Annotated in this window: 102 protein-coding genes, 3 rRNA genes and 3 pseudogenes (2 of these 108 cut by a window edge); 66 read left to right on the top strand and 42 right to left on the bottom strand. The window is 70.4% G+C overall.

The features are described from left to right. Positions 1-157, top strand: partial view of a response regulator gene (locus tag OG252_RS23285; protein ID WP_266435755.1) — the 3' end only. 515 nt of this gene lie to the left of the window's left edge; only the last 157 of its 672 coding nucleotides appear in the window; the start codon falls outside the window, past its left edge; the stop codon is at positions 155-157. A 14-nt stretch (positions 158-171) separates the two neighbouring features. Here OG252_RS23285 and OG252_RS23280 read toward each other — a convergent pair whose 3' ends face one another. Both OG252_RS23280 and OG252_RS23275 read right to left on the bottom strand, forming a co-directional pair. Continuing rightward, positions 172-1,278, bottom strand: a complete 1,107-nt coding sequence (locus OG252_RS23280; RefSeq protein WP_266435753.1) for a DUF5937 family protein — start codon at positions 1,276-1,278, stop codon at positions 172-174. Positions 1,279-1,352: 74 nt separating this feature from the next. Next, entirely contained in the window at positions 1,353-2,570 is a 1,218-nt protein-coding gene (locus OG252_RS23275; RefSeq protein ID WP_329338392.1) for a threonine aldolase family protein, read from the bottom strand. A 185-nt stretch (positions 2,571-2,755) separates the two neighbouring features. Between OG252_RS23275 and OG252_RS23270 the strand changes: the two genes are divergently transcribed. The 10 genes from OG252_RS23270 (at position 2,756) to OG252_RS23225 (ending at position 11,890) form a co-directional block, all read left to right on the top strand. Continuing rightward, a complete protein-coding gene (locus tag OG252_RS23270; RefSeq protein WP_329338390.1) occupies positions 2,756-3,694 on the top strand; it encodes a Rossmann-like and DUF2520 domain-containing protein in 939 nt (312 codons plus the stop codon). Next, positions 3,691-4,734, top strand: a complete 1,044-nt coding sequence (gene panC / locus OG252_RS23265) for a pantoate--beta-alanine ligase (RefSeq protein WP_266435747.1) — start codon at positions 3,691-3,693, stop codon at positions 4,732-4,734. The genes OG252_RS23270 and panC overlap by 4 nt, the downstream gene beginning before the upstream one ends. Continuing rightward, entirely contained in the window at positions 4,731-6,458 is a 1,728-nt protein-coding gene (locus OG252_RS23260) for an L-aspartate oxidase (RefSeq protein ID WP_266435745.1), read from the top strand. The genes panC and OG252_RS23260 overlap by 4 nt, the downstream gene beginning before the upstream one ends. A 5-nt stretch (positions 6,459-6,463) precedes the next feature. Beyond that, positions 6,464-7,450 carry a carboxylating nicotinate-nucleotide diphosphorylase gene (gene nadC / locus OG252_RS23255; protein ID WP_329338387.1) on the top strand — a complete coding sequence of 329 codons (987 nt, stop codon included), beginning with the start codon at positions 6,464-6,466 and terminating at the stop codon, positions 7,448-7,450. Positions 7,451-7,455: 5 nt separating this feature from the next. After that, complete coding sequence (locus OG252_RS23250) at positions 7,456-8,253, top strand: type III pantothenate kinase (RefSeq protein WP_266435741.1); 798 nt, start codon at positions 7,456-7,458, stop codon at positions 8,251-8,253. A gap of 857 nt (positions 8,254-9,110) precedes the next feature. Further along, entirely contained in the window at positions 9,111-9,872 is a 762-nt protein-coding gene (locus tag OG252_RS23245) for a hypothetical protein (protein WP_266448225.1), read from the top strand. Between the two features lie 67 nt (positions 9,873-9,939). Continuing rightward, complete coding sequence (locus OG252_RS23240) at positions 9,940-10,125, top strand: hypothetical protein (RefSeq protein WP_266435737.1); 186 nt, start codon at positions 9,940-9,942, stop codon at positions 10,123-10,125. A 183-nt stretch (positions 10,126-10,308) separates the two neighbouring features. Continuing rightward, the gene (locus OG252_RS23235) at positions 10,309-10,716 is read left to right on the top strand and encodes a BlaI/MecI/CopY family transcriptional regulator (RefSeq protein ID WP_373464542.1); all 408 of its coding nucleotides are present in this window, start codon (positions 10,309-10,311) and stop codon (positions 10,714-10,716) included. 9 nt (positions 10,717-10,725) lie between these two features. Beyond that, entirely contained in the window at positions 10,726-11,286 is a 561-nt protein-coding gene (locus OG252_RS23230; protein ID WP_329338383.1) for an amino-acid N-acetyltransferase, read from the top strand. 268 nt (positions 11,287-11,554) lie between these two features. Then, positions 11,555-11,890, top strand: coding sequence for a histone-like nucleoid-structuring protein Lsr2 (locus OG252_RS23225; RefSeq protein WP_266435731.1), 336 nt, complete (start codon positions 11,555-11,557; stop codon positions 11,888-11,890). A gap of 15 nt (positions 11,891-11,905) precedes the next feature. On the opposite strand, the gene OG252_RS23220 is transcribed toward OG252_RS23225, so the two are convergent. Continuing rightward, on the bottom strand, positions 11,906-12,559 hold the full coding sequence (locus tag OG252_RS23220; RefSeq protein ID WP_329338381.1) for an SCO3374 family protein: 654 nt from the start codon (positions 12,557-12,559) through the stop codon (positions 11,906-11,908). 430 nt (positions 12,560-12,989) lie between these two features. On the opposite strand from OG252_RS23220, the gene OG252_RS23215 reads away from it, so the two are divergent. Beyond that, entirely contained in the window at positions 12,990-15,515 is a 2,526-nt protein-coding gene (locus OG252_RS23215; RefSeq protein WP_266435727.1) for an ATP-dependent Clp protease ATP-binding subunit, read from the top strand. Positions 15,516-15,601: 86 nt separating this feature from the next. On the opposite strand, the gene OG252_RS23210 is transcribed toward OG252_RS23215, so the two are convergent. Beyond that, a complete protein-coding gene (locus tag OG252_RS23210; protein ID WP_266435725.1) occupies positions 15,602-16,237 on the bottom strand; it encodes an HAD family acid phosphatase in 636 nt (211 codons plus the stop codon). A 464-nt stretch (positions 16,238-16,701) separates the two neighbouring features. Between OG252_RS23210 and OG252_RS23205 the strand changes: the two genes are divergently transcribed. Further along, the gene (locus OG252_RS23205) at positions 16,702-17,307 is read left to right on the top strand and encodes a M23 family metallopeptidase (protein ID WP_329338377.1); all 606 of its coding nucleotides are present in this window, start codon (positions 16,702-16,704) and stop codon (positions 17,305-17,307) included. 50 nt (positions 17,308-17,357) lie between these two features. On the opposite strand, the gene OG252_RS23200 is transcribed toward OG252_RS23205, so the two are convergent. After that, positions 17,358-17,966, bottom strand: a complete 609-nt coding sequence (locus OG252_RS23200; protein ID WP_329338375.1) for a TetR/AcrR family transcriptional regulator — start codon at positions 17,964-17,966, stop codon at positions 17,358-17,360. A 137-nt stretch (positions 17,967-18,103) separates the two neighbouring features. On the opposite strand from OG252_RS23200, the gene OG252_RS23195 reads away from it, so the two are divergent. The 3 genes from OG252_RS23195 (at position 18,104) to OG252_RS23185 (ending at position 20,730) form a co-directional block, all read left to right on the top strand. Beyond that, entirely contained in the window at positions 18,104-19,684 is a 1,581-nt protein-coding gene (locus OG252_RS23195) for an MDR family MFS transporter (RefSeq protein ID WP_329338373.1), read from the top strand. Between the two features lie 108 nt (positions 19,685-19,792). After that, entirely contained in the window at positions 19,793-20,224 is a 432-nt protein-coding gene (locus tag OG252_RS23190) for a helix-turn-helix transcriptional regulator (RefSeq protein ID WP_266435716.1), read from the top strand. 59 nt (positions 20,225-20,283) lie between these two features. Then, a complete protein-coding gene (locus tag OG252_RS23185) occupies positions 20,284-20,730 on the top strand; it encodes a VOC family protein (protein ID WP_266448222.1) in 447 nt (148 codons plus the stop codon). Position 20,731: 1 nt separating this feature from the next. Here the strand turns inward: OG252_RS23185 and cseC are convergent, their stop codons facing one another. From cseC to OG252_RS23160, 5 genes are all read right to left on the bottom strand, one after another. Continuing rightward, positions 20,732-22,192, bottom strand: coding sequence for a two-component system sensor histidine kinase CseC (gene cseC / locus OG252_RS23180; RefSeq protein WP_425587717.1), 1,461 nt, complete (start codon positions 22,190-22,192; stop codon positions 20,732-20,734). Positions 22,193-22,208: 16 nt separating this feature from the next. After that, positions 22,209-22,916, bottom strand: a complete 708-nt coding sequence (gene cseB / locus OG252_RS23175; protein WP_266435714.1) for a two-component system response regulator CseB — start codon at positions 22,914-22,916, stop codon at positions 22,209-22,211. A 90-nt stretch (positions 22,917-23,006) separates the two neighbouring features. Then, on the bottom strand, positions 23,007-23,726 hold the full coding sequence (locus OG252_RS23170) for a hypothetical protein (RefSeq protein WP_411152727.1): 720 nt from the start codon (positions 23,724-23,726) through the stop codon (positions 23,007-23,009). After that, positions 23,714-24,262: a SigE family RNA polymerase sigma factor gene (locus OG252_RS23165; protein WP_266435710.1), complete on the bottom strand. Its 549-nt coding sequence runs from the start codon at positions 24,260-24,262 to the stop codon at positions 23,714-23,716. The genes OG252_RS23170 and OG252_RS23165 overlap by 13 nt, the downstream gene beginning before the upstream one ends. A gap of 225 nt (positions 24,263-24,487) precedes the next feature. Next, positions 24,488-25,417: an A/G-specific adenine glycosylase gene (locus OG252_RS23160; RefSeq protein WP_406494475.1), complete on the bottom strand. Its 930-nt coding sequence runs from the start codon at positions 25,415-25,417 to the stop codon at positions 24,488-24,490. Positions 25,418-25,519: 102 nt separating this feature from the next. Between OG252_RS23160 and OG252_RS23155 the strand changes: the two genes are divergently transcribed. Together OG252_RS23155 and OG252_RS23150 are read left to right on the top strand one after the other, a co-directional pair. Further along, positions 25,520-26,173, top strand: coding sequence for a histidine kinase (locus tag OG252_RS23155; protein WP_329338368.1), 654 nt, complete (start codon positions 25,520-25,522; stop codon positions 26,171-26,173). 404 nt (positions 26,174-26,577) lie between these two features. Then, complete coding sequence (locus OG252_RS23150; RefSeq protein ID WP_266435707.1) at positions 26,578-27,423, top strand: hypothetical protein; 846 nt, start codon at positions 26,578-26,580, stop codon at positions 27,421-27,423. A gap of 63 nt (positions 27,424-27,486) precedes the next feature. Here OG252_RS23150 and disA read toward each other — a convergent pair whose 3' ends face one another. After that, positions 27,487-28,611 carry a DNA integrity scanning diadenylate cyclase DisA gene (disA, locus tag OG252_RS23145; protein WP_030043389.1) on the bottom strand — a complete coding sequence of 375 codons (1,125 nt, stop codon included), beginning with the start codon at positions 28,609-28,611 and terminating at the stop codon, positions 27,487-27,489. Between the two features lie 80 nt (positions 28,612-28,691). Next, entirely contained in the window at positions 28,692-30,101 is a 1,410-nt protein-coding gene (radA, locus tag OG252_RS23140) for a DNA repair protein RadA (protein WP_266435701.1), read from the bottom strand. 229 nt (positions 30,102-30,330) lie between these two features. On the opposite strand from radA, the gene OG252_RS23135 reads away from it, so the two are divergent. Beyond that, complete coding sequence (locus tag OG252_RS23135) at positions 30,331-32,073, top strand: BACON domain-containing protein (RefSeq protein WP_329338364.1); 1,743 nt, start codon at positions 30,331-30,333, stop codon at positions 32,071-32,073. A gap of 3 nt (positions 32,074-32,076) precedes the next feature. On the opposite strand, the gene OG252_RS23130 is transcribed toward OG252_RS23135, so the two are convergent. Then, positions 32,077-32,943, bottom strand: a complete 867-nt coding sequence (locus OG252_RS23130; RefSeq protein ID WP_329338362.1) for a hypothetical protein — start codon at positions 32,941-32,943, stop codon at positions 32,077-32,079. Between the two features lie 107 nt (positions 32,944-33,050). On the opposite strand from OG252_RS23130, the gene OG252_RS23125 reads away from it, so the two are divergent. The 4 genes from OG252_RS23125 (at position 33,051) to ilvD (ending at position 37,570) form a co-directional block, all read left to right on the top strand. Next, positions 33,051-33,983 (top strand): Ppx/GppA phosphatase family protein, encoded by a 933-nt coding sequence (locus OG252_RS23125; RefSeq protein ID WP_266435693.1) that lies wholly within the window; start codon positions 33,051-33,053, stop codon positions 33,981-33,983. Positions 33,984-34,134: 151 nt separating this feature from the next. Next, entirely contained in the window at positions 34,135-34,959 is an 825-nt protein-coding gene (locus tag OG252_RS23120) for a sugar phosphate isomerase/epimerase family protein (RefSeq protein WP_266435691.1), read from the top strand. Next, entirely contained in the window at positions 34,956-35,561 is a 606-nt protein-coding gene (locus OG252_RS23115; protein ID WP_329338359.1) for a TetR/AcrR family transcriptional regulator, read from the top strand. Before OG252_RS23120 ends, OG252_RS23115 begins: the two co-directional genes overlap by 4 nt. 155 nt (positions 35,562-35,716) lie before the next feature. Continuing rightward, the gene (gene ilvD, locus OG252_RS23110) at positions 35,717-37,570 is read left to right on the top strand and encodes a dihydroxy-acid dehydratase (RefSeq protein WP_329338357.1); all 1,854 of its coding nucleotides are present in this window, start codon (positions 35,717-35,719) and stop codon (positions 37,568-37,570) included. Between the two features lie 99 nt (positions 37,571-37,669). Here ilvD and OG252_RS23105 read toward each other — a convergent pair whose 3' ends face one another. Next, on the bottom strand, positions 37,670-39,760 hold the full coding sequence (locus OG252_RS23105; RefSeq protein ID WP_329338355.1) for a serine/threonine-protein kinase: 2,091 nt from the start codon (positions 39,758-39,760) through the stop codon (positions 37,670-37,672). A gap of 180 nt (positions 39,761-39,940) precedes the next feature. Between OG252_RS23105 and OG252_RS23100 the strand changes: the two genes are divergently transcribed. From OG252_RS23100 to OG252_RS23085, 4 genes are all read left to right on the top strand, one after another. Next, a complete protein-coding gene (locus OG252_RS23100) occupies positions 39,941-40,267 on the top strand; it encodes an SH3 domain-containing protein (protein WP_266435679.1) in 327 nt (108 codons plus the stop codon). A gap of 85 nt (positions 40,268-40,352) precedes the next feature. Next, positions 40,353-40,631: an SH3 domain-containing protein gene (locus OG252_RS23095; RefSeq protein WP_329345182.1), complete on the top strand. Its 279-nt coding sequence runs from the start codon at positions 40,353-40,355 to the stop codon at positions 40,629-40,631. Between the two features lie 43 nt (positions 40,632-40,674). Beyond that, complete coding sequence (locus OG252_RS23090; RefSeq protein ID WP_329338353.1) at positions 40,675-41,181, top strand: EamA/RhaT family transporter; 507 nt, start codon at positions 40,675-40,677, stop codon at positions 41,179-41,181. Between the two features lie 63 nt (positions 41,182-41,244). Then, positions 41,245-42,012: a class I SAM-dependent methyltransferase gene (locus OG252_RS23085; protein ID WP_266435675.1), complete on the top strand. Its 768-nt coding sequence runs from the start codon at positions 41,245-41,247 to the stop codon at positions 42,010-42,012. 302 nt (positions 42,013-42,314) lie between these two features. Here OG252_RS23085 and OG252_RS23080 read toward each other — a convergent pair whose 3' ends face one another. Then, positions 42,315-43,748, bottom strand: coding sequence for a SulP family inorganic anion transporter (locus tag OG252_RS23080; RefSeq protein WP_329338350.1), 1,434 nt, complete (start codon positions 43,746-43,748; stop codon positions 42,315-42,317). 227 nt (positions 43,749-43,975) lie between these two features. On the opposite strand from OG252_RS23080, the gene OG252_RS23075 reads away from it, so the two are divergent. The 3 genes from OG252_RS23075 (at position 43,976) to proC (ending at position 46,656) form a co-directional block, all read left to right on the top strand. Further along, positions 43,976-44,788 (top strand): ABC transporter ATP-binding protein, encoded by an 813-nt coding sequence (locus OG252_RS23075; RefSeq protein WP_329345181.1) that lies wholly within the window; start codon positions 43,976-43,978, stop codon positions 44,786-44,788. Continuing rightward, positions 44,785-45,576: an ABC transporter permease gene (locus OG252_RS23070; protein ID WP_329338348.1), complete on the top strand. Its 792-nt coding sequence runs from the start codon at positions 44,785-44,787 to the stop codon at positions 45,574-45,576. Before OG252_RS23075 ends, OG252_RS23070 begins: the two co-directional genes overlap by 4 nt. A 270-nt stretch (positions 45,577-45,846) precedes the next feature. Next, positions 45,847-46,656 carry a pyrroline-5-carboxylate reductase gene (proC, locus tag OG252_RS23065; RefSeq protein ID WP_266435665.1) on the top strand — a complete coding sequence of 270 codons (810 nt, stop codon included), beginning with the start codon at positions 45,847-45,849 and terminating at the stop codon, positions 46,654-46,656. A 55-nt stretch (positions 46,657-46,711) separates the two neighbouring features. On the opposite strand, the gene trpS is transcribed toward proC, so the two are convergent. Next, complete coding sequence (gene trpS / locus OG252_RS23060; RefSeq protein ID WP_329338345.1) at positions 46,712-47,752, bottom strand: tryptophan--tRNA ligase; 1,041 nt, start codon at positions 47,750-47,752, stop codon at positions 46,712-46,714. An 833-nt stretch (positions 47,753-48,585) separates the two neighbouring features. On the opposite strand from trpS, the gene OG252_RS23055 reads away from it, so the two are divergent. The 7 genes and pseudogenes from OG252_RS23055 to OG252_RS23025 form a co-directional block, all read left to right on the top strand. Continuing rightward, positions 48,586-50,113 (top strand): 16S ribosomal RNA (locus OG252_RS23055). Positions 50,114-50,419: 306 nt separating this feature from the next. Next, positions 50,420-53,543: ribosomal RNA gene (locus OG252_RS23050) — 23S ribosomal RNA — on the top strand. Positions 53,544-53,635: 92 nt separating this feature from the next. Beyond that, a 5S ribosomal RNA gene (rrf, locus tag OG252_RS23045) occupies positions 53,636-53,752 on the top strand. The 16S, 23S and 5S rRNA genes sit together here, the layout of an rRNA operon. 71 nt (positions 53,753-53,823) lie before the next feature. Continuing rightward, on the top strand, positions 53,824-54,468 hold the full coding sequence (locus tag OG252_RS23040) for an HAD family hydrolase (protein ID WP_329338342.1): 645 nt from the start codon (positions 53,824-53,826) through the stop codon (positions 54,466-54,468). A gap of 96 nt (positions 54,469-54,564) precedes the next feature. Further along, positions 54,565-55,779, top strand: a complete 1,215-nt coding sequence (locus OG252_RS23035; protein ID WP_266435658.1) for an MFS transporter — start codon at positions 54,565-54,567, stop codon at positions 55,777-55,779. Further along, a complete protein-coding gene (locus tag OG252_RS23030) occupies positions 55,730-56,902 on the top strand; it encodes an acetoin utilization protein AcuC (protein ID WP_329338339.1) in 1,173 nt (390 codons plus the stop codon). Before OG252_RS23035 ends, OG252_RS23030 begins: the two co-directional genes overlap by 50 nt. Positions 56,903-56,917: 15 nt before the next feature. Then, positions 56,918-57,498 (top strand): annotated as a pseudogene (locus tag OG252_RS23025) (IS5 family transposase); the annotation flags it as partial. Positions 57,499-57,501: 3 nt separating this feature from the next. On the opposite strand, the gene OG252_RS52360 reads toward OG252_RS23025, so the two are convergent. Together OG252_RS52360 and OG252_RS23015 are read right to left on the bottom strand one after the other, a co-directional pair. Further along, positions 57,502-57,594 carry a mycothiol transferase gene (locus OG252_RS52360; RefSeq protein ID WP_443068422.1) on the bottom strand — a complete coding sequence of 31 codons (93 nt, stop codon included), beginning with the start codon at positions 57,592-57,594 and terminating at the stop codon, positions 57,502-57,504. Positions 57,595-57,718: 124 nt separating this feature from the next. Further along, positions 57,719-58,456 (bottom strand): SDR family NAD(P)-dependent oxidoreductase, encoded by a 738-nt coding sequence (locus OG252_RS23015; RefSeq protein WP_329338335.1) that lies wholly within the window; start codon positions 58,454-58,456, stop codon positions 57,719-57,721. An 84-nt stretch (positions 58,457-58,540) separates the two neighbouring features. Between OG252_RS23015 and OG252_RS23010 the strand changes: the two genes are divergently transcribed. The 6 genes from OG252_RS23010 to OG252_RS22985 all read left to right on the top strand — a co-directional run bounded on the left by OG252_RS23010 (position 58,541) and on the right by OG252_RS22985 (position 63,232). Beyond that, positions 58,541-59,182: a TetR/AcrR family transcriptional regulator gene (locus OG252_RS23010; RefSeq protein ID WP_266435649.1), complete on the top strand. Its 642-nt coding sequence runs from the start codon at positions 58,541-58,543 to the stop codon at positions 59,180-59,182. A gap of 311 nt (positions 59,183-59,493) precedes the next feature. Beyond that, on the top strand, positions 59,494-60,309 hold the full coding sequence (locus OG252_RS23005) for a phosphatase (RefSeq protein WP_329338332.1): 816 nt from the start codon (positions 59,494-59,496) through the stop codon (positions 60,307-60,309). Positions 60,310-60,438: 129 nt separating this feature from the next. After that, the gene (locus tag OG252_RS23000; RefSeq protein WP_016437488.1) at positions 60,439-60,648 is read left to right on the top strand and encodes a helix-turn-helix domain-containing protein; all 210 of its coding nucleotides are present in this window, start codon (positions 60,439-60,441) and stop codon (positions 60,646-60,648) included. 154 nt (positions 60,649-60,802) lie between these two features. Continuing rightward, positions 60,803-60,901, top strand: coding sequence for a 30S ribosomal protein bS22 (locus tag OG252_RS22995; RefSeq protein ID WP_003948845.1), 99 nt, complete (start codon positions 60,803-60,805; stop codon positions 60,899-60,901). Between the two features lie 196 nt (positions 60,902-61,097). Continuing rightward, positions 61,098-62,159, top strand: a complete 1,062-nt coding sequence (locus OG252_RS22990) for an NAD-dependent epimerase/dehydratase family protein (RefSeq protein WP_266435643.1) — start codon at positions 61,098-61,100, stop codon at positions 62,157-62,159. A 14-nt stretch (positions 62,160-62,173) separates the two neighbouring features. Further along, positions 62,174-63,232 (top strand): lysophospholipid acyltransferase family protein, encoded by a 1,059-nt coding sequence (locus tag OG252_RS22985; RefSeq protein ID WP_266435642.1) that lies wholly within the window; start codon positions 62,174-62,176, stop codon positions 63,230-63,232. Positions 63,233-63,714: 482 nt separating this feature from the next. Here the strand turns inward: OG252_RS22985 and OG252_RS22980 are convergent, their stop codons facing one another. The 3 genes from OG252_RS22980 to OG252_RS22970 form a co-directional block, all read right to left on the bottom strand. Next, positions 63,715-64,956, bottom strand: coding sequence for a DUF5667 domain-containing protein (locus tag OG252_RS22980; RefSeq protein ID WP_329338329.1), 1,242 nt, complete (start codon positions 64,954-64,956; stop codon positions 63,715-63,717). Between the two features lie 233 nt (positions 64,957-65,189). Beyond that, positions 65,190-65,963 carry an ECF subfamily RNA polymerase sigma factor, BldN family gene (locus tag OG252_RS22975; protein ID WP_266435638.1) on the bottom strand — a complete coding sequence of 258 codons (774 nt, stop codon included), beginning with the start codon at positions 65,961-65,963 and terminating at the stop codon, positions 65,190-65,192. Positions 65,964-66,303: 340 nt separating this feature from the next. Continuing rightward, positions 66,304-67,215, bottom strand: a complete 912-nt coding sequence (locus OG252_RS22970; protein WP_266435636.1) for an HAD family hydrolase — start codon at positions 67,213-67,215, stop codon at positions 66,304-66,306. 95 nt (positions 67,216-67,310) lie between these two features. Between OG252_RS22970 and OG252_RS22965 the strand changes: the two genes are divergently transcribed. The 5 genes from OG252_RS22965 (at position 67,311) to OG252_RS22945 (ending at position 73,114) form a co-directional block, all read left to right on the top strand. Further along, complete coding sequence (locus tag OG252_RS22965; protein ID WP_329338326.1) at positions 67,311-67,598, top strand: glutaredoxin family protein; 288 nt, start codon at positions 67,311-67,313, stop codon at positions 67,596-67,598. A gap of 281 nt (positions 67,599-67,879) precedes the next feature. Further along, positions 67,880-68,647, top strand: coding sequence for a redox-sensing transcriptional repressor Rex (locus tag OG252_RS22960; protein ID WP_266435631.1), 768 nt, complete (start codon positions 67,880-67,882; stop codon positions 68,645-68,647). Continuing rightward, positions 68,644-70,428, top strand: coding sequence for a glutamyl-tRNA reductase (locus OG252_RS22955; RefSeq protein WP_329338324.1), 1,785 nt, complete (start codon positions 68,644-68,646; stop codon positions 70,426-70,428). Before OG252_RS22960 ends, OG252_RS22955 begins: the two co-directional genes overlap by 4 nt. After that, entirely contained in the window at positions 70,425-71,384 is a 960-nt protein-coding gene (hemC, locus tag OG252_RS22950; RefSeq protein ID WP_266435625.1) for a hydroxymethylbilane synthase, read from the top strand. The genes OG252_RS22955 and hemC overlap by 4 nt, the downstream gene beginning before the upstream one ends. Then, positions 71,381-73,114 carry a bifunctional uroporphyrinogen-III C-methyltransferase/uroporphyrinogen-III synthase gene (locus tag OG252_RS22945; RefSeq protein ID WP_329338321.1) on the top strand — a complete coding sequence of 578 codons (1,734 nt, stop codon included), beginning with the start codon at positions 71,381-71,383 and terminating at the stop codon, positions 73,112-73,114. The genes hemC and OG252_RS22945 overlap by 4 nt, the downstream gene beginning before the upstream one ends. Before the next feature lie 46 nt (positions 73,115-73,160). Here the strand turns inward: OG252_RS22945 and OG252_RS22940 are convergent, their stop codons facing one another. Beyond that, complete coding sequence (locus tag OG252_RS22940; RefSeq protein WP_329338319.1) at positions 73,161-74,585, bottom strand: FAD-binding oxidoreductase; 1,425 nt, start codon at positions 74,583-74,585, stop codon at positions 73,161-73,163. Positions 74,586-75,044: 459 nt separating this feature from the next. Between OG252_RS22940 and hemB the strand changes: the two genes are divergently transcribed. Both hemB and OG252_RS22930 read left to right on the top strand, forming a co-directional pair. Further along, positions 75,045-76,037: a porphobilinogen synthase gene (gene hemB / locus OG252_RS22935; RefSeq protein ID WP_266435618.1), complete on the top strand. Its 993-nt coding sequence runs from the start codon at positions 75,045-75,047 to the stop codon at positions 76,035-76,037. A gap of 335 nt (positions 76,038-76,372) precedes the next feature. Then, positions 76,373-76,729, top strand: a complete 357-nt coding sequence (locus tag OG252_RS22930; RefSeq protein WP_266435616.1) for a DUF805 domain-containing protein — start codon at positions 76,373-76,375, stop codon at positions 76,727-76,729. 79 nt (positions 76,730-76,808) lie between these two features. Here OG252_RS22930 and OG252_RS22925 read toward each other — a convergent pair whose 3' ends face one another. After that, a complete protein-coding gene (locus tag OG252_RS22925) occupies positions 76,809-76,958 on the bottom strand; it encodes a hypothetical protein (protein ID WP_266435615.1) in 150 nt (49 codons plus the stop codon). A gap of 258 nt (positions 76,959-77,216) precedes the next feature. On the opposite strand from OG252_RS22925, the gene OG252_RS22920 reads away from it, so the two are divergent. The 3 genes from OG252_RS22920 to OG252_RS22910 all read left to right on the top strand — a co-directional run bounded on the left by OG252_RS22920 (position 77,217) and on the right by OG252_RS22910 (position 80,565). Further along, positions 77,217-78,119 carry an SAM-dependent methyltransferase gene (locus OG252_RS22920; RefSeq protein ID WP_329338317.1) on the top strand — a complete coding sequence of 301 codons (903 nt, stop codon included), beginning with the start codon at positions 77,217-77,219 and terminating at the stop codon, positions 78,117-78,119. 129 nt (positions 78,120-78,248) lie between these two features. Further along, the gene (locus tag OG252_RS22915) at positions 78,249-79,460 is read left to right on the top strand and encodes an aminotransferase-like domain-containing protein (protein ID WP_329338316.1); all 1,212 of its coding nucleotides are present in this window, start codon (positions 78,249-78,251) and stop codon (positions 79,458-79,460) included. Between the two features lie 259 nt (positions 79,461-79,719). Beyond that, a complete protein-coding gene (locus OG252_RS22910) occupies positions 79,720-80,565 on the top strand; it encodes an arylamine N-acetyltransferase family protein (RefSeq protein WP_266435609.1) in 846 nt (281 codons plus the stop codon). A 15-nt stretch (positions 80,566-80,580) separates the two neighbouring features. Here OG252_RS22910 and OG252_RS22905 read toward each other — a convergent pair whose 3' ends face one another. The 3 genes and pseudogenes from OG252_RS22905 to OG252_RS22895 form a co-directional block, all read right to left on the bottom strand. Continuing rightward, positions 80,581-81,414, bottom strand: coding sequence for a DUF4253 domain-containing protein (locus OG252_RS22905; protein WP_329345180.1), 834 nt, complete (start codon positions 81,412-81,414; stop codon positions 80,581-80,583). 144 nt (positions 81,415-81,558) lie between these two features. After that, positions 81,559-82,359, bottom strand: a pseudogene (locus tag OG252_RS22900) (helix-turn-helix domain-containing protein); the annotation flags it as partial. After that, complete coding sequence (locus OG252_RS22895; RefSeq protein WP_329338315.1) at positions 82,356-83,159, bottom strand: peptidoglycan-binding protein; 804 nt, start codon at positions 83,157-83,159, stop codon at positions 82,356-82,358. The pseudogene OG252_RS22900 and the gene OG252_RS22895, both read right to left, overlap by 4 nt. A gap of 316 nt (positions 83,160-83,475) precedes the next feature. On the opposite strand from OG252_RS22895, the gene OG252_RS22890 reads away from it, so the two are divergent. Beyond that, the gene (locus OG252_RS22890; RefSeq protein ID WP_266435604.1) at positions 83,476-83,925 is read left to right on the top strand and encodes a peptidoglycan-binding domain-containing protein; all 450 of its coding nucleotides are present in this window, start codon (positions 83,476-83,478) and stop codon (positions 83,923-83,925) included. A gap of 65 nt (positions 83,926-83,990) precedes the next feature. Here OG252_RS22890 and argS read toward each other — a convergent pair whose 3' ends face one another. Beyond that, positions 83,991-85,760, bottom strand: a complete 1,770-nt coding sequence (gene argS / locus OG252_RS22885) for an arginine--tRNA ligase (protein ID WP_329338312.1) — start codon at positions 85,758-85,760, stop codon at positions 83,991-83,993. A gap of 188 nt (positions 85,761-85,948) precedes the next feature. On the opposite strand from argS, the gene lysS reads away from it, so the two are divergent. After that, positions 85,949-87,688, top strand: a complete 1,740-nt coding sequence (lysS, locus tag OG252_RS22880) for a lysine--tRNA ligase (RefSeq protein WP_266435600.1) — start codon at positions 85,949-85,951, stop codon at positions 87,686-87,688. 78 nt (positions 87,689-87,766) lie between these two features. Here the strand turns inward: lysS and OG252_RS22875 are convergent, their stop codons facing one another. The 3 genes from OG252_RS22875 to OG252_RS22865 all read right to left on the bottom strand — a co-directional run bounded on the left by OG252_RS22875 (position 87,767) and on the right by OG252_RS22865 (position 91,071). Further along, positions 87,767-89,071 carry a DUF2637 domain-containing protein gene (locus OG252_RS22875; protein ID WP_266435599.1) on the bottom strand — a complete coding sequence of 435 codons (1,305 nt, stop codon included), beginning with the start codon at positions 89,069-89,071 and terminating at the stop codon, positions 87,767-87,769. Positions 89,072-89,174: 103 nt separating this feature from the next. Next, positions 89,175-90,074 carry a DUF3558 domain-containing protein gene (locus OG252_RS22870; protein WP_329338309.1) on the bottom strand — a complete coding sequence of 300 codons (900 nt, stop codon included), beginning with the start codon at positions 90,072-90,074 and terminating at the stop codon, positions 89,175-89,177. A 118-nt stretch (positions 90,075-90,192) separates the two neighbouring features. Then, the gene (locus OG252_RS22865; protein WP_266435595.1) at positions 90,193-91,071 is read right to left on the bottom strand and encodes a DUF3558 domain-containing protein; all 879 of its coding nucleotides are present in this window, start codon (positions 91,069-91,071) and stop codon (positions 90,193-90,195) included. A 205-nt stretch (positions 91,072-91,276) separates the two neighbouring features. Here OG252_RS22865 and OG252_RS22860 point away from each other — a divergent pair, with 205 nt between their 5' ends. Next, entirely contained in the window at positions 91,277-92,470 is a 1,194-nt protein-coding gene (locus OG252_RS22860; RefSeq protein WP_266435593.1) for an RtcB family protein, read from the top strand. 73 nt (positions 92,471-92,543) lie between these two features. On the opposite strand, the gene OG252_RS22855 is transcribed toward OG252_RS22860, so the two are convergent. Together OG252_RS22855 and OG252_RS22850 are read right to left on the bottom strand one after the other, a co-directional pair. Next, a complete protein-coding gene (locus tag OG252_RS22855) occupies positions 92,544-92,687 on the bottom strand; it encodes a hypothetical protein (protein WP_266435591.1) in 144 nt (47 codons plus the stop codon). Continuing rightward, entirely contained in the window at positions 92,684-93,463 is a 780-nt protein-coding gene (locus OG252_RS22850) for an SDR family NAD(P)-dependent oxidoreductase (protein WP_266435590.1), read from the bottom strand. The genes OG252_RS22855 and OG252_RS22850 overlap by 4 nt, the downstream gene beginning before the upstream one ends. Before the next feature lie 176 nt (positions 93,464-93,639). Here OG252_RS22850 and OG252_RS22845 point away from each other — a divergent pair, with 176 nt between their 5' ends. After that, complete coding sequence (locus OG252_RS22845; protein WP_266435587.1) at positions 93,640-94,074, top strand: ester cyclase; 435 nt, start codon at positions 93,640-93,642, stop codon at positions 94,072-94,074. Between the two features lie 40 nt (positions 94,075-94,114). On the opposite strand, the gene OG252_RS22840 is transcribed toward OG252_RS22845, so the two are convergent. Next, on the bottom strand, positions 94,115-94,450 hold the full coding sequence (locus OG252_RS22840) for a YnfA family protein (RefSeq protein ID WP_329345179.1): 336 nt from the start codon (positions 94,448-94,450) through the stop codon (positions 94,115-94,117). Between the two features lie 146 nt (positions 94,451-94,596). On the opposite strand from OG252_RS22840, the gene OG252_RS22835 reads away from it, so the two are divergent. Both OG252_RS22835 and OG252_RS22830 read left to right on the top strand, forming a co-directional pair. After that, the gene (locus OG252_RS22835; RefSeq protein WP_329338304.1) at positions 94,597-95,085 is read left to right on the top strand and encodes a hypothetical protein; all 489 of its coding nucleotides are present in this window, start codon (positions 94,597-94,599) and stop codon (positions 95,083-95,085) included. Positions 95,086-95,179: 94 nt separating this feature from the next. Beyond that, positions 95,180-95,667 (top strand): annotated as a pseudogene (locus OG252_RS22830) (MarR family winged helix-turn-helix transcriptional regulator). On the opposite strand, the gene OG252_RS22825 reads toward OG252_RS22830, so the two are convergent. From OG252_RS22825 to OG252_RS22805, 5 genes are all read right to left on the bottom strand, one after another. Then, on the bottom strand, positions 95,634-96,896 hold the full coding sequence (locus OG252_RS22825) for an acyltransferase family protein (protein ID WP_329338302.1): 1,263 nt from the start codon (positions 96,894-96,896) through the stop codon (positions 95,634-95,636). The pseudogene OG252_RS22830 and the gene OG252_RS22825 sit on opposite strands and share 34 nt — an antisense overlap. 120 nt (positions 96,897-97,016) lie before the next feature. Further along, positions 97,017-97,793: an alpha/beta fold hydrolase gene (locus OG252_RS22820; RefSeq protein ID WP_266435580.1), complete on the bottom strand. Its 777-nt coding sequence runs from the start codon at positions 97,791-97,793 to the stop codon at positions 97,017-97,019. A gap of 64 nt (positions 97,794-97,857) precedes the next feature. Then, a complete protein-coding gene (locus OG252_RS22815; protein ID WP_329338299.1) occupies positions 97,858-98,925 on the bottom strand; it encodes a zinc-dependent alcohol dehydrogenase in 1,068 nt (355 codons plus the stop codon). Continuing rightward, positions 98,922-99,863 (bottom strand): SDR family oxidoreductase, encoded by a 942-nt coding sequence (locus OG252_RS22810; protein ID WP_329338296.1) that lies wholly within the window; start codon positions 99,861-99,863, stop codon positions 98,922-98,924. Before OG252_RS22810 ends, OG252_RS22815 begins: the two co-directional genes overlap by 4 nt. Positions 99,864-99,868: 5 nt before the next feature. Beyond that, positions 99,869-100,639, bottom strand: coding sequence for an HAD-IA family hydrolase (locus OG252_RS22805; protein ID WP_329338293.1), 771 nt, complete (start codon positions 100,637-100,639; stop codon positions 99,869-99,871). A 271-nt stretch (positions 100,640-100,910) separates the two neighbouring features. On the opposite strand from OG252_RS22805, the gene OG252_RS22800 reads away from it, so the two are divergent. The 6 genes from OG252_RS22800 to OG252_RS22775 all read left to right on the top strand — a co-directional run bounded on the left by OG252_RS22800 (position 100,911) and on the right by OG252_RS22775 (position 107,310). Beyond that, on the top strand, positions 100,911-102,272 hold the full coding sequence (locus tag OG252_RS22800) for an MFS transporter (RefSeq protein ID WP_329338291.1): 1,362 nt from the start codon (positions 100,911-100,913) through the stop codon (positions 102,270-102,272). A gap of 988 nt (positions 102,273-103,260) precedes the next feature. Beyond that, complete coding sequence (locus OG252_RS22795) at positions 103,261-104,307, top strand: ROK family protein (RefSeq protein WP_329338289.1); 1,047 nt, start codon at positions 103,261-103,263, stop codon at positions 104,305-104,307. Between the two features lie 121 nt (positions 104,308-104,428). Continuing rightward, positions 104,429-105,646 (top strand): sedoheptulose 7-phosphate cyclase, encoded by a 1,218-nt coding sequence (locus tag OG252_RS22790; protein WP_329338287.1) that lies wholly within the window; start codon positions 104,429-104,431, stop codon positions 105,644-105,646. After that, positions 105,643-106,371 carry a cupin domain-containing protein gene (locus OG252_RS22785; RefSeq protein WP_329338285.1) on the top strand — a complete coding sequence of 243 codons (729 nt, stop codon included), beginning with the start codon at positions 105,643-105,645 and terminating at the stop codon, positions 106,369-106,371. The genes OG252_RS22790 and OG252_RS22785 overlap by 4 nt, the downstream gene beginning before the upstream one ends. Then, positions 106,368-106,745: a cupin domain-containing protein gene (locus OG252_RS22780; RefSeq protein ID WP_266435559.1), complete on the top strand. Its 378-nt coding sequence runs from the start codon at positions 106,368-106,370 to the stop codon at positions 106,743-106,745. Before OG252_RS22785 ends, OG252_RS22780 begins: the two co-directional genes overlap by 4 nt. After that, positions 106,738-107,310 (top strand): VOC family protein, encoded by a 573-nt coding sequence (locus OG252_RS22775; RefSeq protein ID WP_329338282.1) that lies wholly within the window; start codon positions 106,738-106,740, stop codon positions 107,308-107,310. Before OG252_RS22780 ends, OG252_RS22775 begins: the two co-directional genes overlap by 8 nt. A gap of 79 nt (positions 107,311-107,389) precedes the next feature. On the opposite strand, the gene OG252_RS22770 is transcribed toward OG252_RS22775, so the two are convergent. The 4 genes from OG252_RS22770 to OG252_RS22755 all read right to left on the bottom strand — a co-directional run bounded on the left by OG252_RS22770 (position 107,390) and on the right by OG252_RS22755 (position 112,071). Further along, a complete protein-coding gene (locus tag OG252_RS22770) occupies positions 107,390-108,454 on the bottom strand; it encodes an IS701 family transposase (RefSeq protein WP_443068500.1) in 1,065 nt (354 codons plus the stop codon). 896 nt (positions 108,455-109,350) lie between these two features. After that, on the bottom strand, positions 109,351-110,469 hold the full coding sequence (locus OG252_RS22765) for an IS701 family transposase (RefSeq protein ID WP_329338279.1): 1,119 nt from the start codon (positions 110,467-110,469) through the stop codon (positions 109,351-109,353). Positions 110,470-110,622: 153 nt separating this feature from the next. After that, on the bottom strand, positions 110,623-111,189 hold the full coding sequence (locus tag OG252_RS22760) for a TetR family transcriptional regulator (protein WP_329338277.1): 567 nt from the start codon (positions 111,187-111,189) through the stop codon (positions 110,623-110,625). 255 nt (positions 111,190-111,444) lie between these two features. Continuing rightward, positions 111,445-112,071, bottom strand: coding sequence for a ScbR family autoregulator-binding transcription factor (locus OG252_RS22755; RefSeq protein WP_266435544.1), 627 nt, complete (start codon positions 112,069-112,071; stop codon positions 111,445-111,447). 134 nt (positions 112,072-112,205) lie between these two features. Between OG252_RS22755 and OG252_RS22750 the strand changes: the two genes are divergently transcribed. Next, positions 112,206-112,894, top strand: partial view of a ScbA/BarX family gamma-butyrolactone biosynthesis protein gene (locus tag OG252_RS22750; RefSeq protein WP_266435541.1) — the 5' portion only. The gene runs 235 nt beyond the window's last position; only the first 689 of its 924 coding nucleotides appear in the window; it begins with the start codon at positions 112,206-112,208; the stop codon falls past the right edge of the window.

Genomic DNA, 112,894 nt, shown 5'->3' with positions numbered 1-112,894 from the left:
GTCCAACGGTGAGATCGCGGCCCGGCTGGTGCTGTCCGAGGCGACCGTGAAGACCCATGTGGGCCGCATCCTGACCAAGCTGGGGCTGCGGGACCGGGTGCAGGTGGTGGTCCTGGCGTACGAGACGGGGCTGGTGCGGGCGGGCGGGCACGGCTGAGGCGGGCCCCGCCGCTAGCGGAGTATCCCTTCCAGGAAGTCGCTCCCGAGCCGGGCCACCACCGTGACGTCCAGCTGGTGCAGGACGTACCGGCCGCGGCGGCGGGTGGTCACCAGACCCGCCTTCTTCAGCACGCTCAGGTGCCGGGATATCTCGGGGGCCGTCATGCCGTGCACCTGGGTCAGCTCGCTGGTCGTGAACGCGCTGCGGGCCAGGCTGCGGCACAGCCGCATCCGCACCGGGTGGGACAGGGCGGCCATCCGCAGCGTCAGCTGCTCGACCGAGGGCGGGGCCGCCAGCTCCGGGGAGCCGACCGGGTAGTGCAGGACCGGCTGCCAGTCGTACCGGTGCAGGACCATCAGGTGGGGCCGGCCCAGGCTGGTGGGGATGAGCAGCAGACCGCCGTCCCGAGTGGCCGTACGGCCGTCGCCGAGCTTGTCGACCGTGATCCGCGTGGCGGACTCGTCGAGCGCCACGGCCGGCGATATCGAGGCGAGCGCCTCGGCCAGGCCCCTGCGCCGCAGGAGGTCGGTCTTGTGCCGGGCGTCCGAGGCCAGCTGGTGGCGCAGCCGGGACCAGGTCTCCGCGAAGAACGCCGCATCGCAGTCCTCCAGGAACTGCCTCAGCCACGCCCGGATCCGCGGCGGGTCCGCCAGCAGCCGCTCGCTGAAGCGCACCTGCTGCGGACCGCGCGCGGCGGCCAGATCCAGCGCCCTCCGGCGCAGCTCGGGGTCGGAGAGCGCGGTCGTCCCGCGCGTGCTGTACGGCAGCGCGCACGTGAACTCCAGGGCCGCGTCCACGAACTGCTCGTCCGTCAGCTTGTCGAGCAGGTCCAGCTCCTCGGCGAGCGTCGCGCCGGGCAGCGTGGCACCGCCCGGGATGCCCGCGGCCGGCAGGAACAGGTCCGAGAACAGCGTCCGCCACAGGAAGTCGGCCTCGCACATCCGGTCGGCCAGATGCGGGTCGAGCCCCGCGCTCACGCCCGTCACCCAGCCCTGCAGGCCCGGATGGTGCCCCGGCTCGGACAGCGCGTGCAGCGCCATGCAGAGCTCGGCCAGGGGCGAGGGCACGACGGCGATCCGCTCCGGCCGCAGCCCCGCGATGTCGATGTGCACGCTCATGCCCTCATGGTGCACGCCGCCACTGACAACGTCGCCGTCGATTGACGGCCGCCGTCAATCGACGCGACCGCGTTCTACTTACCGACCGTCTCGATCGCCTCTACCGTCTCGACCGCTTCGCCGGCCACCTCGCGCACCCGCGCCACGAAGTCCACGACCGCCGCCTTCACGTCGTCCGCCGTCCACGCCAGGCCGTCGGCGCGCACCGTGACCTCGGTGATGCCCAGGCCCGGTCCGCCCCGGTCCCAGGGGACGCCGAAAAGCAGGGTCCTGGTCTGCTCGGCCTGGCGTACGGCCGCCTCGGCGAGGACGTCCGGGTCGTACGGCAGCCAGACCTGGAACTCGTGGGTGTGCGGCTCCTCGGGGAAGACGCGCGCCCACGGCACGCCGGCCTCGGCGAAGCCCTCGCGCAGCGCGGCGGCGACCACGCGCGCGTGGGACACGTACTGAGGCAGCCGGGGCAGCTCGCGTTCGAGGCCGACGAGCGCCGACAGCACGGTGGGGAACTGCTGGAAGATCATGCCGCCGTACCGGTGCCGCCAGGTCTTCGCCTCCTCCACCAGCGTCCTCGGGCCGGCCAGCGCCGCGCCGCCGAAGCCGTCGAGGGACTTGTAGAACGACACGTAGACGCTGTCCGCCAGGCCCGCGATCTCGTCCAAGGGACGCCCGAAGTGCACGGTGGATTCCCACAGGCGTGCCCCGTCGAAGTGCACCACCGCGTCGCGCTCGCGCGCCGCCTCCACGACCTCCGTCAGCTCCTCCCAGGAGGGCAGCACGAAACCGGCGTCCCTGAGGGGCAGCTCCAGCATCAGCGTCCCGAAGGGCTCCTCGAAGTCGCGCACCTCCTCGGCGGTCGGCAGCCGGGGCTCGCCGGTGAGGCGGACCGGGCGCAGCCCGGCGACCTCGCTGAGCGCACTTCGCTCGTGCACCTCGGGGTGGGCCAGCGCGTGCAGCGCCACCGTGGGGTTGCCGGTACGGCCCGCCCAGCAGCGCAGGGCGATCTGCTGGGCCATCGTGCCGGTCGGGAAGAACGCGGCGGCCTCCGTCCCCAGCAGCGCTGCGACGCGGTCCTCCAGGGCCTCCACGATCCGGTTGCCGTACATGTCGCCGGGCTCGTCCAGGTCGTACACCTCGGGCGCCGCCTCCTGCAGCCACGCGAGCCGTTCGCGCAGGGTGCCGCGGAAACCCGCTCGTGCCAGGACGCGCTCCGCCCCCAGGAAGGCGGCCGCCCGCCGCTCCCGCAGCCGCTCCTGCGCCGACTGCTCCCCGCCCTGCTCCGCCGTGTCCGTCATGCTCCGGATCATGCCGTGCGGCGGTCCGCGCGGGCACCCTCATTTCCGCTGTCCCGCCGACGGGCGCGGGGTGTTGGGTAACCCACAGCCTGTGGACAACCGGACGCCTCTGGAACCGATCGCGTTAACATGACGAGAAATCGTCCGGTACCCAGAGCGGACTGGAACGGGAAGGCCGCCGTCGCGTGAGTACAGTCCACCAGCCAGACCCCAAGGACCGCCCCGCGCGGCTCACCGTCGGCGTCGTCGGCGCCGGCCGGGTGGGCCCCGCACTTGCCGCGTCCCTGCAACTCGCCGGACACCGCCCGGTCGCCGTCTCCGGGGTCTCCGACGCCTCCAGGAGGCGCGCCGCGCAGATGCTGCCCGACGTGCCGATCGTCCCGCCCGCCGAGGTTCTGGGGCGCGCCGACCTGGTGCTGCTGACCGTCCCCGACGACGCGCTGCCCGGGCTCGTCGAGGGCCTCGCCGAGACCGGGGCTGTCCGCCCGGGCCAGCTGCTGGTGCACACCTCCGGGCGGTACGGCTCGAAGGTCCTCGACCCCGCCCTGCGCGCGGGCGCGCTGCCGCTGGCCCTGCATCCGGCGATGACCTTCACCGGCACCCCGGTGGACGTCCAGCGCCTGGCGGGCTGCTCCTTCGGCGTCACCGCCCCCGACCAACTGCGGCTCGCTGCCGAGGCGCTCGTCATCGAGATGGGCGGCGAACCCGAGTGGATCGCCGAGGAGAACCGGCCGCTCTACCACGCGGCCCTCGCGCTGGGCGCCAACCACCTGGTGACGCTGGTCGCCCAGTCCATGGAGCTGCTGCGCACGGCAGGCGTCGAGGCCCCCGACCGGATGCTCGGCCCGCTGCTCGGCGCCGCCCTCGACAACGCCCTGCGCTCCGGCGACGCGGCCCTCACCGGCCCCGTCGCACGCGGGGACGCGGGAACCGTCGCCGCCCATGTCGCCGAGCTGCGCAAGCACGCCCCGCAGGCCGTCGCCGGCTACCTGGCGATGGCGCGCGCGACCGCGGACCGCGCGCTCGCCCACGGACTGCTGAAGCCGGAACTCGCGGAGGACCTCCTCGGGGTACTCGCCAACGGGACCGACGGGACCACCGGCACCGAAGGGGACGCCCGATGACCACCGCCCTGCTGCGCACCGCCGATGAGCTGCACGCACGCGTGCGCGTGGGCCGCCGCGCCGTCGTGATGACCATGGGCGCCCTGCACGAGGGCCACGCCACCCTGATCCGCACCGCCCGCGAGATCGCGGGTCCGGACGGCGAGGTCGTGGTCACCGTCTTCGTGAACCCGCTGCAGTTCGGCAAGGGCGAGGACCTCGACCGCTACCCGCGCACCCTGGACGCCGACCTCAAGATCGCCGAGGACTCCGGCGCGGACGCCGTGTTCGCCCCGGGCGTCGAGGAGGTCTACCCGGGCGGCGAGCCCCAGGTCCGCATCAGCGCCGGGCCCATGGGGGAGCGCCTGGAGGGCGCCTCGCGCCCCGGCCACTTCGACGGCATGCTCACCGTCGTCGCCAAGCTGCTGCACCTGACCCGCCCCGACGTCGCCCTCTACGGCCAGAAGGACGCCCAGCAGCTCGCCCTGATCCGCCGCATGGCGCGGGACCTGAACTTCGGCGTCGAGATCGTCGGCGTACCCACCGTGCGTGAGGACGACGGCCTCGCGCTGTCCAGCCGCAACCGCTACCTCAGCCCCGAGGAACGGCGCACGGCGCTCACGCTGTCCCGCGCGCTGTTCGCGGGCCGCGACCGGCACGCGGCGCAGGAGGCGCTGCGCGCGCGGGCGCGCGAGGTGCCCGCCACGCACGCGCGTGCCGAGGCGCTGAGCGCCATAGGGGAGTCCCGCGCCGCGGCCGACACGCACGCCGTCGCCAAGTCCCGCCCCTCGCCCACCACCGCCGTCGGCGGAGACGCTGCGGGTCGCCCCGCCCATACGGGCGGTCCCGCGGCCGTCCGCGCGGCCGCCCGTCTGGTCCTCGACGACGCCGGCCGCCTGAGCCCGCCGCTCACGCTGGACTACCTCGCGCTCGTCGACCCGTCCGACTTCACGGAGATCGAGGACGACTTCACCGGCGAGGCCGTCCTCGCCGTCGCCGCCCGGGTCGGGACGACCCGGTTGATCGACAACATCCCCCTCACCTTCGGAGCCGCCTCGTGACCAGCACAGGCATACGACTGCACGCGCCCGCCCCGGGCTGGTCCATCGACGCGGACGTCATCGTCGTCGGCTCCGGCGTCGCCGGCCTCACCACCGCCCTGCGCTGCGAGGCCGAGGGCCTCAGGACGGTCGTCGTCACCAAGGCCCGCCTCGACGACGGCTCCACCCGCTGGGCGCAGGGCGGCATCGCCGCGGCCCTCGGCGACGGCGACACGCCCGAACAGCACCTGGACGACACGCTGGTGGCGGGCGCGGGCCTGTGCGACGAGGAGGCCGTACGGATCCTCGTCACCGAGGGGCCCGACGCGGTACGCCGGCTCATAGAGACCGGCGCCCACTTCGACGAGTCCGAGGAAGGGCGCCTGGAACTCACCCGTGAGGGCGGCCACCACCGCCGCCGCATCGCACACGCGGGCGGTGACGCGACCGGCGCGGAGATCTCCCGGGCGCTGGTGGAGGCGGTACGCGCGCGTGGCCTGCGCACGATCGAGAACGCGCTCGTCCTGGACCTCCTGACGGACGCCGACGGCCGCACCGCGGGCGTCACCCTGCACGTCATGGGCGAGGGCCAGCACGACGGTGTGGGCGCCGTGCTCGCCCCCGCGGTCGTCCTCGCGACGGGCGGCATGGGCCAGGTCTTCTCGGCGACCACCAACCCGTCCGTGTCGACCGGCGACGGCGTGGCGCTCGCCCTGCGCGCCGGCGCGGAGGTCTCGGACCTCGAATTCGTGCAGTTCCACCCGACCGTGCTCTTCCTGGGCGCCGACGCGGAGGGCCAGCAGCCCCTGGTCTCCGAGGCCGTACGCGGCGAGGGCGCCCACCTGGTGGACGCGGACGGCGTGCGCTTCATGGTCGGCCAGCACGAACTCGCCGAACTCGCGCCCCGGGACATCGTCGCCAAGGGCATCATGCGCCGCATGCAGGAGCAGGACGCCGAGCAGATGTTCCTCGACGCCCGGCACTTCGGCGCCGACATGTGGGAGCACCGCTTCCCGACGATCCTCGCGGCCTGCCGTGCCCACGGCATCGACCCGGTCCACGAGCCCATACCGGTCGCCCCTGCCGCCCACTACGCCTCCGGGGGCGTGCGCACCGACTCCCAGGGCCGTACGACCGTCCCCGGCCTGTACGCGTGCGGCGAGGTCGCCTGCACCGGCGTGCACGGGGCGAACCGGCTCGCGTCGAACTCCCTCCTGGAGGGCCTCGTCTACGCCGAGCGCATCGCCGCCGACATCGCGGCGCGCCGGGCGGAGAACGGCCTCCACGCGCGCGTGCCGGTGCCCGTCGAGCACCCCGAGAAGCCCGCGCACCCGCTGCTCGCGCCCGAAGCCCGGTTCGCGATCCAGCGGACCATGACGCAGGGCGCGGGCGTCCTGCGCTCCGCCGAGTCCCTCGCGGGCACCGCGGACGCCCTTCAGCGGCTGCACGCCGACGCCCGGGACGCCCTCGACGAGAACGGCAAGACCGCCGAGCCCGGCGTCGACACCTGGGAGGCCACCAACCTCCTGTGCGTGGCCCGCGTCCTGGTCGCCGCCGCGCTCCTGCGCGAGGAGACCCGCGGCTGCCACTGGCGCGAGGACCACGCCGAGCGCGACGACACGACCTGGCGCCGCCACATCGTCGTACGGCTGAATCCGGACCGCACGCTGGCCGTACACACCACGGACACCCCAGACTTCCCCCCGACCCGGCAGCAGCAGCCCCACATTCCCCAGGAGCAGTGACAGAAGTGAGCACCCCCGACCTTCCCCTCGCCGAGAGCGGCGGCTGCGGTGACGGCTGTGCCTGTGGCGCTGCCTCCGACATCGCCGGCGAGGAGTATCTGGAGTGCGGGCTCGACCCCGCGCTCGCGCAGCTCCTGGCCGACGCGGGACTCGACCCCGTGGAGGTCGAGGACATCGCCAACGTCGCCATCCAGGAGGACCTCGACCACGGCGTGGACGTGACGACCGTCGCGACCATCCCCGAGGAGGCCGTGGCCACCGCCGACTTCACCGCGCGCGAGGCGGGCGTCGTGGCGGGCCTGAGGGTCGCCGAAGCGGTCCTCTCGGTCGTCTGCACCGACGAGCTCGAAGTCGAGCGGCACGTGGAGGACGGCGACCGCGTGGAGGCCGGGCAGAAGCTCCTGTCGGTCACCACGCGCACGCGTGACCTGCTCACCGCCGAACGCAGCGCGCTCAACCTCCTGTGCCGGCTCTCGGGCATCGCGACCGCCACGCGCGCGTGGGCGGATGTCCTGGACGGCACCAAGGCGCGCGTGCGGGACACCCGCAAGACGACTCCGGGGCTCAGGTCCTTGGAGAAGTACGCCGTCCGCTGCGGCGGCGGCGTCAACCACCGCATGTCGCTGTCTGACGCGGCCCTGGTCAAGGACAACCACGTGGTCGCCGCGGGCGGCGTCGCGCAGGCCTTCAAGGCCGTACGGGAAGCCTTCCCGGACGTGCCGATCGAGGTCGAGGTCGACACCCTGCACCAGCTGCGGGAGGTCGTGGACGCCGGGGCCGATCTGATCCTGCTGGACAACTTCACGCCCGGCGAGTGCGAGGAGGCGGTTGCAGTCGTGCACGGCCGCGCCGCCCTCGAGGCGTCGGGGCGGCTCACCCTCGAGAACGCCAAGGCGTACGCGGACACCGGCGTCGACTACCTCGCCGTGGGGGCCCTCACCCACTCCTCGCCGATCCTGGACATCGGCCTGGACCTGCGCGAGGCGGAGTAGTCGCGATGCTCCTCACGATCGACGTAGGCAACACGCACACGGTTCTGGGCCTGTTCGACGGCGAGGACATCGTCGAGCACTGGCGCATCTCGACGGACGCGCGCCGTACGGCGGACGAGCTGGCGGTCCTCCTCCAGGGCCTGATGGGCATGCATCCGCTCCTTGGGGACGAACTGGGCGACGGCATCGACGGGATCGCGATCTGCGCGACGGTTCCGTCCGTCCTTCACGAGCTGCGCGAGGTGACGCGGCGGTACTACGGCGACGTGCCGGCCGTGCTCGTCGAACCCGGCGTCAAGACCGGCGTGCCGATCCTGACCGACAACCCCAAGGAGGTCGGCGCGGACCGGATCATCAACGCGGTGGCCGCGGTCGAGCTGTACGGGGGCCCCGCGATCGTCGTGGACTTCGGTACGGCCACGACGTTCGACGCGGTGTCCGCGCGCGGGGAGTACGTCGGTGGTGTCATCGCGCCCGGTATCGAGATCTCGGTCGAGGCGCTGGGCGTCAAGGGGGCGCAGCTTCGGAAGATCGAGGTGGCCCGGCCGCGGAGTGTGATCGGCAAGAACACGGTCGAGGCGATGCAGGCGGGGATCATCTATGGGTTCGCGGGCCAGGTGGACGGGGTGGTGAACCGTATGACCCGGGAGCTCGCGGAGGATCCGGAGGATGTGACGGTGATCGCCACGGGGGGACTGGCGCCGATGGTGCTGGGCGAGTCGTCCGTGATCGACGAGCATGAGCCGTGGCTGACGCTGATCGGGCTGCGCTTGGTGTACGAGCGGAACGTGTCGCGTATGTGAGGCGGGGTGGGGGGGCGGTGCGACTGCCCGGCGCTGTGCTCGCCGTCAACTGTTCTCGCCCCCGCCGCCCCTACCCGTCCCATCCCCAGGGGCTGCGCCCCTTCGACCCCCAGGGGCTGCGCCCCTTCGACCCCCAGGGGCTGCGCCCCTTCGACCCCCAGGGGCTGCGCCCCTGGACCTCGCACGGTGCTGCGCCCCTGGACCTCGCACGGTGCTGCGCCCCTGGACCTCGCACGGTGCTGCGCCCCTGGACCTCGCACGGTGCTGCGCCCCTGGACCTCGCACGGTGCTGCGCCCCTGGGACCCACGCCGGGGCTGTGCTCCTGGACCCACGCCGGGGCTGCGCCCCTGGCCCCGATGGGGATGTGTCCTCGGTACTCCCGGTCGGGCCCGCCCTTAGCCTCTGGCTGGTGCGCCCTTGGACCCTGGCTAGCGCTGCGCCCCTGCACGCCACGCGGGGCTGCGCCCCACACGGGGCGCACCCCTGCACCCACGGCAGGCTCGGCCCCCTGCATCCCACGCGGGGCTGCAACCCTGCACCTCACGCGGGCCTTCGCCCCCTGCACCCCACACGGGCTGCACCTCTGCACCTACGGCAGGCTCCGCCCCCTTGCTCCGCCCACGCAGGGCTCCGCCCCCTTGCACCGCCCAGACAGGGCTCCGCCCCCGCACCCCGCTCGTGCTCCGCCCCAGATCCAAGCGCTCGGTCGTGCCGGCCGGGCCCTGTCGGCTCCGGCGGCAGGTGTGCGCGGCCGCCTGGGTGGCTTCGTGCGCCACACCCGGCTGACTTATGTCGAGTTTGTCTGATTAGCGCGTATCGTCGCCGCATGCCCACGCCATACGGATCCCGCGGCGGCATGGCGTTCGGTGTGGAGGAGCTGCGTGTGCTCCGCCGCGCTCTCGCCCTCGCCCTGCACCCCACGCCCGCCTCGGCCGAGGACGTTCAGGACTGCCTCCGCCTCTCCGAGTCCCTCGACGAGGCGATGCGTGAGGGCGCCCGGCTGCGCGCCTTCCTGGTGGCCGACCTCGCCCGGTACCGCGCCGCCCTGCCCGGCACCGCCGCCGGTTACCTCACCCTCCTGGAGGAAGCCCTGAGCGCCGGTTACCGTCCGGACCCCGACGACCTGGCCGGGCTCCGGGCCCTGCGCGGCAACCCCGTCGCGGCCACCCTCCTCCACCGCTGCCAGATCCTGGCCGAGCAGGACGTACGGGCCCGTCTGGCCCGTCGCGGGGCCCGTGCCACGGTTCGGCCCACCCCGACGGTGCCCGCCTCTCGTACGCGCCTTCTGGCGCTCCCAGGGGGGCTCTCCGCAGCGCCTGAGGGCCTCCCCGAGCGCAGGACCTCCGAACGGGAGGGCTTCGGAGGGCGGGCCGCCGGGGGTCGCGCCCAGGAGCTCGCCGGGCATCCGACCGTCGGGCTCGCCAAGGAGCCCGCCCCTGGTCCCGCCAAGAAGCCCGCGCAGAAGCCGGCCGAGCGTCCCGAGCGGCCCGGCCCCAAGTCCCCGGCACCCGACGCTCCCAAGCCGGCGCGGCCCATTCCCACGCCGGGCGAGGTCTTTCCCCGCCGCAAGCCGACCCCGCCGCCTGCCGACTCTCCGCGGCAGCTCGCCGTCGGCTGACGGGCGCGCGGCCCGTTTCGCCCCACCCCGGCCCGGTCGCCGTCCGGCGCGTGGCTACTCTGGACGTATGGACTATGTCTCCGCGCTCGTGCCCCCGGTCGTCATGGCCGTGTTCTTCATCGGTGTGATCCGGGTGATCGTGAAGACCCAGGGTGGGGCCAACAAAGCCAAGGAGGACGCGGCCGTGGATGCCGCCCTCGCGCGCGCGGAGGGGGCTCGTCAGGCCTCCGCCGCCGGCAAGACCGAGGTCTGAGGCACGAGACCGGGCCGGAGAGCCCGCCGGCCTTAGCGGCGTACGACTCGCGGATTTTTCGAGTCGTACGCCCTTTTTGTGTCGTTTGTCGGCGAAAGCGCTCGTCCGCCACGCGAATGTCGGGAACTCCCACTATTGTGCTGAGGTGTGCCTCGCCCATTGGGAGAACTCGAAGACGCGGTCATGACGCGGGTGTGGAAGTGGAACCGCCCGGTGACCGTTCGAGAAGTCCTGGAAGACCTTCAGCAGGAACGGTCCATCGCGTACACCACCGTGATGACCGTTTTGGACAATCTCCATCAGAAGGGCTGGGTGCGTCGTGAGGCGGAAGGCCGGGCCTATCGATATGAGGCGGTCTCCACCAGGGCCGCCTACGCCGCCGCCCTGATGAACGACGCCTGGTCGCAGAGTGACAACCCCGCGGCCGCTCTCGTCGCCTTCTTCGGGATGATGAGCGAGGAACAGCGCCACGCGCTGAGGGACGCCGTGCGGATGGTGCAGGGTCCGGAAACACCCGAAGCCGCTCCGCCCGCTCCCGCTCATACCGCCGAGGAGAACCCCGGCTCGGCGGCGGAGGGCGGCGGGCGATAGCGTCCGCACATGTCAGCAGAGAGCTCAGCGGGGAGTGCCTCCGCGGAGAGTCCCGAAGTCACCGCAAATGCCATCACCGTCCGACGGGCCCGCACCGGCGATGTCACGGCCGTTCGACGACTCCTTGACGCGTACGTCCGCAGCGGCATCCTGCTCGACAAAGCGATGGTGACTCTTTACGAGGACATCCAGGAGTTCTGGGTCGCCGAACGGGACGACAACGCCGAGGTCGTCGGCTGTGGTGCCCTGCACGTGATGTGGGAAGACCTCGCGGAAGTCCGCACTCTCGCGGTGAAGCCGGGCCTGAAGGGCGCCGGTGTCGGCCATCAGGTGCTGGAGAAGTTGCTGCACACCGCGCGCTGGCTCGGTGTTCGCCGCGTTTTCTGTCTGACCTTCGAAGTGGAGTTCTTCGGCAAGCACGGCTTCGTCGAGATCGGTGAGACACCCGTTGACACCGATGTCTACGCGGAGCTACTGCGTTCCTATGACGAAGGCGTGGCGGAGTTCCTCGGTCTCGAACGAGTGAAACCGAACACCTTGGGCAACAGCCGGATGCTTCTGCATCTGTGATCGCCCGCCGACGACAAGGCGCGAAGGGACGACAAGGGTCCGCAAGCGAGGCCAATTCCGGTGCGACTCACCCTGCCCAGGTTCCCTATGTCCGAAACGCACATGTTTCCGGACTGGAGCGGGCCCAGCAGTCTCCGCCGGGGGTTTGTGTTTTTCGGGCAAAAGCGGTTTGCTTTCCGACGTACTGCAGTACTGCATATAACAGGGGACGGCGAAACGGCGGACGCCGCAGGCCCCCGGCCCTCAGTATTGGATGAAAGGAAATCCGGTGGCACAGAAGGTTCAGGTCCTTCTTGTCGATGACCTCGACGGCGGCGAGGCGGACGAGACCGTCACGTTCGCGTTGGACGGCAAGACGTACGAGATCGATCTCACGACCGCCAATGCGGACAAGCTGCGCGGCCTTCTCGAGCCTTACGTGAAGGGTGGTCGTCGTACCGGAGGCCGTACTTCGGGTGGCCGCGGAAAGGCGCGTGCCGCTTCCGGTGGCAGCCAGGACACCGCGCAGATCCGCGCGTGGGCCAAGGAGAACGGTTACGACGTCAATGACCGCGGCCGTGTTCCCGCGATCATTCGCGAGGCATACGAGAAGGCCAACGGCTGATCACGGTCACGGCACTTACGGGCAGGTGTGCTGCCGCGCGCACGCGCGTCGCAGCCGCAGGCGGTGGCACTGAGTTGCCACCGTGGCCACAACTCGTACGAGATCGGGGGCGCCCCCACCGCCCCCCACGGCCGACAGCGTCGGCAGCGAGGCCTCGGCCTCGCACCCGGGCACGGGGGGTCGCAGCCATACGGCGGCCCCCTGCTCGGTTCCCGAGCAGCCCAGGCCCGGTGGTGGCGGACCCACTCCGACCCGGCCCGGCGCCGGGGGTGGTGGCGGTGGCGCGTCCATGACGCCGCCCTCGCCGATCGCCGTGAGGTCGAGCGTCAGCGCTCCCCACTCCAGCCAGTCCAGGACTCCCGGCACTTCCTCCGCGCTGCCCGGCGCGATCAGCAGCCACATCCGGTCACCCCGCAGGGCCACCGGAGAGCCCGGCGCGAGGTGCCTCAGCGCCGGTCGGCCCGCCTCGGCCGGCACGTCCAGGACGTCGAAGCGCGGGCCCACGCACAGCCGTACCGGAAATTCGGGGCTTTTCTCGCTCGCGGGCACCGTCGGCCAGCCCAGTTCGTTCTCGTACCACCGGCGGACCTGATCGCTCGAATCGAGCGGCCGTCGGGGGCGAGGGACCGTGGTGATTTCGATGGGGACCGGTGGGTGGGTGCCAACCATGCCAAGTGCAACCGTCGGAAGCGCCCCCGAGTTACGCTGGGTGTGCTATCGAATGCGCAGAGTATCGAAAAAGGGGACGTTCGGGGGTGCGGGGAGACACAAGGTTGTTCGCCCATAGCGGAGGGATCCGGGGCGCGCGGCATGGAGTGTCCGTCGCAGCGGGTAAGACATCCCTAGTGGGAGGGGGCGACACGCAGGACAGGCCGTCTCACGTTCGCCATCGGCGTACTGGGGAAGGGGGTAAGTGCTTGGCCTGCGGGAACATCGTCTCGCACCATCAGGTTGGAGCAGATGTCGGCGTTCGGGGTCAGGAGGCCAAGGACGGTGTCGGCAGTTGGAATGAGCGGTCCCCGCTTGCGGGACTAAGCTGCGGAAGGACAGGGAGGGGAAGTTCCCCCCACTGCCTGACCGCTCTGAGGAGCGATTAACGATGTTCGAGAGGTTCACCGACCGCGCGCGGCGGGTTGTCGTCCTGGCTCAGGAAGAAGCCCGGATGCTCAACCACAACTACATCGGCACCGAGCACATCCTCCTGGGCCTGATCCACGAGGGTGAGGGTGTCGCCGCCAAGGCCCTTGAGAGCCTCGGGATTTCGCTCGAGGCGGTCCGCCAGCAGGTGGAGGAGATCATCGGCCAGGGCCAGCAGGCCCCGTCCGGGCACATCCCCTTCACCCCCCGTGCCAAGAAGGTCCTGGAGCTGTCGCTCCGCGAGGCCCTTCAGCTGGGTCACAACTACATCGGCACGGAGCACATCCTGCTCGGCCTGATCCGTGAGGGCGAGGGCGTCGCCGCCCAGGTCCTGGTCAAGCTGGGCGCAGATCTCAACCGGGTGCGGCAGCAGGTCATCCAGCTGCTCTCCGGCTACCAGGGCAAGGAGACCGCCACCGCCGGCGGGCCTGCCGAGGGCACCCCCTCGACGTCCCTGGTCCTCGACCAGTTCGGCCGGAACCTCACCCAGGCCGCTCGTGAGTCCAAGCTCGACCCGGTCATCGGGCGCGAGAAGGAGATCGAGCGGGTCATGCAGGTGCTGTCCCGCCGTACGAAGAACAACCCGGTCCTGATCGGTGAGCCCGGCGTCGGCAAGACCGCCGTCGTCGAGGGTCTCGCCCAGGCCATCGTCAAGGGCGAGGTGCCCGAGACCCTCAAGGACAAGCACCTCTACACCCTGGACCTCGGCGCGCTGGTCGCCGGCTCCCGTTACCGCGGTGACTTCGAGGAGCGCCTGAAGAAGGTCCTCAAGGAGATCCGCACCCGCGGCGACATCATCCTGTTCATCGACGAGCTGCACACGCTGGTCGGTGCGGGTGCCGCCGAGGGCGCCATCGACGCCGCTTCGATCCTGAAGCCGATGCTGGCCCGCGGTGAGCTGCAGACCATCGGTGCGACCACGCTGGACGAGTACCGCAAGCACCTGGAGAAGGACGCGGCCCTCGAGCGCCGCTTCCAGCCCATCCAGGTCGCGGAGCCGTCCCTGCCGCACACGATCGAGATCCTCAAGGGTCTGCGTGACCGGTACGAGGCCCACCACCGCGTCTCCATCACGGACGAGGCGCTGGTCCAGGCCGCCACGCTGGCCGACCGGTACATCTCGGACCGCTTCCTCCCGGACAAGGCGATCGACCTGATCGACGAGGCCGGTTCCCGGATGCGCATCCGCCGGATGACCGCGCCGCCGGACCTGCGCGAGTTCGACGAGAAGATCGCCGGCGTCCGCCGCGACAAGGAGTCCGCGATCGACTCGCAGGACTTCGAGAAGGCCGCCTCTCTCCGCGACAAGGAGAAGCAGCTCCTCGCCGCGAAGGCCAAGCGCGAGAAGGAGTGGAAGGCCGGCGACATGGACGTCGTCGCAGAGGTCGACGGCGAGCTGATCGCCGAGGTCCTCGCGACCGCCACCGGCATCCCGGTCTTCAAGCTGACCGAGGAGGAGTCCTCGCGTCTGCTGCGCATGGAGGACGAGCTCCACAAGCGGGTCATCGGCCAGGTCGACGCCGTCAAGGCGCTGTCGAAGGCGATCCGTCGTACGCGTGCCGGTCTGAAGGACCCGAAGCGTCCCGGTGGTTCGTTCATCTTCGCCGGTCCGTCCGGTGTCGGTAAGACCGAGCTGTCCAAGGCGCTCGCCGAGTTCCTCTTCGGTGACGAGGACGCGCTGATCTCCCTCGACATGTCGGAGTTCAGCGAGAAGCACACGGTGTCGCGTCTGTTCGGTTCGCCCCCCGGATACGTGGGCTACGAAGAGGGCGGCCAGCTGACCGAGAAGGTCCGCCGCAAGCCGTTCTCCGTCGTCCTCTTCGACGAGGTCGAGAAGGCCCACCCGGACATCTTCAACTCGCTGCTGCAGATCCTGGAGGACGGTCGCCTGACCGACTCCCAGGGCCGGGTCGTGGACTTCAAGAACACGGTCATCATCATGACGACCAACCTCGGCACCCGGGACATCTCCAAGGGCTTCAACCTGGGCTTCGCGGCCTCGGGCGACAAGAAGACCAACTACGAGCGCATGAAGAACAAGGTCTCGGACGAGCTCAAGCAGCACTTCCGCCCCGAGTTCCTCAACCGCGTCGACGACGTGGTCGTCTTCCCGCAGCTGACGCAGGAGGACATCCTGCGGATCGTCGACCTGATGATCGGCAAGGTGGACGAGCGTCTGAAGGACCGGGACATGGGCATCGAGCTCTCCCAGTCCGCCAAGGAGCTGCTGTCCACGAAGGGTTACGACCCCGTGCTGGGTGCGCGTCCGCTGCGTCGCACCATCCAGCGCGAGATCGAGGACTCCCTGTCGGAGAAGATCCTCTTCGGCGAGCTGCGCCCCGGTCACATCGTGGTCGTGGACACGGAGGGCGAGGGCGAGACCAAGACCTTCACCTTCCGGGGTGAGGAGAAGTCGGCACTGCCGGACGTTCCGCCGATCGAGCAGGCGGCCGGTGGGGCTGGGCCGAACCTGAGCAAGGACGCGTAAGTCTCGCGTCCTCAGAGGCAAGCAGAAGGGGCCGGTGCTTTCGAGCACCGGCCCCTTCCGTGCGTTTGCGCGCGGTCGTTCAGATCTCAGGAGAGCTGGCCGTCGTAGTCCGGCAGCTTGTACGTCTTCTCGGCGTGGCCGCCCGAGAGGTCGGTGGCGCTGTTCCCGATGTTCGCGATGATCGTGTAGCCCTTGGACTCGATGTCGACCCGCTGGGCGGTCTTGTAGGCGCCCACGTCCTTGAAGAGGTCGACGAAGCTGCGGACGTAGAGACCGGAGACCTCGTAGCCGACGTGCTCCAGGTTGTAGTCGGTCACCGAGTAGATGATCCCGGGCCGTGCCGTCACGAAGAACAGGGCGACGCCGTGCTCCTGGGCGTACTCGGCGACGTCCAGGACCGGCTGGTTGGCCGGCTGGGGGTAGCTGAAGCCGAAGTCGGTCTCCAGCGTGGTGTTGTCGATGTCGAGGACGATGGCCTGCTTCTCGCCCGGCCTGGTGTTCGCTATGCGCTGCTTCAGGTAGGGCAGGGCCTGATCCATCAGGGCCTGGCAGTCCTGCTGCCAGGTCGCGTAGTCGACGTCCTCGGCGGCGGTGGCCGTGGCGGTCGTGGAGGTGCTGGTGGTCGTCGTCGCGGCCTCGGCGGGGACGGCCAGCGCCACGAGGGCGGCGGCGGAGACGGCGGTGACGGCTGCGCGGCGCGCCCAGGGGCGTCGTCGTGTCATGTGTGGGGGTTCCTCTCACGTCCGGACGTTCTGCAGTTGTCGGGTGCATGTTCGTTGGTGAGGGTGGCGCGAGGGGAACCGTAGGGTTACTGGACGGTAAGTGGCCAGAGATGCACGTCACATGGCGCGCTATTTCAAAGATCGAGGATCTCGCCGCCCGGTGACATGCCGCACAGGCGTTTTGTCCGTTACTACGCGGAATAGTGGACGTCGCCCGATGGATGAAAGTGAACGAAAAGGGATTTTCGGCCCGGAACTCCCGTACGGGATTCGCCATCCCGGGTGGATTCGCGCTGAATGGGAGCTCTGTCAAGAAGCGGCAAGCTTTGTGGTCACGTACTAGCTTTCGTCGTAGATCAGCGGTTTGGGACTGTGTGGGGGTTCGGGTTACCAAGGGATGCCCCATCCGGCGAATGCCTGTTGCGCCGGGTGGTTTCTCTGTCCCCGTCCCCATGAGGTTTTCGATGTCCCAGCGCGTCTCGCCCCGTTCTTCCCGTATGTCCGCCCTCCGCACCCGTGCGGCCGTGCTGGCCACCGGCCTGGGAGTGTCGGTCGTACTGGGGGCCGGGGTCGCGGCAGCCGCCGACACCGGCGCGGCCACGGTCGCCGCCGCCCAGACCACCGCCAAGACCGCCGCGGCCAAGAAGGCCGCCTCCTGGGTCGACCCGGTGCAGAAGTACACGTTGTCCGCGAGCTTCGCCCAGGCCGGCGGCATGTGGCAGTCCACCCACAGCGGGCAGGACTTCGCCGTCGCGAGCGGCACCAAGGTCCTCGCCACGCACGGCGGCACCGTCGTCAAGGCCGGCGGCAACGGCGCCGGTGACGGTCCCGCGTACGGCAACGCCGTCGTCATCAAGCACGGCAACGGGACGTACTCCCAGTACGCCCACCTGTCCCGGATCGACGTGAACGTCGGCCAGGTCGTCAAGACCGGTCAGCGCATCGCCCTGTCCGGCAACACCGGCAACTCCAGCGGTCCGCACCTGCACTTCGAGATCCGTACGACCGCGAACTACGGCACGGCCATCGACCCGGTCGCCTTCCTGCGCTCCAAGGGCGTGAAGGTCTGAGACCTCGCGGTGGAGCTCGGGCGGAGCTCTGACGCAGTTCCGGCGGAGCCCTAAGACCTCGCGGCGGAACCGCCGGTGCCTCGGTGAGCCTGCGTCACCAGGTCCGTCGCGACCTCCAGGACCGCCTGGCGCTTGGCCTCGGGATCGCCCTCGAGGTCCTGGAGGACGAACATCCCGGCATGCATCGTGAACATCGCGCTGACACAGCGGACCTGGTCGACCAGGTCCGCTGTCGGGTCGATGAGGATGTCCCGGATGCCGAGCATGCGGTGCTTGAAGGTCTCGCCGATGCGCAGTTCGCGTACGGTCGCCTGGTTCTCCTGCATGAAGCGGTACAGGGGTGCGGCGGCGACCAGGGCCTCGCTGTAGCGCCGTACGATCTCCTGCTTCGTCTCCAGGGTGTGCGGCTGGCCCTTGCCCCACTCGATGAGGTCCTCGATGGGCTTCGCCAGGTCGTCGAAGATGCTGACGAGGATCTCTTCCTTGGTCTTGAAGTGGTAGTAGAGCGCCGCCTTGGTGACATCCAGACGCTCGGCGATCTCGCGCAACGAGGTCTTCTCGTAGCCCTGTTCGGCGAAGAGTTCGAGGGCGATGTCCTGGATGCGCTGGCGGGTGTTCCCGCGGCGCCGCTGCCTGGTGCCGTCCATGGTGTCGCCCATCGTCGCACTCCTCGCACTTTCCCAAGAACTTACTTGACGACCGGCTAGTTGCGGGTCTACTTTCCCGGAGTGTAGTCAACTAGCCGGGCGGCAAGTAAGTACCGCCGGGGGCAGTACCCAGGGGAGTGGGAAAGACGATGGCGGACGCGCAGGCGGTTGAGGCAGAGCCCGAGAAACAACCCAGGAGCGTGCGGGTCGTCCTGCTCGCGCTCATGATCACGATGATGTTGGCGATGCTCGACAACATGATCATCGGCACGGCGATGCCGACGATCGTGGGCGAGCTCGGCGGGCTCGAACACCTTTCGTGGGTCGTGACCTCGTACACCCTCGCGACCGCCGCCTCCACCCCCCTGTGGGGCAAGCTCGGCGACATGTACGGGCGCAAGGGCGTCTTCATGAGCTCGATCGTGCTCTTCCTGATCGGGTCCGCGCTCAGCGGCATGGCCCAGGACATGGGGCAGCTCATCGGCTTCCGGGCCGTCCAGGGTCTCGGCGCCGGCGGTCTGATGGTCGGCGTCATGGCGATCATCGGCGATCTGATACCGCCCCGCGAGCGCGGCAAGTACCAGGGCATGATGGCCGGCGTCATGGCGCTCGCCATGATCGGCGGCCCGCTCGTCGGCGGCACCATCACCGACCACTGGGGCTGGCGCTGGTCCTTCTACATCAACCTGCCGCTCGGTGTGATCGCGCTCGCCGCGATCAGCGTCGTCCTGCACCTGCCGAAGAAGCGGGCACAGGCGCGGATCGACTACCTGGGCGCCGCGCTGCTGACCGTCGGCATCACCGCCATCGTGCTCGTCACGACCTGGGGCGGCACGCAGTACGCCTGGACGTCCGCGCGGATCATGGAGCTCATCGGGATCGGCGTCGCCGCCCTCATCGGGTTCGTGTTCTGGCAGACCAAGGCCGCCGAGCCGGTCGTGCCGCTGCACATCTTCCGCAGCCGCAACTTCACCCTGATGGCGATCATCGGCTTCATCACCGGCTTCGTGATGTTCGGCGCGACCCTCTTCCTGCCGCTCTACCAGCAGTCGGTGCAGGGTGCCTCAGCGACCAACTCCGGGCTGCTGCTCCTGCCGATGCTCGGGGCCATGCTCGTCACCTCGATGGTCGCGGGGCGGGTCACCACGAACACCGGCAAGTACAAGGTCTTCCCGATCGTCGGCGGCGTCCTGATGGTCGTCGGGCTGTACCTGCTGTCCCTGATGGACACGGACACCTCGCGATTCACGTCCGGTGTGTACATGGCGGTCGTCGGTCTCGGCATGGGCTGTCTGATGCAGATCACCATGCTGGTCGCGCAGAACAGCGTGGAGATGAAGGACATGGGCGTGGCGTCCTCGACCTCGACCCTCTCCCGTACGCTCGGCTCCTCGTTCGGCGTCGCGATCATGGGCGCGCTGTTCAACAACCGCGTCCAGGAGGTCATGTCCGAGCGGGCCGGTGCGCTGGGCTCCAAGGTGACCGAGCAGTCCGCGCAGCTGGACGCGGCGAGCCTGGCGAAGCTGCCGGACGCCGCGCGCGAGGCCTACCAGCACGCGGTGTCGGCCGGCACGCACTCGGCGTTCCTGCTGGGGGCCGCGGTGGCGGTGGTCGCGATGGTGGCGGCGTGGTTCGTGAAGGAGGTTCCGCTGAAGGGGGCGGGACCGAAGGAGGCGGAGGGCACGGGGGACGCCACGGCGGCGCAGGCGCCGGTGGCCGAGTCCGTCTGACCCCGCGTGTGCCGAAGGCCCCCGGGCGGTGTCCGCCCCCGGGGGCCTTCGGCCTGCCCGGGCACGACGCCCGAGTCGTTGTCAGACCGGCGTGTCACCATCGGTCGCATGGACAAGTTGCGGCAGGTGCGGCTGGCCAAGGACGCCATGGACCGTGACTGGGCGGACCCGGAGCTCGACCTGGACGCGGTGGCCGCGCACGCCGGGTACTCGCGCTACCACTTCATACGCGCCTTCAAGGAGGCGTACGGCGAGACGCCCGGCCAGTACCTCACGCACCGCCGCATCGACCGCGCCGAGGACCTGCTGCGCACCGCCAACCTGACGGTGACGGAGATCTGCCACCTCGTCGGCTTCAGCAGCCTCGGCACGTTCTCGGCCCGCTTCAAGGCCTGGACCGGACTGACCCCCACCGAGTACCGCACCAAGCACGTGGGCCGCGGGGCCGCCCTCATACCGGGCTGCTACGCCATGCTCTGGGTCGGAGGCTTCAGATCCGCCCCCGGCAGGGCAGAGCGCAATTCTGGAGAAGCGGACTGAGGGCGCCGGTGCCTACGGTGACGGGGCACGGCACCGACGCGGGCAATGAGGAGCACATCATGATCAAGGGTCTCGCCATCTCGACCGTCTGGGTCCTCGACCAGGACCGGGCCAAGGAGTTCTACACGGAGAAGCTGGGTCTGGAGGTCCGTACGGACATGACGATGGGCGAGGGCGGCATGCGCTGGCTCACCGTCGGCTCGCCGAACCAGCCCGACGTCGAACTGACGCTGATGGTCCCGGGCGGGGGCGCGATGGACCCGGAGTCCGCCGAAATGATCAAGAAGCTGGTGGCCAAGGGGGCGCTCGGCGCGGGCGTGCTGACCACCGACGACATCCACGGCGACTACCGGAAGCTCAAGGACCGCGGAGTGGAGTTCCTGCAGGAGCCGCAGGAGCGCCCCTACGGCACGGAGGCCCTCTTCCGGGACGACTCCGGCAACTGGTTCTCCTTCACCCAGCCCCGTGAGGGCGGCCTCGACACCGCCAAGGACTGGTCGTGCTAGCTCACTTCCCCGAAGCCTTCCCCGAAGTCCTCCCCGATGTCGGCATCATCGGGTAGCTCCCGGTGGCTGTCGGCGCGTGCTCCGGCAGCCACAGCACCGCCACGGCGCCCTCCGCCGGGACCTCCTCCGACGCGGTCGCCAACCGTACGTTGCGGAAGGTCAGCCGGGCGCCGAGCACCCTGGCCTGCCCGGCCGCGATGGTCAGGCCCAGGCCGTGGCCGTGGCCGGCCCGGTCGGTGCTGCCGGTGCGGAAGCGGCTCGGTCCCTCGGCGAGGAGGTCCTCGGGGAAGCCGGGGCCATGGTCGCGGACCCGGATGACCCGGCCTTCCACGGTGACCTCTATCGGCGGCTTGCCGTGCCGGGCGGCGTTGGCGAGCAGGTTGAACAGCACGCGCTCCAGGCGCCGCGGATCGGTCGTCACCTCGGACTCGTGCACCACGCGGACCTCGATGGCCGGGTCCTTCGCCGCCACCCGCCGGCTGACGAACTCGCCCAGCATGATGTCCTGCAGCTCGGCCCGCTCGGAGGCGCCGTCGAGGCGGGCCACCTCCAGCACGTCCTCGACGAGCGTGCGCATGGCCTTCGCCCGGTCGAGGACCAGTTCCGTCGGCCGGCCCGGCGGCAGCAGCTCGGCGGCCGTCAGCAGTCCGGTCACCGGCGTACGCAGCTCGTGCGCGATGTCGGCGGTGACCCGGCGCTCCGCCTCCAGCCGCTGCTGCAACGCGTCCGCCATCGCGTCCACCGCGCTCGCCAGGTCGTCGGTCTCGTCCCGCACGACCCCGCCGATGGCGTCCCGCACCCGCACATCGGACTCGCCCCCCGCGACCTGGTTCGCCGCGGCCGCCGCCTTGCGCAGCCGGCGCGACAACTGCCCGCCGATGAGCACCCCGAGCGCGCTGCCGCCGAGGACGACCGCGATGGAGCCGATCACCAGGGCCTGGTCGAGGTCGTTGAGGATGTCCGTGCTGCGGTCGGTGAACCCGGTGTGCAGCGACAGCACATGCCCGCCCTTGACCGGCACGGCGGCCCAGATGTCCGGCACGCCGTCCGGCCGGTCGGAGACGTAGGTGGCCCGGCGCCCCTGCTCGACCTTCGTCCGCAGCGCCGTCGGCAGGTCCGGGTCGTCGATCTTGATGTTGGGGAAGTTCGGCCTCTGGGCCACCTCGTAGTTGCGCTGCGCGATCTGGACGCGCTCGTCGGCGAGGTCGCGCGCGTTGTCCAGCATCGAGACCCGGGCCGCGTTGTGCACAACGAGGCTGAGCGTGATCGCCACCAGCGCGCCGACCAGTGCGATGGCCGCGCTCAGCTTCCATCTCAGTCCCGTACGAATGCCCGGAATCATGCGCACGCCCGGAATCATGCGCACGCCCGAGACCGTGCGCTTGCCCGGAATCGTGCGCTTGCCCGGGGTCGTGCGCATGCCCGGAATCGTGCTGCTCGGACGCCGAAGGTTCCCCCGCATACCCCTGATCCCCTGCTCAGGCCTTCAACTTGTAGCCGAAGCCGCGGACCGTCTCGATCCGGTCCTGGCCGATCTTCGTACGCAGCCGTTGCACATGGACGTCGACGACCCGGGTGTCACCGCCCCAGCCGTAGTCCCACACCCGCTCGAGAAGCTTGTCCCGGGAGAGCACGGTGCCCGGCGCGGAGGAGAACTCGAGGAGGAGGCGCATCTCGGTGGGCGTGAGCGCCACCGTCTCGCCGGCCCGGCGCACCTCCATGCCCTCGGTGTCGATCTCCAGTTCGCCGAAGGTCAGCAGTCCGCCGCCGGCCGCCGGGGCGGCGGAGTCGTCCATACGGTCGCCGCCGCTCGCGTGTCCGAAGCGGCGCAGTACCGCGCGGATCCGGGCCACCAGCACCGCGCCGTCGAAGGGCTTGGTCACGTAGTCGTCGGCGCCCGCCTCCAGGCCCAGCACGACGTCGATCGAGTCGGCCCGCGCGGACAGCATGATCACCGGGACGGTCGACTCGTCACGGATCCGGCGGCACAGCGAGACCCCGTCGAGGCCCGGCACCATGACGTCCAGCAGGGCGATGTCGGGTCGGTCCGTGCGGAACGCCTCCAGGCCCGACAGCCCGTCGGGCATGGCGGTGACCGCGAAGCCGTCCCGCTCCAGGGCGAGCTGGGTGGCCTCGCGGATGACGTCGTCGTCCTCGACGAACAGAACGTGGGTCTGGTCTGCCATCCCGTTGCTCTCTGCTCTCTGCTGTCAGTTCTTGTGTGGTGCCGTCACCAGGTCATCGGTTCAGGGGCCCTGATCGGTTCACCGCACGGATCAGCTGCCCGGCACCGGCGTGGGCTCGCCGCCGCCCACGGCGTTGCTGTACTCCGTACGCGTCGTGTACTTCCGGACGAAGCGGTCCGTGGTCCAGACGTACGTGCTGACCTCCTCGCCGGACGGACTCGACACCGGGTCGCCCTTCGCGTACACCTGCCGGGTCACCACCAGGGCACCGCGGTCGATCTCCGCGTAGAGCGGAGGCTCCTCGGCCTTGAAGACGTTCTGGTAGGAACCGCCCTCGTCGCGATACGCGTACGAGCCGATTCCGACCATGTCACCGCAGGTCAGAACGTTGACGACGACATCGTCGGACGAACCTCCGGTCAGGTCGCCGTACGACACGTCCACGGGGTAGTCGTCGCCCGCGCACGGCTTCAGCTGGCGCTTGACGTCCGCGGAGACCTCCGGATCGGCCTTGACGAGCCGCACCGCGTCCACGCGCCCGGCCGTCGCGGAGGAGGCGGGTGAGGGAGAGGAGGCCGCGCCCGCCACCGAGTCGGTGCGGGCCGGGCCTTCGTCACGGGCGCCGGTGCCGCCGGTGCCGCAGGCGGACACGAAAAGGCTGAGGGCGGCGAGCACAGCCGCTGCCGTGATCGCCGCCTGAAAGGTCCCCCGCGCCGGTGCCACGGGCTCCGGCCGGAGGGGGCCACCGCTGTCGGAACCCCCACCCGCCGTGCGCCCGATGCCACCGGCATGCGTGCCTAGGCCGCGCAACGCTCCCGCTCCTCACGCTCCAGCGCGCGTTCGGCGCGCTCTTCGTTGTCCCTGCTCTCCAGCTCCTCGCGGAGCCGGGCGAGCGCCCGGTGCAGCGTGCTCTTGACCGTTCCGGCCGACATGCCGAGGGCGGCGGCCGTCTCCTCCGTGGACATCTGCTCCCAGTGTCGCAGCACGACGACGCTGCGCTGCTTGGGGGCCAGCACCTTCATGACGTCCATCAGCAGGGCGCGGTCCGCGTGCTGCTCGGTGGCGTCGTCGACCGAGGCGTCCGGGAGCTGCTCGGTCGGCACCTCCTCCAGCTTGCGGGCCCGCCACCACTCGGTACGCGTGTTGATCATCACCCGGCGCAGGTAGGCGTCGGCGAGCCGCTTGTCCGCTATCCCGTCCCAGCGGCCGTACGTCCGCACGAGCGCCGTCTGCAGCAGGTCCTGTGCGTCGACAGGGTCCGGGACCAGCCGGCGGGCGCTGCGCAGCAGCGCGTCCTGCCGGGTGCGTACGTACTCCTCGAACTCGAGCACCTCGCCCTGCGCCATGGTGACCGCCTCCCGCTCCCCGTTCCCGGCCGGCCTGTTCGCCGTCGGATTCATTGCCTGTGGTGCCTGTCGGGCACGGAAATGAAGTTACGGAGGCGTTGTCACGGGGCTGTCCGAAGCAGCCTGCGGCTAGCGCTCGGCTGTCCGTCGGTTGTGTAACAGCAGTGGCGGCAGGGCCAGTTGTTGTACCGGTAGGTGGCGGTGTGCGGTGTTTTGTCCTCGCCGTCAGGTCAACGGCAGCCGATACAAACCACCCGGGAGCGGCTCCACCAGACCGTCGGCGACCAGACCGTCCAGCGCCCGGGCGCGCTGCACCGGCTCGTGCCACACCCGGTCGAGCGCCGCCTGCGGGACGGGAGCGTGCGCCTCCCGCAGCACGGCCAGCAGCCTGCCGCGGACCTGGCGGTCGGTACCGGCGTACGTCTGTCCGCGGCGCGGCGGACCGTCGTGCTCCGGCTTTCCGGCGAGCCGCCAGGCGCACTGCGCGGCGATCGGGCAGCGATGGCAGGTCTCGTTCTTGGCCGTGCACACCAGCGCGCCCAGCTCCATGGACGCGGCGGCCCAGCGGGCGGCGATCCCCTCGTCCTCGGGCAGCAGCGCGCGGGCCAGCTTGCGTTCGGCGGCGGTGGTGGCGTTCGGCGGGTACTGCACACCGGTGACGGCCCGCGCGAAGACCCGGCGGACATTGGTGTCCAGGACCGCGTGCCGCTGCCCGTAGGCGAAGGAGGCGACGGCCGCGGCCGTGTACTCCCCGATGCCGGGCAGCGCGAGCAGCTGCGCGTGGTCCGTCGGTACGTCGCCGCCGTGCCGTTCCGTTATGGCGGCGGCGGCTCCGTGCAGCCGCAGGGCGCGGCGCGGATAGCCGAGCCGGCCCCAGGCGCGCACGGCCTCGCCGGGGGCGTCCGCGGCCAGGTCGGCGGGGCGCGGCCAGCGGGCCAGCCACTGCTCGTAGACGGGCAGGACGCGGCTCACCGGCGTCTGCTGCAGCATGAACTCGCTGACCATCACGCCCCAGGGGCCGGCCTCGGGCCGCCGCCAGGGCAGGTCGCGGGCGTGCTCGTCGAACCAGTCGATGACGGGGGCGTGGAGCGGCTCGCCGAGGGCGTCACCGACGGGGCTGCTCATGGGGTGCGGGGACTTCGTGGACACAGTCATGGCCTACCGATCCTGCCATGCGAGGGCGGTTCCCCGGGCGTACCGCCACCCCTGCGAGCTACCGGACCTGACGATCGACAGCAGTGCCGCCCCTACGACCGCTTGCAGAGTCGGCCGGATGGAACGTCCTCGTATCCGGCGGGCCCACCTGCCCTCTGGCCGCAGATCGCCGCCCTGGTGCTCGCTTCGGCGGTCGCGTCGCATCGCGTCTGCCGGCCGGCACCCTGGCGCGGCGAAGAGCACGGCCGCCGGGAGCACCCGGTCCGCGCCCAGGCCGAGCAGCAGGGCGAGGACGCCGAGAGCCGGGCCGCAGGCGACGGTGAACAGGGCGGGGGCGGCAGCCAGGCGCGGGCCGGCTGGACGCGCGCCGCCCGCCTTGAGGAAGAGCAGCGCATCGCCGAGGCGCGGGCGGGGCTGCGTGAACGGGCCCGCATCGCCCAGGAGATGCACGACTCGCTCGGCCACGAGCTGAGCCCGATCGCCCTGCGGGCGGGCGCCCTCCAGGTCGCCGCCGACCTGCGAGCGGCCGCCACCGACGCCACGGACCGGCTGCCGGCTGCCCGCATCATCGGCGTCCTGCGCGAGGGCGACGGGCCGGTGCCGCCGGCCCCGGCGGGCGAGAGCGTCGAGCAACTCGTGGCCCGCGCGGCCGAGTCGGGGCTGCCGGTGCACTGGGAACCGACGGGAGCCGGTACGGCCGTACAACCGGCTCGGTCGCCGAACGCATCCCGCACCGGGTGGTGGGCGAGGCGCTGACGAACGCGGCGCGGCACGCGCCGGGCGCCGGGCGAAGTTGACCCTCCTGGCGGCCAGGAAGGCGGGTGACACGACCGTCACCAGCCGTGGCCAGAGGTGCAAGGGCCGCGATCGCGAAGAGCAGGATCCCGGCCTCCGTCCCCGTCTCGGCGGTGTCTTGTACCCACGTAGGGGTGTCTTGGGCGGCGTCGGTGAGGTCGCGGTAGAGCTCGGTGTTCTCGAAGTCCTTGGTCACGGACGGTAGGTGGCGGGCCGATACCGTCACAGCGTGCGATCGTGGGGTGCCGCACCTGACGAAGGACAGGAGTGGAGCGGCCAGTTCCGGGATGATGATCCGGAAAAGTTGTGGACCCGGGCGGCGGGTGGGGCCAGCGAAGGCTCCGATCTCTCGTACAGTTTGCGCCGTGGGATCTCTGCGCAATCCGGTCGGGCCGCTTCCCTCCTCCATCTACTGGCGACGGAGGGCCGTACTGCTGTCCGTGATGGCCCTGTTGGCGCTGCTGATCGCCTGGATCGTCTCCTCGGGCGGCTCAGGCGGCAACAACGGTGCCGACGGATCCAACGACAAGAATCCTTCCCCCTCGACGATCACGCCGGGGCCGTCCGGCTCCGGGCCGGCGATCAGCCAAGCACCGGGCGGGCGGGACGAGTCGAGCGGCACTGACTCCGGCGGGTCGGGCTCGGGCGACGGGTCCGGCGACGGCTCGGGTGATGGTTCCGGGTCGGCAGCGGGCGCGGGTTCCGCCACTGGTGGCTCGGGCGGGTCAGAGGGCTCCGTCGGTGGGACGGCCGGTGGCGGTACGGGTACCGGGGTCGGCCGAAACGACACGCTCCCGGCGGGCTCCGCACTCCCCAACTGCACCCCGAGCGCCGTGAAGTTGAGCGTGCGCAGCCTGCACAACGCGTACGAGCCCGGTCAGACGCCCACCCTGCTGCTGACCGCGACGAACTCCTCCGCCGGTGACTGCAAGGTCGATCTCGGCCCGAAGAACGCGGTGGTGACCATCACCCAGGCGGGCAGCGAGGACGCGTACTGGTCCTCCGCCGACTGCCCCGAGGTCTCCAACCTGGTCTTCCGGGCGCCCGCCGGCACCAGCATCACGTACACCGTGAAGTGGGACCGCAAGCCGAGTGCTCCGCAGTGCGCGACGCCTCCCGCGGGGACGGCCGGGGCGGGGACGTACCTGGTGGAGGCGAAGACGCCCGGGTTCGGGACGGCGCAGGCGTCGTTCGTGCTGGAGAACGACTAACTGGAGAACGACTGACTGGAGAACCACCAGGGACTGCCCGGCTGAGGGCGATCCGACTCCGACCTAGACGTAACGCTCCAGGATCGAGGACTCCGCCAGTCGCGAAAGCCCCTCGCGCACGCTCCGCGCCCGCGCCTCGCCGACCCCGTCCACCGTCTGCAGGTCGTCCACGCTCGCGGCCAGCAGCTTCTGCAGGCCCCCGAAGTGCTCCACCAGCCGGTCGATGATCGCACCCGGAAGGCGGGGCACCTTCGCCAGCAGTCGGAAGCCCCGCGGCGACACCGCCGAGTCCAGCGCCTCCGGCGACCCCGTGTAGCCCAACGCCCGTGCCACCGTGGGCAGTTCGAGGAGCTCGGCGTGGGAGAGCGCGTCGAGCTCGTACAGCGCCTCCTCGACCGTGCGGGAGCGCTTGGCCGTGGGCTCGGGGACGTAGTCCCGCACGACCAGTTCGCGCTCGGGCTCCACGCCGGCGATCAACTCGTCGAGCTGGAGGGCCAGGAGACGTCCGTCCGTGCCGAGCTCGACCACGTACTCGGCGATCTCGGTGGCGATGCGGCGGACCATCTCCAGACGCTGGGCCACGGCCGAGACGTCCCGGACGGTGACCAGGTCCTCGATCTCCAGCGCGGACAGCGTGCCCGCCACCTCGTCGAGGCGGAGCTTGTAGCGCTCCAGGGTCGCAAGGGCCTGGTTGGCGCGGGACAGGATCGCCGCAGAGTCCTCCAGGACGCGGCGCTGGCCGTCGACGTACAGGGCGATCAGCCGCATCGACTGGGAGACCGAGACGACCGGGAAGCCGACCTGCTTGCTCACCCGGTCCGCGGTGCGGTGCCGGGTGCCCGTCTCTTCCGTGGGGATCGTCGGGTCGGGGAGCAGCTGGACGCCGGCCCGGAGGATCTTCGACAGGTCGGAGGACAGCACGATGCCGCCGTCGAGCTTGCACAGCTCACGCAGTCGCGTTGCCGTGAACTCGACATCCAGGACGAAACCGCCCGTACACATCGATTCGACGGTCTTGTCGGAGCCGAGCACCATGAGGCCGCCGGTGTTGCCGCGCAGGACCCGCTCAAGGCCGTCGCGCAGGGGCGTGCCGGGTGCCACGGCGCTCAGCGAGGCGCGCATGAGGCCATCGGCACCGGAACTCCCGCCGGACTTTCCGGGAGCTGCCGCCCGGTCGTTGGCTGCCACTGCACTCCTCGGGTCGCAGGTTCTGGGGCGCTCCCGTTCGCACACATTGTTCGTACGGACGGGCGAGACCTGGGCAAAGTCTACCGGCGCTCCTCCTCGTCCCGTGGGGCCTCTCGCCGACGCGAGCGTGGAAGGACCCTCAGGGCGTCCCCTATGTCCGCTACTTCCAGGACCTTCATGCCGGGCGGGACCTTGCCCGGATCGCCCGGAACGAGCGCGTGCGTGAAGCCCAGGCGGTGTGCTTCGGAGAGCCGGCGCTGCACGCCCGTGACCCGTCTGACCTCGCCCGCGAGGCCGACTTCGCCGATCGCGACGAGGTTCTTGGGGAGCGGGGTGTCACTGGCCGCGGAGGCCAGGGCGAGGGCGATGGCGAGGTCCGCGGCGGGCTCCGACAACTTCACACCGCCGACCGTCGCGGAGTAGATGTCCCGCTTGCCCAGGGCGCTGATCCGGCCGCGCTGTTCCAGGACGGCCAGCATCATCGAGACGCGGGAGGTCTCCAGACCGGACGTGGTCCGCCTGGGGGAGGGGATCTGCGAGTCGACGGTGAGCGCCTGGACCTCGGCGACCAGCGGGCGGCGGCCCTCCAGGGTGACGGTCAGGCAGGTGCCGGGCACCGGCTCGGCCCGGCGGGTCAGGAACAGGCCGCTCGGGTCGGCGAGGCCTGTGATGCCCTCGTCGTGCAGCTCGAAGCAGCCCACCTCGTCCGTGGTGCCGTAGCGGTTCTTGACGCCTCGTACGAGACGCAGGCGCGCGTGCCGGTCGCCCTCGAAACTCAGCACGACGTCCACCAGGTGCTCCAGCAGGCGCGGGCCGGCGATCGCGCCGTCCTTGGTGACATGGCCCACAAGGAGGGTGGACATGCCGCGCTCCTTGGACACGCGGATCAGGGCGCCCGCCACCTCGCGCACCTGGGACATGCCGCCGGGGGCGCCGTCGATCTCCGGGGAGGCCACCGTCTGCACCGAGTCGAGGATCAGCAGGGACGGCTTCACCGCGTCCAAGTGGCCGAGCACCGCGGACAGATCGGTCTCGGCGGCGAGATACAGGTGGTCGTCGATGGCCTTGATGCGGTCGGCGCGCAACCGGACCTGGCTCGCCGACTCCTCGCCGGTCACATAGAGGGTGCGGTGCTCGTCGCTCGCCGACTTGGCCGCCACGTCGAGCAGCAGCGTCGACTTGCCGACGCCGGGTTCGCCCGCGACCAGGACCACCGCGCCGGGCACCAGACCGCCGCCGAGCACCCGGTCCAGCTCGGGCACGCCGGTGGAGCGGGCGGTGGCCTGCCGGCCGTCGACCTGGCCGATGGGCACGGCGGACGTGGTGACGCGGCCCGGAGCCGTCGTACGGACCGCGGGCGCGCCGTACTCCTCGATCGTCCCCCAGGCCTGGCACTCGGGGCAGCGGCCGAGCCACTTGGCCGTCTGCCAGCCGCACTCGGTGCAGCGGTAGGACGGACGCTCCTTGGCGGACTTCGTACGGGCAGCCATGCACGAACCGTAACCGCCACCACTGACAACGCCGGCGGCGACCGTCGCAGGCGGGCCGGACGCCCGGCTCCGCACCTCGCCGCGTACCCGCTGGAACCAGCCACCCTCATCGGGAACGAGCCACGGAATGATCCGTTCCTGTCCCCTATTGAGGGATCGTTTCACCCGTACGGATTAAATGTGCTCAAGGGGGCCGAAGCGTCCAACTCCCGCCGCCTACGGTCCACGGGTGATGAGCAGCAGTCCGGAGACCTCGACCCGCACCACCGGCGCACACCGGGCGCACCGGGAGGGGCGCGACCGCGCGGCGGCGCGCACGCTGGCGCAGCGCCCGCCCGCGCGCTACGAGCCCTACCTCGACGGCCTGTTCACCTACTGCCTGTCCGTGCTGTGCGACCACGACACCGCGACCGCCGCCCTGGGTGACGTCCTCGCGCTCGCCGAGAGGCGCCGCGGCCCGGACGTGGCCGGCGACCGCAGGGCCTGGCTGTACGCGCTGGCCCGCTGGGCGTGCCTGCGCAAGCTGACCGAGGCCAAGCAGAAACGTCAGGTCACGCACGCGGCGGGCCGCCAGGGTGCCGAGCGCCGCCCGTCCGCCGGCCCGCCGGTCTCCGAGGAGACCCAGCAGCAGCGCCGGCGCGAACTGGCCCTGCTCGCCTGGCCGGAGGCCGCCGGCACCACCCCGGAGCAGCGCGAGGCGCTCGAACTCGCCGTGCGCCACCATCTCGCCGCCCACGAGGTCGCCGCCGTCCTCGGCATGGACCTGACCACAGCCCGCGAACTGCTCGCCTCCGCCGCCTGCGAGGTCGAACGCACCCGCGCGGCCCTGGCCGTCGTCGAGACCGGCGGCTGCCCGGGGGTGGCCCGGCTCACCGGCGACAACCAGCTGGTGCTCAGCGCCGCCGTGCGCCGCGAACTCGTCCGGCACGTCGACGACTGTCCGCGCTGCCGCCGTACGGCCGAGCGCGCGGTCCCCGGACGCTGGCCCGGCGCCGCCGTCACCCCCGCCGAGCTGCCCGTCCTGGAGGCGCCCCGCGCAGCCCTGCACGTGGCCCTGACGCACCTCCCGCGCGCGCGGGGCACCGCCGCGCCCCGCTTCGACCGGCGCGGCTTCCCGATGGACCCCAAGGACCGGGCCGCCCGAAGGGACCGCCTACGCGCGCGTGCCGTCACGACGACCGTCGTCGCCACCGTCGTCGCCGCCCCCGTGCTGGCGCTCTGGGCCGCCTACCGCGGCGCCCCGCCCGGCGAGGGCCCGGGCGGCACCGCCGCCAGCGCCAGTGAGGAGCACGGCCCCGGCCTCCTCGACGGCGATTCGGCGACCGGCGGCTACGAGAACGCCGGCAACGCCAGCACGCACCCCGGAGGCCGCTTCAGCAAGGGCGACAAGCCCGACGTGTCCGTGGCGGTCATCAGCGTCGCCGGCGCCGGCAAGAAGGGCGCCGGGCACCTGGACGTGGCCGCCGACAACAGCGGCGACACCACTCTGATCACCCTCACCGCGACCGGCTCCACGCCGGTGCGCTGGTCCGCGACCACGAGCGCCTCCTGGCTCTACCTCAGCCGGCCGTCCGGAACGCTCGCGCCGGGCGAATCGTTGACGATCAAGGTGTACGTCGACCATCTGCGCGAGCCGTCCGGCTACTGGAACGCGCGCGTGGCCGTCTCACCAGCAGGCGCCGTCGTCTCCATCGACGGCTACGGCACCGCGCCCAGTCCCTCCGACCCCGATCCGGACCCGGGCCATGGCCACCACCCCGGGCCTGGCCCCGGCCACCCCAGCGACCCGCACCCGTCCGACCCCGACCCCGATCCGGACCCGACGACCCCGGCACCCTCCGACTCCGCCCCGAGCGATCCGCCCTCGTCGCCCGACCCGGAGACCACACCCACCGACCCCGCCTCGTCCGACCCCGGGGACTCGACGCCACCGCCCACCGGCGGCGGCGACCCGAGCCCGTCCACGTCGTAGGCCCTACAGACCGCGCTCCGGCCGGCCGACCGGATCCGCGGGATGCGGTGCCAGCAACGGCAGCTGCGAGGCCAGCCGCTCCTCGCACAGCTCGACCAGGCGGTCGTAGCCCGCCTTGCCCATCAGCTCGACCAGCTCCGGCCGGTAGGAGACGTACACCGGGTCGCCCGCGCCGTGCGCCGAGGTCGCCGACGTGCACCACCAGTGCAGGTCGTGGCCGCCCGGACCCCAGCCCCGGCGGTCGTACTCACCGATCGACACCTGGAGCACGCGCGTGTCGTCGGGCCGGTCGATCCAGTCGTACGTCCGTCGCACCGGCAGCTGCCAGCAGACGTCCGGCTTGGTCTCCAGCGGCTCGCGGCCCTCCTTCAGGGCGAGGATGTGCAGCGAGCAGCCCGCGCCGCCCGCGAACCCGGGCCGGTTCTGGAAGATGCAGGAGCCCTGGTGGGGGCGGGTCTGGCGGTCGCCGTCCTCGTCCTCGGAGACCCAGCCGTTGCGCGTGCCCTCGTCGTGGTACTGCCAGATCTCCGGCGTGAGTCTGGCCACATGCCCGGCGACCCGCTTCTCGTCGTCCTCGTCGGAGAAGTGGGCGCCGAGGGTGCAGCACCCGTCGTCCGCGCGGCCCGCCTGGATGCCCTGGCAGCCACTGCCGAAGATGCAGTTCCACCGAGAGGTCAGCCATGTCAGATCGCAGCGGAAGACCTGCTCGTCGTCCGCCGGATCCGGGAATTCCACCCATGCCCGCGCGAAGTCGAGCCCCTTCTCGTCGCCTGCCGGGGCCTGCTTCGACTTCTTCGGTGCTTTCGCCTGCGAAGAACCCTTGGCTGTTTTGGCCGTCTTGTCGCTCTTCGCCTTTTTCGTCTTTGGCACGCGTCCAGGGTAAGTCGCCCGAGGCCGGACCAGGGACAACCCCGAGGACAACCTCGTGGACAGCTCCGGGGGCCGCGTCCGGTTCCGCTGGCAGTAGCGTTCCGCCCATGAGACTCGGTGTCCTCGACGTGGGATCGAACACGGTGCATCTGCTGGTGGTGGACGCGCACCCGGGTGCGCACCCCCTGCCCGCGCACTCGCACAAGGCGGAGCTGCGCCTTGCCGAACTGCTCGACGAGGACGGTGCGATCGGCCCCGAGGGGGTCGAGAAACTCATCGGAGTCGTCCGCGAGGCGCTCCAGGCCGCCGAGGACAAGGGCGTCGAGGACGTGCTGCCGTTCGCGACCTCCGCCGTCCGCGAGGCCAGCAACGCCGATGACGTCCTCGCGCGCGTGCAGGCCGAAACCGGCGTGGACCTCCAGGTCCTGACCGGAGCCGAGGAGGCCCGGCTGACCTTCCTCGCCGCCCGCCGCTGGTTCGGCTGGTCCGCGGGCAAGCTCCTCGTCCTCGACATCGGCGGCGGCTCCCTGGAGATCGCGTACGGCATGGACGAGGAGCCCGACGCCGCGGTCTCCCTGCCGCTCGGCGCGGGCCGCCTCACCGCGGGCTGGCTCCCCGGCGACCCCCCGGACCCGGAGGCGATAAGGGCCCTGCGCCGCCACGTCCGCGCCCAGATCGCCCGCACGGTCGGCGAGTTCACCCGCCTCGGCGCGCCCGACCACGTCGTCGCCACGTCCAAGACCTTCAAGCAACTGGCCCGTCTGGCCGGCGCGGCCCGCTCCGCGGAGGGCCTGTACGTCCAGCGCGAGCTGAAGCGCGAGTCCCTGGAGGCCTGGGTTCCGCGGCTCGCCGGCATGACGACCGCCGAGCGGGCCGACCTTCCCGGAGTCTCCGAGGGCCGCGCGAACCAGCTGCTCGCGGGTGCGTTGGTGGCCGAGGGGGCGATGGACCTGTTCGGCGTGGAGAGCGCGGAGATCTGCCCGTGGGCGTTGCGGGAGGGTGTCATCCTGCGTCGGCTGGATCACATGGGGTCGGTGTAGCGCCCCGAGGAGGCGCGCGGCTGTACCGGTGTGCGGCTCCGCCGCAGGGGCGGCGACAAGCCACGACGAACCCGCGCTCGCCCGTGGCGAACCCCACAACGGCGAATAGGCACCCCACATCCACCCGACCGCACCCCGTAATCTGTCCCCCATGGCAGAGCCAGTCGTACGCATCCCGGATGCGAAGGTCGCCCTGTCCACGGCCTCCGTCTATCCGGAGTCGACTGCGACCGCCTTCGAGATCGCCGCGCGCCTCGGGTACGACGGCGTCGAGGTCATGGTGTGGACCGACCCCGTCAGTCAGGACATCGAGGCGCTGCGCAGACTCAGCGACTACCACCGCATCCCCATCCTCGCGGTGCACGCCCCCTGCCTGCTCATCACGCAGCGCGTGTGGTCCACCGACCCCTGGACCAAGCTCCAGCGCGCCCAGGCGGCCGCCGAGAAGCTCGGCGCGAGCACGGTCGTCGTCCACCCGCCCTTCCGCTGGCAGCGCCAGTACGCCCGCGACTTCGTCAGCGGGATCTGGCGCATGGCGAACGAGACGGACGTACGGTTCGCCGTCGAGAACATGTACCCCTGGCGCTACCGCGACCGCGAGATGCTCGCCTACGCGCCCGACTGGGACGTGACGAAGGAGGACTACCGTCACTTCACGATCGATCTCAGTCACGCGGCCACGGCCCGTTCCGACGCCATCCAGATGATCGACCGCATGGCCGACCGGCTCGGCCATGTCCACCTCGCCGACGGCAGGGGTTCGGCCAAGGACGAGCACCTCGTCCCCGGCCGCGGCACCCAGCCCTGCGCCGAGGTGCTGGAACGTCTCGCCCTGACCGGCTTCGACGGCCATGTCGTCATCGAGGTCAACACCCGGCGCGCGATGTCCGGCGCCGAACGGGAGGCCGACCTCGCCGAGGCGCTGGCCTTCACGCGCCTGCATCTGGCCTCGGCGGTGAAGGTGACCCGCCCGTGACCGACGTCACCGCCCGCAGGCGGGGCCGCCGCCGTCGTACGGAATCGGCCGAGACCCGCGACCGCATCCTGACCGTGGCCCGCGAGGAGTTCTCCGAGCGGGGCTACGAGCAGACGTCCGTGCGCGGCATCGCCAAGGCGGCCGGCGTCGACTCGGCCTTGGTCCACCACTACTTCGGCACCAAGGAAAAGGTCTTCGAGGCGGCCATCGAGGTCGCCCTGGCCCCCGCCCTCACCGGGCGTGACGTGGCCCTCGCCGGCCCGGCGGACACCGTCGGCGAGCGTCTGACCCGCATGTTCTTCGGTCTCTGGGAGAACCCGGTGACCCGGACGCCGCTGCTCGCGATCGTCCGTTCGGCGGTGACCAACGACACAGCGGCCGCCGTCTTCCGCCGCCTGGTCTCCGTGCAGCTGCTGCTCCGCATCGCGGGCGAGCTCGACGCCCCGGACGCGGAACTGCGCGCCGAGCTGGCGGCGGCGCAACTGGTCGGCATCGCCATGCTCCGGTACGTGATCAAGGTGGAGCCGCTGGCGTCGGCGGAGGTGGAGGCGATCATCGCGCGGGTGGCGCCGGTGGTGCAGGGGCATCTGACGAGTCCGTAGCGGCCGAGGGCGGCCGTGAGTGGCTGCGAGCGGCTGTGAGACGCGCGTCCCGCATTCCGGACAACCTGTCCGCCCCCTGGATGACCGGCGTACGCTCGTTAGCAGTCAGAAGTCTCTGATCGCAGTCTCTGCAGTCCCTGAAGGAGCGAGCGACGATGCCCGAGCTGAGGTCCCGCACAGTCACCCACGGACGCAACATGGCGGGCGCCCGCGCCCTTATGCGCGCCTCCGGTGTACCCGGTGCGGACATCGGCCGCAAGCCGATCATCGCGGTCGCGAACAGCTTCACGGAGTTCGTCCCCGGCCACACCCACCTGCAGCCGGTCGGCCGGATCGTCAGCGAGGCGATCATCGAGGCCGGCGGCATCCCGCGCGAGTTCAACACCATCGCGGTGGACGACGGCATCGCGATGGGCCACGGAGGAATGCTGTACTCCCTGCCCTCCCGCGACCTGATCGCGGACAGCGTGGAGTACATGGTCGAGGCGCACTGCGCCGACGCCATCGTCTGCATCTCCAACTGCGACAAGATCACCCCGGGCATGCTGAACGCGGCCCTGCGGCTGAACATCCCCACGGTCTTCGTCTCCGGCGGCCCGATGGAATCCGGCCGCGCCACGCTGGTCGACGGCACGGTCCGCACGCTCGACCTGGTCGACGCGATGTCCGAGGCCGCCAACGACAAGATCTCGGACGAGGACATCCTCCGTATCGAGGAGAACGCCTGCCCGACCTGCGGCAGCTGTTCCGGCATGTTCACGGCCAACTCGATGAACTGCCTCACCGAGGCCATCGGCCTCTCCCTCCCCGGCAACGGCTCGGTCCTGGCCACGCACACGGCCCGCAAGCAGCTCTACGTCGATGCCGCACGCACGGTCATGGACATCACCCGGCGCTACTACGAGCAGGACGACGAGACGGTCCTGCCCCGCAACATCGCCACCATCGCGGCCTTCGAGAACGCGATGGCCCTGGACATCGCCATGGGCGGCTCGACCAACACGATCCTGCACCTGCTGGCGGCAGCCCAGGAGGCGGGCGTCCCCTTCGGCCTGGAGGAGATCAACGAGGTCTCGCGCCGCGTGCCCTGCCTCGCCAAGGTCGCGCCGAACGTCGCCAAGGACCGCACGTACTACATGGAGGACGTGCACCGCGCCGGCGGCATCCCGGCCCTCCTCGGCGAACTGCACCGCGCGGGCCTGCTGAACGAGGACGTCCACTCGGTCCACAGCCACTCCCTGGCGGACTGGCTGAAGACGTGGGACGTCCGAGGCGGCTCCCCGTCCCCCGAGGCCCTGGAACTGTGGCACGCGGCCCCCGGCTGCGTCCGTTCCGCCGAGGCCTTCTCCCAGTCGGAGCGCTGGGAGGCCCTGGACGAGGACGCCGAGGGCGGCTGCATCCGGAGCGCCGAGCACGCGTACTCGAAGGACGGCGGCCTGGCGGTCCTCAGGGGCAACCTCGCCGTCGACGGCTGCGTGGTGAAGACGGCCGGTGTCGACGAGTCGATCTGGACGTTCGAGGGCCCCGCGGTCGTCTGCGAGTCGCAGGAAGAGGCCGTCGAGAAGATCCTCACCAAGCAGGTCACGGACGGCGACGTCGTCGTCATCCGCTACGAGGGCCCCAAGGGCGGCCCCGGCATGCAGGAGATGCTCTACCCGACGTCCTACCTCAAGGGCCGCGGCCTCGGTAAGACCTGCGCCCTGATCACCGACGGCCGCTTCTCCGGCGGCACCTCGGGCCTGTCCATCGGCCACGCCTCCCCGGAGGCGGCGTCCGGCGGCACGATCGCCCTCGTCGAGAACGGCGACCGCATCCGCATCGACATCCCGAACCGCACGATCGAACTCCTCGTCGACGACACCGAACTGGCCCGCCGCGAGCAGGCCCTGAACGGCGTCTACGCCCCGAAGAACCGCGAGCGCAAGGTCTCGGCCGCGCTGCGGGCGTACGCGGCGATGGCCACGAGCGCGGACAAGGGCGCGGTGCGGGACGTGAGCATGCTGGGCTGAGGTTCGTCTTCTGGGGCCGTCTCTTCGGGGGCGGCCCCTTTTTGCGCCGTGCCTTTGCCGTGCCTCTGCCGTGTCTCTACCCGGCGGTCTGTCGTGCCTCTACCAGGCGGACGGGTTCTTCGCGGGGACGGCGAAGACGGTGCCGTCGGGGGCGGTTGCGTAGATGTGGTGGTGGGCGAGTACGGGCGTCGGCAGTGTCCCCGCAACTCGATCCGAGTTCGTACCGAGCCTCGGCGGCGTCTGCCCCACGAGCCTCCCGCTGTCGGCGTCGACCGCGAGCAGCCGTCCGTCGGGAGCGCTGACGTACACGTGCTTGTCGTCGGCGACCGGCACGGAACCGCGGCTCACGGACGTTTCGAGGTGCCACAGTCGCTTGCGCGTCTTCGTGTCGACGGCTTCCAGGGAACCCCCGGAGGCCAGGAGATGGACGACATTCCCCCGCACGCCGGCGTGAACGCCCTGGCGCGGAACGGGCAGCGTGACCCGTACCGCAGTCCTGGACCCGGGGTCGTAGCGGACCACTGCTGCCGTGTCCCCGTACGCGCCGGCGGCGGAGAGGAGATACACGGATCCGCCGACGGTGCCGACGGGCTGCAGACTGCCTCGCAGTCGCGCGTCCCACCGCACGACACCCGTCGCCGGATCCACCGCCGTGACCCTCGTAGTCGACCCGTCGGACGTGCTCCACGCGTACGCCAGCGGATCCCCCGTGAACGAGACGAAGGCCGGCGCGCTCTGGCCCGGTATCCGCCGGTTCCACTTGGCGTCGCCCGTCGCGCTGTCCACACCGGTGACCGTCCCGTCGGCGGCGGTGAGCAGGAGCGTGCCGCCGACACACGGCGTACCGGTCTGCGCGGGTGTGCTCCGCTGCCAGCGTGCCCGGCCGGTGGCGGGATCGAGCGCCTGCACGCGGCGGCCCTCGTCCGTCGAGATCAGCACGAGCCCGCCCGAGAACACCGGCGGCGCGCTGCTGCCCACCTCACTGATGGAGCGCCGCCACAGCAGAGTGCCGTCGGACGGCGCGAGAGCGAAGACCAGCTCCGACTGCGTGCAGAACAACTTCCCTGCCCCGTACGAGCATTGGGGCGTACCGGCGCCGTCCGGGCCTGGCTTTGCCTGCCATGCGCGGAACGCCGCCGCCGTGCTCGGGGAGCTGGAGCTCTTCGCCTCGGGGGAGGGCGAGTCCGCCAACTGGACGGAAGCGAACACGCCGCCCGCCAGCAGGCTGAGCGCCCCGGCCGCGAGGGCCACCCGCTTGCCCAGACGTCTCTTGGACCTTCGTCCGGCCGCCTCGACGACGGGTTCCGGCTCTGCCACATCAGTCGACCGCTGCGCCGGTATGAACACCTGCGTGTCGTACGAGGCCGCCACCGACCGCAGTTCCCGCATCAACTCGTCCGGCGTGGGCCGGTCCTCGGGCTCCTTGGCCAGACACCGCAGCACCAGCGGCGCGAGATTCTCCGGTACGCCGGTCAGGTCCGGCTCGTCATGCACGACCTGATAGGCGACGACATACGGACTGTCGGAGTCGAACGGACCCCGCCCCGTGGCCGCGTGCACCATCACGGATCCCAGCGCGAAGACGTCGGCAGCGGGCCCGACCTCCCGCGGCCGCCGGAACTGCTCGGGCGCCATGAACGGCGGCGTTCCGATCAACTTCCCGGTCTCGGTCCGCAGTTCACTGTCCTTTGGCCGAGAAATGCCGAAGTCGATGACCTTGGGCCCGTCCTCGGCGAGCAGCACGTTGCTCGGCTTGAGATCCCGGTGCACCACGCCGACCCGATGGATGTCTCGCAACGCCTCGGCCAGCCCGGCCATCAGGCGGCGCAACTCGGCAGGGCTCATGGCCCCGTTCCGCTTCACGTGTTCGGACAGGGTCGGCCCGGGGATGAACAGGGTGGCCATCCAGGGCCGTTCGGCCTCCGAGTCGGCGTCGACGACGGACGCGGTGAACGCACCGCTGACCTTCCGCGCGGCCGCCACCTCCTGCCGGAACCGCCCCCTGAACTCGGGGTCCTTGGCGAACTCGGCATGTACGACCTTCACCGCGAGCTTCATCCCCGAGGTGCTCCGAGCGAGGTGCACGACGCCCATGCCCCCGGAGCCCAGGCACGACTCCAGACGGTAGTGACCGGCGTACTCGGGAAGTTCCGCTTCCGCGCCCGCCCCAGTGTTGCGCTGTGGCGCCATGCGACCACCCCCGTGCTCTTCGTTCGCGCGCGCGACGCACGGAGCCTAGTCGATGACTCGTGCGAGACAGAGGGGGCTTGCTAGCCTGCGTGTTCCGCGATCGCACAGGTGTGCGTGGCGTGTTTTAGGGGAATCAACGGGTCCCATGGCAGTCATGGGATTCAACGGGGGAGGCTTTCCATGTCTGTTGAGCGTGTCGAAGAGGTCGAGAGCGGAGACGAGGCGGAGGCCGTGACCACGGCAGCCGCGACCGCGGCCGTTCGCTACTACCAGGTCGCCCCGGGCGTGCGCCTCAACGTCCGAAGCGGCCCGGGCACGACGTACGGCATCGTCCGCGTCCTCCCCGAGGGCGCCTACGTCCCGATCTGGTGCCAGACGCCGGGCCAGACGGTCACGGGCCCGTACGGCACATCAAAGATCTGGGACAACATCGACAGCGGTCAGTACGTCTCGGACGCCTATGTGAAGACGGGCAGCGACGGCTACGTGGCCTCTCGCTGCGCCTGATCCCACCACCACTACGCGGGGGACACCCACGACATCCCTGAAACGTAGATCTACCGTGATCGCGGGCTTCACCGGAGCCCTCCTCATGGTGGGCGCGGCCGCCGCCGAGTCGGCCCTGCGCCACTACCCGGTCGCCCCGGGCGTGCGCCTCAACGTTCGCAGCGGCCCGGGCACCAACTACACCATCGTCCGCATCCTGGCCGAGGGCGCCCAGGTCCCGATCTTCTGCCAGTCACCGGGCACCACGGTCACCGGTCCGTACGGCACGTCGAACAGCTGGGACAACATCGACAACGGCGAGTACGTCTCGGACGCGTACGTGAACACGGGCAGCGACGGCCACATCAAACCGCGCTGCTCCTGAGCCTCGAAGGAGCCCGCGACCGGCCCGGAGCCATAATCATCGTGTGAGCGACGAAACCGGCATCCAGGAAACCCCCGCGGGCTCCCCAGGCACCCCCCACCCCGACCCCCTCCGCCTCTTCGGCACCACCTGGGTCACCCACGACAACGGCTACGCCCTCCGCCGCATCGCCGCCTCCATCGGCTCCCTGGCCGCCGCGATCGCCTCCTGCCTGGTCCTCCGCTTCGCCTACGAGGGCCTCCAGATCGCCGACACCGGCAGCTTCGTGACCGTCCTCGTCGTCGCGATGTTCGCCATCTGCAGCGCCCTCGCCTTCCGCCACACCTGGGACGGCTTCACCCAGCGCCCCGACCCCGACCGCCAGGCCTCCCTCAGGGGCCTCCTGGCCATCGGTTTCGTCGGCTCCCTCCTCGCCTACTTCTTCCGCTCCCTCACCGAGGCCCCCGGCGAGAAACTCCACCGCGAGGAGTACGAGGCGGCCCTCGACCGGCACGAGAAGCGCACGACCCGCCGCACCCGCAACCCGTCGAAGATGCGCCGCCGCGCATAGGCCTGCGCCCCCTCTCACCAAAAACTCACCGCACTGAGCCCCGACCCCGGTCACGATGGCCCTATGACGGCCTCCTCCCACGCCACCCGCGCGCAGTCCTTCAACGCAGCCGCAGCCCAGTACGCCGCCAACCGCCCCTCCTACCCGCCCGCCCTCTTCGACGCCATCGAGGACCTGGCCGGCCACCCCCTCACCGGCGCCGGCGTCGCGGACATCGGCGCCGGCACCGGCATCGCGACCGCCCTCCTGCACGCGCGCGGCGCCGACGTGGTCGCCGTGGAACCCGGCGACGGCATGGCGGCCCAGTTCCGCCGAGCCCACCCCGACATCCCGATCATCCGGGGCGACGGCAACACCCTCCCCCTGACCACGTCCTCCGCCGACTTCCTCACCTACGCCCAGTCCTGGCACTGGACCGACCCCGCCCAGGCCGTCCCGGAGGCCCTCCGCGTCCTGCGCCCGGGCGGCGCGCTCGCCCTGTGGTGGAACACCGAGGCCCTCGACGTGTCGTGGATCGCCGAGGCCGCCGACCGCATCGCCCGGTACTTCGACGTGAACGTCCAGGCCGAGAAGCAAAGCGTCAACGCCCGGGTCGCCGATCCCACCGGCCGCCTCGACTTCGTCCGCCGTCAGGTCCGCTGGAGCCGCCGCGTTCCCATCGACACCCACCTCGCCAACATCGGCAGCCACTCGATCTTCCTGGTCCAGGGCGAGGAGGCAGCCGCAGCCTTCCTCGCCGAGGAGCGGGACCACCTGACGAGGGCCTTCCCGGACGGCATCGTCGAGGAGGTCTACGACGTGATCCTGCTGGTGGCCACCACTCCCGCCTGACCACCCCGCATCACAGACCTCAGACCCCAGACCTCGGACCCCAGACCTCAGACCCCAGACCTCAGACTCCAGACCTCAGACTCCAGACCTCAGACTCCAGACCTCAGACTCCAGACCTCAGACTCCAGACCTCAGACTCCAGACCTCAGACTCCAGACCTCAGACTCCAGACCTCAGACTCCAGACCTCAGACTCCAGACCTCAGACTCCAGACCTCAGACTCCAGACCTCAGACTCCAGACCTCAGACTCCAGACCTCAGACCTCAGACCGCAGACCCCAGACTCCAGACTCCAGCCAGGCCTACGACACTCTCTTCCTGCTCACCACCAACCCCTCCCCCCGCCCGGCGGCCCACCCCTCCAGAGCCGCCGCGCACGCATGATCCATGTGCCGCAGCCCGCCCAGCTCCAGCCGCACCTCCCGATCCCGCGGCAACGCCTCCAACGCGTCGAGCAGCTTCGGCAACCGCAGGAACGTCGCATGACCGAGCACCCGTACGACGATCCCCGCCTCCCCCCGCTCCTCGGTCTCCACCTGCACCTGGCTGATGTCCCACGCGGTCTTCGCCACTGCCACCGCCAGCCCCACCAGCACCCCCTCGACCAGACTCCCGGCCACGATCGCCACCACCGTCACCCCCAGCACGGCCACCTCCCCGGGATGCCCGCGCCACAGCGCCCGCACCTCCCGCACCGGCACGAGCCTGCATCCGGCGTACACCAGCAGCCCGGCCAGCGCCGCCACCGGAATCATCCCCAGCGCGCCGGGCAGCAGCGCAGTGAACACCAGCAGCCACACGCCGTGCAGCACCCGCGAGGCCTTCGTACGCGCCCCCGCCCGCACGTTCGCCGCGCTTCGCACGATCACCGCGGTCATCGGCAGCGCCCCCAGCACTCCGCACACGGCGTTCCCCGCGCCCTGCGCGATCAACTCCCGGTCGTAGTCCGTCCGCGCCCCCGAATGCAGCCGGTCCACGGCAGCCGCGCCGAACAACGACTCCGCGGACGCGATCAAAGCGAACGCGACGACGGTCCCGATCACCCCCACTTCCATCAGCCGCCCGAAATCCGCCCCCTCCGGCACCCGCACCGCATCGACCAGCCCCCGCACCTCGACCCGCCGCACATCCAGGTCGAACACCCCGGTCACCAAGGCCGCCGACGCCACCGCCACCAGCGGCGCAGGCACCACCCGCGCCCCCTGCCGCCAGCGAGGCCACAGGAGCAATACGGCAATGGTGGCAGCCCCCACTGACAACGCCACCGGATTCATTCGCCCCGGCAGCGACACCAGCCCGGCGAGCTTCCCGAGCCCGCTCGCCGGCACCGCCGCGTCACCCAGCGCATACACCTGAGCGGCCACCAGCACGAGCCCGGTCCCGGCGAGCATCCCCAGCACGACGGCCGCCGACACGGCCCGCAACCACCGCCCGAGCCGCAGCACCCCCAGACCGAGCTGCACCAGCCCGGCCCCGAGCACCAGCACTCCGAGCACCTCGACGCCATACCTCTGCACGGCCTCGTACACGAGCACGGTCAACCCCGCCGCCGGCCCGCTGACCTGCAGACTGCTGCCGGGCAACGCCCCCGCGACCAGTCCGCCGACGATCCCGGTGACCAGCCCCAGTTCGGCGGGTACTCCGGAGGCGATGGCGATTCCCACGCACAGAGGCAAGGCCACGAGAAACACAACGAGGGACGCGAACAGATCGGCCTTGCCTACGCCACGGCGCATCGCAACCGCACCTCCGCTGGCTGACGCACGTGCTCGGCATATGACCTCGCACTGAAATCAATTCTCGGGAGGGCGAGTTGATTGCGCACCCGGTTCCCGTGGTCATCCGGAGCACCCAGGGGCGCACGGATCGGATCACCCGCCTCTGATCACTCCGCCGCGCGCCTGTACCACCCGACTCACGCCGCTTGACGGCGTCCGTCGACGAGAGCAATATTCATCGTGTGATGATTATAAATCTCGACCCAGCCGGCGGAGGAACGGCCCCCGGGGACGCCGGCACTGCCGTACACGCCGAAAACCTCACCGTCGTCCGCGGCCCGCGCACCGTCCTGCGCGGCCTCGACTTCACCGTCCCGCGCGGCCAGATCACCGGCCTGCTCGGCCCTTCGGGTTGCGGCAAGTCCACCCTCATGCGCACGATCGTCGGCACCCAGGCCAAGGTCACCGGCACCCTCGACGTCCTCGGCAGCCCCGCCGGCCACCCCACCCTCCGCACCCGCATCGGCTACGTCACCCAAGCCCCCTCCGTCTACGACGACCTGACCGTCCGCCAGAACCTCGACTACTTCGCCGCGATCCTTGCCCCCGGCCGCGCCTCCGCCGACCGACGCCACGAGGACGTCACCCGCGCGATCGCCGACGTCGACCTCACCACCCACGCCGACGCCCTCGCCGGCAACCTCTCCGGCGGCCAACGCAGCCGCGTCTCCCTCGCGGTCGCCCTCCTCGGCGCCCCCGAACTCCTGGTCCTCGACGAGCCCACCGTCGGCCTCGACCCCGTCCTGCGCCGCGACCTGTGGAACCTCTTCCACGACATCGCCGCACAGCGAGAAGCGACGCTGCTGATCTCCTCCCACGTCATGGACGAGGCCGAGCGCTGCCACCGCCTCCTCCTGATGCGCGAGGGCGAGATCCTCGCCGACGACACCCCGGACGCCCTCCGCACCCGGACGCACTCCGAGACGGTCGAGGCCGCCTTCCTCCACCTCGTCGACGAGGCCGCCGCAGCCGGCCGCCGGAAGGAGACGAACCGATGAGCACGACGACCAGCACCGCGCCCCCGACCACCCCGGCGCCCACCAGCGCCCTGAACGCCTCCCGCACCCTCGCCACCGCGGCCCGGGTCCTGCGCCAGCTCCGCCACGACCCGCGCTCGATCGCGATGATGATCCTCATACCCTGCGTGATGCTGTTCCTGCTGCGCTACGTCTTCGACGGCAGCCCGCGCACCTTCGACAGCATCGGCGCCTCCCTCCTCGGGATCTTCCCGCTGATCACGATGTTCCTGGTCACCTCCATCGCCACCTTGCGCGAACGCACCTCCGGCACCCTCGAACGCCTCCTCGCCATGCCCCTCGGCAAAGGCGACCTCATCGCCGGCTACGCCCTCGCCTTCGGCACCCTCGCGATCATCCAGTCCGCCCTCGCGACCGGCCTGGCCCTCTGGTTCCTCGACCTGGACGTCACCGGCAGCCCCTGGCTCCTCCTCCTGGTGGCCCTCCTCGACGCCCTCCTCGGCACCGCCCTCGGCCTCTTCGTCTCGGCCTTCGCCGCCTCCGAGTTCCAGGCCGTCCAGTTCATGCCGGCGGTGATCTCCCCCCAACTCCTCCTCTGCGGCCTCTTCACCCCTCGCGACAACATGCACCCAGCCCTGGAGGCCATCTCCGACGTCCTCCCCATGTCCTACGCGGTCGACGGCATGAAGGAGGTCCTCCACCACACGGACATGACAGCCGCCTTCGTACGCGACGCACTGATCGTCGCGGGCTGCGCACTCCTGGTCCTGGGCCTGGGCGCGGCGACACTACGACGCCGGACGGCATGACCCCTTCCAGCGCCGCCCGCACCCCTCAGTTCAGTCCGTCCGGCGTTTGAGGACGAGGCCCGTTCGGGGCCGACGGGGGTCTGGGGGCGCAGCCCCAGCGGGGTCGAAGGGGCGAAGCCCCTGGGGATGGGACGGGTAGGGGCGGCGGGGCGAGAAACCCCCACGGCACCCCAACACCCGACGTCCCGCCCACCGGACACCCGAGCCAGACCGACGAACCCGATGCGAGGATGAGCCTGGACGACGCACCCCCCGGAGGGCACCCCAGCCATGACCCAGAAAGTCGCAGTCCTCGGCACCGGCAAGATCGGCGAAGCCCTGCTCAGCGGAATGATCCGCGCCGGCTGGGCCCCGGCCGACCTCCTGGTCACCGCCCGCCGCCCCGAGCGAGCCGAAGAACTCCGCACCCGCTACGGAGTCACCCCGGTCACCAACCCGGAAGCCGCCAAGACCGCCGACACCCTGATCCTCACGGTCAAACCGCAGGACATGGGCACCCTCCTCGACGAGCTCGCCCCACACGTCCCCGCCGACCGCCTCGTCATCAGCGGCGCCGCCGGAATCCCCACCTCCTTCTTCGAGGAGCGCCTCGCCAAAGGCACCCCGGTCGTCCGCGTCATGACGAACACCCCCGCCCTCGTCGACGAGGCCATGTCCGTCATCTCCGCCGGCACCCACGCCACCGCCGACCACCTCGCCCACACCGAGGAGATCTTCGGCGCCGTCGGCAAGACGCTCCGCGTCCCCGAGTCCCAGCAGGACGCCTGCACCGCCCTCTCCGGCTCCGGCCCGGCCTACTTCTTCTACCTCGTCGAAGCCATGACGGACGCCGGCATCCTCCTCGGCCTGCCCCGCGACAAGGCCCACGACCTGATCGTCCAGTCCGCGATCGGCGCCGCCACCATGCTCCGCGACAGCGGCGAACATCCGGTCAAGCTCCGCGAGAACGTCACCTCCCCCGCGGGCACGACCATCAGCGCCATCCGCGAACTCGAGAACCACGGCGTACGAGCTGCCCTCATCGCCGCCCTCGAGGCCGCCCGCGACCGCAGCCGCGAACTGGCCTCCGGCAACAGCTGACGCCGTACGGCCCCCGACCAGGGGCCGCACGCCACCCCTCACCGCACCCGGGCCCTCACCGCACGCCGGCCCCGCCCGTCACGGTCTCCGCAACAGCCGTGCCCGCCGGCAACAGCCCGATCGCCCGATATGCGGCATCGACAGTCGGCCGCGCCATCGCCCGAGCCCGCTCCGCCCCATCCCGCAGCACCCCCTCCACAAAGCCAGGATCCGCGCACAACTCCTTGTGCCTCTCCTGCACGGGCCTGAGGACCTCGACCACCGCCTCCGCGGTGTCCTTCTTCAAGGCGCCGTACGACTCATATACACCGCTCAGGTCCGATGGGTTCCCACCCGTACAGGCCGCGAGGATCTCCAGCAGATTGGCCACCCCCGGCCGCGCCTCCCGGTCGTACACGACCTCCCGCCCACTGTCGGTCACGGCCCGCAGGACCTTCTTCCGTACGGCGTCCGGCTCGTCCAGCAGATAGACGATCCCCGGCCCGGTGTCGTCGCTCTTCCCCATCTTCGACAGCGGCTCCTGCAGATTCATCACCCGAGCAGCCACCGCCGGACGCGTCGCCCGAGGCACCACGAAGGTGAGCCCGTACCGCTGGTTGAACCGCACCGCCAGGTCCCGCGTCAGCTCCACATGCTGAACCTGATCGTCCCCGACCGGCACCTCGTCGGCCCCGTACGCAAGGATGTCCGCCGCCATCAGCACGGGATACGTCAGCAGGGACAGCCGCACACTCCCGCCCCGCGCCTGCTCCCGCCCGGCCTTCTCCTTGTACTGGATCATCCGCCGCATCTCACCGTCCGTGGCCACGCACTCCAGCAGATACGACAGCCGCGCGTGCTCATCCACGTGACTCTGCACGAACACGGTGCACAGGTCCGGATCCAGCCCCGTCGCCAGCAACAACGTCGCCGCCTGCCGACTCAGCCGACGCACCCGCGCCGGATCGTGGTCCACGGTCAGCGCGTGCAGATCGACGATGCAGAACAGCGCTTCGGCCTGGTGCTGATCGACGTCGGCCCACCGCCGCATGGCGCCCAGATAGTTCCCCAACGTCAGGTGCCCGGTCGGCTTGACCCCGCTGAAGACCCGTGTCATCTCTACTCCACCTCCTGGTCGAGGCCGCCGTCCCGGCCGGCCGACCCTCAGGAGTTCCGGAGGGAGAAACAAGAACGGCCGCCGAGGCGGCGGCCGTTGAGTGCATACGTGAGCACGGCCGCCGTCAGGCGGCCCACCACAGCTGGGTGCACGTACGCGTAGTCATGCGGCTCACAGTACGCCGCCAGGGCACGGTCCGGACCGAAGTTGACACACCCCGACCCGCTCCGTACTGTTCTCCGAGTTGTCCGACGTGAGCGCCGACTCCGGTCGGTCCCCGGGCAGCCATTCCGCAAGTACCAGTCGACACTCGACGACAGTGTTCTGCCGTCGCGCCATTGGCATGCGTATTAGCGAAATGAGGAATCCGCGTTCGAATGAACGCAGCCCCCGATTAGCGTCGGGAGCAGGGAATCCGCTAAAGTCTCACTCGTCGGAACGGCCCAAGGGTCGGGATGACAAGCCCTCTGACTGGGAATCAGGCCCGAAAGGATCTGATAGAGTCGGAACCGCCGGAAAGGGAAACGCGAGAGCGGGAACCTGGAAAGCACCGAGGAAATCGGATCGGGAAGATCTGGTAGAGTCGGAAACGCAAGACCGAAGGGAAGCGCCCGGAGGAAAGCCCGAGAGGGTGAGTACAAAGGAAGCGTCCGTTCCTTGAGAACTCAACAGCGTGCCAAAAGTCAACGCCAGATATGTTGATACCCCGTCCATCGGATTCTTCCGGTGGCGAGGTTCCTTTGAAGAATACACAGCGAGGACGCTGTGAACGGCCGGGCTTATTCCGCCTGGCTGTTCCGCTCTCGTGGTGTCGGCCGGATTACCGGTAAACATTCACGGAGAGTTTGATCCTGGCTCAGGACGAACGCTGGCGGCGTGCTTAACACATGCAAGTCGAACGATGAACCACTTCGGTGGGGATTAGTGGCGAACGGGTGAGTAACACGTGGGCAATCTGCCCTTCACTCTGGGACAAGCCCTGGAAACGGGGTCTAATACCGGATAACACTCCCTCCCTCCTGGGTGGGGGTTGAAAGCTCCGGCGGTGAAGGATGAGCCCGCGGCCTATCAGCTTGTTGGTGAGGTAATGGCTCACCAAGGCGACGACGGGTAGCCGGCCTGAGAGGGCGACCGGCCACACTGGGACTGAGACACGGCCCAGACTCCTACGGGAGGCAGCAGTGGGGAATATTGCACAATGGGCGAAAGCCTGATGCAGCGACGCCGCGTGAGGGATGACGGCCTTCGGGTTGTAAACCTCTTTCAGCAGGGAAGAAGCGAAAGTGACGGTACCTGCAGAAGAAGCGCCGGCTAACTACGTGCCAGCAGCCGCGGTAATACGTAGGGCGCAAGCGTTGTCCGGAATTATTGGGCGTAAAGAGCTCGTAGGCGGCTTGTCACGTCGGGTGTGAAAGCCCGGGGCTTAACCCCGGGTCTGCATTCGATACGGGCTAGCTAGAGTGTGGTAGGGGAGATCGGAATTCCTGGTGTAGCGGTGAAATGCGCAGATATCAGGAGGAACACCGGTGGCGAAGGCGGATCTCTGGGCCATTACTGACGCTGAGGAGCGAAAGCGTGGGGAGCGAACAGGATTAGATACCCTGGTAGTCCACGCCGTAAACGGTGGGAACTAGGTGTTGGCGACATTCCACGTCGTCGGTGCCGCAGCTAACGCATTAAGTTCCCCGCCTGGGGAGTACGGCCGCAAGGCTAAAACTCAAAGGAATTGACGGGGGCCCGCACAAGCAGCGGAGCATGTGGCTTAATTCGACGCAACGCGAAGAACCTTACCAAGGCTTGACATCGCCCGGAAAGCATCAGAGATGGTGCCCCCCTTGTGGCCGGGTGACAGGTGGTGCATGGCTGTCGTCAGCTCGTGTCGTGAGATGTTGGGTTAAGTCCCGCAACGAGCGCAACCCTTGTTCTGTGTTGCCAGCATGCCCTTCGGGGTGATGGGGACTCACAGGAGACCGCCGGGGTCAACTCGGAGGAAGGTGGGGACGACGTCAAGTCATCATGCCCCTTATGTCTTGGGCTGCACACGTGCTACAATGGCAGGTACAATGAGCTGCGATACCGTGAGGTGGAGCGAATCTCAAAAAGCCTGTCTCAGTTCGGATTGGGGTCTGCAACTCGACCCCATGAAGTCGGAGTTGCTAGTAATCGCAGATCAGCATTGCTGCGGTGAATACGTTCCCGGGCCTTGTACACACCGCCCGTCACGTCACGAAAGTCGGTAACACCCGAAGCCGGTGGCCCAACCCCCTTGTGGGGAGGGAGCTGTCGAAGGTGGGACTGGCGATTGGGACGAAGTCGTAACAAGGTAGCCGTACCGGAAGGTGCGGCTGGATCACCTCCTTTCTAAGGAGCACTTCTTGGCAGCCGGGCTTGCCTGGTTGTCCAGAGGCCAGTTCATCGGCGAACGTCCGGTGCTGGTTGCTCAAGGGTGGAACGTTGACTACTCGGCACACTTGATCGTCTTCTCCTTCCAGTACTGCTCGCAAGAGCGTGGAACGTTGAGGGGAGCGGGAAGGGTGTCGGGCACGCTGTTGGGTATCTGAGGGAATGAACCCCTCAGTTGCCGGCCCCGGTGCAGCATCACGGAAGTGGTGTGTGACGGGTGGCTGGTCGTTGTTTGAGAACTGCACAGTGGACGCGAGCATCTGTGGCCAAGTTTTTAAGGGCGCACGGTGGATGCCTTGGCACCAGGAACCGATGAAGGACGTGGGAGGCCACGATAGTCCCCGGGGAGTCGTCAACCAGGCTTTGATCCGGGGGTTTCCGAATGGGGAAACCCGGCAGTCGTCATGGGCTGTCACCCATACCTGAACACATAGGGTATGTGGAGGGAACGCGGGGAAGTGAAACATCTCAGTACCCGCAGGAAGAGAAAACAACCGTGATTCCGGGAGTAGTGGCGAGCGAAACCGGATGAGGCCAAACCGTATACGTGTGAGACCCGGCAGGGGTTGCGTATGCGGGGTTGTGGGATCTCTCTTTTACGGTCTGCCGGCCGTGAGACGAGTCAGAAACCGTTGATGTAGGCGAAGGACATGCGAAAGGTCCGGCGTAGAGGGTAAGACCCCCGTAGTCGAAACATCAGCGGCTCGTTTGAGAGACACCCAAGTAGCACGGGGCCCGAGAAATCCCGTGTGAATCTGGCGGGACCACCCGCTAAGCCTAAATATTCCCTGGTGACCGATAGCGGATAGTACCGTGAGGGAATGGTGAAAAGTACCGCGGGAGCGGAGTGAAATAGTACCTGAAACCGTGTGCCTACAAGCCGTGGGAGCGTCGCGCATCGAGTTTACTCGGTGCGTCGTGACTGCGTGCCTTTTGAAGAATGAGCCTGCGAGTTTGCGGTGTGTTGCGAGGTTAACCCGGGTGGGGTAGCCGTAGCGAAAGCGAGTCCGAATAGGGCGTTTCAGTAGCACGCTCAAGACCCGAAGCGGAGTGATCTAGCCATGGGCAGGTTGAAGCGGAGGTAAGACTTCGTGGAGGACCGAACCCACCAGGGTTGAAAACCTGGGGGATGACCTGTGGTTAGGGGTGAAAGGCCAATCAAACTCCGTGATAGCTGGTTCTCCCCGAAATGCATTTAGGTGCAGCGTCGTGTGTTTCTTGCCGGAGGTAGAGCACTGGATAGGCGATGGGCCCTACCGGGTTACTGACCTTAGCCAAACTCCGAATGCCGGTAAGTGAGAGCGCGGCAGTGAGACTGTGGGGGATAAGCTCCATGGTCGAGAGGGAAACAGCCCAGAGCATCGACTAAGGCCCCTAAGCGTACGCTAAGTGGGAAAGGATGTGGAGTCGCACAGACAACCAGGAGGTTGGCTTAGAAGCAGCCACCCTTGAAAGAGTGCGTAATAGCTCACTGGTCTAGTGATTCCGCGCCGACAATGTAGCGGGGCTCAAGCGTACCGCCGAAGTCGTGTCATTGCAGCAATAGCCCCAACGGGTGCTGTGATGGGTAGGGGAGCGTCGTGTGCCGGGTGAAGCAGCCGCGGAAGCGAGTTGTGGACGGTTCACGAGTGAGAATGCAGGCATGAGTAGCGATACACACGTGAGAAACGTGTGCGCCGATTGACTAAGGGTTCCTGGGTCAAGCTGATCTGCCCAGGGTAAGTCGGGACCTAAGGCGAGGCCGACAGGCGTAGTCGATGGATAACCGGTTGATATTCCGGTACCCGCTGTGAAGCGTCAAACATTGAATCAGGCGATGCTAAGTCCGTGAAGCCGCCCTGGAGCCTTCGGGCAAAGGGGAGTGGTGGAGCCGACGGACCAGACTTGTAGTAGGTGAGTGATGGGGTGACGCAGGAAGGTAGTCCATCCCGGGCGGTGGTTGTCCCGGGGTAAGGGTGTAGGCCGAGTGGTAGGTAAATCCGCTGCTCATCAAGGCTGAGACCTGATGCCGAGCCGATTGTGGTGAAGTGGATGATCCTATGCTGTCGAGAAAAGCCTCTAGCGAGTTTCATGGCGGCCCGTACCCTAAACCGACTCAGGTGGTCAGGTAGAGAATACCGAGGCGTTCGGGTGAACTATGGTTAAGGAACTCGGCAAAATGCCCCCGTAACTTCGGGAGAAGGGGGGCCATCACTGGTGATCCGTTTTACACGGTGAGCTGGGGGTGGCCGCAGAGACCAGCGAGAAGCGACTGTTTACTAAAAACACAGGTCCGTGCGAAGCCGTAAGGCGATGTATACGGACTGACGCCTGCCCGGTGCTGGAACGTTAAGGGGACCGGTTAGTCACTCTTCGGGGTGGCGAAGCTGAGAACTTAAGCGCCAGTAAACGGCGGTGGTAACTATAACCATCCTAAGGTAGCGAAATTCCTTGTCGGGTAAGTTCCGACCTGCACGAATGGCGTAACGACTTCTCGACTGTCTCAACCATAGGCCCGGTGAAATTGCACTACGAGTAAAGATGCTCGTTTCGCGCAGCAGGACGGAAAGACCCCGGGACCTTTACTACAGTTTGATATTGGTGTTCGGTTCGGCTTGTGTAGGATAGCTGGGAGACTGTGAAGCTTGGACGCCAGTTCAGGTGGAGTCGTCGTTGAAATACCAGTCTGGTCGTGCTGGATGTCTAACCTGGGTCCGTGATCCGGATCAGGGACAGTGTCTGATGGGTAGTTTAACTGGGGCGGTTGCCTCCTAAAGAGTAACGGAGGCGCCCAAAGGTTCCCTCAGCCTGGTTGGCAATCAGGTGTTGAGTGTAAGTGCACAAGGGAGCTTGACTGTGAGACCGACGGGTCGAGCAGGGACGAAAGTCGGGACTAGTGATCCGGCGGTGGCTTGTGGAAGCGCCGTCGCTCAACGGATAAAAGGTACCCCGGGGATAACAGGCTGATCTTCCCCAAGAGTCCATATCGACGGGATGGTTTGGCACCTCGATGTCGGCTCGTCGCATCCTGGGGCTGGAGTCGGTCCCAAGGGTTGGGCTGTTCGCCCATTAAAGCGGTACGCGAGCTGGGTTTAGAACGTCGTGAGACAGTTCGGTCCCTATCCGCTGCGCGCGCAGGAATATTGAGAAGGGCTGTCCCTAGTACGAGAGGACCGGGACGGACGAACCTCTGGTGTGCCAGTTGTCCTGCCAAGGGCATGGCTGGTTGGCTACGTTCGGGAGGGATAACCGCTGAAAGCATCTAAGCGGGAAGCCTGCTTCGAGATGAGTATTCCCACCCCCTTTGAGGGGTTAAGGCTCCCAGTAGACGACTGGGTTGATAGGCCGGATCTGGAAGCCCAGTAATGGGTGGAGGTGACCGGTACTAATAGGCCGAGGGCTTGTCCTCAGTTGCTCGCGTCCACTGTGTTGGTTCTGAAACCACGAACAGCCCCGTTGTCGGGCCACGACAACGGTGCGGCTGAAACAGTTTCATAGTGTTTCGGTGGTTATAGCGTGAGGGAAACGCCCGGTTACATTCCGAACCCGGAAGCTAAGCCTTACAGCGCCGATGGTACTGCAGGGGGGACCCTGTGGGAGAGTAGGACGCCGCCGAACAATTGTTGAGGAAACCCCCGTGCCATCGGCACGGGGGTTTTCTGTTTTTCGGGGTCGTTTAGGGTCGGGGCATGCGCTATGACCTTGTCATCTTCGACAACGACGGTGTGCTCGTCGACAGTGAGCCCATCTCCAACCGGCTTCTGGCCGGCTATCTGACCGAGCTCGGGCATCCGACGTCGTACGAGGACTCCATCCGTGACTACATGGGGTCCGCGATGCACCGGATCCACGACCTCGTGCGGGAACGGACGGGGCAGCGGTTGCCGGAGCGCTTCGACGACGTCTTTCATGGGCGGGTGTTCGCGGCCTTCGAGCGGGAGTTGGAGCCGGTGGCCGGGGCCGTGGGGGTGCTGGAGAAGCTGGCTGCGGACGGGGTGCCGTACTGTGTCGCTTCTTCCGGGAGTCATGAGCGGATTCGGGTCGGGCATCGGAAGACCGGTCTGGACCGGTGGTTCGACGAGGGGCGGATCTTCAGTTCGCAGGATGTGGGGCGGGGGAAGCCGGCGCCGGATCTGTTTCTGTACGCGGCCGGGCGGATGGGGGTCGCGCCCGAGCGGTGTGTCGTGATCGAGGACAGTCCGCTGGGGGTGCAGGCCGCTGTCGCGGCCGGGATGGATGTGTACGGGTTCACCGCCATGACGCCTGCCGAGCGGTTGGTCGGAGCCACCCAGTTGTTCTCTGACATGGGGGAGTTGGCTGACCTGCTGGTCTGACGCTCGGTCTGGGAGGGCCGGACGAAGCAAAGATGAAACAAACTCATCTTTGGCTGGACCTACCCACGAGTACGCCGGGGCCCTACGCTCGCCGCCATGACTGATGTGCTGCGGCGCGGCAGGGCCTCGCTGGCGTTCAGCTTCTTCGCGCAGGGTGTCGCCTTTGCTCTGCTCGTGACGCGGATTCCGGCCATCCAGGACCGTTACGGGGTCTCCGACGCGCTGCTGCCCGCGTTCCTCGCGGCCGTGCCGATCCTCGCCGGGGTCGGGAGCGTGACCACGGAGCAGTTGGTGAAGCGAATACCGCCCAGCCGGGTGCTGCGGTGGTCCCAGCCTGTGGTGCTCCTGGCGTTGCTCGGGGTGGGGGCGGGGGAGTCCATGGTCGAGCTGGGTGTCTCGCTCGCCGCCTTCGGGCTCGCCGTGGGTGCGCTGGACGCCTCGATGAACATGCTCGGGGTGAGTCTGCAGCGGGCGTACAAGCGCAGCATCATGCTCAGTTTCCATGCCGTGTACAGCCTGGGCGGGATTCTGGGAGCCTCGCTCGCCTGGGTGGGGGCGCACTGGCATCTGGCGTTGTGGGTGTCGTATCTGCCGGTCGTGCTGGTGCTGTTGCCGGCTGCTCTGGTGGGGAGTCGGTGGTATGTCGACGGGGGCGGGGACGCCGATGTCGTGGAGGAGAAGGGCGAGGGTGGGACCCTCGCCTTCGCGTTGCTGCTGCCGCTGTGTCTGGTGATGTGTTTCGCGTACATCGGGGATTCGACGGTCTCCAACTGGAGCGCGAAGTATCTGCAGGACGTGCTGGGGAGCAGTGAGCAGCTGGCGACTGTGCCGTACAACGTGTACATGGTGACCACGCTGATCGGGCGGGCGATCGGGGACCTCGGGGTACGGCGGTTCGGGGCGGTCGCTGTCGTGCGGGCGGGGGCGTTGGTGGCGGCCGTCGGGTTCGGTGTGGTGGCGGTGGCGCCCGGGGCGTGGGTCGGCATGCTGGGGTTCACGTTGCTGGGGCTCGGGTTGTGTGTGCTGGTGCCGCAGACTTTCGCGGCGGCGGGGCGGTTGTTCCCGGGGGCGTCCGATGCGGCGGTTGCCCGGCTCAATGTCTTCAACTACGTCGGGTTCCTGGTCGGGTCGCCGTTGGTGGGGGCCTTGGGGGATGCCTGGAGCTATCGCGGGGCCATGCTTGTGCCGATGGTGTTGGTGCTGGTGACGCTCGTGTACGCCCGGTCGTTCGCCGCTCAACCGGACCGATACGGTGGCGGACATGAGCGGCCGCGCACAGCTGATGTGGGACGAGGCAGTAACGGGCTATGACTTCGGTCCGGAGCATCCGATGGATCCGGTTCGGCTTGCCCTGACCTGGAGGCTTGTCCAGGCCTTCGGGCTCGACCGGGAGATGGACGTAGTTTCGGCCAAGCCGGCCGGGGATTCGACGCTGCGGCTGGTTCACCGGGAGGACTACGTCGAGGCGGTGAAGGCGGCCTCCTTGGATCCGGGGGCGGCCGACGGGTCGTACGGGCTGGGGACCATGGATGATCCGGCGTTTGCCGGGATGCATGAGGTGTCGGCGCTGATCGCAGGGCAGTCGGTGGGGGCCGCGGAGGCCGTGTGGCGGGGGGAGGCGCTGCATGCGGTGAACTTCGCGGGTGGGTTGCATCACGCGATGCCGGGGGGTGCGTCGGGGTTCTGCATTTACAACGACGCGTCGCTGGCCATTGCGCGGTTGCTGGAGCTGGGGGCCGAGCGGGTCGCCTATGTGGATGTCGATGTGCATCACGGGGACGGGGTGCAGGCGGCGTTCTGGGAGGATCCGCGGGTTCTGACGATCTCGCTGCACGAGCATCCTCGTACGTTGTTTCCGCAGACCGGGTGGCCGGAGGAGACGGGGGCGGAGAGTGCGGAGGGGGCGGCGGTGAATGTCGCGTTGCCGGCGGGGACCGGGGACGCGGGGTGGTTGCGGGCGTTCCACGCGGTGGTGCCGGAGGTGATCGCCGACTTCCGGCCGCAGGTGTTGGTGACGCAGCACGGGGCCGACACGCATTTCGAGGATCCGCTGGCTCATCTGGCTGTGTCTCTTGATGCGCAGCGGGCCGTGCAGGTGGCCTGTCATGACCTGGCGCACGAGTACGCCGACGGGCGGTGGGTCGCGCTGGGTGGGGGCGGGTACGCGGTGGTGGATGTGGTGCCGCGGTCGTGGACTCATCTGGTGGGGATCGCGGCGGGGCGGGCCGTGGAGCCCTCGGCCATGATTCCCGAGGGGTGGCGGCAGGAAGTGTTCGCCCGGACTAGGCGGTTGGGGCCGGCCCGGATGACTGACGGGCGGTGGCCTGTGGGGTGGGCCGACTGGGAGGCGGGGTACGATCCGGCGGATCGGTTGGACCAGGCGGTGTTGGCGGCTCGGCGGGCGGTGTTTCCGTTGCGGGGGTTGTTGGCGTAGGGGCGAGGTGGGGCGCGGGTTGGCGCCGGGGTTCTTTGGCGGGATTTGCCTGCGCGTTTCGGTCGGTGGAAGACCGTGTAGGAGCGACATCGGCACTGGTCAGCGGATGGGACATGGGGCAAGCCCTTCGCGGCTTTCCTCGCCGATGCCGACGCGGAAGGCCGCAGTGACGGGTCCATGATTCGCGTGGACTCCACCTCCTGCCGGGCCCACCGACACGCCGCGGGAGCACGTAAGAAACCCCCGCGGCTTCCGGGAAAAGACACCCGCTCCTGGAGCACCGCCCCGATGAGGGCCTGGGACGCTCACGGGGCGGCCTGACCTGCAAGATCCACCTTGCTGGTGAGGGCGGACGCCGCTCACTCGCCTTGCTGATCGCCCCGGGGCAGTGGGGCGACGCTCCGCAGCTCATCCCGGTCGTGGAGCGTGTCCGTGCCGCCCGCCGGGATGGCGGGCGACCGCGGACTCGGCCTGGCCACCTCGGCAAAGACAAGGCTTACTCAGCCCGCCGCAACCGCCGCTACCTGCGGCGACGCCAGATCAAGCACACGACCCCCGAACCGAAGAACCAGCGGGCCAACCGACAGCACAGAGGCGAGCTAGTAGTGCTCTTTCGCCCCGTCAAGCAGCTCCCTCACGATGTCCGTATGCCCCGAGTGCCGTCCGGTCTCCTCGACGAGATGGATGAGCATGCGGTGGAGGTTGGCGTTGCCACGATCTGGTTGCTTCGGGCGCACTGGCCTCGTACGACGCACACGCGCGGCCGGGAGTGCGCCCCATCGCTTGAGGGGACCGGATGTGCACCACGGCCGTCGGTCAGGCCCGGGTGTAGCCGCCGTCGGCGAAGAGTTCGGCGCCGGTGACGAACGACGAGGCGTCCGAAGCCAGGAAGAGGGCGGCCTCGGCGATTTCATCGGCGTCGGCCAGCCGCCCCAGTGGCACGACGGCCTCGGCGAACTGGTCGACGTCCGGCCCCGCGGCGCCCAGCAGACCAGGGGTCCGCGTGGGTCCCGGGCTGAGCACGTTGACCCGGAATCGGCGCTCCCGTGACTGCCGGGCCCAGTTGTGCACGAGGTTGCTCACCGCCGCCTTCGAGGCGCTGTAGACCTCGAGTTGCTCATTGGGCCGCACGCTGTTGCTCGAGCCGATGACCAGGATGGAGGCGTTCTCCGCCAGCAGCGGAAGCGCCTTCTGAACGGTGAAGAGTGGGCCCTTGACGTTGACGGCGAGCGTCAGGTCGACGTTCGCCTCGGTGTGGGCGCCGAGCGCGGCGTCCGCGACGATGCCCGCGTTGGCCACCAGCACGTCGATGCGTCCGGCCTCCTCGCGGACTCGCGCGTAGAGCGCGTCCAGGTCGGCCAGGACCGAGACGTCGGATCGTACGCCGGTGGCCGCAGGGCCGATCTCCTTGACTGCCGCTTCGAGGCGGTCGATGTCCCGGCCGGTCACGAAGACCCGTGCGCCCTCCCGGACGAAGCGGTGGGCGATGGCCAGCCCGATCCCGCTGGTCCCTCCGGTGATCACGGCCACCTTCTCCTGCAGCACGCCTGGCATGTCGAACCCCTTCAGTTGTGGAATGGATCGTCCACAACGTAGGCAGTAATGGACGATCGAGTCAAGAATGGCTAGGGTGAGAGCATGCCGAGACCACGCGCATTCGACGAACGCCGAGTCCTGGAGCAGGCCCGGGAACAGTTCTGGGCGACCGGCTATGCGGGAACCCGGATGGACGACATCGCCCAGGCGACCGGCCTGGGGAAGGGCAGCCTGTACGGCGCGTTCGGCGACAAGGGCAAGCTGTTCCACCGTGTGTTCGGCGACTGGTGCACCGCAGTCGTCGAGGTGGCCGAAGGGCGGCTGGCGGGTGGCCCGGACGCGGAGGCCCTGGCCCGGCTGTCGGGATACGTACACCTAATGGCGGAGAACACCGCCTCCGACACCGAGCGCCGCGGGTGCCTGTTGGCCAAGGGTGCGGCGGAACTGGCCCAGCACGATCCGACGGTCGCCGGACGGTCGGCCGAGACCATGACGGCACTGCTGACCCTGCTGCGGACGGAGATCAGCGCCGCCCAGCGCCACGGCGACATCGACAGCGCTGCGGATCCGGAGCGGTTGGCTGCACTGCTGCTGACGGTGGTCCGCGGTATCGAGGCGGTGGGCAAGGCCGGCCTGGACCCGGAGACGCTGCGGAACATCGCAGACACCGCACTGGCGGTCCTGCCCATGCCCGAGGGGCGGAAACGCCTCGCAACCGGGCGCAGTCCGGCCCGCGAGAACTAACTTGGTGCGGGGCTCCGCCCCGGCGGCTGCGTCCCCCCGGATCCCTGGCGGGGACTGGAGTCCCGGCTCTCGGGCGGGGGCTGGAGTCCCGGACCTTTGGCGGAGGCTACGTCCGCTCGCGCCTTGTGGGCTTCGTCCCTGCACCCCGCTGGGCTGCGCCGCGCACCCGTTTCCGCCCGAAGGGCCGTCTCCTCGGACTCGGACGCGGAGAGAGGGGTGTGGCCGGTATTGGCAGGCAGGTGTTACGCCAACTGTGGGGTGTTTGCTCGTTCGTGTCGCGGTGGAGTGTTGGGTCCGTCAGCATCGCACCCGTGTTGAGTGTCGGCGCCCTGCGTGCCCATCTGCTTGCCGCGCGGTTGGCCGGGACTGTGGCGACCTCGCGGGAGGAGAGTCTGCGGAGTTATCGGTTGTTCGCTGCTCGGGATCCTCGGGTATTGATCGGGATTGATCCCGAGTGGTCGTGGGGACAGCTGGATCTGATCGAGTTGATGGCGGACAAGTGCGGGGTTTCGGCCGATCCTCGTCACGTTGAGGGCCATGATGTGATTGATCCTGAGCGGACCCTGGTTGCTCTGGATGCGTTCGCCGAGCGGCTCGAGGCAGCCGCGCAGCGTGGCGCGACCGTCCTCCTCGGCACCGGACACCCCCATCGGCTGCTCGGCTTCTACGCCGCCTTGGCGGACGCGCTGTCGGCGGCGGGATGTACCGTCCTCAGCCCGGCGCAGGGTCACTCTGTCGACATAACGACCCGGTTCGGTCTACGCACGTACAACCTTGACTACGTACGAGGAGTCGCGCTGGTGCGGGAACCCGCCGCGCCGAGCTCCGGTCGTGCGACCGGCGCGCACACGCATTCGCCGCTCCCGGTTCGGGTCGCGCTGGCCGCGGCCGCGGAGGCCGGCGGGCCTCTTCCCGAGCTCGTCATCGGAGACCACGGATGGGTCTGCGGAGCAGGTCAGCTGGGGTTTGAGGCCATTGGGCTGGCGGATACGGATGACCCCGCGCTCTTTGTGGGGGAGGCGGAGGGGGTCGTGTCCGTCGTCGTTCCACTTGATGACGCTGTGCGGTCTGATTACTACCTGCCGCTGACCCGCTACGTACTCAATCGAGCGTGTCTGTCACAGTAGGCCGCCGATGGGTGCACCTCTTCCCCACTTGCATCACCCGCCCCTACATTGGGGAGTGAGCACGCAGCGACGAAGAGTCACCGGAAGGGGAAGCCGGTGGCCGTCGAGTGCGGAAGGTTCAGGTGTGTCATGGCTGCTGAGCAGAGGCCTCTGAGCGAGGTTCAGTTCCTTACCGTGGCGGAAGTCGCCTCGGTGATGCGAGTGTCGAAGATGACCGTGTACCGATTGGTGCACAGCGGTCATCTGCCCGCGATCCGGGTGGGGCGGTCCTTCCGCGTCCCGGAGAATGCGGTTCACGAGTACCTTCGCGAGAGCTACGTGGGGGTGGAAACCGCCTGACGACGACGGTCCGGGGGGATCCTCAGGGCACTACTGGATCACCCCGGTCACCTCGATTACGACCTCAGCGCTCGGGCGGGTAGGCTAGCCCCTCGTAGGTCGTATGGGCCCATGGCGCCCAGCACCGAGTGATGAGAAGTGAGCGAGGGTAGTCGTGGGCTCTGTTATCAAGAAGCGGCGCAAGCGGATGGCCAAGAAGAAGCACCGCAAGCTGCTCAAGCGCACGCGCGTTCAGCGTCGCAACAAGAAGTAAGCGACACCGCGAGAGCGTGTGTTCTGTGGCCCCCCGCCCATGATGGTGGGGGGCCACACGCGTGTCCGGGGCCGGATGTCGTCACTTCACGCATTGGGCGGTCATCACAGCGCAACACCAAACCGCTAAGTTGGGCCTCACACGGGGAACACGGCAGGCTAAGAGTGCTGGTTGGGCTGGAAGGAAGGCGCTGATCTTGGGCAAGGTCGTGCTCGTGACCGGGGTGGCCCGTCAACTGGGGGGCCGGTTCGTACGACGGATCCAGCGTGACCCACAGGTGGAGCGGGTCGTCGCCGTGGACGCGGTTCCGCCCGAGCACCATCTGGGCGGCGCCGACTTCATCCAGGCCGACATCCGGCAGCCGGGCATAGCGCGGGTCCTCGCCGAGACGGCCGCCGACACGGTCGTCCATCTGGACGTCACCGCGACCGCGCTCGGCAGCGGCAGCCGGACCTCCGTCAAGGAGACCAACGTCATCGGCACCATGCAGCTGCTGGGGGCATGCCAGAAGTCGCCGACCGTGAAGCGGCTCGTGGTCAAGTCCAGTACGAACGTGTACGGATCCGCGCCGCGCGATCCCGCCGTCTTCACCGAGACCACTCCGCCCAAGTCGCTGCCCAGCGGCGGGTTCGCGAAGGACGCGGTGGAGGTCGAGGGGTATGTGCGCGGCTTCGCCCGGCGCCGGCCGGACGTCGCCGTGTGCGTGCTGCGGTTCGCCAACATCCTCGGCCCGACCGCGGACACCCCGCTCGCCGCGTATTTCGCGCTGCCGATCCTGCCGACCGTGCTGGGCTACGACCCCCGGCTGCAGTTCGTGCACGAGGACGACGTGATCGAGGTGCTGCGGATCGCCTCGCACGAACCGGAGCGGGGCACGCTCAACAGCGGCACCTTCAACATCGCCGGGGACGGGGTGCTGTTGCTGTCGCAGTGCTCGCGGCGGCTGGGCCGGCCCACGGTGCCGTTGCTGCTCCCCGCGGTCACCTGGGCCGGATCGCTGGTGCGTACGCTGGGTATGACGGACTTCTCGCCCGAACAGATCCGGCTGCTGACCCACGGCCGGGTCGTGGCGACGGACCAGATGCGTGAGACGCTCGGGTTCAAGCCGAAGTACACGACGGCTCAGACGTTCGCGGAGTTCGCGCGCAGTCGCGGACCGGGACTGCTGCCGCCCGAGGCCCTTGCGGGGGCCGTCGACCGGATCGCCGCGCTGCCCCTGGCGGGCAGCGGCCACCCCCCGACGCAGAGCGCCAACTGAGGAGCGCATCAACGATGGCGGACGCCAAGGTCATTCCGTTCGACGACGACCGGTCCCGCGGGAGCGCCGTACAGCGGCCGCCGCGGCGCCGGAGCGCGGGGAGCCGGCGCAAGGGTGAGCCCACGGTGGTCCGTGAGGTCCAGCCCCTGCCCAGCAGGGCGCCCGCGCAGGATGATGTTCCCGTGACCCGTGAGGAACAGCTGCCCCCGCAGCGGCAGGACGAGGGCGCGTACGGCGGCCTGGAGCGGCGTATCGCGGGCGGGCTCGCGTTCCTGCGGCGCCGACTCACGGGTGACTACGAGGTCGACGACTTCGGCTACGACGCGGAGTTGACCGACCAGGTCCTGATGTCCCTGCTGCGCCCGATGTACGAGAAGTACTTCCGGGTCGAGGTGAAGGGCGTCGAGAACATCCCGGCCGAGGGCGGGGCGCTGATCGTCGCGAACCACTCCGGGACGCTGCCGATGGACGGCCTGATGATGCAGGTCGCCGTCCACGACCACCACCCCGCCAACCGGCATCTGCGGCTCCTGGCGGCGGACCTGGTCTTCATGCTGCCGGTGGTCAACGAACTGGCCCGCAAGCTCGGCCACACCCTGGCCTGCGCCGAGGACGCCGAACGGCTGCTGGCGCAGGGCGAGGTGGTCGGGGTGATGCCGGAGGGCTTCAAGGGCGTCGGCAAGCCCTTCAGCGAGCGATACAAGCTCCAGCGCTTCGGCCGCGGCGGCTTCGTCTCGACGGCGTTGCGCCAGGGCACCCCGATCATCCCGTGCTCGATCGTGGGGGCCGAGGAGATCTACCCGATGATCGGCAACGCCAAGACTCTGGCCCGCGTCCTCGGCTTCCCGTACTTCCCGCTCACGCCGACCTTCCCGTGGCTCGGCCCGCTGGGTGCGATCCCGCTGCCGACCAAGTGGACCATCCAGTTCGGCGAGCCGATCCCGACGGACGGCTATCCGCCGGAGGCCGCCGAGGACCCGATGCTGATGTTCAACCTGACCGACCAGGTCCGCGAACAGATCCAGCACACGCTCTACAAACTGCTGGTGCAGCGCCGCTCGGTCTTCTTCTGAGCCGACGCACGGATGGGTCTGTCGACGGCGGGGCAGCTCTTGGGGCGGCGATCCCGGTCGGTTGAAGCCGGCGGACGGAGTCCGGCGCAGCTGCCCGCAGCCTGCGAAGCAGTGCAAGGGCGGCAGACAGGAGGGGCCAAGCTGCTGGTGCAGCGCCGCTCGGTCTTCTTCTGAGCCGACGCACGGATGGGTCTGTCGACGGCGGGGCAGCCCTTGGGGCGGCGATCCCGGTCGGTTGAAGCCGCCGGACGGAGTCCGGCGCAGCTGCCCGCAGCCTGCGAAGCAGTGCAAGGGCGGCAGACAGGAGGGGCCAAGCTGCTGGTGCAGCGCCGCTCGGTCTTCCTCTGAGTGCTGTCGGCGGCTCTCGGCAGCTGTCTGAGAAACTTGCGGGCTTCGGCAGACTGTCTGAGAAAGCTGACGGAAGCCTGTCGTACGACAACGGGGGCGCCCTTCCCAGGAGGGCGCCCCCGTTGTCGTAGGGACTACTGCTCCGCGTCCTCCGCGTCGATGCCCAGGCCGGGCAGCAGGCCGGGGAGGAGGGGCGGGAGGGTGACGTCCGGTTCGGTGGTGGGTGTCGTGGTGGATGGGGGACTGGTGTCGCCGGTGTTCTTGGGCGGGTCGAGGAGGCCGCCGGTGTTGCCGCCGAGCAGGCCGTCGTCCTCGGTGCCGGAGCCGGCCGACTGGCTGGGGCTGTCGCTCCCCGTGCCGTCGGACGAGCCGTCGTTGCCGCTGCTGGGTGCCGAGGAGCGGCCGGAACCGGTGGAGGTGTCGGAGGACGTCGGCCCGGAGTCCTGTCGCTGACCGGTCCCGCTGCCGCCCTGGGCGGGAGGCTGCGGGAGGAGGGACTGCAGCGGGGCGACCTCTTCGTCTATGGCGTCGAAGACCGACGAGACCTGCTGACTGACGTCCCCGAGCTGGACGGGCAGCCGGTCGCGCAGGGCGCCCCAGACGTCGCGGTGCGAGCGGGAGAAGGCGTCCAGGGCCTGGATGGGGCCCAGGGAGTCCGGGTCGCGCTCGTACGCCGCGGTCAGCAGGCGGTGGCCCTCGGAGGCGTCGTGCCGCATGCCGGACAGGGCGCGGCGGATCTCGCCCAGCGACTCGTGGTCGAGTTGGCCGCCGCGGTCGCGCTCCATGAGCCGGCGGGCCTCGCTGAGGCGGGTGGAGGCCTGGTCGAGGTAGGCCACACCGCGCTCGTCGTCCCCGTCGGACAGGTAGGAGAGCTTGAAATCCTCTATGCCGCGCTTGAGGCCGTACAGCGAGTCGCCGGGCAGGGCGTCCGAGCTGGCCGCGGCGACTCCGCCGAAGGCGCCGGCGGCGACGCCGACGCTGAGTCCGCCCGCGGCGAGGCCTTTGGTGAGCCGGGAACGCGGGCGGAGCTTGCCCAGTGGGCTTGCTCGGTGAGCGCCCCGTGCCCGGGGGGAGCGCTGCTCGGGTACCGCGGGGTCGCCCTCGCCTCCGATCGTGCCCTCCAGCAGCATGGCCTCCATCGCGGCCACGAGCTGGGCCCGCTGGACGACCTTGACCTCGGGGTCCATCTGCGGTTTGGGCAGCTCGCCGAGACCGGTCGCCAGGGCCGTGAGGCGGCCCTGACCGGTCTGTTCCGCAGCAGCCGGGGACGGCGGTGGTCCGTCGGACTGCTCGGCCGCCGTGCCCTGGCCGGACTGGTCCTCCAGGGCCTGGGCGAAGGCGTTCGCCCGCCGGTGCGCCGATACGTTCGCGATCACTGGCGGCACCTCCTCTCGTCAAGACGGTCGACTCCCCAGGGGGTCCTGAGGGTTGCACGCCCTGACCAGAAGCACACGATCGGGTGATCGAAGTCGGCCAGGGGGTGACCACAGGGAGCCTGCATCCCGCACAACGAGTGGCGCGGCACTTGGGTTACGGACGGCGGATGATCGGATAGCGAAGCCAACGGACTTTCACCGACTGCGAGTTGAGAGTTACCGAGCGTGTTCTGTCAGCGTGCGTCGTCCGGGAGGAGCCGGGCGAGAGTGCGCACGGCGCGGTACTGGAGGGTCTTGATCGCGCCCTCGTTCTTGCCCATCACGCGGGCGGTCTCGGCGACGGAGAGGCCCTGGAGGAAGCGGAGTGTCACACACTCCTGCTGCTGCGGGTTGAGCCGTCGTACGGCGTCGAGAAGGGCGGCGTTCGAGAGGGACTCCAGGACGGAGTCCTCGGGGGAGCGCTCGACCTCGTTGGCGTCGAGCATCTCGCCGGTGGTGACTTCGAGCCGGAAGCGGCTCGACTTGAAGTGGTCCGCGACGAGGTTGCGGGCGATGGTCACGAGCCACGCGCCGAAGTCGCGGCCCTGCCAGGTGAACGTGCCGATGCGGCGCAGTGCGCGCAGGAACGTCTCGCTGGTGAGATCCTCAGCGGTCGCCTTGCCTCCCACTCGGTAGTAGATGTACCGGTACACGGTGTCGCTGTACTGGTCGTAGAGACGGCCGAAGGCATCGGCCTCGCCGGCCTGGGCGCGCTCCACAAGGTCCATCATGCGGGCGCTGTCGCTGTCCGCCGCGGGGCGGCGGGTTGTTGTGGCACCGGTCGAACGCCCTCGTCTTCCGACGGCGGCGCTGCCGTCGGCGAGCGCGTAGCACGGGCCGACGGGGGTGGTGGCAACGGCGAGGGCAGGGACGGCGTACGCGGTGGGGACGAAGCCGCGCAACAGGTCTTGGACCGTTGCGCGCAGCGTAGCCAGGCCCGAGGCGTCAACCCCGACGTGTGGGTACACGGGACTCCCAGAGGCAGAGCTTCCATCACGTGCAGTACGGAACCGTTCACCCGTCGTAGCGACGGAAGGGGATCCGGATTGCGTCTGAGGAGAATAACGCTTAGTGCAGGCACTGCTACACGCAGTTGCTCAAATCATCGATTACGTCGCTTCTGTAACCGAATGGCGGCCGATCAAGTGCCGGTCAGTGATCGGTTGTTGATCGGAAAGCGTCGTGTTCCGTCTGGGTCCGGGGCGTGTTGTGGCCGTGTGCAGCCAACGGGACTGACCAGCGGGGTAACGGGGTACGACCCGTGGATTGGCCGGTTGTTCCGGGCGTGACCTGTTGTGATGCCCCGCGTTATCGGCGGCGTTTGTGCAGGGCGATCGCCGCCGCGGTGCCGCCCGCCACCGCGCCGACGCCGGCCGCCGCCGGGATGCCGACCTTCGCCGCCTTGCGGCCCGTGCGGTAGTCGCGCAGCCGCCACTCCAGCCGACGGGCGTGCTTGCGCAGCTTGCTGTCCGGGTTGATGGCGTAGGGGTGGCCGACCAGCGACAGCATCGGGATGTCGTTGTGCGAGTCGCTGTAGGCGGCGCAGCGGGTCAGGTCCAGGCCCTCCGCCGCGGCCAGCGCACGGACCGCCTCCGCCTTCGCCGGGCCGTGCAGGGGTTCGCCGACCAGCTTGCCCGTGTAGACGCCGTCGACCGACTCGGCGACCGTGCCGAGAGCACCGGTCAGGCCGAGGCGGCGGGCGATGACCTGGGCGATCTCCACCGGGGCCGCCGTGACCAGCCACACCTTCTGGCCCGCGTCCAGGTGCGCCTGGGCCAGGGCCCGGGTGCCGGGCCAGATGCGCTCGGCCATGTACTCGTCGTAGATCTCCTCGCCGATCGACATCAGCTCGGAGACCCGGTGGCCCTGGACGATCGACAGCGCCGAGTCGCGGGCCTCCTGCATGTGTTCCGGGTCCTCGACGCCGGCCAGCCGGAACCACGCCTGCTGCCAGGCGAACTTCGCGAGGTCGCGGGTCTCGAAGAACTTCCGCTTGTACAGGCCCCGTCCGAAGTGGAACAGGGCGGCGCCCTGCATCACGGTGTTGTCCAGGTCGAAGAAGGCGGCGGCGTGCGCGTCGCCGTGCACGGGGAACGCCGGCTCCTCGCTGGGGAGGTCCTGCGTGGACTTGCGCGCTGCCTCAGCCGAGGCCTCGCCTGCCAACACGCTCCGCGCGGTGGCGGAGCGCCTACGGGGAGTGAGCCATCCAAGAGCGGCCATGGCGTGAGCATAGCCAGTCTGTTCGGAGGTTCCGGAGCCGAGAGGTTCGAAGGGTGTGAACTCTCCGCGACCGTGCCGTTAAAGAACGCGGGAGAATGGCCGACATGACTCCCATCTTTCGGCGCAGCGCCCCGAGGGCCCCACAGGACCGGCTCGTCACTCTCGTCCGCAAGCCCGGGTGTCATCTGTGTGATGACGCACAGTCCGTGGTCGAGAAGGTGTGCGCCGATCTGGGGGTTCCCTGGGAGCAGAAGGACATCACCCAGGATCCCCAACTCCACGACCAGTACTGGGAACAGATCCCCGTCGTGCTCGTCGACGGAGCGCAGCACACCTTCTGGCGCGTGAACGAGGATCGCCTTCGCAAAGCACTGACCGAGTAGTCCAACTGGTCCGGAACGTCGCTTAGGATCGACGGCGACTTGGTCTCGGGGGCGGGAATCGTAGAGGAGAGTGTGCGGTTTTGCCCCCAAGAGAAGAGGAACGGTGGTGCGCATGCGCCGGTTCCGCACAGGTGCGCCGGGGGTGCGTGACCCCGGTCACGTTGGCCGGGCAAATCGGACACCATCTTTGTGCACGCGTTCACAAAGACATAGCCTGCTTTCGACGGGGCGGTCCGGGAACGTGTGACCGCCTGCAGCCCCGCTCTACCCGCAGGAGCACCGTGGCAACTGGCCGAACTCACCGACCGGCGACCCGTAGCCGAGGGATTCCCGAGGCCACCGTCGCCCGCCTTCCGCTGTACCTCCGCGCGCTGACCGCACTGTCGGAGCGCTCGGTACCCACGGTCTCCTCCGAGGAGCTCGCGGCCGCGGCGGGGGTCAACTCCGCGAAGCTGCGCAAGGACTTTTCCTACCTGGGTTCTTACGGAACGCGCGGTGTGGGCTACGACGTCGAGTATCTCGTCTACCAGATCTCCCGTGAGCTGGGCCTCACCCAGGACTGGCCGGTAGTGATCGTCGGTATCGGTAACCTCGGCGCCGCCCTCGCCAACTACGGCGGGTTCGCCTCGCGCGGTTTCCGGGTCGCGGCGCTCATAGACGCCGACCCGGCGATGGCCGGAAAGCCGGTGGCCGGGATCCCCGTCCAGCACACCGACGAGCTCGAAAAGATCATTGACGACAACGGCGTGTCGATCGGGGTCATCGCCACGCCCGCCGGCGCCGCCCAGCAGGTCTGCGACCGGCTCGTGGCCGCCGGCGTCACCTCCATCCTGAACTTCGCGCCGACCGTGCTGTCCGTCCCGGACGGCGTCGACGTGCGCAAGGTCGACCTCTCCATCGAGCTGCAGATCCTCGCCTTCCACGAGCAGCGCAAGGCCGGCGAGGAGGCCGCCGCCAACGCCGACGGCGCCGTCCCGCACACCGCCGCCCGCAAGCAGCCCGCCGACAAGGGTCCAGACGGGGACGTCCCCGCCGTGATGCCGGCATGAGTCTCCTCGTCGTCGGGCTGAGCCACCGCAGCGCCCCGGTCAGCGTGCTGGAGCGGGCAGCGCTGAACGCGGACGCGCAGGTCAAGCTGCTCCAGGACACCGTCGCCGCCGAGCCCGCCACCGAGGCCGCGGTGCTCGCGACCTGCAACCGCATCGAGCTGTACGCCGACGTGGACAAGTTCCACGCCGGTGTCGCCGAGCTGTCCACGCTGCTCGCCCAGCACAGCGGGGTGGGGCTGGAGGAGCTCACTCCCTATCTGTACGTGCACTACGAGGACCGGGCCGTCCACCATCTGTTCTCGGTGGCGTGCGGGCTCGACTCCATGGTCGTCGGCGAGGGACAGATCCTCGGCCAGATCAAGGACTCCCTCGCCAAGGCACAGGACGTGCACTCCGCCGGGCGGCTGCTGAACGACCTGTTCCAGCAGGCCCTGCGCGTCGGCAAGCGCGCCCACTCCGAGACCGGTATCGACCGCGCCGGGCAGTCCCTGGTCACCTTCGGCCTGGAGCAGTTGTCCGCCTCGAACGCCGTCGAGCAGTGGGCCCGGGGCAAGAAGGCCCTGGTCATCGGCGCCGGTTCGATGTCCTCGCTGGCCGCGGCCACGCTCGCGCGCGCCGGGGTCGCCGAGATCGTCGTCGCCAACCGCACGCCCGACCGCGCCGAGCGGCTCGCCCTCCTGCTCGAAGAGCACTACGGACAACGCCTGGCGGAGGGCGACGACACGGACGTGCTGGCCCGCGCGGTACCGATGGAATCGGTGCCGGTCGAGCTGACACGTGCCGATCTCGTCGTGTCCTGCACGGGGGCGACGGGGCTGGTCCTGACGGCCGAGGCGGTCGCCTCGGCGGTCGAGGGCCGTACGGGAGCGGGGGCCGCGGAGAGCGGGCGCGTTTCGCCGTCGGGTGGCTCCGGTCGTACGGCCGTGGCGGCCGCCGCGCGCGACGGGCTTCCGCCCACCAGCCTGGGCGCCGAGGACGGCTGTCCGCTGGACCTGCCGGTCGCGCAAACCGCCGGGTTCTCCGTGCTCGGGGAGGCCGCCGTGGCCGGGATGGCCGCCGCCGACCTGGAACAGCACGCGGCCTGGGTGGACAACGGCGTCGCGCGTCAGCAGAACGCCGCCCCGGCGGGTGCGCTCGGCGTGCTCGACCCGGCCGAGGAGGCGGACGCCATCGCGGCGCTCGCCGCCGCCGCGGCCGCCGTCGGCCGGGTGCCCGAGCGGCGCAAGCCCGAGCCCGTCGCCGAGATCCCGCGGCCCGAGCCGACCCTCTTCCTCCTCGACCTCGCCATGCCCCGCGACATCGACGCGGCCGTGCACCGGCTGGTCGGGGTACGGCTCGTGGACATCGAGTCGCTGGCGGACGCCTCGGCAGACGCTCCGATGGCGGCCGACGTCGACGAGGTCCGCCGTATCGTCGCCGACGAGGTCGCCGCCTTCGGGGCGGCGCTCCGGGCCGCGCACATCACGCCCACCGTGGTCGCGCTGCGGACGATGGCCGCCGATGTGGTCGCGAACGAGATCGCCCGGCTCGACGGGCGGCTGCCCGGCCTCGACGACAAGCACCGCGCCGAGATCACCCAGACCGTGAAGCGCGTCGTCGACAAGCTGCTGCACGCGCCGACCGTACGGGTCAAGCAGCTCGCGGCCGAGCCCGGCGGCGCCGGGTACGCGGACGCGCTGCGGACCCTGTTCGACCTCGACCCCGAGACGGTGGCCGCCGTCTCCCGGGCCGATGGCGCCGACGACGAACCTGAGAACAGCAAGAACCGAGGGCCGGCATGAGTAGCAAGGCATTGAGGCTCGGGACCAGGCGGAGCAAACTCGCCCTGGCCCAGTCCGGGCAGGTCGCGGACGCCGTGAGCCAGGTGACCGGACGGCCCGTCGAGCTCGTCGAGATCACCACCTACGGCGATGTCTCCCGCGAGCAGCTCGCGCAGATCGGCGGCACGGGCGTCTTCGTGACCGCGCTGCGGGAAGCGCTGCTGAAAGGGGAGGTCGACTTCGCGGTTCATTCGCTGAAGGACCTGCCCACCGGGCAGCCCGACCAGCTGGCGCTGGCCGCGATTCCGCTGCGCGAGGACCCGCGGGACGTCATCGTCGCCCGGGACGCGCTGAAGTTCACCGACCTGCCCCGCGGGGCGCGCATCGGTACGGGTTCGCCGCGGCGGATGGCCCAGCTGAACGCGTACGCGCGCAGCCACGGGCTGGACATCGAGACGGTTCCGATCCGCGGGAACGTGGATACGCGGATCGGATTCGTGCGCGACGGTGAACTCGACGCGGTCGTGCTGGCCGCGGCCGGGCTCAATCGCATCGGGCGCGGTGACGAAGTGACCGACTTCCTGTCGGTCGACACGGTTTTGCCCGCCCCCGGCCAGGGGGCACTCGCGATCGAATGTGCCGCAGACAAGGCGGACCTGATCGCTGCGCTCGGTGAGCTCGACGACCCGCTCACGCGGGCCGCCGTGACCGCCGAACGGTCCCTGCTCGCCGCCCTGGAGGCCGGCTGCAGCGCCCCTGTGGGCGCGCTGGCCGACCTGCTGGCCGACGGGCAGATTGTCAAGGAAATGCGCCTGCGCGGCGTCGTCGGCACGACCGACGGCTCGCGGATGGTGCAGTTGTCCACCACCGGTCCCGTGCCCGAGACGTACGACCAGGCAATGACGCTCGGTCGCGAACTCGCTGCCGAGATGCTTGCCCAGGGCGCGGCCGGTCTGATGGGGGAGCAAGCACAGTGAGCCCCACCACTCTTCCCGCCGCCGGTCCGGAACACGGGCACGTCACCTTCCTTGGTGCCGGACCCGGGGATCCGGGACTGCTGACTCTTCGCGCCGTCGAGGCGCTGGCACGTGCGGACGTCCTCGTCGCCGAGCACGAAGTGCTCGACGTCGTACGTGCGCACGCCAGGTCCGGTGTCGCCGTCGTGAACACGGATTCGGATCCGTCCGCGGATCTGTCCTCCGGTCCGGCTCAGGGTCCGACTCCGGGCGCAGGCGCGCCTCAACTAACGGTAGTTGACAGTGCGTCAACGACCGTGGGTGTCCCCGTCGTGCGGGATGCCGCACATCTTGTCATGGAGGCCGCGCGGGGCGGCAGGCGGGTCGTGCGTGCGGTGTCCGGGGATCCCGGACTCGACGCGTACGCCGCCGAGGAGATGCTGGCGTGCGCCGCCGCGGGGGTGCCTTTCGAGGTCGTTCCCGGGGTCGCGGCCGCCGTCGGCGTGCCTGCTTACGCCGGTGTGCCGTTGCGGGACGCCGAGGGCGCGGACGTTCGGTTCGTGGATGCTCGGACCGCTTCCGACCGGTGCTGGACGGAGGTGGGGGCTTCGGACGGGACGGTAGTCGTGTCGACGACCCTCGACTCCATGGCCGCGGCCGCCGGTGAGCTGGTGTCCGCCGGGCGCAAGCCCGATACGCCGTTGACGGTCACCGTCGCCGGTACGACCACGCGGCAGCGGACCTGGACCGCGACGCTGGGGACCATCGCCCAGACGCTGAAGCAGGCCAAGGTACTGCCGTCCCCCGAGGGCGCGCGGCCGGTGATAGCCGTGGTCGGTGAGCGGTCCGCCGCGGCTCAGCGCGAGCAGCTCTCGTGGTTCGAGTCCAAGCCGCTGTTCGGCTGGAAGGTGCTCGTGCCGCGGACCAAGGAGCAGGCGGCTTCGCTCTCCGACCAACTGCGGTCCTACGGGGCCGTGCCGCACGAGGTGCCGACGATCGCCGTCGAGCCGCCGCGGACGCCGCAGCAGATGGAGCGGGCGGTCAAGGGGCTGGTGACCGGGCGGTACGAGTGGATCGCCTTCACGAGCGTCAATGCCGTGAAGGCCGTTCGGGAGAAGTTCGAGGAGTACGGGCTCGATGCGCGCGCCTTCGCCGGCATCAAGGTCGCCGCGGTGGGCGAGCAGACCGCCAAGGCGCTGGTCGCGTTTGGTGTGAAGCCGGATCTGGTGCCGAGCGGGGAGCAGTCGGCGGCTGGGCTGCTGGAGGACTGGCCTCCTTACGACCCGGTGTTCGACCCGATCGACCGGGTGTTCCTGCCGCGTGCCGACATCGCCACGGAGACGCTGGTCGCCGGGCTGATCGAGCTCGGGTGGGAGGTCGACGACGTCACCGCCTACCGGACCGTGCGGGCGTCGCCGCCGCCGGCCGAGACGCGGGAGGCGATCAAGGGCGGTGGGTTCGACGCCGTGCTGTTCACCTCGTCGAGCACGGTGCGGAACCTGGTGGGTATCGCCGGTAAGCCGCACAACGTGACCGTCATCGCGTGTATCGGGCCTGCCACCGCCAAGACCGCCGAGGAGCATGGGCTTCGGGTGGATGTGATGGCTCCCGAGCCGTCCGTGCACAAGCTGGCCGAGGCGCTTGCCGACTTCGGGCTGCGGCGGAGAGCCGCGGCGCTGGAGGCTGGGGATCCGGTGACGCGGCCGAGTGAGCGGCGGCCGGGGGCTCGGCGGAGGCGTACGACGACCTGATAGTGGTGTCGGTGCCTGGGGGTGTGGGTGCCGGTGCCCGTGCCTGTCAGGCTGGGGTCACTGTGTGGCCGTAGCGGAGCAGGTTTTCGGGGTCGTAGGTCGACTTCGCCTGTTGGAGATGGGCGTACACCTCCGGCGTCCAGGCTCGGGCTCGGTCCTCTTCGTTGCCCGGGGTGCCGTGGATGTTGACCATCGTGCGGCCCGTGCCGTACGGGGCCATGGCCGTTTGGAGGGCTGTCGTGGCCTGTTCTATGGCCTCGGCGGCCGGTGGGGCGGCCAGCACCGCCACCGTTTCCAGGAAGTACTCGGCGTCGCGGGCGCAGATCGCGTCCTCGACCGCCGCCGGGCGGGACAGCGCTCCGCCCATGTGGCGGATCTCCACCAGGAGGAGCGGGTAGTCCTGCGCGGCCGGGCCCGCCTGGTCCAGGAACGTGCGGACGGCGGCCGGGGTCAGGTCGTGGAGCAGAGCGCAGGATTCCCGGGCGGGGAGCGGGTCCTGGGGCTCCATGTAGATGCGGTCGACTTCCGCGTAGTCCATCTCCTCGACCGTGTCGACGGACACGGGGGCGGCCTCGCGGATGGGGGCGATGAGGCGTTCGCCTTCTGCCGGGTCGCCCGTCCATGCGATCGCCACCCTGGCCCAGAAGCCGCCGCGCAGGGGTTCGGGGATCTGGGGGATCGGGGGGAGGCGCAGCAGGCTGAAGGCGCTGCACATCTCGTTCGGGACGGTGTGTGTCCAGTCCGCCCATGCTCGGAGGAGGGCCTCGGTGTGCTCGCCGGGGGCGTAGATGCCGCCGCCGAGGAGGCGGGAGAAGGGCAGCAGGTCGAAGGTCAGTTGCGTGACGATCCCTACGTTTCCCTTGCCGCCTCGTAGGGCCCAGAAGAGTTCGGGTTCGGTGTCCTTGGTCACCTCGTGGAGGGCGCCGTCCGGGGTGACGACCTGGAAGGAGCGGACCAGGTCGGCGGCGTATCCGTAGGCGCGGCCGAGGACGGGGAGGCCGCCGCCGAGGGTGTAGCCGACGACGCCTGCGTCTGTGGAGGTGCCGGTGAGGGCGGCGAGGCCGTGGGGGGCTGCGGCGTCGATGACGTGGCGCCATTTCGTGCCGGCTGATGCTGTGGCGGTGCGGGTGGTGGGGTCTATTTCCACGTCCGTCATGCGGGTGGTCGTGATCAGGAGGCCGCTGTCTATGGGGTAGTTGGCGCCGTGGCCGGTTGCCTGGACGGCTACGGGGGTGCGGGTGGCGGAGGCCCAGCGGAGGGCGGCGACTATGTCGTCGACGCCGGTTGCTCCTACGACCACGTCGGGGGTGTGCAGGGCGGCCAGGTTGAAGCCGGTGACCTCGTCGGCGTAGCCGTCTTCGCCGGGGCGTAGGACCGGGCCCTTGATGTCGGAGAGGGCGAAGAGGTCGGGGGTGGGGTGGGTGGTGCGGTGGGTCGTGCGGTGGGGCGTGGTGCCGTGGGTGGCGGTCATCTTGTCCTCCTGGGGCGGGAGGCTTGTACTTTCAGCTTGGACCTGTGGTGTGCGTGCCGCATGTGGGGGGCGGGGCGTTGTGCCTGCGGTGGGTGGTGGGTCGGGGACGTGTCGGGGGGTGTCCGTCCTCGGAACGGCGCGGAATCGGTTCCTTGTTGAGGTGCTGGCGTTGACGCGCCAACCGCTGCGGGCGGACACCCCCCGACACGTCCCCTTGCCGCCGTACGCGAGTGCGGGAGCGTCCACCTTCCGACGACCGTCACCTCTCGGCCCGCCGAGCCATCCGCCTGGAGCAGGCCCCGGGGCGAAGGGTGGGCATAGGTCGGGTGGCTGGGGGCGGAGACCCCAGGGGTGGCTGTGGCCGCGCCGGGGGACTGGGGACTTGGGGTGAATGGTGAGGGGTCGGGCGCCGACGGGGCGTCGGCAAAGGGGGTGCTGGGGCGGGCGTAGCGTAGGTGTATGACGACGTACGGATCCTTTCCCGGCACGCGGCCGCGGCGGCTGCGGACCACCCCCGTCATGCGGAGGATGGTCGCCGAGACGCGGTTGCATCCTGCCGACTTCATCCTTCCGGCCTTCGTACGCGAGGGCATTGCCGAGCCGGTGCCCATCGCGGCGATGCCCGGGGTGGTGCAGCACACCCGGGACACGTTGAAGAAGGCCGCCGCGGAGGCGGTCGCGGCGGGGATCTCCGGGATCATGCTGTTCGGCGTGCCGGAGGAGTCGAAGAAGGACGCGGTGGGGACGCCGGGGACCGACCCGGACGGGATTCTGCAGGTCGCGATCCGTGATGTGCGGGCCGAGGTGGGCGACGAGCTGCTCGTCATGTCCGACCTGTGCCTCGACGAGACGATCGACCACGGGCACTGTGGGGTCCTCGACGCGGAAGGGCGTGTCGACAATGACGCGACCCTTGAACGGTACGCCGAGATGGCGCAGGTCCAGGCCGACGCCGGGGCCCACGTGGTGGGTCCCAGCGGGATGATGGACGGGCAGATCGGCGTCATCCGGGATGCCCTTGACCAGATCGGGCGGGAGGACGTGGCCGTCCTCGCGTACACCGCCAAGTACGCCTCCGCGTTCTACGGGCCCTTCCGGGAGGCCGTCGGGTCCTCGTTGAAGGGGGACCGGAAGACGTACCAGCAGGATCCGGCGAACGCGCGGGAGTCGCTGAGGGAGTTGGCGCTCGATCTCGAAGAGGGCGCCGACATGGTGATGGTGAAGCCGGCCGGGCCCTACCTGGACATTCTGGCCCGGGTGGCCGATTCCGTGGACGTGCCGGTCGCCGCCTATCAGATCTCCGGGGAGTACTCGATGATCGAGGCCGCCGCCGAGAAGGGCTGGATCGACCGGGACCGGGCGATTCTGGAGAGCCTCACCGGCATCAAGCGGGCCGGGGCGCGGAACATCCTCACCTACTGGGCCACCGAGGTCGCGCAGCGCCTGCTGTGACGGCGGAGCGGGACGCGAACGGGGCGCTCCCGGGTGCCTACCGTACGCAACGGTTCGAACTCGGTCCGGCTACGGGCGGAACTCGGTCCGGCGAACGCGGGGGGCGTGAACCGTGGTGTTTCCGTGGCGTTTCCGGGTTTTCGCGGTGGGCTTCTGGGGGTCTGTCCGGAAAATGACCCTGGGGAGAGCGCTTACCCCGTGGCGGGTGGTGAGTTCGGGCCTCGGAACTGGGCCGACGTAACGAATTGACGAGTTCCCGTCAGTGTCCATATCTTCTGCGCCTGGCCTGATCCGTTCGGAGGGGTCTTGGGAATGTCGATCCCTGGGGGGACACAATGAGCTGGTTCATCGAGGCGCTGAAGAAGTACGCGGTGTTCGCGGGGCGTGCGCGTCGCAAGGAGTACTGGATGTACACGCTGTTCGTGTCCATCTTCTACATCGTGTTCGCGATCATCGCGGCCGTCACCAAGCAGCCGGTGATCGCGATCGTCTTCTACCTCGCGATCCTGCTGCCGAGCCTCGCCGTCACCGTGCGCCGTCTGCACGACACCGGTCGCGCCGGCTGGTGGGTCTTCATCGGCCTGGTGCCGCTCGTCGGCGCCATCGTGATGCTGGTCTTCCTGTGCAGCGACGGTGAGTCGGGCGCGAACAAGTTCGGTGCGAACCCGAAGGAAGCGCCGGTTCTCGTCTGACGTCGAGTTTCGGACCTGCGTGTCTTAGGCCGCCCGGCCGCTCTCCGGGCGGCCTTTCGCGTTGAGTGGGGCCGGCCGGTCAGCGGGTGGAGTGCGTCGAGGGGGACAGCGTCGACGGGCCCTCGTCGCGTACGCCCGTTCCGTCCTCGCAGCCCGTCAGCACGAGCGCGAGGAGCGTGAGGGCGGTGGCGGCGAGGAGGCGGCGGCGGTGGCGGGTTCGGGCGGACATGCGGGGCGGCCTCCGTGGTGGGTGGGGGGCGGTGCCAACAGCGTGCGGGGTGAGTGGTGGCCGGTGCCATGGTTCGCGGGGGATTCGGGACGCCGGGGCCGTGGGATGCGGGCTGACCTGCGGGGATGCTGCTTCCCAGGGACGTGGCGCGGGACGTCGTACGGTCGGGTTCTGCGAAATGTGCCGGTGGGCACCATCAAGTGCCGCCGGGAGTTAGGTTGTTGACCGTTCCACCGCCGACTCTCCGAGGAGACGCCCATGTCCGGTGACGCCCTCAGCCAGGACCCCGCCGAGCTGAGAAGGAGGATCGACACCACCAAGGCGCACCCGGCCCGTGTCTACGACGTCTTCCTCGGCGGCAAGGACAACTACCCGATGGACCGCGCGGCGGCGGCCGCCGCCCTGACCGCCAATCCGCGCGGCTACCTCGACGTGCGGCACAACCGCGACTTCATGCGCCGCGCGGTGACGCGGATGGCCACGGACCACGGCATCCGGCAGTTCCTCGACATCGGCACCGGGCTGCCGACCGCGGAGAACGTCCATCAGATCGCCCAGCGGGTCATTCCCGACTCGCGGGTCGTGTACGTCGACCACGACCCGGTCGTCCTCGCGCACGCGCGTGCCCTGCTGACGAGCGGGCCCGAGGGGCGTACGGACTACATCGACGCCGACATGCGCGAACCGGGCCAGATCCTCGAACAGGCCGCCAAGACCCTCGACTTCGACGAGCCGATCGCCCTGTGTCTGGTGGCGCTTCTGCACTTCGTCGAGGACGAGGAGGCCTACTCGGTCGTGCGCGGTCTGGTGGACGCGCTGCCCTTGGGCAGCCGGCTCGTGCTCACCCATCTCACCGACGAGATGCACCCGGAGCCGACCCGGGCGGTGCAACGGACGTACACCGAGCGCGGGTTCACCTTCGTGTTCCGGACCAAGGCCGAGGTGGAGCGGTTCTTCACCGAGACGCCGGGCATCACGCTCGACGAGCCCGGTGTCGTCCCCGTCCATCAGTGGAAGCCGGATCCCGCGCCCGCTCCGCCGACCATCGATCCGGAGGACTTCGCGAGGCTCGACGACATCGAGAAGATCCGCTACCGGGACATCAACGACGTGACGGACGACGACATCAATGTGTATGGGGCGACTGGGCTCAAGGGCTGAGGGCTGAGGGCTGAAGGGTTGGCGTGGGTGCCGTCCGGATGGCGGAAACCTGCTTGTAGGTGGCACTTATTTCCCTAGGCTGCGCGGCACTGTTCTGTTCTTCAGTCCGCCGCAGTCGAAGGAGCCGCCATGACCGCTGCCGAGGTCGATGTCGTTCCCGCGCCGCCGCTCGCCGCGCGGGCCCGGGCGGTCGGTGGGTCTGCCGTACGGGACATCCTCGCCGTCACCGCCCGGCCCGAGGTGATCAACTTCGCGGGCGGGCTGCCGGCGCCGGAGCTGTTCGACGTGGACGGGATCGCGGACGCCTATCGGGCGGTGCTCACGGAGGCGTCCGAGCGGGCGTTGCAGTACTCCACGACCGAGGGTGAGCCGGGGCTGCGGGGTGCGCTGGCCGGGCGGATGTCGGTGCGGGGGCTGCCCACCGAGGCCGACGACGTGCTGGTCACCACCGGTTCGCAGCAGGCTCTGTCCCTGCTCGCGACCGTGCTGGTGGAGCCCGGGGACACGGTTCTCGTCGAAAGTCCCTGTTATCTGGCGGCGCTTCAAGCCTTCGGCTTCGCGGGGGCGCGGGTGGTGGCGGTGCCGGGGGACGGGGACGGGCTGGATCCGGCGGCGCTGGAGGAACTGGTCGTGCGGGAGCGGCCCAAGCTGCTGTACACCGTGCCGACCTTCCAGAATCCGACGGGCCGTACGCTGCCGGCCGCGCGCCGGGCGGCGATCGCGTCCGTCGCCGCCCGGCAGGGGTTGTGGATCGTCGAGGACGATCCGTACGGGGAGCTGCGGTTCGAGGGCGAGCGGGTGCCGTGGATCGCCACGTACCCGGGCGCCGAGGACCGTACGGTCCTGCTCGGCTCCTTCTCCAAGGTCATGGCGCCGGGGCTGCGGCTGGGGTGGCTGCGGGCGCCGGGCGCGCTGCGGCGGGCCTGCGCGGTCGCCAAGCAGGCCGCCGACCTGCACACGCCGACGGTCAACCAGCTCGCCGCGGCACGGTATCTGGCCGACCGGGACCTGGACGCCCACGTCCGGCGGGTCGCCGGGGTGTACCGGGAGCGGCGGGACGCGATGCTCGCGGGGCTGGCGGACGCGCTGCCGGAGGGGTCGGCCTGGAGCCGGCCCGAGGGCGGGATGTTCCTCTGGGCCCGGCTGCCGTCGTCGTACGACACGACCGAGCTGCTGGCGCGGGTGGTGCGGCAGGACGTGGCCTATGTGCCGGGGGCGCCCTTCTATGCCGGTGAGCCGGATCGGTCGACGCTGCGGCTGTGCTTCGTCACGCAGACGCCGGAGGAGATCGGGGAGGGGCTGCGGAGGCTGGGGGCCGGATTCGGGCTTCTGGGGGACTAGGGCCTGTCCGGCGGATCAGGTCGCAGGAAATCGGCCGCACCTTATCGACGGAGGTGAGCGGGGCCTGGTGCGTCGAGCTGCAAGGCGGAGGAGGGCGTCGATGCGGAGCATCGGCAACCGACGACAACGCCGCAGATCGGCGTGCCAGGCCCCGCGTCTGCGACCTGATCCGCCGGACAGGCCCTAGGTCCAAAGGCGGGGGAGCGGCTACTGCTGTGGATCGCTGACGTGGGCTGAGCGGTGTGCATACGGTGAGGGCATGGCCGATGACATTGGGGAGTTCGACCTTGACGCGTATCTCGGGCGGATCGGGTGGGAGGGGGAGCGGCGGGCCGACGCTGCGACGCTGAGGGGGGTGCATCTCGCGCACATGCGGGGCATCCCGTTCGAGAACCTGGATGCCCTGCGGCGCCTGGCGCCCTCACTCGAACCCGCCGACCTCATGACCAAGTTGGTCCACAGCCGGCGCGGCGGCTACTGCTACGAGCACAACACGCTGTTCTCGCTGGCCCTTCAGGCGCTGGGCTTCCGGGTGGTGACCCGGCTGGCCGCCCGCGTCGTCGTGGGGGCGGACCGTAGGGAGAGTCGGCCGCGTACGCACATGGCTCTGCTCGTGGAGGTGCCGGGGGAGCGGGCGCCGTATCTGGCCGACGTCGGGTTCGGGGCCATCGGGGCGTTGCTGGAGCCCATGCCGCTGGTGGTGGGTGCCGAGGTCCGGGACGCGGAGCGGCGGCATCGGCTCGTGCACGTGGCGCACCGGGGGCCGTTGGAGATGTGGGCGCTCGAGGCGTACGAGGAGAAGGCCGCGTCCTGGGCGGAGCAGTACGCGTTCACCCTGGAGCCGTTCGAGGCGCCCGACTTCGAGGTCATCAACTGGCACATCGGGACCAACCCGCGCTCGCCCTTCACCCAACAGCTCTACGTGCAGCGGGTTTCCGCCGAACGCCACCTCCTTCTCCACGGCCGCCTCCTCACCGAGACGCTGGTCGACGGCACGGTGAGGGAGCGGGAGGTCACGGAGGAGGCGGAGGTGCGCCGGCTGCTGGAGGCGGAGTTCGGGGTGGTGGCTCCGGAGGGGATGACGCTGCTGACCCCGCCGGAGTGAGGGGGCGGTGGCCGGTCAGTCCCACCAGAAGGACCAGCGGCGCTGACCGATGAGGTCCTTGGCATAGGAGACCAGGTCGCCGGGGCCCGTCTGCCAGATGGCGTCCGGGCAGAACGCGAGGTGCTCGGCGGCGATCGCCTCCGCCTCGGCGGGAGTGGTGGGAGGGGCGGCGACGGACACCAGCAGGTCGCTGGGGGTCAGCGCCACCACCCGTATCCCGAAGCGGTCCTCCCAGGACCGCAGGACAGCGCAGAGCCGGGCCACGTCGTTCTCGTGGTTCAGCGGACCGGTCCAGCCGATCGCCGCCGGGATGTCGGCGGAGCGGCGGGCCGGCACCAGGGCGAGACTCGGGTGGTGGAAGGCGTCGGCACCGCCGTCGCACACCAGGTCGGCGACCTCGGCCGCTCGCACGTCCGGATCGGCGTCGGGCGGACCGGCGTCCGGGGGACCGGCGTCCGGGGAACCGGCGGAGGCGAGCCCCGGCCAGTCCGGTCCGGGCGCGCCCTCCTCGTACTCCGCCTCGTACACCTCCTGGTGCTCCTCCCAGAACTCCGCGAGCACCTCCTCGGCGTCGTGGTCCCCGGGATACGACATCAGCTCGGGCCGCAGTGCCCAGCTCTCCGGGCCGCCGCCATGGACGCCTTCCGTGTCCACGAGCACCGGCAGCAGGCCGGCCCGCGAGGCGGGTGCCGCCAGCGCCGACCAGTCGCCCAGGGACGCGGGCCGGTCGGCGTACCAGAGCAGCGGTTCGTGCCAGGGGCCGTCGGGTGTCTCGTCGACCAGGCGTCCGGGCGGGAGGGGGAGACCGAGGGTCGCAAGTCTCGGCAGGGGGTTGGGAAGTGTCGCCATGCCGGTGACTTTAGGGGGAGCCACTGACAACGGCGGCGGCCGCCCCGACTGGTCCACGCTGCCGTCGAAACACTCCCGCCTGCCACCCGCCGCCGGTTGGAAACAGGCCTCGACGACGGCTCCGGGACGGGTCACGGCCATGGGGGTATAGACGTAGGCCTCCGCGTCCACGTCGTCCTCGACCTCGGCGCTGCGGACACGACCGCCACCATCTCCGAGACCGCCACCATCTCCGAGACCGTCACGACCGCTCACCGTCATCTCGATCCGGTCGCCGATCCGTGTGCCCCACATCCGCGCCCAGCTGGTCCCGCACGCCTCGCTGTGGCGCAGTTCCAACCGGGCACCGGTGGCCGTGCGGTGGGACGCGAGGGTGTCCGGGCCGACGCCGCACTTCATGTGCATCGGGCTCTTGCCCTCGCAGGCGGCTCCCCGGCAGCGCGGCCCGGTGGCGGACGGGGACGCCGACGACCGGGATCCGACGTCCTGGTCCGGCAGCAGGAAGAGGGCCACCGCCACGCCCCCGACGGCCACGGCGGACACCGACGCGAGGACCGCCACGGCTGCCAGACCCTTGTGACCGGCACGCGTCACCTCCTGCGGAGGCGGACGTGGAGCTGGAGGTGGAGGCGGCGCCGCGGTCGGGGACGGCTTCGGCTCCTGCGACCGCCCCTCCGTACGCGGCTCTCCCGTTCCGCGCCCGCGCCATTCCGACTCCGCGATCTCCCACAGCGCCAGACACCGTCCGTCCGGTGCGCCGGCGAGCCGGCACAGCTCCCGCACCGCCTCGCGCGGCGGCAGCGTCTTGCCGTTGAGATAGCGCTCCCAGGACGACTTGCTGAACGGGGTCTTCGAGGCGAGGCCCGCCATGCTCAGGCCGGTCCGCTCCTTCACCTCCCGCAGCGCGGCGGCCAGTCGGGCGCATTCGGGCGACGGCGTCGTCATCCCCGCAGGACCTCCCACGTGTGCGGTCCGACGATGCCGTCCACGACCAGCCCCTCCCGCTGCTGCACGCGCTTGACCGCACGTTCCGTAAGCGGACCGAAGATCCCGTCGACGACCCCCGGCGACACGCCCGCCCTGCGCAGCAGACACTGCGCCTCGGCCACCTCCGGCCCGGCGTGGCCGTCCGCCAGGATGGCGTCCCGGGTGCGGCTGATGCCCGCGTACCAGCGGCCGTCGCTCCGCTCCGGGCGGCAGGTGTACGTGGGTGCCGCCGTCGGCGACCGGGGTGCCGACGTGGCGGAGGAGGCGGACGAGGCGAGAGGGGACGACGCCAATTCGCCGTCGCCGCCGCCGTTGAGCCGTACCAGCAGGAGGACCGCCGCGGAGACGGCCAGTACCAGAGCCGCCGTCCCCGCCACGAGAGCGATGCGCAGCGAACGGCCGGGAAACGGTGCGCTCTCGGCCCCCACCGACCGGATCCCCGGCTCGGCCGCGACCGCTTCCGGCGCGGACGCGCCTCCGTCTTCGCGCGCGTTCCCCCACGCCTCGGCGGCGACTTCGTGCAACGCGAGCAGCCGGGTCGGATCGTCACCGCCGATCCGGGCCATCGCCTCCACGGCCTCCGAGGGAGGAAGCGATCTGCCGCCCAGATAGCGTTCCCACGACTTCGGGCTGTACCCCGTCTTCGCCGCCAGCTGCCGCAGGCTCAGCCCGCTGTGATCCTTCAGCCGGCGCAACTGCACGACCAACTGCCGGACGCGCGGATCCAGTTCTGCGGGCAGCGCCTTCCAACGCGACATGTCTCCCCCACTCGCGTTCCCGGTCCGTGCTCAGTGGCCGTGGTCAGCGGCCCCTGCGCCCGTCGCATTCTGCATCACCATCCACGGCCCGCACCGGAGCGTGGTTCCCGCGCGGGTACGGAATCGGCCACCGCCCGCCGCAGCCGTCCCGCCGGACCGTCCCGGCGGAGGGCGTCCCCGCAGGTCAGCGGGCGGGGCGTCCCGCGAGGGCGTCACTTCTGCGGCAACTGTGGCAGGCGTTGCCGCCCACTGAGCACTCTCGTGTTGCCAGACCGGCGGCACGTCAGGTGCCGTCCCACGACCCCAAGGGGGAAACATGCGACCGAACGTGTTGACGAGGACCGCCATCAGCCTCACCGCCGTCGTCGGACTCGCGGCCGGAACGGTGGCCGCCGCTGGTACCAGCTTCGCGGCGCCGGACGCGAAGCCGGCCGTGAGCTCCGAGGTCTCCGTCCTCGCGGTGAACAACCTTGGCCTGAACACGGCTCGGGCCCAGCGCTGGCAGTGCTGGCTGCGCGACACGGGTTACAACCCCGGCACGATCGACGGGCAGCTCGGCACCAACAGCTGGAAGGCGGCGCAGAGGAAGTTCAACGACCTGGGCCTCAACGCCGGCACCGTCGACGGAGTCGTCGGCACCAACACGATCAAGGCGCTGCAGCGCTACCTGAACATCTTCGACTACGGCCTTGCCGTCGACGGGGTCGCCGGACCGGCGACCAAGGCCGCGTTCTGGGACTTCAACGAGATCAACTACTGCGCCTGAGCGAACGCGCCGCGGCCCGTCCTCCCACGGGGGAGAGGACGGGCCGCGCGCGTGCCTTCAGGCGCTCAGAGGCGCTCGGGCGTCCGGATACCCAGCAGGGCCATGCCCCGGTGGAGCGTCTTCGCCGTCACGTCCGACAGGAACAGGCGGTTCTCGGCGATGTCCTTCGGCGGTGCCGGCTTGATCACCGGGCACTGGTCGTAGAACGTCGTGAACAGTGACGCCAGTTGGTACAGGTACGCCGCCAGTTTGTGCGGGGCGTACTCCGTCGCCGCTTCGGCCGCCGTCTCCGCGAACGCGTCCACGTGCAGGCCCAACGCCCGCTCCGCCTCGGCCAGTTCGAGCTCCGGGTGCGCGGACGGACGTACCTCCCCGGCCTTGCGCAGGATCGACTGGATACGGGCGTACGCGTACTGGAGGTACACGGACGTGTCGCCGTTCAGCGAGACCATCTGGTCCAGGTCGAACTTGTAGTCCCGGTTGGCCGACGTCGACAGGTCCGCGTACTTCACCGCGCCGACGCCGACCTGGGTGCCGCGCTCGGCGATGTCCGCCTCGGACAGCTGGCCCAGCGTGTCCTTCTCCCGGACGACCGCCGTCGCCCGCTCGATCGCCTCGTCCAGGAGGTCGACCAGCTTGACCGTCTCGCCCTCACGGGTCTTGAACGGCTTGCCGTCCTTGCCGAGCACGGTGCCGAAGGCCAGCTGGTGCGCCTTGACGTCGTCGCCGAGCCAGCCCGCCCGGCGAGCCGTCTCGAAGACCATCTTGAAGTGCAGTGACTGGCGGGCGTCGACCACGTAGACCAGGGTGTTCGCCTTCAGGTTGAAGACGCGGTCGCGGATGGCGGACAGGTCCGTCGCCGCGTAGCCGTAGCCGCCGTCCGACTTCTGCACGATCAGCGGGACCGGGTTGCCGTCCGGGCCCTTGACGTCGTCGAAGAAGACGCAGAGGGCGCCCTCGGAGCGGACCGCGACGCCGGACTCCTCCAGGAGGCGGCAGGTCTCCGCGAGCATGTCGTTGTAGCCGGACTCGCCGACGATGTCCGGGTCCCGGACCTCCATGTCCAGTTTCTCGAAGACGGAGAAGAAGTAGATCTTCGACTCGTCCACGAACTTCTGCCAGACGGCGAGGGTGTGCGGGTCCCCGGCCTGGAGGTCGACCACCCTGCGGCGGGCCCTGGTCTTGAACTCCTCGTCGGAGTCGAAGTGCTTGCGCGCGGCCTTGTAGAGGCGGTCGAGGTTGGACATCGCCTCCTCGCCGCTGACCTGGGCGTCCTTGTGGTCCAGCTCGTGCGGGTGCTCGTCCAGGTACTGGATGAGCATGCCGAACTGGGTGCCCCAGTCGCCGATGTGGTGCCTGCGCACCACCGTCTCGCCGGTGAACTCCAGCAGTTGGACCACCGCGTCGCCGATCACCGCCGAGCGCAGGTGGCCGACGTGCATCTCCTTCGCCACGTTCGGCTGGGCGTAGTCGACGACCGTCGTGCCCGGGTTCTCGGCGAAGGGGACCCCGAGACGGTCGGGGTCGGCGTACCGCGCGGCCAGGTTCTCGGTGATCGCGCTGTCCGTGAGCGTGATGTTCAGGAAGCCGGGGCCCGAGACCTCGATGTCCTTGATCACGTCACCGGTGACCACCCCGGAGACGACCTGCGTCGCCAACTCCCGCGGGTTCGCCTTCGCCTTCTTCGCGAGAGCCAGGATCCCGTTGGCCTGGAAGTCCGCCCGGTCGCTTCGGCGCAGCAGCGGGTCGACTCCGTCGGCTTCCGCGAGGGCGGAAGAGAGGGCGTCGGCGAGGCGCTGTTGGACGAGATCGGTGAGGGACGTGACCGGGGCCATGGGGTGGGAGCCGTTCTCCTCGTGGGCTTGATGGACGTGGCCAGTATCCCATGGGGAGCAAAGCGGTTATTGCGGAGAGCCCGGGTGGTGGCGGTGGGTGTGAAAAGGCGTTTTCGTGGTTGCCGCCCGAGCTGGGAGAATGAGGGCGTCAGCCGTTGACCGTATGGCTGCCCCGGAGAAAGAAGGACGTGCCGATCGTGGCTCAGAGCACCGAGACCACCGACTGGGTCTCCCGTTTCGCGGATGAGGTCATCGAGGAGTCGGAGCGTCGGGCCCCGGGCAAACCGGTCGTCGTCGCGTCCGGGCTCTCGCCCTCCGGACCCATTCACCTGGGGAACCTCCGTGAGGTCATGACCCCGCACCTCGTCGCCGACGAGATCCGGCGGCGGGGCCACCAGGTCCGGCACCTGATCTCGTGGGACGACTACGACCGGTACCGCAAGGTGCCCGCCGGAGTCGACGGCGTCGACCCGTCCTGGGCCGAGCACATCGGCAAGCCGCTCACCTCGGTGCCGGCTCCCAAGGGCTCCGCCCACCCGAACTGGGCCGAGCACTTCAAGGCCGCCATGGTCGAGTCCCTCGCCGAGCTCGGCGTCGAGTTCGACGGGATCAGCCAGACCGCGCAGTACACCTCCGGCGTCTACCGCGAGCAGATCCTGCACGCCATCAGGCACCGCGGGGACATCGACGCGATCCTCGACCAGTACCGGACCAAGAAGGCCCCGGCCAAGCAGTCGCAGAAGCCCCTCGACGCGGCCGAGCTGGAGGCCGCCGAGGGCTCGGGGGCCGCGAGCGAGGACGACGGCAGCTCCGGGTCCGCCGGGTACTTCCCGTACAAGCCCTACTGCGGCAACTGCGAGAAGGACCTCACCACCGTCACCGCCTACGACGACGACAGCACCGAGCTGACGTACACCTGCACCGCCTGCGGCTTCTCCGAGACCGTCCGGCTGAACGAGTTCAACCGCGGCAAGCTGGTCTGGAAGGTCGACTGGCCGATGCGCTGGGCGTACGAAGGCGTGATCTTCGAGCCGAGCGGGGTCGACCACTCGTCTCCCGGGTCGTCGTTCCAGGTGGGCGGGCAGATCGTCGGGATCTTCGGCGGGCAGCAGCCCATCGGGCCGATGTACGCCTTCGTGGGTATCTCCGGGATGGCGAAGATGTCGTCCTCGAAGGGTGGCGTGCCCACCCCCGGCGACGCGCTGAAGATCATGGAGCCGCAGCTCCTGCGGTGGCTGTACGCCCGGCGCCGGCCCAACCAGTCCTTCAAGATCGCCTTCGACCAGGAGATCCAGCGGCTCTACGACGAGTGGGACAAGCTGGACGCGAAGGTCGCGGACCGTTCCGCCCTGCCGGCCGACATCGCCGCGCACTCGCGTGCGGTGGGGACCGCGGGCGGTGAGCTGCCGCGTACGCCTCGGCCGCTGCCGTACCGGACCCTGGCCTCCGTCGCCGACATCACCGCCGGGCACGCCGACCAGGCCCTGCGGATCCTGTCCGAGCTCGACCCGTCCGACCCGCTCGGCTCCCTCGACGAGGCCCGGCCGCGGTACGACAAGGCCGAGGCGTGGATCAACACGCACGTGCCCGCCGACCAGCGGACCATCGTGCGGGAGGAACCCGACGTCGAGCTGCTGAAGTCCCTCGACGAGCAGGCACAGGGCTCGCTGCGGCTGCTCCTCGACGGGCTGGCCTCGCACTGGTCGCTCGACGGACTGACCCACCTGGTGTACGGCGTGCCCAAGGTCCAGGCCGGGTTCCCGGCGGACGCGACGCCGAAGGAACTGCCCGCGGAGATCAAGACCGCCCAGCGGTCCTTCTTCGCCCTGCTGTACCACCTGCTGGTCGGGCGCGACACCGGTCCGCGCCTGCCCACGCTGCTGCTCGCGGTGGGGCAGGAGCGGGTGCGGGCCCTGCTCGGGGAGTAGGACGCGCAACAAGAGGCCCTCGTGAGAGGGCCTCTTGTTGTTTCACCTGCGCGTTGTTTCACCTGCGCGTTGTTTCACCTACGCGATGTGGTCCTCTTCCAGTTCCGCCGCGTGGCGCTTCTGGAAGCGCATGACCATGCGCTTGGCCTCGGAGTCCGGGATGGGGGCGCCGTAGGTCGCCTCCACGTCGTAGCTGAACTGGCTCGGCGTCGGGTAACCGCTGCCGCTCATCGACGACTGCTTGAATATCTGGTAGTACGACTCCTCGTCCGGCTCGGCGATCGGGGTGCCGCCGCCCTCGCCCAGCTCGCGGCTGCGGCCCGGGCCCACCGGAATGGGGAAGGAACCCGTCTCCTCGGGGGAGGGCTCCTGGACCGGGGGCTCCTCCTGGTACTGGTCCCGGTACTGCTCGGCATGCTGCTGCTGCGCGTACCACTCGGCGTACTGCTCCGACGGGTCGTACGTCGGGTCGTAGCCGCCCTGGTACGCGACCTCGTGAGGCGACTGGAACCAGGGGTTCTGGTCGTCCTCGGGCGACTGGTCGAGCGGCTCTGCCTGCTGCTGTGTCTGCTGTTGTGGCTGCGGTTGCTGTTGCTGCTCTGGTGACACGGGGGCCGGTGCCAGCTCCTGTTGGGGAGCGAGTGCCGGTGCCTGGGCCTGGGCCTCCACCGGCGCCGGGGGCAGCAGGGCCGGTTCGATGCCAGCCGCCGCCAGGCCCGCCGGAGCGGTCCGGGCCAGCGGGACGCCGTACTTGGCCAGCCTGAGGGGCATCAGGGACTCCACCGGGGCCTTGCGGCGCCAGGACCGGCCGAAGCGGGAGCGGAGGCGGGCCTGGTAGACGAGGCGTTCCTGCTCCAGCTTGATGACCTGTTCGTAGGAGCGCAGCTCCCACAGCTTCATGCGGCGCCAGAGGAGGAACGTGGGCCCGGGGGACAGGAGCCAGCGGGTGAGGCGGACTCCCTCCATGTGCTTGTCGGCCGTGATGTCGGCCATGCGGCCGATCGCGTGCCGGGCCGCCTCCACGGAGACCACGAACAGGATCGGGATCACCCCGTGCATGCCCACACCGAGCGGATCCGGCCAGGCGGCCGCACCGTTGAAGGCGATCGTCGCCGCCGTCAGCAGCCACGCCGTCTGGCGGAGCAGGGGGAACGGGATCCGGATCCAGGTCAGGAGCAGATCGAGGGCGAGCAGGACACAGATGCCCGCGTCGATGCCGATCGGGAAGACGTAACTGAAGTTCCCGAAGCCCTTCTTGAGGGCCAGTTCACGGACCGCCGCATACGAACCGGCGAAGCCGATGCCCGCGATGACCACGGCACCGGCGACGACCACGCCGATGAGAATCCGGTGCGTCCGTGTGAGCTGAATGGGCGCGGCCACCCGTACTCCCCTCCCCATGCGTGCTGTTGCGCGCAACAGAGTGGCACATGTGTGCGGCGTGCGGGCGGCCGACAGGTTTCGGCCGCCCTAGTTGAGACCTTCGTCAGCTCTTCTTGACAGCCGAATTGGACGGAGAAGCCGAGGCCGACGGGGACTTCGAAGGGCTCTTCGAGGGGGACGTCGAGGCGGAGGGGCTCGAGCCCGTACCCGCGCCGGAACCCTCGCCGTTCGCCGACGACACGGCCGCCACCGCCTCCTTGGCGGCCTTCTCCGCGAGCTTCGTCAGGGTCGCCGCGCTCGGGGACTTCTCGCCGGCGAGGCCCGCGCCGTTGTAGTCGAGGGTGATGACGACGTTCTCGACGCGTGCGACGACCGTCTGCTGCTTGAAGGACCCTTCCTTCTTCTTCAGGTCGTACGTCACCGTCGTCGCCGCGTCGCCCGTCCCGGACACCGGCTGCGACTTCACGCTCTTCGCGCCGTCCACCGCCTGGGCGTCCTGGAGCTGCGTCTCGTAGTACGTCTGCGCCTGCGCGTCGCCCGCACCGCGTGAGGTGTCCGAGTCGAAGCGGAGCAGGGAGACGTTCAGCCAGCGGAACTGGGAGCCCTTGACGCCGTTGTTGTCGAGGCTGCTCCAGGAGCAGCTGGCACGGGCCGACTTGTCGTCCGAAGTGCCCTCCTTGCCCGACTTCGGCGCCTCCGGCACCAGTTCGCCCAAGGTCTTCTTCGAGAACACCCCGCATGCCTTCGGGAGCGACTGGTACGCCGCCGCCTGCACGGTCGGCGAAGCGCTCGCCGAGGCCGACGCGGCGGTGTCCGCGCTCTTGCCGCCGGTGTCGTCGGAGCCGGAATCGGAGTCCGAGGAGCAGCCGGCGGCGATCAGCATCACGGGGACGGCGGCCGCGCAGACAAGGACGCGGCCAAGGCGCTTGGCCCGCCGATCGCGCTGGTCTCGCTCGTCACGCTGGTCTGCCTGTGCTGGTCGCTGCATGGTTCCTTCACTCATGACGCTTGTGGTTCCTGCCGTCGGATCTGGTCCGAGGGGCCACGGTACGCGGTGAGGGAGTTGTGCGGTCTCGCTTCCGCCGCTTTGTGCGCGGGCGTGAGGGGCCTGTGAAGGGGTGTTACTCGGCCAGTGCCTCCGCCAGCTGTGCGGCCAGTTTCCGGGCCTTGTCCTGCATTTCCTTGCTGTCCGGGGCCACGCCGATCGTCGTCGGCTGCTCCGCGTACTCGATCGTCACGATCACGTTCGACGTGCGGAACGCCACAGTCACCGTGCGCTGCTGGGCCGTCGAACCGGAACTGCCCAACGCGTCGTCCAGGAACGCCTCGTCGCCCAGATCGTCGAGAAGACGGGGCTGGAGATCGGTCGGGGTGGCCGAGGTCGTGGAGGAGGGGGAGGACGAGCCCGAGGGCGAGGGGGAGGCCGTGGAGGAGGGGGTGGCGGGCGCGGAGGCCGAGGCGGCGTCGGTCGGGGTGGCGGTGGGGCTGCCGGTGCTCGTGCCACCGGTTTCGCCGGTCTCGACGTCGGACGCGGCGCTGGGGCTCGCCGCCTCGGGAAGGTCGGCCGCCTCCTCCTTCGTCCCGAAGAGCTGCTGCGCCTCGGTGTCGTCGCTCACCGCGGTGTCGTACGACACCACTCGCTCGAAGTCGACGAGCAGATGGTCGGTGGCGTCCGTGGACTCCACCTTCCAGCGGCAGCCGACCTTGCGGTCGGTGTCGTAGGTGAGCGTCGCCTCGCCCGCGTACGCGTTCTCCCGCTGCTCCTCGTCCGTGAGCTGCTTGATGCCGGGCAGCAGCGAGTCGAGGGTGCCCCGGCCGACCGCGCCGCAGGGTTCCGGGAGGACGCGGTACTTGCCCGGCTGGGCCGCGGCGGACGCCGTGCCGGCCTGGCCGGGGTTCGCGTCGTCCGTCGTACCGCCGTCTCCCGAGCTGCCGGTGCAGCCGGCCAGCAGGGCCGCGAGGAGTGCGGCGACGCCGGGTACGTACGCCTTCCGCTGCACGGTCAGGCTCCTCTCGACGATGGCTTTGTTGCCGGGTACTTCAGTGTCCCCGCTGGTTAATCGCTTGCCGCACGGGGGCCTGCCCTGGAGACAATGTGTATCGCACGCATGGCCGTGGACGCCGGTCCGTTGTCCCTTACGTCGACCTTGGCGCCGGTTTTGCGATTCAGGACTTCTGTTGTGATTCCGGGGGAATGAGGACGATATGTCGTACGTGGAAATGCCGGGCGCGAAGGTACCCATCCGCATGTGGGCCGACCCGGCGACGGTCGAGGAGGGTGCGCTCCAGCAGCTGCGGAACGTGGCGACCCTGCCGTGGATCAAGGGGCTCGCCGTGATGCCCGACGTGCACTACGGGAAGGGCGCGACGGTCGGCTCGGTCATCGCGATGCGGGGGGCTGTGTGTCCTGCGGCGGTGGGGGTGGACATCGGGTGCGGGATGTCGGCGGTGAAGACCTCACTCACGGCGAACGATCTGCCGGGGGATCTGTCGCGGCTGCGGTCGAAGATCGAGCAGGCCATTCCGGTGGGGCGGGGGATGCATGACAGTCCCGTCGATCCGGGGCGGCTGCACGGGTTCGCGACCGGTGGCTGGGACGACTTCTGGGGGCGGTTCGACGGGGTCGCGGAGGCGGTGAAGTTCCGTCACGAGCGTGCCGGGAAGCAGATGGGAACGCTCGGATCCGGCAACCACTTCGTCGAAGTGTGCACGGATACGACCGGTTCTGTCTGGCTGATGCTCCACTCCGGTTCCCGGAACATCGGCAAGGAACTGGCCGAGCACCACATCGGCATCGCCCAGAAGCTCCCGCACAACCAGGGGCTGATCGACCGCGACCTCGCCGTGTTCATCGCGGACACCCCGCAGATGGCGGCGTACCGCAACGATCTGTTCTGGGCGCAGGAGTACGCCAAGTACAACCGCACGATCATGATGGCGCTCCTCAAGGACGTGGTCGGCAGGGAGTTCAAGAAGGCGAAGCCGACCTTCGAGCCGGAGATCAGCGCGCACCACAACTACGTGGCCGAGGAGCGTTACGACGGCATGGACCTCCTCGTCACCCGCAAGGGCGCGATCCGCGCGGGTTCCGGTGACTTCGGGATCATCCCGGGTTCGATGGGCACGGGTTCGTACATCGTGAAGGGCCTCGGGAACGAGAAGGCCTTCAACTCGGCCTCGCACGGGGCGGGTCGGCGCATGAGCCGGAACGCGGCGAAGCGTCGCTTCTCGACGAAGGACCTGGAGGAGCAGACGCGGGGCGTGGAGTGCCGTAAGGACTCCGGTGTCGTGGACGAGATCCCGGGCGCGTACAAGCCGATCGAGCAGGTCATCGATCAGCAGCGGGACCTGGTGGAGGTCGTGGCGAAGCTGAAGCAGGTCGTGTGCGTGAAGGGCTGACGACCGGCCGTGTGAGAGGGGCCCGAGGAGACTCGGGCCCCTTTTTCAGCACTCCTGCTTCGGCGCGTGCGTGCTATCTCGGCGCGTGCGTCACCGCGTAGATCATCACGAACGCCACGATGTGGATGCCGAAGAGGAAGTAGGCGAGCCACCACCACATCTTGCGTTCGTTCTTCTTCTCCTCGTCCAGGCGGCGGCGTTCGGCGTCGCTGGTCATCCGATGTCCCTGTGGACCTTCGTGTTCGAGGCCTGGGCGCGGGGGCGGACGACCAGGAGGTCGATGTTGACGTGGCTGGGACGGGTGACCGTCCAGGCGATGGTGTCGGCCACGTCGTCGGCCGTGAGGGGTTCCGCCACCCCTTCGTAGACCTTCTCCGCCCGCTCCTTGTCGCCGGCGAAGCGGGTGAGGGCGAACTCGTCCGTCTTGACCATGCCGGGGGCGATCTCGATGACGCGGACGGGGCGGCCGACGATTTCGAGGCGGAGGGTCTCGGCGAGGACGTGGGCGCCGTGCTTGGCGGCGACGTAGCCCGCGCCGCCCTCGTAGGTGCCGTGGCCGGCGGTCGAGGAGACGACGACGATCGTGCCGTCGCCGCTCGCGTCCAGCTTGGGCAGGAGGGCCTGGGTGAGGTTCAGGGTGCCGATGACGTTCGTCTCGTACATCGAGCGCCAGTCGGCCGGGTCGCCGGTGGCCACGGGGTCGGCGCCGAGGGCTCCGCCGGCGTTGTTGACCAGGACGCCTATCGACTTGAAGGCCGTCGCGAACTCGTCCACGGCGGCGCGGTCCGTGACGTCGAGGGCGTACGCCGTCGCCTGGTGGCCGGCCGCGGTGAGCTCCTCCGCCAGCGCCTCGATACGGTCCTTGCGGCGGGCGGTCAGGACGACGCGGTAGCCGGCCTCGGCGAGGCGGCGTGCCGTGGCGGCGCCGATTCCGCTGCTCGCACCGGTGACGACGGCGATGCGGGAGGCGGCGGACGGTGCGGCGGTGGCCATGGGCTGCTCCTCGGACGGTGCGTGACGGACCTTCCCGGCCAGCTTAAGTGCGTGGGGCAACCGGGTGGTCTGCGGTCTCGCTCTCCGGTCTGCCCGGCGGCCGGTTCTCCGGTCTGCCCCGGCGCGGTCCCGGTGGGACAATGAGGTGGGTGATCCGCGGTACAGGAGGTGGATCGATGGGACAGGCACGTGAGGTCATGGACCGGCTCACGGACGCGCTGACCTCGCACCCGGATCTGAAGGTCATCGCCGGGCTCTATGCCGACGACGCAGTCGCCTTCACCCCCGACGAGGGGGAGATCCGCGGTCGCGACGGCATCGTCGAGTACTGGCGGCAGATGACGGAGGCGGTCCCCGAGGCCACGTTCGAGACGTTGCACGCGTACGAGGCCGGTGACACGGCCATCGACGAGGGGATCTTCAGCGGCCGGAACACCGGGCCGCTGCAACTGCCCAACGGGGAGACGCTCCCGCCGACCCAGAAGGAGATCAGGATCCGCGGGGTGGACATCGCCACCGTGACGGACGGCAAGATCGTCGACTACCGGCTCTACTTCGACGAGATGGACTTCCTGGGGCAGCTGGGGCTGCTGCCCGAAGAGCCGGCCTGAGGGCTCCGAAAGACCTGAGTGGTCGCTGCCTCGCGTCCCCTCAGTCGCCCCGCGGCACGTACATGATCACCGCCATGCCCGCGAGGCAGATCAACGCGCCCGTGACGTCCCAGCGGTCCGGGCGGTAGCCGTCCGCGGCCATGCCCCAGACCAGGGAACCGGCGACGAAGACACCGCCGTACGCGGCGAGGATGCGGCCGAAGTTCGCGTCGGGCTGGAGCGTGGCGACGAAGCCGTACGCGCCGAGGGCCAGGACGCCCGCGCCGATCCACAACAGGCCGCGGTGCTCACGTACGCCCTGCCAGACCAGCCACGCGCCGCCGATCTCGAAGAGCGCGGCGACGACGAAGAGGGCGGCGGAGCGGAGGATGAGCATGCGGTCCAGCTTTCCATGCGCGTGCAGGGGGTCGTGCGTCACCTGATGGGCTGCGCCTGGGGTGGGCCGCGCGTGGGATACATCCCGTACTGGCCACGGCTGACTACTGACTGCTGACTTCTGACTTCTGGCTGAGGAGTGGTGGCATGCGGGTGCGGGTTCCACGGGTTCTGCGGTGTCTTGCAGTGTGGGGGGTTGCTCTGGCGGCGGTGGGCGGCGGGACGGTTCCGGTGGCTGCCGCCGACGGGGGGCCCGAGGCCGATCTCGCCTATCACGGGACCGCCTCGATGGCCTTCGGGGTCGTCGACGTACGGTTCACGCCGCGCAATCACGGGCCGTCGGCCGTGCCGGACGCGACGGTGCGGCTGCGCTGGTCGCAGCCGCTGGCGTTCCGGCAGGTGCTGCCCGACGGGTGTGCGCGCTCGGGGCTGCGGGTGGTGCTGTGCCGGGTGGGAGCGCTGGCCGCGGACGGGCTGGGGGAGCGGGTGGAGCTGGGGGTACGGCTGCGGGGGGCGCCGTCGGAGGTGCTGCTGGAGGTCGACACGGTGTGGAGCGGTGGGGTGGTGGACCGCAACCGGGCCAACGACCGGCAGCGGGTGCTGGTCCTGGACACCGGGGACGAGTACTACTTCTGAGCAGGCGCCGGCCCCGCACCTACCTCGGTGGCTGCGTCGTACGATCTCTGCGCGACGCAGAGGAGAGGCGGACGGGATGATGGCCGGCGAGGCGATGGCTCGTGGGGCGGGGGCCGGTCAGGGGCGTGTGCGGCTGCTGGAGGAGTTGTCCACCGTCTCCCGCCGCCACATGGCGTCGTACGCCCTGTTCAACCAGGCGGTCGCCGACCATCTCGGGCTGCACCCCACCGACCTGCAGTGTCTGAACCTGCTCACGCTGGAGGGCGGGCCGGTGACGACCGGCCGCGTCGCCGAGCTGACCGGGCTGACGACCGGCTCGGCGACGCGGTTGGTGGACCGGCTGGAGCGGGCGGGGTACGTCGTACGGCAGCGGGACGCGGCCGACCGGCGGCGGGTGCTGGTGGCGACGGTGCCGGAGCGGATCGCCGAGTTCGGGCGGGTGTGGGATCGGCTGGGGGCGGCTGGTCCGCTCTCTTCGACGACCTGGACGAATCCCAACTCGGGCTGCTCGTCGACCACATGAGGCGCACGACGGAGTTCAGCGCGGCTCAGGTGGCCCGGCTGCGGGCGGGCGAGGTGTGAGTGCCTGCGCGCGGGCGGGACCAGCGGCGGACGATCGGCTTCTCCACCCACTCGTAGAGGGCCCAGGCGAGCAGGACCGCCACCGCGCACTCCGCGACGAGCACGGCGATCGCGGCCGGTACGGAGTTCAGGTCCGGGCCGACCAGCTTGCGGCCCTCGGCCAGTACGACGAAGTGCAGCAGGTAGAAGGCGAAGGACACCTCGCCGAGCCAGGTCATCGCACGGTTGCGGAAGATCGTGAACCGGCCCTCGGCGTCCGCGATCGCGCCGGCCGCGATCAGCAGGACGCAGGGCACCACACACACCGCGCGCTGGGCCAGCAGGTAGGGCACGCCCGGGAGTTCGGCGACCGCGTAGCTCGCCACGAGGAGCAGGCCCGACCACACCATGCCGATGTCGCGCCAGCGGCCCAGCAGCACCGCTCGGGCGACGAGGATGCCGAGCAGGAAGTCGAGCAGGCGGGTGGGCGGGAAGACGTACGCGAACCAGAGGTGGAGCCCGGAGACGGACGGTTCGTTGGACATGTAGACGTCGCCGGCGGGGATGACCGCGGTGGTCACGAAGGGCGTGGCGACGATGGCGGCGACGACGGCCGCGGTCCAGTACTTGAGGTGGTGCGGGGCGATGCGGCGGGCCCAGGCGAACAGCAGCGGGAAGCAGAGGTAGAAGAAGGCCTCGGTGGACAGGGACCAGCCGGGCGGGTTCACGCTGAAGTTGGCGTCGTAGTCGGGGATCCACGACTGGACCATGAACAGGGTGGACAGCGAACGCCAGGGAGCGGTGCCGGCCGCGATCAGGGCCATGGCGAGGGCCCAGGCGATCAGGTAGTTCGGCACGATCTTGACGTAACGGCGGCGCCAGAAGCTTCGGTTGGGGTCGCCGTCGCGGGCGGACCAGGCCAGGACGAAGCCGCTGAGCACGAAGAAGAAGGTGACGCCGAGGCCGCCGGCCTGCTCGGCGAGCCGGGCGACGAGGCTGTCGTTGGCGTCGTCGCCGAGGAGCCAGGCGGCGGGCAGCGAGACGTGGAAGAGGAAGACGAGGAGGGCCGCGGGGAACCGCATGCCGGTGAGGGAGGGGAGGCGGGTGGCGGAGAGGGCCGCACGGGGGGTGTCGGGGATGTGCTCGGTGACTGTGCCTGTGCCCGTGCTTGCGGCTGTGGCGGCGGTGGTGACGGTCGTGGTCGCGGCGCCGGGTATGTGCTCGGCGGGGGACGTCTGGTCCGTGGCCATGACGGCATGACTCCTTGTCGGGTGGGGTGGTCAGGGGAGGTGCCTGCCCTGCCGCCCCGGTCCCGGCGGAGCGTGTGGGCTGAAGTGTTGAGGTGCTGGGGTGCTGGGGTCGCGGGTGGGTCAGCTCAGGAACTTCTGGATGGCGTCGACGAGTTCGTCGGGGGCCTCGGCCGGTACCAGGTGGCCGCTCTCGATCTCGAGGTACGTGCTGTCGGCGATCGCCTCGTGCAGTTCGCGGGAGTGCTGGACCGGCACGAGCTGGTCGTGGCGGCAGCCGACGACGAGGGTGGGGGCGGTGACGCGGGGCAGGAGGTCGCGGATGTCGACGTCGAGGCCGAGCTCGATCTGCCGCAGCGTGCCCTCGCTGACCTCGATGCCGCCCACCGATGACGTGAACGTCTCCTCGTCCAGGTCCGCCAGGAAGCCCGGGGTGAACAGCAGCAGGCTGATGTAGTGGGAGTACAGCTCGGGGTCCACGTCGGCCAGCCGGCGCCACAGCTGGAAGCCGAGGCGTTTGCGCAGGTCGTCGTTGCGGGCCCAGCCGGCGACCAGGACCAGGCGGCGGACCCGCTCGGGATGCCGGGCGGCGGCCGCGGCGGCGATCACCGCGCCGAGCGAGAAGCCCACGATGTCGACGGGCTCGTCGGTGACGTCGTCGCAGGCGCCGAGGACCTGGTCCACGAGCTGGTCGAGGGCCAGGTCGGCGCCGTCGTCCACGGTGTCGCCGCTGCCCGCGTAGTCGGGGGCGATGACGGTGTGGTGCTCGGTGAAGTGCTTGAGCAGGTGGCCGTAGTTGGTCTCGCCGGTGGCACCGGTGCCGTGGACGAGGAGCAGACCGGGGCCCTGGCCCTCCGTGCGGTAGTGCACGGTCGCGTTGCCGACAGTCTTCTGGTGCATGGCTTTCCTCGGGGGTTGGCGGAGGTGGTGGTGGGGGGTGTGGGAGGTGTGGGGGCGGGGCGGTTCAGGTCAGCTCGAGCAGGACCTTCGGCCGGATGCGGCCGCCGTCCGCGAGCCTGAGGTAGGCGTCCCGGGGACGGTCGTAGGGCAGGACCGCGTCGATGAGCGGGGACAGGCGCAGCGCGCCCGAGGCGACGGCGTCGAGCAGGGGCTTCCAGTGGGCGATGCCGGACAGCACGCCGTGCAGGGTGATGTCGCGCAGGACGAGTTCCGCCGTGGGCATGCCGTCGACCGGGTGGTGCGGGGTGCCCAGTTGGGCCACTCGGGCGCCGTGCGCGCACAGCAGGGGCGTCGCGCGTACGGCGGCCGGTGCGCCGGATGCCTCGATGACGGCGGTGAAGGTGCCGTGCGGGGCGTTCTCGGGCGGGTCGGTGTCGAGGCCGAGTTCCGTCGCGAGGGCGCGGGCGGGGGCGGCGGGGTCGTAGAGAGCGACCTTGGCGCCGCGGGCCCGGGCGAGCTGGGCGGCGGCGAGGCCGAGGGTGCCGCCGCCGAGGACGGCCACCCGGTCGGTGGCGGTGATGCCGAGCCGGTCGACGGCGTGCATGGCGGCGCTGCACGGTTCCAGCAGGGCGGCTTCCTGGTCGGTGACCTCGTCCGGCAACCGGACCAGGGTGTGCGCGGGCACGTGCAGGAACTGGGCGGCGGCGCCGGGTTCCGGGCCGAGGACGCCCATCTCGCTGCGCTGCGGGCAGGAGGCGATACGGCCTTCCGCGCACTGCGAACAGGTGCCGCAGGGGCGGAAGTTGTGGCCGGCCACGCGCTCGCCGACGCGTGCGCCGTGGATGGCGCCGTCGCCGTCGATGTCCTCGTCGATGTCCTCGGCGACGGCCACGATCTGGCCGCTCCACTCGTGGCCGGGGACGAACGGGTAATTCTTGAGCCCGTCGTGCACGTAGTTGCTGGAGCCGTCCCAGAAGCCGAGGTCGGTGCCGCACAGGCCGACGTACCGGACGGCCACCAGGCAGTGGCCGGGGCGCAGTTCCGGGGTCGGCACCTCGGCCGTGCGGACCTGTTCGGGGCCGGTGAGCAGCAGGGCGGTCATGGTCGGGGGGACGGGGGTCGTGCCGGTCATCGGGTCACCGCCTCGGCCAGGGCGGGGGCCGTGGTGAGCATGGTGCGCAGGCCGTCGGTGACGTCGGCGGGCTGCCAGCCCGGGATGCCGGTGACCGGGGCGAAGTCGTCGCAGTGCAGGGAGGAGTAGCGGGGGCGGCTGGCCCACTCGCTCCGCGCCCGCGGGACCGGCGTGACCAGGGCTTCGTCGGCGCCCGCCAGGCGGTAGGCGGCCAGGGCGAAGTCGTGGCGGCTGAGCTGGCGGGGGCCGGAGAGGTGCGACAAGGGCTCTACGGCGCTGCGGTCGACGCCCGGGCCGCACATCGCCCGCAGGACGGTGGTGACGTCGTCCAGGTGGACGGGGGTGAACCACTGGTCCTCCGGCGCGGCCAGGGGCTGTCCGGCGCGGGCCGCGGCGAGGCAGCGCTCGGCGAAGGTGACCCGCTGGCCGGGCGGGGACCAGCCGCCGTAGACGAGGCTGACCCGCACGACGTGGCCGCCCGCGTCGAGTACGGCCTGCTCGGCCGCCAGCTTGACGTGGCCGTAGACGTTGGCGGGGGCCGGCGGGTCGGCGGGGGTGCGCAGGGGGTCGGTGCCGGGGTAGACGTTGTCGGTCGAGACCAGCAGGATCCGGGGGCCGAACTCCTCGGACACCGCCCGCGCGAGGCCGGCGTGCGCCTCGGCCGCGTCCTCGGGGTGGTTCTCCATCCAGGTCACGTCGCTCGGTCCGTGGGTGAGGACGACCCGGTCCGGCTGTTGGCGGCGCAGGGCTGCGCGCAGGGCGTCGCGGCCGTGCCGGGTGCCCAGGTCGCAGGGCTCGTGGTGGGCCGTACGGGCGCCGCTGCGGGCGACCGTGTGCACGGTCGCCGCGTCGCGGCGGAGGGCGGCGGTGAGGGCGGAGCCGATCAGGCCGCGGCCGACGACGGTGATGTGGCGTGGTGCGGGATTGGCAGGGCTCACGGGGCTCACCCGACCCTTTCGTGCGCAGGGGCGTAGGGGTGCGTGTGGGGGTGGGTTTGCGTGTGGGGGTGGGTTTGCGTGTGGGGGTGGGTTTGCGTGTGCGCGTGCAGGCACACGTCGCCGGTGGCCGGATCCCGGTCCACGGTGAGCAGGGCGAGCGTCTCCACGAACGTCGCGAGGGTCGGTTCCGTGCCCGTGAGGGTGCCGCCCGCCACGCCGATGACCCTCGCGCCGGCGGCGTGGCCCGCGCGGGCGCCGGGTTCGGCGTCCTCGACGACGACGCACTCGTGCGGGTCGACGCCGAGTGCGCGGGCCGCGGTGAGGTAGCCCTCCGGGTCCGGTTTGCCGCGGGTGACGGCGTCCGCGGTGACGAAGACGTCCGGCTGGCGGTGGCCGACGGCGGCCAGGCGGGCGGACGCCAGGGCGTGGGTGCCGGAGGTCACCACGGCCCACGGCACCGGCGCCCCGTCCGCGCCGCTGTCCAGAGCGGCGATCAGTTCGGCGGCGCCCTGACAGGCCGCCAGGCCCTCGGTGTCGGCGGCCTGTTCGGCCTCGAGGGCTACGGCCTCGGCGGCGGCGTCCACCTGCGGGGCCAGCAGCGCGATGGTCTCGACGGACGGGCGGCCGTGGCAGACGGCGAGCACCTCGGCCGCGTCCAGACCGTGCCGGTGCGCCCAGCCGGTCCAGGAGCGTTCGACGACCGCTGCGGAGTGCACCAGCACGCCGTCCAGGTCGAACAGCACGGCACGCACGGGAATTCTCGTGGTCGCTGACATTCCCCCGACGGACAAGGGAGCCTCCTCGAACTGGGCAGGGTGCTGAGTGGGATTCTTTGCAGGTATGTTGCCTGAATGTTGCCGGGCCGCTGTCCCGGCAATATCGGGCGGCCGGCTAGTCCGACCATAAAGGGACCGGTTCCCCGTGGACAACGCGCTCCGGTCATGACGTCCCCCACAGGGACTGTGTCAGTTTTCCGCGTGACCGACGGCGTTGCCGGACTCCATTATTGACCCCGGATTTGTTCGGCGAATTACCGGAGTCGCCCCCATGCCATTGCCCGTTTTCGCTCTGATGCTGTGTGTGTTCTGCGTGGGGACCGCCGAGATCGCCATCGCCGGAATTCTGCCCGACGTGGCCGACGGTCTCGATGTCTCCGTCCCGTCGGCCGGGTTGCTGGTCACCGGGTACGCGGTGGGCGTCGCCCTCGGCGGCCCGGTGATCACACTGCTCACCCTGCGGGTGCCGCGCAAGGCGCTGATGGTGGGGCTGATGGCGGTGTTCCTGGCGGGCAACGTCGGCAGTTTCCTCGCCGGGAACTACGCCACGCTGATGGGCGCCCGGATCGTCGCCTCGCTCGCCCACGGCACGTTCGTGGCGATGGCCGGTCTGGTCGCCGCCAGGATGTCGCCGCCGGACCGGCAGGCCACGGCGATCGCGCAGGTGTCCCTGGGCTTCAACCTCGCGAACATCCTCGGTTCGCCGTTGGGCACGCTGGTCGGCCAGCGGTGGGGGTGGCGGGCCACGTTCGGCGCGCTCGCCGTCACCGCGGTCGCCTCCATCGTGCTGGTGCTGCTCGCCGTGCCGGGCCGGATCGGTGCCGGTGACGGCGGCCGTGGCGGCACCGGCGATGGCGCCGCGACCGGGGCGCCGGGCGGTTCGGTGCGGGACGAGGTGCGGGTGATGTGCCGGCCGGCGGTGCTGGCGTCGATGGCCGTCACGGTGTTGGCGCAGGGCGCGGTGTTCACCACCTCGACCTATCTGGCGCCCCTGATGCGAGACGTCTCGGGCTTCCCGGGGGGCGCGATGAGCGTGCTGCTCGCGGTGTTCGGGATCGGTGCCGTCCTCGGCAACCTGGTCGGCGGCAGGCTCGCCGACCGGGACCCTACGCGGGGCGCGGTGCTGTGCCTGACCACGCTGGTGGCGGTGCTGGCGCTGTTCTGGGCGGTGGCCCCGTACCGCTGGCCGGCGGTCGCCGCGCTGGTCCTGTTCGGCGCGGCGGGCTTCTCCATCATCCCCGTCCTCCAGTCCCGCGTCCTGGCCTTGGCCGCGTCCGCGCCCCTGCTCGCCCTGTCCGCGAACGTCTCCGCCTTCAACCTCGGCAACGGCTTCGGCGCCTGGCTCGGCGGCGCGGTCATGGACCAGGGCTGGGGCGCCCGCTCCGTCACCTCCGCGGGCTGCGCCGCCGCGGCCGTCGCCCTGCTGGTCATCGCCCCCATGTGGGCACGGCAGCGCGGCTTGCGAACCCGCCCGGCGGAGGGGGCCGGGCAGGAGGGGCGGCCCCTCGTCCAAGCCGGTGACGACGACGGGGCGGCCGCCGCCCCGGCCGCCGGCAGCAGCGGCGAGCCGACCGCGCCGGCGGGCGCGGGTGCGGCCGGACAGCGGGAGTCGGCCCGGTGCGCGGGCGAGTGACGACGCGACGGCCGGGCCGGTGGCCGGAGCATGACGGCACGACGGGACGAGCGGCTGCAGGACTCCGCCGCGCCCCGGACCCGGGGCGGGCCCAGCGGGCGGCGTGCACCGCGGCCGCCCGCCGGGCTGCGGCCCGGGCCCCGGGCGGGCTCTGCGGGTGCTGTGCAGCGCGACCAACGGCGGGACGCGCCTCGGACCCGGCCCTGCGGGCAGGCCGACTGCGGGGCTGCGGCTCGGGTCTGGGGCCGGTCGCACGTGTGGTGGGTGGCTCGGTCGACTGCGGGGCTGCGGCCGGCTCGGGGTGGGCCCCACGTGTGGTGGGTGGCACGGCCGATCGCTGGGCTGCGGCTCGGGTCCGGGGCCGGCCCCACGTGCGGTGCGCGGCACGGGTCGACTGCCGGGCTGCGGCCGGCTCGGGGTGGGCCCCACATGCAGTGGGTGGCACGGCCGACCGTCGGGCTGCGGCCCGGGTCCGGGGCTGGTCCCACGTGCGGTGCGCGGCACGGTCGACTGCCGGGCTGCGGCCCGGGTCCAGGGCCGGTTCTGCGGGTGGTGGGTGGCACGGTCGACTGCGGGGCTGCGGCCGGCTCGGGGTGGGCCCCACGTGTGGTGGGTGGCACGGCCGATCGCTGGGCTGCGGCCCGGGTCCGGGGCTGGTCCCACGTGCGGTGGGTGGCACGGTCGACTGCGGGGCTGCGGCCGGCTCGGGGTGGGCCCCACGTGTGGTGGGTGGCACGGTCGACCGTCGGGCTGCGGCCCGGGTCCGGGGCCGGTCCCACGTGCGGTGCGTGGCACGGTCGACTGCGGGGCTGCGGCGCGGATCCCGGGCCGGTCCCACGTGCGGCGCGCGCGGCACGGCCGACCGCCGGGCTGCGGCCCGGGGCCCCGGCCGGCCACGCGCGCGCGGGGCCCCGCGCGGCCGACCGCCGGAAACTTCCGTTCGCCCGTATCCCCGCGTATCTCGACCCAACTTCCAGAAGGAGCCCCCATGCGCTGCATAGTCGTCGACGTCGGCGGGACCACCCTGCGGACCGCTTGCTGGGATGCCGATGTCCAGGCATTGAGCGGTGTACGACGCGTTCCCGTGCGTGGTACCGGAGGGCTCGACACCGAGGACGTCGTGGGCGTGCAGAGATCCGTCGTCGAGCAGCTCGTCGAGGAGATCGAGCTGGTGCGCGGGAGTGCCGAGGGGCTCGGCGCGGTGGCCGTCGGGGTCGCGTTCGCCGGGCCGGTCACCGGCGCCGGGACCGTCACCGGGGCGCCGACCGTGTGGGGCGGTGGCGGTCCCGCGCTGCCGCTGGCGGAGCTGCTGCGGGAGCGTACGGGGATGCCGGTGACCGTCGTCAACGACACGACCGCCGCGGCCTGGCGGTACGCCGATCCCGGCGGCCCCGCGTTCTGCCTGTTCACCGTCAGCTCCGGCATCAGCAACAAGATCTACGTCGGTGACGACGTCCTGGTCGACGCCGGCGGCCACGGCGGCGAGCTGGGCCACCTGCTGTGCGACCCGGCGCCGGACGCCCCCCGCTGCGACTGCGGCGGCCGCGGCCACCTCGGCGCACTGGCCTCGGGCCGCGGCATGCTGGCCGCCGCCCGCCGGGCCGCCCGCGCCGAGCCGGGGGCGTTCGCGGTGTCCCGGCTGGCCGAGCTGTGCGCCGGTACGGCGACGCCCCCGCAGCCCGACGACATCACCAACCGGCAGCTCGCCCGGGCCGCCCACGAGGGTGACCCCTTCGCGGTCGCGGTGGTGCGGACGGGCCTGGCCCATCTGGCGACCGCCGTGAGTTCGGTGTTCCTCGCCGCCGGGATACGCCGCTACGTGTTCGTCGGCGGATTCGCACTGGCCGTCGGCGAGCGATTCCTCGACGTCCTCGCCGAGGAACTCCTGCGCGTGGGCTGCTTCGGGCTCACCGCGCCGGAGATACGCGACATGCTCGTCCTCGGCGCCCCCGACGACGACCACTGCCTCATCGGAATGGGACGCCTGCTCGGAAAGCGGCACCAAGCATCCGAGGCGCCACTTCTGACAAAGTAGCCGACGGATTCTCGAATTTCTTGCCCGGCGTATTCGACGGCTGCTGGAATGTGAATGCAGTAAACGTAGGCCGGGATTACGGAAAACACCGGAAACCCAGGAATATCTCTGTGGAGGCAGCATGACTCGGGACAACGCGCCGACGGGCCTTTTCACCCGCAGCGCGCAGGTGGACGTCTGGCAGGTCAACGCGGTGAAACCGGTCAGCTACGAGATCAGGATGTGCGAGGACGCCTTCGACCCGGCGGACGAGGCCCTGCTGGAACCGGCCTCCGTGACCGGCGGGGACCGGCGCCGATTCGTCGTCATCGACGCGCACGTGGAGCGGCTGCACGGCGAGCGGATCCGCGCGTACCTCGACCATCACCGGGTCGACTACCGGATGCACGTCGTGGAAGTCGACGAGACACTCAAGGAGTTGGCGACCCTCGAGGACATCGTGCGGGCCCTGGACGCGTTCAGCATCGACCGGCGCCGCGAGCCGCTGATCGCGATCGGCGGCGGCGTGCTGATGGACATCGTCGGACTGGTGGCGAGCCTCTACCGGCGCGGCACCCCCGTCGTGCGGGTGCCCACCACCCTGATCGGGCTGGTCGACGCCGGTGTCGGCGTGAAGACCGGCGTCAACTTCAACGGGCACAAGAACCGTCTCGGGACCTACTTCCCGGCCTCGCTGACCCTGCTGGACCGGTCGTTCCTGGCCACCGTGGACCGCCGGCACATATCCAACGGCCTGGCCGAGGTCCTCAAGATGGCCCTCATCAAGGACGCCCGGCTGTTCGACCTGCTGGAGTCGCACGGGCCCGCGCTGATCGAGAACCGGCTCCAGGGCAGCCGCTGGGGCACCGGCCGGGCGGCCTGCGAGGTCGTCCAGCGGGCCATCCACGGCATGCTGGAGGAGCTTCAGCCCAACCTGTGGGAGACCCAGCTGGAACGGGTCGTGGACTACGGCCACACCTTCAGCCCCACCATCGAGATGCACGCCCTGCCGGCGTTGCTGCACGGCGAGGCGGTGTGCGTCGACATGGCTCTGACCACCGTCATGGCCGCCCGCCGGGGCATGGTGAGCGCCGCCGACCGTGACCGGATCCTCGCGGTCATGGACGCCCTCGAACTGCCCACGTGGAACGACCTGTTGGAGCCGGGGCTGCTCGCCCGCGCCCTCGCGGACACGGTCCGCCACCGCGACGGCCGGCAGCGGCTGCCGCTGCCGGTCGGCATCGGGGACGCGGCCTTCGTCAACGACGTCACCCCCGCCGAACTGGCCGCCGCCATCGACGACCTGCGCACCCTGGGTACGGCCGGCCGTCGGGGCGCGGTGCTCGAGGAGGCCGCGTGATCGTCGCCGACGTCTCCGAGGCGGCCGAGGTCCACGGCGTCCACGGCACCGAGGGGCTGACGTTCTGGAAGTGCCTGGCCCGGCGGACCGGTACGGCCGGTTCCTGGGAGGCCGTCGAGTGGGCTTCGCTGCCGCCCGGCGCGGTCAGCGGGGAGCACCTGCACACCCGTACCGAGGAGATCTACTTCGTCCTGACCGGCGAGGGCGAGCTCCTCCTCGACGGCGAGCCGCACGCCGTACGCCCCGGCTCGATGGCGCTGACCCGTACGGGCAGCACGCACGGCCTGCGCAACACGGGGGCCGGCCGGCTCGACTGGCTGGTCGTCGAGATGTCGACGCCGCACACCCACGCCGTGCTGACCGGGGCACGGCGGTCCGACCAGGAGAACGCCATGCCCCGCAGCACCGTCCACGTCCTCCAGGAGGACAGCACCGTCGACCCGTCGGTCAGCTTCGAAGGCCCCCTCCGCTCCATCCGCACCCTCGCCCTGGACGCCGGGGAGAGCCTCGCGCTGGCCGCCGACGGCACCGAGCACGTGCTGTTCGTCCTCGCGGGCGAGGGCACCGCCGCAGGCAGCGGCACCGAGGTCGCGCTCGCGGCCGGCACCGCGCTCACCCTGCCGCTGGGCGGCGAGGTCAAGGTCACCGGCGGGCCGGGCAGGCTGCGGCTGTTCCACGCCGTGATGGCCGTCGCGCCCGCGTCCGGGGAGGTGACCGCCGCGTGATCGTCTCCCGGGCGGCGGCACACGCCGTACGGCAGGGCGGGCCCGACCGGCGCTGTCTGGCGCGGCGCGGCATGCTGCACAGCGAGTGCGAGGCCGTCGACCACGTACGGCTCCCCGGCGGCGGCGCGGTGGAGGAACGGGGGCGCAGCGGCACGGACGAGGTGTGGCTCGTGCTGTCCGGCGCGGTCGCGGTCGAGGAGTGCGACAGCGCCCCCTGGACGCTGCGCCCCGGCGAGCTCATGCTCAGCCCCGCGGGCGCCCGCCCCCGGCTGACGGCCGCGGACGGCGGCGCGGAGCTGCTGCTGATGGCCGTACTCCCACACGATCGGGTACGACGGCTGCCGCGGCGCGTCCCGGAACTGACCCGTGACTGAGCGGGGGCCGGCGCCGGGCCGGCGGGGCATCCCGACCGCACGCAATGTCGACCACGTCGCCTACACCGTGGCCGACCTGGCCGAGGCGGTGGCCTTCTTCGTCGACGTCCTCGGCGGCGACCTCGTCTACCGCGAGGGGCCGATCCGCCGCGACGACGACTGGATGGCCGAGCGCCTGGACGTGCACCCCCGTGCCGTCGCCGAGATCGCCATGATCCGGCTCGGCCCCACCTGCAACGTCGAGCTGTTCCAGTACACGGCCCCCGGCCGGCGCACGGACCCACCCCGCAACCACGACGTCGGCGGCCACCATCTCGCCATCGCCGTCGAGGACATCGACGCGGCGGTGGCGTACCTGGCCGCCCAGCCGGGCGTCCGGATCCTGGGCGGCCCGGAAACCATCGAGCACGGCCCCATCGCGGGCAACCGCTGGACCTACCTCCGTACGCCCATCGGCATCACCCTGGAACTCCTGGCCATCCCCGACGGCAGTCTCCCGTACGAGAGGGAGACGGCCGCCCGGCGCTATGCCGGGGAGCCGGGGGGTTGGGACAGCGGGCACTGAGCCCTGCGGGGCGGTGGTGACGGCCGGGGCCGCGAACGGACGATCCGTTCGCGGCCCCGGCCGCTTTCCCCTCGCGGGTTCAGCCGTGGCCCCCGCCGAGCATGAGCGCGGCGTACGCGGCCGAGGCGAGGGTCATGTGGCGGTGCCAGCCGGCGTAGGAGCGGCCTTCGAAGTCGCGCAGGCCGACTCGGGCGCCGGTGCGGGTGGTGTCGCGGGCCACCTGGTCGGCGAGGTCGGTCAGGCGGTGCAGTTCGGGGGCGGGGGCCTGGGTCAGGGTGGTCAGCCAGAAGTCGGCACGGCCGGGGTGGTCCGTCCGCCACTGGGCGTACAGCAGCAGCCCGTCCTGCGGTCGGCCGTCCCCGCCCGGCGGGGCCACCCGGGCGGTGACGGCCCGGACCCCGGGGGCGACCTCGTACGACCGCAACCAGGGGGCGCCCGGGGTGGCGACGAGCCGCTCGACGGGGAGCGCCGGGCCCAGGGCGGGGCGGCCCGACGGGCCGAGCACCTGGAGGGTCACGCCGGCGGAGAGCCGTACGGCGGCGCTCGCCGTGGCGAGGGACCGCAGCGCGGACTCCGTGTCGGCCGCCGGGGTGTCCCACAGGATCGGGGCCGGTGGTGTCGCTTCCGTTGCGAGGAGGGACGTGACCGGGCGCCGGCCGGGGCCGAGGTCCACGGGCTGGGGGTGCGGGACCGTGCGGCTGGGTGGGGAGAGGACCCAGTCGACGGGGGCGTTCAGGTCCTGGCGGGCGTACCAGAGGCCGTGCGCCTGCTGGCCGTTCATCACCTGGCCGGTCTCGGGGACGAATCGCCGGTGCACGCCCACCGAGTTGGTGCCCGACTTGGGGATGAGCAGCGGCCGTACGACCCAGGCCTGCGGCGGCGCGAGGTCGGTCAGATGGGCGGCGAGCGCCGCGCGGACGGGCTGCCAGCTCCAGGGGGCGTTGCACACGAAGTGATGCAGGCGCTGCGCGGCCCCCGAGTCGCCGAGGGCGCGGGCGATGTTCCGGACGGACTTGCGCCCGGGGGCGGTGAGCAGTCCCCGCAGGTACTGCTCCCCCTTGAGGCGGTGGCCGGCCCGGGAGAAGGACGGGAAGAGACGGTCGGACAGCTCGGAGACCAGGGACTCCGTGCAGGGGGACGACAACGCGGTGCGCGGGGAAGTAATCGCCGCGCATGAGGACATCAGTTCCGACGCATACATGACACACCCCTCCTTGCAGGGTGACGAGCGGAGCGGCCACGCTGCCGCGAAGGACATGCACCCGAACCCGGGCTTCCGGGCTCGGGCCCCGGCCGGTTTCCGGGCTCGGGCCCCGTGCTCGGGCCCCGGACTCCGGCTTCCCGGACTCGGGTCCAGGGCTCCGGCTTCCGGGTTCCGGCCCCGGGTTCCGGCCCCGGGTTCCGGCCCCGGGTTCCGGCCCCGGGTTCCGGCCCCGGGCTCCGGCCCCGGACTCCGGCTCCCGGACTTGGGTCCCAGGCCCCGGACTCCGGAACTCGTGTCCAGGGCTCCCGTTTCCAGGCTCCGGTTTTCGGGCTCGGACTTCCGGGTTCCGGCCCCGGGCCCTTGACTCGGGCCCCGGACTCCGGCTCCCGGACTCGGGCATCCGAGCTCCGGACTCCGGATCCCGGGCGCAGGGTGACGAGTGGAGCGGCCACGCTGCCGCGAAGGACATGCGCCCGGACTCGGCTTCCGGGCCCCGGACTCCGGCTTCCCGGACTCGGGTCCAGGGCTCCGGCTTCCGGGTTTCGGGTTTCGGCCCCGGGTTCCGGGCTCGGGCCCCTGACTCGGGCCCCGATTCCGGCTCCCGGACTCCGGATCCCGGGCGCAGGGTGACGAGTGGAGCGGCCACGCTGCCGCGAAGGACATGCGCCCGGACTCGGCTTCCGGGCCCCGGACTCCGGCTTCCCGGACTCGGGTCCAGGGCTTGGGCTTCCGGGCTCCGGGCTCCGGCTCCGGCTTCTGGGCTCGGGTCCCGGACTCGGGTCCAGGGCTCCGGCTTCCGGGCTCCGGCTCGGGCTTCCGGGCTCGGGTCGCCGGGCTCAGGCGCCGCGGGCCAGCACGCCGGAGCATCGGTGCGTCGGAGGGGCTGAGGTCGGGGCCGGGGGGTTCGTCGACGGTTCCGGGGTTGGGTCCGGCTCCCCGGCCGCCGGTCCTCGCCGCAGCGTCGCGAGCGCGTGGGCGACGGATGTGAGGGTCATGTGGTGGTGCCAGCCCGGATACGAGCGGCCCTCGAAGTCGGACAGCCCGAACTCCGCGTTCAGCGCGGCCAGCGACGCCTGGGCCGCGTCCGCGTGCCGCAGCAGCCCGCGCACCCCGCCGGCCGCGAGGTGACGGGAGTTGGTGACCGCCCAGCGGACCGTCCGCCCGGGCCCCGGCGCCCGCAGCCGCCACAGCCGCAGCACCTGGGCACCGACCGCACCGCTGCCGGCCTCGACGGGCCGGACCAGTGCCGTACGGACGACGTCGTCACCGTCGTACGACGGCAGTTCGTCCACCCGCACCGGGCCGGCCGGTCCGCCCACCGGCACGACCCGCTGCCAGGTGCCGGTCTCGGCGAGGAAGACCGTGCCCCTCCGGGTGAGTTCGGCGGCGAGCGGCGCGAGGTCCTCGGCGCACCGGGCGTCCGCGACGACCGGCAGTGGGCCCGCGCCGGAGGCCAGGGTCAGCGCGTGCTGCCAGGCCTGGCAGGGCACGGCGGACTCGGGCAGTCGTACGCGCCGCCGCCGCACGGGATCCGCGCACCACTCCTCGTCGAGGACCAGACGCCAGTCCACGGGGACCGCCCGGCGGCCGGTGGACAGGAACAGTCCCACGCCCACCTGGGCCTTGACGGCCCGTCCGCCGGCCGGGTCGAAGTGCGCGCCGACGCCCACGGAGTGGCTGCCCCGCTTGGGGATCAGCGCCGCCGCGAGCACCTGGGCACGCACCGGAAGCCGTTCGGCGACCCGGCGTGCGAGCCGCTCCCGGACCGGAGCCCAGTCCCAGGGACTGTTGCCGACGAACTGGTGCAGCGCGTGCGCCGCGTCGGGCGAACCGGTCGCCGCCAGGGCCAGGTTGCGCGGGGACTTGCGCCCCTGCGCGGTCAGCAGCCCGCGTATGTACACCTGCGCCCAATGACGTTGGTCGCTGCGCGGCAGGTGACCGAAGAGGTCCTCCACTCTGCATCCCCCTTGCCGACGGCTACTCCCAAGACAATACAGAACGCTCTCTTTGTTTTCGACCCGCGCGGACCGGGCCGACGCCACTTTGCCAAGTCGGGCGGAAAAGCGCCTGGTGGGGAGGGGTGGGGGGTGGAGAGGACAGGGGTGTTGTCAGGGGCGCGCGAGGCCCCACACGAGCGTCGCGTGGTGCGCGGGTGCCGCGACCCCTTCCGCGCCGGGCAGGCCGTCCAGCCGTACGGCGGTCTCCGCGCCCGCGACGATCGACAGCGCGAGGGCGACCACGGCCTGCGGTGACGCCCAAGCGGCCAGCTCCTCGTCCGCTTGCCCGACGAGCTCGTGCAGCAGTGGCAGCCAGGTCCCGTACCAGCCGGCGCCGGCGGCCGGGCGGTCCCAGGTGAGCCGGGCGGCGGCCCGTACGACGACCTCCTGCTCCAGGAGACGGGCCAGGGTGCGGGTGAAGCCGACGACGTCCGCCACGCCGGCCGGGCCCTGCCGGAGCGGCAGCGCCTCCCGGGTCGTCGTACCGCCCGACTCGCTGACCGCGTCGGCCAGTTCGCCCTTCGTCGCGAAGTGGAAGGTCAGGGCACCCATGGTCACTCCGGCGGCGCCGCTGATGCGGGCCAGCGAGGTGCCGGCGAAGCCGTGCTCGGCGAACTCCCGGGCGGCCGCGTGGATCACGGCCCGGCGGGTCCGCTCGGCCCTTTCCTGTCGTGCCACTGTCCGTCTCCGATCTCCACGAAGACGCGCCGACCGGGCACGGCGTGGTTGCCCATGCCGAACGGGGGAGGGGCCGTCGCCCGGCTCCGGACGACTGCCGCCCGCACAGGTCCCGGTCTGCGCGCACGGCCTACAGATTCGCAATTCGCCGATCTTAAGGGGCTGTTGCGAGCTGCCGTGCTGCCGGGGAGCGGGGGGTGGCGTACTTTGTCACGACCTCGGCGACCTCGGCGACCTCGTCGGCGCTGAGGGGCTTCATACCGGCGTCTCCCCCCGCTCCACGCCCACCACCAGCCGTTCCCTGACCTCGCCCGGGGCCAGCCCCGGCAGCAGATAGCGCCAGAGCGAGGCGATCCGTTCCGGAAGGTCGGTGCGCCGGGTCGCCACCTGGGACATCACCTGCGTGCCGGTGAAGCTCGCCACCAGGACGCCCGCGAACTCCGCCTCGTCCACCTCCGGCAGCAGCTCGCCGCGCTCGCGCGCCACGTCGAGTTCCCGGCGGAACTGGCCGATCCACCACTCGTACACCGAGTATTCGTTCAGGCCCGACTCCTCCTGCTCGACGGCCAGCCGCACGCCCGCCCTGAGCAGGACGTTGCGCTGGAGCTCGTGGGCGAGGTGGAGCGTGATGTCCACGAGCTGCTGGAGTCCGGCCGGGTCCTTGGGCAGCTTCAGCCCCTCGGCCTGGTTGACGATGACGGCCCGCGCCAGGTCCTCCTTGGACTTGAAGTGGAAGTACATCGCACCCTGGGTGGAGCCCGCGCGCTCCAGGATGCGGGTGATGCTCGTGCCCGCGTAGCCGCACTCGTCGAACACCTCGGCCGCCGCGTGAAGGATCAGCTGCTTCGTGCGGACAGCGCGTTCCTGCTTGGGCCGTGCCATCGGCTCTCTCCTCGCACTCATGTCGTCTGACGTCGCCCCTTCGACAAAAAACAGAACGTACTCTATTTTTTTCTGCGTCGCAGCCGGTACAAGAGCGCTGCGCCAAAGCCCTTCTGAGTGGGGGAGGTTCCGTCATGACCACCGTTGTGTGCGAACAGCAGCAGCCGAGCGGGGCCGGCCGGCCCGTGACCCAGCGGCTCGTCCACAAGTCGGACGCCGCAGAGGTGCTGCTGACCCGCTGGAGCCGTACGGCTCCCGACTCCTTCCGGGTCGCCGCCTGCTGGCCCGGCGACCATCCCTTCTATACGGCCGAGTCAGGGGCGTACCAGCCCCTGCTGGTCAGCGAAACGATTCGCCAGCTCTTCCCGCTGCTGTGCCACGCCGGATACGAGGTGCCCGACGGGCACCACCTGGTCTGGGAGGAGTACGGGGTCGACCTCGCGCCCGAGACCCTGCGCCCCGGCCCCGCGCTGCCCGAACTGCGGGTGACCTGCAGCGACATCGCGCGCAGACGCACCCATGTGGCCGCCATGACCATGGACGTCGACCTGGTGCGCGACGGCGCCGTCCGCGCCCGGGCCCGCTCGCGCTTCACCATCCAGGCGCCGGCCGTCTACGACCGGCTCCGCGGCGACCGTACGGACACCGAACGCGCGATGGCCGCGGCGATACCGCCACCGGCGCCCGCCCCGGCGGAGGCGGTCGGGCGGGACCGTACCGAGGACGTCGTCCTGTCCCCGACGGAACGCCCGGACCGCTGGCAGCTGCGGGTCGACACCCGGCACCCCAAGTACTTCGACCACGCCGTCGACCACGTCCCCGG

It is taken from the genome of Streptomyces sp. NBC_01352 (genome assembly GCF_036237295.1).
Classification (GTDB): domain Bacteria; phylum Actinomycetota; class Actinomycetes; order Streptomycetales; family Streptomycetaceae; genus Streptomyces; species Streptomyces plumbiresistens.
Note: the sequence above shows the minus strand (reverse complement) of the source record. Positions and strands in the feature narration are given on the sequence as shown.

What these genes read in the sequence shown, in the direction of transcription:
- OG252_RS22965 (WP_329338326.1), top strand. Translation starts at nt 67,311, where the DNA reads ATGGCCGACATGACTCCCATCTTTCGGCGCAGCGCCCCGAGGGCCCCA.
- hemB (WP_266435618.1), top strand. Translation starts at nt 75,045, where the DNA reads ATGACGACGTACGGATCCTTTCCCGGCACGCGGCCGCGGCGGCTGCGG.
- OG252_RS23250 (WP_266435741.1), top strand. Translation starts at nt 7,456, where the DNA reads ATGCTCCTCACGATCGACGTAGGCAACACGCACACGGTTCTGGGCCTG.
- OG252_RS23095 (WP_329345182.1), top strand. Translation starts at nt 40,353, where the DNA reads ATGGTGGGCGCGGCCGCCGCCGAGTCGGCCCTGCGCCACTACCCGGTC.
- radA (WP_266435701.1), bottom strand. Translation starts at nt 30,101, where the DNA reads ATGGCTGCCCGTACGAAGTCCGCCAAGGAGCGTCCGTCCTACCGCTGC.
- OG252_RS22895 (WP_329338315.1), bottom strand. Translation starts at nt 83,159, where the DNA reads ATGTCGCGTTGGAAGGCGCTGCCCGCAGAACTGGATCCGCGCGTCCGG.
- OG252_RS22985 (WP_266435642.1), top strand. Translation starts at nt 62,174, where the DNA reads ATGGCGGACGCCAAGGTCATTCCGTTCGACGACGACCGGTCCCGCGGG.
- OG252_RS22940 (WP_329338319.1), bottom strand. Translation starts at nt 74,585, where the DNA reads ATGACCGCCACCCACGGCACCACGCCCCACCGCACGACCCACCGCACC.
- OG252_RS23200 (WP_329338375.1), bottom strand. Translation starts at nt 17,966, where the DNA reads ATGGGCGACACCATGGACGGCACCAGGCAGCGGCGCCGCGGGAACACC.
- OG252_RS23210 (WP_266435725.1), bottom strand. Translation starts at nt 16,237, where the DNA reads ATGACACGACGACGCCCCTGGGCGCGCCGCGCAGCCGTCACCGCCGTC.
- OG252_RS22920 (WP_329338317.1), top strand. Translation starts at nt 77,217, where the DNA reads ATGTCCGGTGACGCCCTCAGCCAGGACCCCGCCGAGCTGAGAAGGAGG.
- OG252_RS22955 (WP_329338324.1), top strand. Translation starts at nt 68,644, where the DNA reads ATGAGTCTCCTCGTCGTCGGGCTGAGCCACCGCAGCGCCCCGGTCAGC.
- argS (WP_329338312.1), bottom strand. Translation starts at nt 85,760, where the DNA reads ATGGCCCCGGTCACGTCCCTCACCGATCTCGTCCAACAGCGCCTCGCC.
- OG252_RS23105 (WP_329338355.1), bottom strand. Translation starts at nt 39,760, where the DNA reads ATGGCGCCACAGCGCAACACTGGGGCGGGCGCGGAAGCGGAACTTCCC.
- OG252_RS23030 (WP_329338339.1), top strand. Translation starts at nt 55,730, where the DNA reads ATGAGCGGCCGCGCACAGCTGATGTGGGACGAGGCAGTAACGGGCTAT.
- OG252_RS23125 (WP_266435693.1), top strand. Translation starts at nt 33,051, where the DNA reads ATGAGACTCGGTGTCCTCGACGTGGGATCGAACACGGTGCATCTGCTG.
- OG252_RS23015 (WP_329338335.1), bottom strand. Translation starts at nt 58,456, where the DNA reads ATGCCAGGCGTGCTGCAGGAGAAGGTGGCCGTGATCACCGGAGGGACC.
- OG252_RS22820 (WP_266435580.1), bottom strand. Translation starts at nt 97,793, where the DNA reads ATGCACCAGAAGACTGTCGGCAACGCGACCGTGCACTACCGCACGGAG.
- OG252_RS23080 (WP_329338350.1), bottom strand. Translation starts at nt 43,748, where the DNA reads ATGCGCCGTGGCGTAGGCAAGGCCGATCTGTTCGCGTCCCTCGTTGTG.
- OG252_RS22800 (WP_329338291.1), top strand. Translation starts at nt 100,911, where the DNA reads ATGCCATTGCCCGTTTTCGCTCTGATGCTGTGTGTGTTCTGCGTGGGG.
- OG252_RS22915 (WP_329338316.1), top strand. Translation starts at nt 78,249, where the DNA reads ATGACCGCTGCCGAGGTCGATGTCGTTCCCGCGCCGCCGCTCGCCGCG.
- OG252_RS23070 (WP_329338348.1), top strand. Translation starts at nt 44,785, where the DNA reads ATGAGCACGACGACCAGCACCGCGCCCCCGACCACCCCGGCGCCCACC.
- OG252_RS22840 (WP_329345179.1), bottom strand. Translation starts at nt 94,450, where the DNA reads ATGCTCATCCTCCGCTCCGCCGCCCTCTTCGTCGTCGCCGCGCTCTTC.
- OG252_RS22910 (WP_266435609.1), top strand. Translation starts at nt 79,720, where the DNA reads ATGGCCGATGACATTGGGGAGTTCGACCTTGACGCGTATCTCGGGCGG.
- OG252_RS22860 (WP_266435593.1), top strand. Translation starts at nt 91,277, where the DNA reads ATGTCGTACGTGGAAATGCCGGGCGCGAAGGTACCCATCCGCATGTGG.
- OG252_RS23165 (WP_266435710.1), bottom strand. Translation starts at nt 24,262, where the DNA reads ATGGCGCAGGGCGAGGTGCTCGAGTTCGAGGAGTACGTACGCACCCGG.
- OG252_RS23185 (WP_266448222.1), top strand. Translation starts at nt 20,284, where the DNA reads ATGATCAAGGGTCTCGCCATCTCGACCGTCTGGGTCCTCGACCAGGAC.
- OG252_RS22815 (WP_329338299.1), bottom strand. Translation starts at nt 98,925, where the DNA reads ATGACCGGCACGACCCCCGTCCCCCCGACCATGACCGCCCTGCTGCTC.
- OG252_RS22890 (WP_266435604.1), top strand. Translation starts at nt 83,476, where the DNA reads ATGCGACCGAACGTGTTGACGAGGACCGCCATCAGCCTCACCGCCGTC.
- OG252_RS22790 (WP_329338287.1), top strand. Translation starts at nt 104,429, where the DNA reads ATGACTCGGGACAACGCGCCGACGGGCCTTTTCACCCGCAGCGCGCAG.
- OG252_RS23240 (WP_266435737.1), top strand. Translation starts at nt 9,940, where the DNA reads ATGGACTATGTCTCCGCGCTCGTGCCCCCGGTCGTCATGGCCGTGTTC.
- OG252_RS23075 (WP_329345181.1), top strand. Translation starts at nt 43,976, where the DNA reads ATGATTATAAATCTCGACCCAGCCGGCGGAGGAACGGCCCCCGGGGAC.
- OG252_RS23215 (WP_266435727.1), top strand. Translation starts at nt 12,990, where the DNA reads ATGTTCGAGAGGTTCACCGACCGCGCGCGGCGGGTTGTCGTCCTGGCT.
- OG252_RS23205 (WP_329338377.1), top strand. Translation starts at nt 16,702, where the DNA reads ATGTCCCAGCGCGTCTCGCCCCGTTCTTCCCGTATGTCCGCCCTCCGC.
- OG252_RS23010 (WP_266435649.1), top strand. Translation starts at nt 58,541, where the DNA reads ATGCCGAGACCACGCGCATTCGACGAACGCCGAGTCCTGGAGCAGGCC.
- proC (WP_266435665.1), top strand. Translation starts at nt 45,847, where the DNA reads ATGACCCAGAAAGTCGCAGTCCTCGGCACCGGCAAGATCGGCGAAGCC.
- panC (WP_266435747.1), top strand. Translation starts at nt 3,691, where the DNA reads ATGACCACCGCCCTGCTGCGCACCGCCGATGAGCTGCACGCACGCGTG.
- OG252_RS23000 (WP_016437488.1), top strand. Translation starts at nt 60,439, where the DNA reads ATGGCTGCTGAGCAGAGGCCTCTGAGCGAGGTTCAGTTCCTTACCGTG.
- OG252_RS22925 (WP_266435615.1), bottom strand. Translation starts at nt 76,958, where the DNA reads ATGTCCGCCCGAACCCGCCACCGCCGCCGCCTCCTCGCCGCCACCGCC.
- OG252_RS23280 (WP_266435753.1), bottom strand. Translation starts at nt 1,278, where the DNA reads ATGAGCGTGCACATCGACATCGCGGGGCTGCGGCCGGAGCGGATCGCC.
- OG252_RS22850 (WP_266435590.1), bottom strand. Translation starts at nt 93,463, where the DNA reads ATGGCCACCGCCGCACCGTCCGCCGCCTCCCGCATCGCCGTCGTCACC.
- OG252_RS22845 (WP_266435587.1), top strand. Translation starts at nt 93,640, where the DNA reads ATGGGACAGGCACGTGAGGTCATGGACCGGCTCACGGACGCGCTGACC.
- OG252_RS22835 (WP_329338304.1), top strand. Translation starts at nt 94,597, where the DNA reads ATGCGGGTGCGGGTTCCACGGGTTCTGCGGTGTCTTGCAGTGTGGGGG.
- cseC (WP_425587717.1), bottom strand. Translation starts at nt 22,192, where the DNA reads ATGCGGGGGAACCTTCGGCGTCCGAGCAGCACGATTCCGGGCATGCGC.
- OG252_RS23035 (WP_266435658.1), top strand. Translation starts at nt 54,565, where the DNA reads ATGACTGATGTGCTGCGGCGCGGCAGGGCCTCGCTGGCGTTCAGCTTC.
- OG252_RS23275 (WP_329338392.1), bottom strand. Translation starts at nt 2,570, where the DNA reads ATGACGGACACGGCGGAGCAGGGCGGGGAGCAGTCGGCGCAGGAGCGG.
- OG252_RS23195 (WP_329338373.1), top strand. Translation starts at nt 18,104, where the DNA reads ATGGCGGACGCGCAGGCGGTTGAGGCAGAGCCCGAGAAACAACCCAGG.
- OG252_RS23085 (WP_266435675.1), top strand. Translation starts at nt 41,245, where the DNA reads ATGACGGCCTCCTCCCACGCCACCCGCGCGCAGTCCTTCAACGCAGCC.
- OG252_RS23160 (WP_406494475.1), bottom strand. Translation starts at nt 25,417, where the DNA reads ATGACTGTGTCCACGAAGTCCCCGCACCCCATGAGCAGCCCCGTCGGT.
- OG252_RS23120 (WP_266435691.1), top strand. Translation starts at nt 34,135, where the DNA reads ATGGCAGAGCCAGTCGTACGCATCCCGGATGCGAAGGTCGCCCTGTCC.
- OG252_RS23235 (WP_373464542.1), top strand. Translation starts at nt 10,309, where the DNA reads ATGACGCGGGTGTGGAAGTGGAACCGCCCGGTGACCGTTCGAGAAGTC.
- hemC (WP_266435625.1), top strand. Translation starts at nt 70,425, where the DNA reads ATGAGTAGCAAGGCATTGAGGCTCGGGACCAGGCGGAGCAAACTCGCC.
- OG252_RS23220 (WP_329338381.1), bottom strand. Translation starts at nt 12,559, where the DNA reads ATGGTTGGCACCCACCCACCGGTCCCCATCGAAATCACCACGGTCCCT.
- OG252_RS22870 (WP_329338309.1), bottom strand. Translation starts at nt 90,074, where the DNA reads ATGAGTGAAGGAACCATGCAGCGACCAGCACAGGCAGACCAGCGTGAC.
- cseB (WP_266435714.1), bottom strand. Translation starts at nt 22,916, where the DNA reads ATGGCAGACCAGACCCACGTTCTGTTCGTCGAGGACGACGACGTCATC.
- OG252_RS23230 (WP_329338383.1), top strand. Translation starts at nt 10,726, where the DNA reads ATGTCAGCAGAGAGCTCAGCGGGGAGTGCCTCCGCGGAGAGTCCCGAA.
- OG252_RS23245 (WP_266448225.1), top strand. Translation starts at nt 9,111, where the DNA reads ATGGCGTTCGGTGTGGAGGAGCTGCGTGTGCTCCGCCGCGCTCTCGCC.
- OG252_RS22970 (WP_266435636.1), bottom strand. Translation starts at nt 67,215, where the DNA reads ATGGCCGCTCTTGGATGGCTCACTCCCCGTAGGCGCTCCGCCACCGCG.
- OG252_RS22930 (WP_266435616.1), top strand. Translation starts at nt 76,373, where the DNA reads ATGAGCTGGTTCATCGAGGCGCTGAAGAAGTACGCGGTGTTCGCGGGG.
- OG252_RS23190 (WP_266435716.1), top strand. Translation starts at nt 19,793, where the DNA reads ATGGACAAGTTGCGGCAGGTGCGGCTGGCCAAGGACGCCATGGACCGT.
- OG252_RS22905 (WP_329345180.1), bottom strand. Translation starts at nt 81,414, where the DNA reads ATGGCGACACTTCCCAACCCCCTGCCGAGACTTGCGACCCTCGGTCTC.
- ilvD (WP_329338357.1), top strand. Translation starts at nt 35,717, where the DNA reads ATGCCCGAGCTGAGGTCCCGCACAGTCACCCACGGACGCAACATGGCG.
- OG252_RS23100 (WP_266435679.1), top strand. Translation starts at nt 39,941, where the DNA reads ATGTCTGTTGAGCGTGTCGAAGAGGTCGAGAGCGGAGACGAGGCGGAG.
- OG252_RS22805 (WP_329338293.1), bottom strand. Translation starts at nt 100,639, where the DNA reads ATGTCAGCGACCACGAGAATTCCCGTGCGTGCCGTGCTGTTCGACCTG.
- OG252_RS23040 (WP_329338342.1), top strand. Translation starts at nt 53,824, where the DNA reads ATGCGCTATGACCTTGTCATCTTCGACAACGACGGTGTGCTCGTCGAC.
- OG252_RS22855 (WP_266435591.1), bottom strand. Translation starts at nt 92,687, where the DNA reads ATGACCAGCGACGCCGAACGCCGCCGCCTGGACGAGGAGAAGAAGAAC.
- trpS (WP_329338345.1), bottom strand. Translation starts at nt 47,752, where the DNA reads ATGACACGGGTCTTCAGCGGGGTCAAGCCGACCGGGCACCTGACGTTG.
- OG252_RS22795 (WP_329338289.1), top strand. Translation starts at nt 103,261, where the DNA reads ATGCGCTGCATAGTCGTCGACGTCGGCGGGACCACCCTGCGGACCGCT.
- OG252_RS22755 (WP_266435544.1), bottom strand. Translation starts at nt 112,071, where the DNA reads ATGGCACGGCCCAAGCAGGAACGCGCTGTCCGCACGAAGCAGCTGATC.
- OG252_RS22825 (WP_329338302.1), bottom strand. Translation starts at nt 96,896, where the DNA reads ATGGCCACGGACCAGACGTCCCCCGCCGAGCACATACCCGGCGCCGCG.
- OG252_RS52360 (WP_443068422.1), bottom strand. Translation starts at nt 57,594, where the DNA reads ATGCTCATCCATCTCGTCGAGGAGACCGGACGGCACTCGGGGCATACG.